Origin of the sequence: Streptomyces griseocarneus, from assembly GCF_014655595.1 — a bacterium.
Lineage (GTDB): Bacteria > Actinomycetota > Actinomycetes > Streptomycetales > Streptomycetaceae > Streptomyces > Streptomyces griseocarneus.
This window is the reverse complement of sequence record NZ_BNBL01000015.1, coordinates 56,618-142,076: the sequence shown is the minus strand read 5'-3', so window position 1 is coordinate 142,076 and position 85,459 is coordinate 56,618. Positions and strand designations below refer to the sequence as shown.

The 85,459-nt window shown below is 69.2% G+C and carries 77 protein-coding genes, 1 tRNA gene and 10 pseudogenes; 42 read left to right on the top strand and 46 right to left on the bottom strand.

Annotation, left to right across the window (positions count from 1 at the left end; all coding sequences use genetic code 11):
• Window positions 1-106 precede the first annotated feature (106 nt).
• The 4 genes from aspA to IE295_RS29320 all read right to left on the bottom strand — a co-directional run bounded on the left by aspA (window position 107) and on the right by IE295_RS29320 (window position 4,272).
• On the bottom strand, window positions 107-1,543 hold the full coding sequence (aspA, locus tag IE295_RS29335; protein WP_190066790.1) for an aspartate ammonia-lyase: 1,437 nt from the start codon (window positions 1,541-1,543) through the stop codon (window positions 107-109).
• A 77-nt stretch (window positions 1,544-1,620) separates the two neighbouring features.
• Window positions 1,621-2,679, bottom strand: a complete 1,059-nt coding sequence (locus IE295_RS29330; protein WP_190066789.1) for an asparaginase — start codon at window positions 2,677-2,679, stop codon at window positions 1,621-1,623.
• A 239-nt stretch (window positions 2,680-2,918) separates the two neighbouring features.
• A complete protein-coding gene (locus IE295_RS29325) occupies window positions 2,919-3,386 on the bottom strand; it encodes a DnaJ family domain-containing protein (protein WP_190066788.1) in 468 nt (155 codons plus the stop codon).
• Between the two features lie 160 nt (window positions 3,387-3,546).
• Entirely contained in the window at window positions 3,547-4,272 is a 726-nt protein-coding gene (locus tag IE295_RS29320) for a transglycosylase SLT domain-containing protein (RefSeq protein ID WP_190066787.1), read from the bottom strand.
• A 338-nt stretch (window positions 4,273-4,610) separates the two neighbouring features.
• Between IE295_RS29320 and IE295_RS29315 the strand changes: the two genes are divergently transcribed.
• The 4 genes and pseudogenes from IE295_RS29315 to IE295_RS29305 all read left to right on the top strand — a co-directional run bounded on the left by IE295_RS29315 (window position 4,611) and on the right by IE295_RS29305 (window position 7,866).
• Window positions 4,611-5,711 (top strand): calcium:cation antiporter, encoded by a 1,101-nt coding sequence (locus IE295_RS29315; RefSeq protein WP_190066786.1) that lies wholly within the window; start codon window positions 4,611-4,613, stop codon window positions 5,709-5,711.
• 435 nt (window positions 5,712-6,146) lie between these two features.
• Window positions 6,147-7,028: an aldo/keto reductase gene (locus IE295_RS29310; protein WP_190066785.1), complete on the top strand. Its 882-nt coding sequence runs from the start codon at window positions 6,147-6,149 to the stop codon at window positions 7,026-7,028.
• Between the two features lie 87 nt (window positions 7,029-7,115).
• Window positions 7,116-7,235, top strand: a pseudogene (locus tag IE295_RS34340) (IS5 family transposase); the annotation flags it as partial.
• A 148-nt stretch (window positions 7,236-7,383) separates the two neighbouring features.
• Window positions 7,384-7,866: a YdcF family protein gene (locus tag IE295_RS29305; RefSeq protein WP_308013156.1), complete on the top strand. Its 483-nt coding sequence runs from the start codon at window positions 7,384-7,386 to the stop codon at window positions 7,864-7,866.
• Between the two features lie 171 nt (window positions 7,867-8,037).
• Here IE295_RS29305 and IE295_RS29300 read toward each other — a convergent pair whose 3' ends face one another.
• Window positions 8,038-8,847: a Cof-type HAD-IIB family hydrolase gene (locus IE295_RS29300; protein ID WP_190066783.1), complete on the bottom strand. Its 810-nt coding sequence runs from the start codon at window positions 8,845-8,847 to the stop codon at window positions 8,038-8,040.
• Between the two features lie 187 nt (window positions 8,848-9,034).
• Between IE295_RS29300 and IE295_RS29295 the strand changes: the two genes are divergently transcribed.
• Window positions 9,035-9,595: an RNA polymerase sigma factor gene (locus IE295_RS29295; RefSeq protein ID WP_190066782.1), complete on the top strand. Its 561-nt coding sequence runs from the start codon at window positions 9,035-9,037 to the stop codon at window positions 9,593-9,595.
• A complete protein-coding gene (locus IE295_RS29290) occupies window positions 9,592-10,590 on the top strand; it encodes a CU044_5270 family protein (RefSeq protein WP_190066781.1) in 999 nt (332 codons plus the stop codon). The genes IE295_RS29295 and IE295_RS29290 overlap by 4 nt, the downstream gene beginning before the upstream one ends.
• A gap of 57 nt (window positions 10,591-10,647) precedes the next feature.
• On the opposite strand, the gene IE295_RS29285 is transcribed toward IE295_RS29290, so the two are convergent.
• The 7 genes from IE295_RS29285 to IE295_RS29255 form a co-directional block, all read right to left on the bottom strand.
• Window positions 10,648-12,234: an ABC transporter ATP-binding protein gene (locus IE295_RS29285; protein WP_190066780.1), complete on the bottom strand. Its 1,587-nt coding sequence runs from the start codon at window positions 12,232-12,234 to the stop codon at window positions 10,648-10,650.
• Between the two features lie 255 nt (window positions 12,235-12,489).
• A complete protein-coding gene (locus tag IE295_RS29280) occupies window positions 12,490-14,097 on the bottom strand; it encodes a prolyl oligopeptidase family serine peptidase (protein WP_190066779.1) in 1,608 nt (535 codons plus the stop codon).
• On the bottom strand, window positions 14,087-14,890 hold the full coding sequence (locus IE295_RS29275) for a hypothetical protein (RefSeq protein ID WP_190066778.1): 804 nt from the start codon (window positions 14,888-14,890) through the stop codon (window positions 14,087-14,089). The genes IE295_RS29280 and IE295_RS29275 overlap by 11 nt, the downstream gene beginning before the upstream one ends.
• An 11-nt stretch (window positions 14,891-14,901) precedes the next feature.
• Window positions 14,902-15,168, bottom strand: a complete 267-nt coding sequence (gene adfB / locus IE295_RS29270) for an actinodefensin-associated protein B (protein ID WP_190066777.1) — start codon at window positions 15,166-15,168, stop codon at window positions 14,902-14,904.
• A complete protein-coding gene (locus IE295_RS29265; protein WP_190066776.1) occupies window positions 15,165-16,616 on the bottom strand; it encodes a hypothetical protein in 1,452 nt (483 codons plus the stop codon). The genes adfB and IE295_RS29265 overlap by 4 nt, the downstream gene beginning before the upstream one ends.
• Before the next feature lie 76 nt (window positions 16,617-16,692).
• Window positions 16,693-16,965 carry a lasso peptide biosynthesis protein gene (locus tag IE295_RS29260; protein WP_229923017.1) on the bottom strand — a complete coding sequence of 91 codons (273 nt, stop codon included), beginning with the start codon at window positions 16,963-16,965 and terminating at the stop codon, window positions 16,693-16,695.
• Between the two features lie 298 nt (window positions 16,966-17,263).
• Complete coding sequence (locus IE295_RS29255) at window positions 17,264-17,437, bottom strand: hypothetical protein (protein ID WP_190066774.1); 174 nt, start codon at window positions 17,435-17,437, stop codon at window positions 17,264-17,266.
• A 503-nt stretch (window positions 17,438-17,940) separates the two neighbouring features.
• On the opposite strand from IE295_RS29255, the gene IE295_RS29250 reads away from it, so the two are divergent.
• The 3 genes from IE295_RS29250 (at window position 17,941) to IE295_RS29240 (ending at window position 19,380) form a co-directional block, all read left to right on the top strand.
• Window positions 17,941-18,360 (top strand): nuclear transport factor 2 family protein, encoded by a 420-nt coding sequence (locus IE295_RS29250; RefSeq protein ID WP_190066773.1) that lies wholly within the window; start codon window positions 17,941-17,943, stop codon window positions 18,358-18,360.
• A 175-nt stretch (window positions 18,361-18,535) separates the two neighbouring features.
• Window positions 18,536-18,769: a hypothetical protein gene (locus tag IE295_RS29245; protein WP_224323442.1), complete on the top strand. Its 234-nt coding sequence runs from the start codon at window positions 18,536-18,538 to the stop codon at window positions 18,767-18,769.
• 2 nt (window positions 18,770-18,771) lie between these two features.
• Window positions 18,772-19,380, top strand: a complete 609-nt coding sequence (locus IE295_RS29240) for a Clp protease N-terminal domain-containing protein (RefSeq protein WP_190066772.1) — start codon at window positions 18,772-18,774, stop codon at window positions 19,378-19,380.
• A 200-nt stretch (window positions 19,381-19,580) separates the two neighbouring features.
• On the opposite strand, the gene IE295_RS29235 is transcribed toward IE295_RS29240, so the two are convergent.
• Entirely contained in the window at window positions 19,581-20,819 is a 1,239-nt protein-coding gene (locus tag IE295_RS29235; protein ID WP_190066771.1) for an ankyrin repeat domain-containing protein, read from the bottom strand.
• Window positions 20,820-21,150: 331 nt separating this feature from the next.
• Here IE295_RS29235 and IE295_RS29230 point away from each other — a divergent pair, with 331 nt between their 5' ends.
• The 7 genes and pseudogenes from IE295_RS29230 (at window position 21,151) to IE295_RS29200 (ending at window position 29,592) form a co-directional block, all read left to right on the top strand.
• Window positions 21,151-21,474, top strand: coding sequence for a hypothetical protein (locus IE295_RS29230; RefSeq protein ID WP_190066770.1), 324 nt, complete (start codon window positions 21,151-21,153; stop codon window positions 21,472-21,474).
• Between the two features lie 32 nt (window positions 21,475-21,506).
• Complete coding sequence (locus IE295_RS29225) at window positions 21,507-22,175, top strand: hypothetical protein (RefSeq protein ID WP_190066769.1); 669 nt, start codon at window positions 21,507-21,509, stop codon at window positions 22,173-22,175.
• Window positions 22,176-22,576: 401 nt separating this feature from the next.
• Window positions 22,577-23,659, top strand: a complete 1,083-nt coding sequence (locus IE295_RS29220) for a methyltransferase domain-containing protein (RefSeq protein WP_190066768.1) — start codon at window positions 22,577-22,579, stop codon at window positions 23,657-23,659.
• A gap of 24 nt (window positions 23,660-23,683) precedes the next feature.
• Window positions 23,684-23,914 (top strand): annotated as a pseudogene (locus IE295_RS29215) (methyltransferase type 11); the annotation flags it as partial.
• A gap of 60 nt (window positions 23,915-23,974) precedes the next feature.
• Complete coding sequence (locus IE295_RS29210; protein ID WP_190066767.1) at window positions 23,975-24,637, top strand: RNA polymerase sigma factor; 663 nt, start codon at window positions 23,975-23,977, stop codon at window positions 24,635-24,637.
• Window positions 24,634-25,680, top strand: coding sequence for a CU044_5270 family protein (locus IE295_RS29205; RefSeq protein WP_190066766.1), 1,047 nt, complete (start codon window positions 24,634-24,636; stop codon window positions 25,678-25,680). The genes IE295_RS29210 and IE295_RS29205 overlap by 4 nt, the downstream gene beginning before the upstream one ends.
• A gap of 285 nt (window positions 25,681-25,965) precedes the next feature.
• On the top strand, window positions 25,966-29,592 hold the full coding sequence (locus IE295_RS29200) for an NACHT domain-containing protein (RefSeq protein ID WP_190066765.1): 3,627 nt from the start codon (window positions 25,966-25,968) through the stop codon (window positions 29,590-29,592).
• A 34-nt stretch (window positions 29,593-29,626) separates the two neighbouring features.
• Here the strand turns inward: IE295_RS29200 and IE295_RS29195 are convergent, their stop codons facing one another.
• The gene (locus IE295_RS29195; RefSeq protein ID WP_190066764.1) at window positions 29,627-30,199 is read right to left on the bottom strand and encodes a GNAT family N-acetyltransferase; all 573 of its coding nucleotides are present in this window, start codon (window positions 30,197-30,199) and stop codon (window positions 29,627-29,629) included.
• A gap of 162 nt (window positions 30,200-30,361) precedes the next feature.
• Window positions 30,362-30,763 (bottom strand): cytochrome P450, encoded by a 402-nt coding sequence (locus tag IE295_RS29190; protein WP_308013158.1) that lies wholly within the window; start codon window positions 30,761-30,763, stop codon window positions 30,362-30,364.
• Between the two features lie 118 nt (window positions 30,764-30,881).
• Here IE295_RS29190 and IE295_RS29185 point away from each other — a divergent pair, with 118 nt between their 5' ends.
• Window positions 30,882-31,061: a hypothetical protein gene (locus IE295_RS29185; protein ID WP_190066763.1), complete on the top strand. Its 180-nt coding sequence runs from the start codon at window positions 30,882-30,884 to the stop codon at window positions 31,059-31,061.
• A 259-nt stretch (window positions 31,062-31,320) separates the two neighbouring features.
• Window positions 31,321-32,691 (top strand): Fic family protein, encoded by a 1,371-nt coding sequence (locus IE295_RS29180; protein ID WP_190066762.1) that lies wholly within the window; start codon window positions 31,321-31,323, stop codon window positions 32,689-32,691.
• Between the two features lie 141 nt (window positions 32,692-32,832).
• On the opposite strand, the pseudogene IE295_RS34335 reads toward IE295_RS29180, so the two are convergent.
• Window positions 32,833-32,994 (bottom strand): annotated as a pseudogene (locus IE295_RS34335) (transposase); the annotation flags it as partial.
• A gap of 165 nt (window positions 32,995-33,159) precedes the next feature.
• On the opposite strand from IE295_RS34335, the gene IE295_RS29170 reads away from it, so the two are divergent.
• Window positions 33,160-36,228, top strand: coding sequence for a Tn3 family transposase (locus IE295_RS29170; protein WP_308437410.1), 3,069 nt, complete (start codon window positions 33,160-33,162; stop codon window positions 36,226-36,228).
• A gap of 47 nt (window positions 36,229-36,275) precedes the next feature.
• Here IE295_RS29170 and IE295_RS29165 read toward each other — a convergent pair whose 3' ends face one another.
• The 3 genes from IE295_RS29165 to IE295_RS29155 are packed head-to-tail and all read right to left on the bottom strand — an operon-like array spanning window position 36,276 to window position 41,915.
• Window positions 36,276-37,199 (bottom strand): hypothetical protein, encoded by a 924-nt coding sequence (locus IE295_RS29165; protein WP_190066760.1) that lies wholly within the window; start codon window positions 37,197-37,199, stop codon window positions 36,276-36,278.
• Window positions 37,192-38,847, bottom strand: coding sequence for a hypothetical protein (locus IE295_RS29160; protein WP_190066759.1), 1,656 nt, complete (start codon window positions 38,845-38,847; stop codon window positions 37,192-37,194). Before IE295_RS29160 ends, IE295_RS29165 begins: the two co-directional genes overlap by 8 nt.
• On the bottom strand, window positions 38,844-41,915 hold the full coding sequence (locus tag IE295_RS29155; protein WP_190066758.1) for a hypothetical protein: 3,072 nt from the start codon (window positions 41,913-41,915) through the stop codon (window positions 38,844-38,846). The genes IE295_RS29160 and IE295_RS29155 overlap by 4 nt, the downstream gene beginning before the upstream one ends.
• 553 nt (window positions 41,916-42,468) lie before the next feature.
• Between IE295_RS29155 and IE295_RS29150 the strand changes: the two are divergent.
• Window positions 42,469-43,441 (top strand): annotated as a pseudogene (locus tag IE295_RS29150) (tyrosine-type recombinase/integrase).
• A 1,410-nt stretch (window positions 43,442-44,851) separates the two neighbouring features.
• Here IE295_RS29150 and IE295_RS29145 read toward each other — a convergent pair.
• Window positions 44,852-47,903: pseudogene (locus IE295_RS29145) on the bottom strand (Tn3 family transposase).
• A gap of 198 nt (window positions 47,904-48,101) precedes the next feature.
• On the opposite strand from IE295_RS29145, the gene IE295_RS33940 reads away from it, so the two are divergent.
• Window positions 48,102-48,440 (top strand): site-specific integrase, encoded by a 339-nt coding sequence (locus tag IE295_RS33940; protein ID WP_224323444.1) that lies wholly within the window; start codon window positions 48,102-48,104, stop codon window positions 48,438-48,440.
• The gene (locus IE295_RS33935; protein ID WP_224323445.1) at window positions 48,394-48,708 is read left to right on the top strand and encodes a site-specific integrase; all 315 of its coding nucleotides are present in this window, start codon (window positions 48,394-48,396) and stop codon (window positions 48,706-48,708) included. The genes IE295_RS33940 and IE295_RS33935 overlap by 47 nt, the downstream gene beginning before the upstream one ends.
• On the opposite strand, the gene IE295_RS34585 is transcribed toward IE295_RS33935, so the two are convergent.
• From IE295_RS34585 to IE295_RS29125, 4 genes and pseudogenes are all read right to left on the bottom strand, one after another.
• Complete coding sequence (locus IE295_RS34585; protein ID WP_229923020.1) at window positions 48,702-49,028, bottom strand: transposase; 327 nt, start codon at window positions 49,026-49,028, stop codon at window positions 48,702-48,704. The two genes, IE295_RS33935 and IE295_RS34585, sit on opposite strands and share 7 nt — an antisense overlap.
• Window positions 48,998-49,315, bottom strand: coding sequence for a transposase (locus IE295_RS34580; RefSeq protein ID WP_229923016.1), 318 nt, complete (start codon window positions 49,313-49,315; stop codon window positions 48,998-49,000). The genes IE295_RS34585 and IE295_RS34580 overlap by 31 nt, the downstream gene beginning before the upstream one ends.
• Window positions 49,316-49,632: 317 nt before the next feature.
• A pseudogene (locus tag IE295_RS29130) lies at window positions 49,633-49,911 on the bottom strand (IS5/IS1182 family transposase); the annotation flags it as partial.
• 256 nt (window positions 49,912-50,167) lie between these two features.
• Window positions 50,168-50,590 (bottom strand): MarR family winged helix-turn-helix transcriptional regulator, encoded by a 423-nt coding sequence (locus tag IE295_RS29125; protein ID WP_190066756.1) that lies wholly within the window; start codon window positions 50,588-50,590, stop codon window positions 50,168-50,170.
• Between the two features lie 163 nt (window positions 50,591-50,753).
• Between IE295_RS29125 and eno the strand changes: the two genes are divergently transcribed.
• The 3 genes from eno (at window position 50,754) to IE295_RS29110 (ending at window position 54,475) form a co-directional block, all read left to right on the top strand.
• Window positions 50,754-52,061, top strand: a complete 1,308-nt coding sequence (eno, locus tag IE295_RS29120) for a phosphopyruvate hydratase (RefSeq protein ID WP_190066755.1) — start codon at window positions 50,754-50,756, stop codon at window positions 52,059-52,061.
• A gap of 520 nt (window positions 52,062-52,581) precedes the next feature.
• A complete protein-coding gene (locus tag IE295_RS29115; RefSeq protein ID WP_190066754.1) occupies window positions 52,582-54,102 on the top strand; it encodes a B12-binding domain-containing radical SAM protein in 1,521 nt (506 codons plus the stop codon).
• A gap of 16 nt (window positions 54,103-54,118) precedes the next feature.
• Entirely contained in the window at window positions 54,119-54,475 is a 357-nt protein-coding gene (locus IE295_RS29110; RefSeq protein ID WP_190066753.1) for a hypothetical protein, read from the top strand.
• A 195-nt stretch (window positions 54,476-54,670) separates the two neighbouring features.
• Here the strand turns inward: IE295_RS29110 and IE295_RS29105 are convergent, their stop codons facing one another.
• From IE295_RS29105 to IE295_RS29090, 4 genes are read right to left on the bottom strand one after another with little or no spacing between them, the layout of a single operon-like run.
• Window positions 54,671-55,264, bottom strand: a complete 594-nt coding sequence (locus IE295_RS29105) for a GTP-binding protein (protein WP_224323446.1) — start codon at window positions 55,262-55,264, stop codon at window positions 54,671-54,673.
• Window positions 55,251-55,619, bottom strand: coding sequence for a DUF742 domain-containing protein (locus IE295_RS29100; RefSeq protein ID WP_190066752.1), 369 nt, complete (start codon window positions 55,617-55,619; stop codon window positions 55,251-55,253). Before IE295_RS29100 ends, IE295_RS29105 begins: the two co-directional genes overlap by 14 nt.
• Window positions 55,619-56,023: a roadblock/LC7 domain-containing protein gene (locus IE295_RS29095; RefSeq protein WP_190066751.1), complete on the bottom strand. Its 405-nt coding sequence runs from the start codon at window positions 56,021-56,023 to the stop codon at window positions 55,619-55,621. Before IE295_RS29095 ends, IE295_RS29100 begins: the two co-directional genes overlap by 1 nt.
• Entirely contained in the window at window positions 56,020-58,308 is a 2,289-nt protein-coding gene (locus IE295_RS29090) for a sensor histidine kinase (RefSeq protein ID WP_224323447.1), read from the bottom strand. The genes IE295_RS29095 and IE295_RS29090 overlap by 4 nt, the downstream gene beginning before the upstream one ends.
• A 670-nt stretch (window positions 58,309-58,978) precedes the next feature.
• Between IE295_RS29090 and IE295_RS29085 the strand changes: the two genes are divergently transcribed.
• Window positions 58,979-59,278: a hypothetical protein gene (locus IE295_RS29085; RefSeq protein ID WP_190066749.1), complete on the top strand. Its 300-nt coding sequence runs from the start codon at window positions 58,979-58,981 to the stop codon at window positions 59,276-59,278.
• A gap of 65 nt (window positions 59,279-59,343) precedes the next feature.
• Here IE295_RS29085 and IE295_RS29080 read toward each other — a convergent pair whose 3' ends face one another.
• The 4 genes from IE295_RS29080 to IE295_RS29065 all read right to left on the bottom strand — a co-directional run bounded on the left by IE295_RS29080 (window position 59,344) and on the right by IE295_RS29065 (window position 64,957).
• The gene (locus IE295_RS29080) at window positions 59,344-59,820 is read right to left on the bottom strand and encodes a hypothetical protein (protein ID WP_224323456.1); all 477 of its coding nucleotides are present in this window, start codon (window positions 59,818-59,820) and stop codon (window positions 59,344-59,346) included.
• 393 nt (window positions 59,821-60,213) lie between these two features.
• On the bottom strand, window positions 60,214-61,830 hold the full coding sequence (locus IE295_RS29075; protein ID WP_190066747.1) for an alpha/beta fold hydrolase: 1,617 nt from the start codon (window positions 61,828-61,830) through the stop codon (window positions 60,214-60,216).
• Window positions 61,831-61,842: 12 nt separating this feature from the next.
• Window positions 61,843-63,369: an alpha/beta fold hydrolase gene (locus IE295_RS29070; protein ID WP_190066746.1), complete on the bottom strand. Its 1,527-nt coding sequence runs from the start codon at window positions 63,367-63,369 to the stop codon at window positions 61,843-61,845.
• Window positions 63,370-63,916: 547 nt separating this feature from the next.
• The gene (locus tag IE295_RS29065; RefSeq protein ID WP_190066745.1) at window positions 63,917-64,957 is read right to left on the bottom strand and encodes a helix-turn-helix domain-containing protein; all 1,041 of its coding nucleotides are present in this window, start codon (window positions 64,955-64,957) and stop codon (window positions 63,917-63,919) included.
• Window positions 64,958-65,064: 107 nt separating this feature from the next.
• Between IE295_RS29065 and IE295_RS29060 the strand changes: the two genes are divergently transcribed.
• The 3 genes from IE295_RS29060 to IE295_RS29050 all read left to right on the top strand — a co-directional run bounded on the left by IE295_RS29060 (window position 65,065) and on the right by IE295_RS29050 (window position 67,886).
• Window positions 65,065-65,961 carry an alpha/beta hydrolase gene (locus IE295_RS29060; protein WP_190066744.1) on the top strand — a complete coding sequence of 299 codons (897 nt, stop codon included), beginning with the start codon at window positions 65,065-65,067 and terminating at the stop codon, window positions 65,959-65,961.
• Window positions 65,962-66,184: 223 nt separating this feature from the next.
• The gene (locus tag IE295_RS29055; protein WP_224323457.1) at window positions 66,185-67,276 is read left to right on the top strand and encodes a serine hydrolase domain-containing protein; all 1,092 of its coding nucleotides are present in this window, start codon (window positions 66,185-66,187) and stop codon (window positions 67,274-67,276) included.
• A gap of 79 nt (window positions 67,277-67,355) precedes the next feature.
• On the top strand, window positions 67,356-67,886 hold the full coding sequence (locus IE295_RS29050; RefSeq protein ID WP_308013160.1) for a cupin domain-containing protein: 531 nt from the start codon (window positions 67,356-67,358) through the stop codon (window positions 67,884-67,886).
• Here IE295_RS29050 and IE295_RS29045 read toward each other — a convergent pair.
• Window positions 67,868-68,082, bottom strand: a pseudogene (locus IE295_RS29045) (transposase); the annotation flags it as partial. The gene IE295_RS29050 and the pseudogene IE295_RS29045 overlap by 19 nt on opposite strands.
• A gap of 155 nt (window positions 68,083-68,237) precedes the next feature.
• The gene (locus IE295_RS29040; RefSeq protein ID WP_190066742.1) at window positions 68,238-68,786 is read right to left on the bottom strand and encodes a nitrobindin family protein; all 549 of its coding nucleotides are present in this window, start codon (window positions 68,784-68,786) and stop codon (window positions 68,238-68,240) included.
• Between the two features lie 376 nt (window positions 68,787-69,162).
• Here IE295_RS29040 and IE295_RS34575 point away from each other — a divergent pair, with 376 nt between their 5' ends.
• The 7 genes and pseudogenes from IE295_RS34575 (at window position 69,163) to IE295_RS29010 (ending at window position 72,065) form a co-directional block, all read left to right on the top strand.
• On the top strand, window positions 69,163-69,564 hold the full coding sequence (locus tag IE295_RS34575; protein WP_372479459.1) for a carotenoid oxygenase family protein: 402 nt from the start codon (window positions 69,163-69,165) through the stop codon (window positions 69,562-69,564).
• Window positions 69,561-69,881 (top strand): annotated as a pseudogene (locus IE295_RS34570) (carotenoid oxygenase family protein); the annotation flags it as partial. The gene IE295_RS34575 and the pseudogene IE295_RS34570, both read left to right, overlap by 4 nt.
• 5 nt (window positions 69,882-69,886) lie before the next feature.
• A complete protein-coding gene (locus IE295_RS34565; protein WP_190066741.1) occupies window positions 69,887-70,330 on the top strand; it encodes a carotenoid oxygenase family protein in 444 nt (147 codons plus the stop codon).
• Window positions 70,331-70,846: 516 nt separating this feature from the next.
• Window positions 70,847-71,014 (top strand): Sp36 family protein, encoded by a 168-nt coding sequence (gene sp36, locus IE295_RS33910; protein ID WP_224323458.1) that lies wholly within the window; start codon window positions 70,847-70,849, stop codon window positions 71,012-71,014.
• Between the two features lie 418 nt (window positions 71,015-71,432).
• Window positions 71,433-71,618, top strand: a complete 186-nt coding sequence (locus IE295_RS29020; RefSeq protein WP_190066739.1) for a hypothetical protein — start codon at window positions 71,433-71,435, stop codon at window positions 71,616-71,618.
• Window positions 71,619-71,747: 129 nt separating this feature from the next.
• Window positions 71,748-72,038 carry a DegT/DnrJ/EryC1/StrS family aminotransferase gene (locus IE295_RS29015; RefSeq protein WP_190066795.1) on the top strand — a complete coding sequence of 97 codons (291 nt, stop codon included), beginning with the start codon at window positions 71,748-71,750 and terminating at the stop codon, window positions 72,036-72,038.
• Window positions 71,991-72,065, top strand: a tRNA-Trp gene (locus IE295_RS29010). Before IE295_RS29015 ends, IE295_RS29010 begins: the two co-directional genes overlap by 48 nt.
• A gap of 144 nt (window positions 72,066-72,209) precedes the next feature.
• Here the strand turns inward: IE295_RS29010 and IE295_RS29005 are convergent.
• Window positions 72,210-73,139, bottom strand: coding sequence for a zinc-binding dehydrogenase (locus tag IE295_RS29005; protein ID WP_190066738.1), 930 nt, complete (start codon window positions 73,137-73,139; stop codon window positions 72,210-72,212).
• A gap of 96 nt (window positions 73,140-73,235) precedes the next feature.
• Here IE295_RS29005 and IE295_RS29000 point away from each other — a divergent pair, with 96 nt between their 5' ends.
• Window positions 73,236-73,895 carry a TetR/AcrR family transcriptional regulator gene (locus tag IE295_RS29000; protein WP_190066737.1) on the top strand — a complete coding sequence of 220 codons (660 nt, stop codon included), beginning with the start codon at window positions 73,236-73,238 and terminating at the stop codon, window positions 73,893-73,895.
• A gap of 355 nt (window positions 73,896-74,250) precedes the next feature.
• Here the strand turns inward: IE295_RS29000 and IE295_RS28995 are convergent, their stop codons facing one another.
• The 3 genes from IE295_RS28995 to kilB form a co-directional block, all read right to left on the bottom strand.
• Window positions 74,251-74,472, bottom strand: coding sequence for a hypothetical protein (locus tag IE295_RS28995; protein WP_190066736.1), 222 nt, complete (start codon window positions 74,470-74,472; stop codon window positions 74,251-74,253).
• A 203-nt stretch (window positions 74,473-74,675) separates the two neighbouring features.
• Window positions 74,676-75,599 (bottom strand): hypothetical protein, encoded by a 924-nt coding sequence (locus IE295_RS28990; protein ID WP_190066735.1) that lies wholly within the window; start codon window positions 75,597-75,599, stop codon window positions 74,676-74,678.
• A 61-nt stretch (window positions 75,600-75,660) separates the two neighbouring features.
• Window positions 75,661-76,251, bottom strand: a complete 591-nt coding sequence (gene kilB, locus IE295_RS34690) for a plasmid transfer protein KilB (RefSeq protein WP_505016470.1) — start codon at window positions 76,249-76,251, stop codon at window positions 75,661-75,663.
• Between the two features lie 68 nt (window positions 76,252-76,319).
• Here kilB and IE295_RS28985 point away from each other — a divergent pair, with 68 nt between their 5' ends.
• On the top strand, window positions 76,320-76,475 hold the full coding sequence (locus IE295_RS28985; RefSeq protein WP_190066734.1) for a hypothetical protein: 156 nt from the start codon (window positions 76,320-76,322) through the stop codon (window positions 76,473-76,475).
• Between the two features lie 60 nt (window positions 76,476-76,535).
• Here IE295_RS28985 and IE295_RS28980 read toward each other — a convergent pair whose 3' ends face one another.
• Both IE295_RS28980 and IE295_RS28975 read right to left on the bottom strand, forming a co-directional pair.
• Entirely contained in the window at window positions 76,536-77,015 is a 480-nt protein-coding gene (locus IE295_RS28980; protein ID WP_190066733.1) for a macro domain-containing protein, read from the bottom strand.
• 104 nt (window positions 77,016-77,119) lie between these two features.
• Window positions 77,120-77,768, bottom strand: a pseudogene (locus IE295_RS28975) (IS5 family transposase); the annotation flags it as partial.
• Between the two features lie 63 nt (window positions 77,769-77,831).
• Here IE295_RS28975 and IE295_RS28970 point away from each other — a divergent pair.
• Together IE295_RS28970 and IE295_RS28965 are read left to right on the top strand one after the other, a co-directional pair.
• Window positions 77,832-78,191 (top strand): hypothetical protein, encoded by a 360-nt coding sequence (locus IE295_RS28970; RefSeq protein ID WP_190066732.1) that lies wholly within the window; start codon window positions 77,832-77,834, stop codon window positions 78,189-78,191.
• 1,014 nt (window positions 78,192-79,205) lie between these two features.
• A complete protein-coding gene (locus IE295_RS28965) occupies window positions 79,206-80,492 on the top strand; it encodes a phospholipase D-like domain-containing protein (RefSeq protein WP_190066731.1) in 1,287 nt (428 codons plus the stop codon).
• Between the two features lie 66 nt (window positions 80,493-80,558).
• Here IE295_RS28965 and IE295_RS33900 read toward each other — a convergent pair.
• From IE295_RS33900 to IE295_RS34205, 3 genes and pseudogenes are all read right to left on the bottom strand, one after another.
• A pseudogene (locus IE295_RS33900) lies at window positions 80,559-80,663 on the bottom strand (MerR family transcriptional regulator); the annotation flags it as partial.
• 140 nt (window positions 80,664-80,803) lie between these two features.
• Window positions 80,804-81,157: a hypothetical protein gene (locus IE295_RS28960; protein WP_190066730.1), complete on the bottom strand. Its 354-nt coding sequence runs from the start codon at window positions 81,155-81,157 to the stop codon at window positions 80,804-80,806.
• Window positions 81,158-81,283: 126 nt separating this feature from the next.
• Entirely contained in the window at window positions 81,284-81,406 is a 123-nt protein-coding gene (locus IE295_RS34205; RefSeq protein ID WP_263453953.1) for a hypothetical protein, read from the bottom strand.
• Window positions 81,407-81,775: 369 nt separating this feature from the next.
• Between IE295_RS34205 and IE295_RS28955 the strand changes: the two genes are divergently transcribed.
• A complete protein-coding gene (locus IE295_RS28955; protein WP_190066729.1) occupies window positions 81,776-82,012 on the top strand; it encodes a hypothetical protein in 237 nt (78 codons plus the stop codon).
• A gap of 176 nt (window positions 82,013-82,188) precedes the next feature.
• Here IE295_RS28955 and IE295_RS28950 read toward each other — a convergent pair whose 3' ends face one another.
• Both IE295_RS28950 and IE295_RS28945 read right to left on the bottom strand, forming a co-directional pair.
• The gene (locus tag IE295_RS28950; RefSeq protein ID WP_190066728.1) at window positions 82,189-82,377 is read right to left on the bottom strand and encodes a hypothetical protein; all 189 of its coding nucleotides are present in this window, start codon (window positions 82,375-82,377) and stop codon (window positions 82,189-82,191) included.
• Window positions 82,378-83,127: 750 nt separating this feature from the next.
• Window positions 83,128-83,388 (bottom strand): hypothetical protein, encoded by a 261-nt coding sequence (locus tag IE295_RS28945; RefSeq protein WP_190066727.1) that lies wholly within the window; start codon window positions 83,386-83,388, stop codon window positions 83,128-83,130.
• 16 nt (window positions 83,389-83,404) lie between these two features.
• On the opposite strand from IE295_RS28945, the gene IE295_RS28940 reads away from it, so the two are divergent.
• On the top strand, window positions 83,405-84,517 hold the full coding sequence (locus IE295_RS28940; protein ID WP_190066726.1) for an ABC transporter substrate-binding protein: 1,113 nt from the start codon (window positions 83,405-83,407) through the stop codon (window positions 84,515-84,517).
• A gap of 176 nt (window positions 84,518-84,693) precedes the next feature.
• Here IE295_RS28940 and IE295_RS28935 read toward each other — a convergent pair whose 3' ends face one another.
• Window positions 84,694-85,257, bottom strand: coding sequence for a TetR/AcrR family transcriptional regulator (locus tag IE295_RS28935; protein WP_224323448.1), 564 nt, complete (start codon window positions 85,255-85,257; stop codon window positions 84,694-84,696).
• Window positions 85,258-85,459 lie beyond the last annotated feature (202 nt).

Genomic DNA, 85,459 nt, shown 5'->3' with positions numbered 1-85,459 from the left:
CGGTCCCGCCCGCGGGGACCTCGAGTCGGACCGTCATCGAGTACGAGACGCTAGGCGCCGTTGCCATAAGGGTGTTTCTTCCTTCTCGGGTGGTTCGGGAACGGTCTCAGGCGCGGGCGGTCGTGGCCGTGCGCGTGTGGGGGCGGGCGAGGTTGTCCGGGTGGAGGATCTCGCGCAGCCGCTCCTGGGTGAGCAGGCCCTTGGCCAGGACGAGCTCGTGGACCGCGGCACCGGTGGTGAGCGCCTCCTGCGCGACGGCGGTGGCCTGCTCGTAGCCGATGTGCGGGTTGAGGGCGGTGGCCAGGCCGATGGACTGCTCGACGAGGCGCGCGAGGTGCTCGCGGTTGGCGGTGATGCCGCTGACGCAGCGCTCGGCGAGGGTCAGGCAGCCGGCCCGCAGGTGGCCGATGCTCTTGAGCAGGCTGTGGGCGATGACGGGTTCGAAGGCGTTGAGCTGGAGCTGGCCGGCCTCGGCGGCGAAGGTGACGGTCACGTCGTTGCCGATGACCTCGAAGGCGATCTGGTTGACGACCTCGGGGATGACGGGGTTGACCTTGCCGGGCATGATGCTCGAGCCCGCCTGTACGGGCGGCAGGTTGATCTCGGCGAGGCCGGCGCGCGGGCCGCAGGAGAGCAGGCGCAGGTCGTTGCAGGTCTTGGAGAGCTTGACGGCGATCCGCTTGAGCACGCCCGAGAGCTGGACGAAGGCGCCCATGTCCTGGGTGGCCTCGACGAGGTCGCCGGCGACGGTGAAGGGGATGCCCGTGATGGTGCCCAGGTGGCGGCAGGCGAGCTCCGCGTACCGCGGGTGGGCATTGAGGCCGGTGCCGATGGCGGTGCCGCCGAGGTTGATCTCGCTGATCAGCGCGCAGGCCTCGGCCAGGCGTGCGCGGTCCTCGGCCAGCATGACGGCGTACGTGGCGAATTCCTGGCCCAGCGTCATGGGCACCGCGTCCTGCAGCTGGGTGCGGCCCATCTTCAGGACGTCCGCGAACTCCTCCGCCTTGGCCGCGAATGCCTGGCGCAGGACGTCCATGGCCTCCAGCAGCCGGGCGGCGGCGAGCTGCAGGGCGAGCTTGACCGCGGTCGGGTAGACGTCGTTGGTGCTCTGGCCCGCGTTGACGTCCTCCAGCGGGTGCAGGTGCCCGTAGGCGCCGCGCTCGTGGCCGAGGAGCTCCAGCGCCCGGTTGGCGATGACCTCGTTGGCGTTCATGTTGGTGGAGGTGCCGGCGCCGCCCTGGATGACGTCGACGACGAAGTGGTCGTGCAGGTGCCCGGCGCGGATCTCCTCGCAGGCCTGGACGATCGCGTCCACCTTGCGCTCGTCGAGCAGGCCGAGGTCGCGGTTGGCGAGGGCCGCGGCCTGCTTGACGGAGGCGAGGGCGGAGACGAGGTCGGGGTAGGCGGAGATGGGCGTCCCGGTGATGGGGAAGTTCTCCACGGCGCGCAGGGTGTGGACGCCGTAGTAGGCGGAGGCCGGGACGTCGCGGTCGCCGAGGAGGTCGTGCTCGCTGCGGAAGGGGCCGACGGCGGGGGCGGGCATGGTGGGGGATCCGATCACGTGAGGCGGGGGAGAGGAGGGAGACGAGCGGCGGGGAGGGGGAGCCGCGGAGGAGTCGTCTACGCGGAGGCGGAGGCAGGGGCGGAGGCAGGGGCGGATGCGGGCTCGGCTCCAGGCTCGGTGGGCTCGGCTCCGGGGGTGGCGACGAGCTGCCGCAGTACGCGCGTCCGTACGTCCGCGGCGGGGGAGGCCAGCGCCGCGCTGAGCACGGCGATCCGGGACTGGCCGGCGCGCAGGGTGCCGGTCAGTACGGCTCCGGCGGCCGCGAGGTCCACGGCGCCGCCCTGGGTGTAGATCTCGGCGACCGGTCCGGAGGGGACGCGGGTGGTCAGCGCGACGAGCACGCCGCGGGCGACCGCGGCCTCGACGGCGGCGACGACCTCGGGGGTCGCGTTGCCGGCGCCCGTCGCGACCAGGACGATGCCCTGGGCGCCCGCCTGTACGGCGGCGTCGAACAGCAGCGGGTCGGCGTCGCAGTGGTGCATGACCATGTCGACGCGGGGGAGGGTCTCGCCGCCGGCCGGAAGGGGAAGCGGCGCCGGGCGCTCGGGCCGCCCGTGGACGAGGACACGGCCGTCCTTGACGTCCGCGACGGGGTGGCCGGAGGGGTCAGCGAACGCGTCCGCCGCCAGGGTCTGCACCTTGATCGTGCCACGGGCCGCGTGTATCCGGCCGTCGAAGGCGACCAGGACGCCATGGCCGCGCAGGCCGGCCGAGCTCGCCGCGAGCAGGGCATCGTGGAGGTTGCGCGGGCCGTCGCCGTCGACGGCCTCGAGCGGGAGCTGGGCGCCGGTGAAGACGACCGGCCGGGGGTCGTCGTGGTGGAGGTCGAGCAGGAAGGCCGACTCCTCCAGGGTGTCCGTGCCGTGGGTGACCACGATGCCGTCGACCGCGGGGTCGGCCAGCACCTCGTGCACGGTGCGCAGCAGGGCGAGCTGGTCGGCGGTGGTGAGGCGGGCGCTGTTCACGCTCATCAGGTCGACGACCCGGACCGTCACGCCCTCGGGTACGGCGGCCGTGGCCAGGACGTCCCCGCCCCGCGCGTCGGCTGCGAAGCCGGAACCCTGCCAGCGGCTGGCGATCGTACCGCCGGTGCTGATGACGACGACCTGTCCCACGTGTGCCCGCCCATCTCGAGATCAGTACGGCCGTCGACGGGGGCGTGACGACCGGGCAGGGGAACGATAGGACGAATCGCGCGCAATTGGATCGCCAAAAAGAGCGGGGTAGCCCAAGAGGCGTGGTGGAAAATTGCGCCGTGGAGGGCAGCAGTGGAAATATCTTGCGCCGGCTCCAGAACGACGGCTGCCTGGCCGTCTCAGGAGCCCGCCAGAGCCGGGCTCCGACAGGAGTCGCATCACCGCCCGGCGGGGCCGGGTCCGAGATCGACTCCTGGGCCGGTGTTGCCTCCGTCTCTGCCTCCGTCGCGCCGGCGGTTCTGCCGCCACGTCGCGACGACCTCCTCGACGTCGAAGAGGCCCAGGAGGAGCGGCGGGCCGGGCGGCGGCATCTTCAGGGCCGCGCCGATCTCCTTGTTGATGTCCTCGATGACGCGGCGCGCCTCGGATTCCGAGCGGGCCTCGAGAGCTTCGGCGAGGGCATCCTCGGCCGCCTTGCGCAGGGCGAGCGCCGGCGGGAGGAACGAGACGTGCTCGCGCCGCATCTTCTCCTTGATCCACCAGTCCTCGTCGTAGGGGCGGCTCACCCCGGCCAGCGGCTTGCCGAAGCCCGGTAGATCACTGAACTCGCCTCGCTGCTGTGCCTCGCGGATCTGCTTGTCGACCCAGGACTCGAAATCAACTCCGTGAGGTTTGCGCTCGGTCACCGTGTGCTCCTCCCGTTGTTCCCAGCATCCCACCGCCGCGCGCGTACCGGCACGTGTGCCGGTACGTGGGAGCTGGTACGTGGGAGTCGGCATGCGCGAGGGGCGCAGCTCCCGTGCGGGTGCTGCGCCCCTGGCGCGTTCTGTGCGGGTCGCGTCCGGATCAGTACGCGGAGTTGACGTTGTCCATCGAGCCGTACTTGTCGGCCGCGTAGTTGCAGGAAGCGGTGATGTTGGCGACCGGGTCGTAGATGTCCCAGGACGTGCCCTCGACGTGATACGCCTTGAAGGTGGGGTCGATGATCTGCAGCAGACCCTTCGACGGCACACCGTTCACGGCATTGACGTCCCAGTCGTTGATCGCACGCGGGTTACCGGTGGACTCACGCATGATGTTGCGCTTGATGCCCTCGTACGAAGCCGGGATGCCCTTGGCACGCAGGACGTCCAGCGACTCGCTGATCCAGCCGTCCAGGTTGTCCGCATAGGCCTTCTTCACCGGAGCGGCCGGCTTGGCGGCCGGCTTGGCCGGGGCGGGCTTGGCGGCGGGCTTGAGGGCCTTGCGCTCGGTGGAACGGCTGGCGCGCTCACGGTCGGCCTTGGCCTTCGCCTCGGCGTCCGCCTTCGCCTTCACCGCGGCCTTCGCGTCCACGCCCGCCTTCACGGCGGCGTCGTCGGCGGCCTTGGCCAGCTCGCCGTCCTGCGTCACACCGAACTCCTGAGCGCTCAGCGCCACCGGCTTCACACCCGCGCTGTGAGCGTCGGCGGCCGAGGCCTGCGGGACCAGCGCGAACGTCAGCGCAGCGGCACCAGCAGCGGTCACGAGACCAGCGGCGGAGAACTTGTGGGCCTTGGACAGAGCGGTATAGCCGGAGACGGTGGAACGCATGAGGAACTGAAACCCTTCCGATCGCTTACGTCGCAGTGGCCGTCGTTGGCGCAAAGAAGAAGCGCCGTTTCTCGGTCGACGGCGCCGTGCGACTCCGCAATTGTTAGCGGCCCGAAAACCGCCTGACAAAGGGTGTGACCTACGACTAAACCTCGTAAAACACCCACCCGAACGTGCCGGAATGCCCTATTCGGGACCTTCGGCACCACGGCCCTGCTTCGTATGTGACGCAGGCCCCATGAGGGGCCTCACAGCCCGGGCCGGGTTCGCTGACGCAAGGTGACGGCTTGTGCGCGCTCTTGGTGCGTCGGGGCGGGTGGCGGCGCAGACTCGTGCTCATGGAGGTCGGTGTGCGGTGGTCGGCAGCGCGGTGGTACGTACTGGTGCCGGTGGTGGCGGTCGGCGTCCTGGCCGCGACCTGGGGGCGTGAGCCGCCGGCCGGGGTGATGGCGCTGGTGGGCTGCTGCCTGGCGGGGGCGGTGCTGGCGGCTGTGCACCACGCGGAGGTGATCGCGCACCGGGTGGGCGAACCGTTCGGCTCCCTGGTCCTGGCACTCGCGGTGACCGTCATCGAGGTCGCCCTGATCGTCACCCTCATGGCCGACAGCGGCGGCAAGGGTGCCACGCTGGCGCGCGACACCGTCTTCGCCGCCCTGATGATCACATGCAACGGGATCGTGGGGCTGTCCCTGCTGGTGGGCACGCTCAAGCGGCGTGTCGCCGTGTTCAACGCCGAGGGCACCGGTGCGGCGCTGGCGACGGTGGCGACGCTGGCGGGGCTGAGCCTGGTCCTGCCCACCTTCACCACCAGCACGCCGGGGCCGCAGTTCTCCTCAGCTCAGCTGGTGTTCGCCGCGCTGGCCGCGCTGGTGCTCTACGGGCTGTTCGTGGCGACCCAGACCGTGCGGCACCGCAGCTACTTCCTGCCCCTGACCAGCACCGGCGAGGTCGTCGACGTCGAGGATCATGTCGAGCCGCCCACGGCACGCGCCGCGCGCGCCAGTCTCGCGCTGCTGGGACTGGCCCTGGTCGCGGTCGTCGGGCTCGCGAAGGTCACGTCGCCCACCATCGAGCGCGGTGTGGCCGGTGCCGGTCTGCCCCAGTCGGTGGTGGGGGTCGTGATCGCCCTGCTGGTCCTGCTGCCCGAGACCATCGCCGCCGTGCGGGCGGCTCGGCGCGACCGGATCCAGACCAGCCTCAACCTGGCCCTCGGCTCGGCCATGGCCAGCATCGGCCTGACCATTCCCGCGGTCGCCGTCGCGTCCCTGTGGCTGGAGGGGCCACTGGTCCTGGGCCTCGGGGCCACTCACACGGTCCTTCTCGCCCTCACGGTCACCGTCGGCACGCTCACCGTGGTGCCGGGCCGTGCGACCCTCCTCCAGAGCGGCGTACACCTTTCCTTGCTGGCCGCCTACATCGTCCTCGCCGTCAGCCCGTAAGTCGTAGCCCGCATTCACGCCAGAGCGATGGACCGGGACATCTACGCTCCGAGCACCTCCGAGCACCTCCGAGCACCTCCGAGCCGGACGAGAAAGCGGACGACGAGGCGGAAACAGCCCGGAAGCGCGCCGAGCTGGTGGCCGACCCCAGCCCGCTCAGCCCGCCCGTCGATCGCGCCCGCGCCCAGGTCCTCGCGCTGGCCGCCGCCCCCGGGGGGCGCTGGCTCTGCACCATGCTCATGGGCTCCCGCCCAGGTCTGACCAAATCGCCCCGCTCTACGACCCCGACAACTCCTCGTGGCAGCACGCCATCGGCTATCGCATGCCCGATGACCTGCTGCCCATCTTCCGTGCTGCCTTCAGCAGGATCGATCGCAGGACGTGGGCTCGGCACGCGAGAGGATGGGGCCGTCTTGATGAACGAGGGAGACTGCCATGAGTGAGAATCGTGCCGCGCCGGGTGGATCCGTTCTGCTCGCTCCTGGGCTCGAGGTGAGCCGGATCGGCCTCGGTACGAATCGGCTGCTCGGGCCTCACGGTTTCGGACATCCCAAGGACCGCCTGGCGTCTCTGGCTGTGCTGCGGCGCGCGGTGGAGCTTGGCATCACCCACATTGACTCCGGTGAGCGATACCGCCCCCGCGTGGCCAACGGACTGATCCGAGAAGCGATTCAACCCTGCCCGGCCGACCTCGTAGTCGCCACCACGGCAGGCGTCGAGGAGGACGGGTGGCGGTCGCCGTACGCCTACCGCGAGGCCCGGGCGCTGGCCGGGAATGTCGACAATGATCTGTCCGAGCTGGGCAGAGAGCAGCTGGACCTGGTGCTGCTGTTCGGCGGCGTCACGAGCGACAACGACGGTGTTCCGCTCCCGCAGGGGCTGGAGGTCCTCGCCGACCTGCGTGAGCGCGGGCTCATCCGGCACATCGGTCTCAATGAATGCTGGCCCGAGGGAGTGTCCCTGGCCTGTGGGATAACCCCGATCGCCGCGGTGCAGGCCGACTTCGACCTCTTCCGCCCGCAGGACGACGATCTCCGGGCCGCCTGCCGGGAGCGCGGCGTGGTGTTCGTAGCGCGTTACGAATCCGCCGATGAGATGCTCCGCACAGCCGACGAGGAACAGCTGCGGGCGCTCGACGCGGTGGCCACCCGGCACGCAGCGACCCGGGCCCAGACTGCCCTGGCCTGGCTCCTCGCCCGGTACCCCTCGGACGCGGTCCTCCTGGGCGCCCGGACCGTGGCCGAGTTGGAGGAGAACGTGGCCGCAGGCCGTCTGCGCCTGACCCCCACCGACCTCGCCCGCCTCGCACGGCCATAGGCACCCAGGCACGTTGCGAGCCACAACTGTCCAAGGCCCGGTTCTCCTCTGGGACGTGGCCCGTGCTCGCCGGCGGATGTTCCGCACTCTGTCCAGGACCCTGTCGCCGGCACTCGGCTCATCGACCGCGTGGCTGCGGACCACCCCGCAATCCGCAAGGTCTGGGTCGGCGGCTACCGCGGGTACCTCGTCGAGCACGCCGCCTCTCGGTGCCGAGGCGTCCTAGGCTTGTTGTATGCGATCAGCGTGGGGATGGGTAATGGGCGGTGGGGCCGCTGCCCTGGTCTGGGGCGAGTGTTTGAACCGGCGTTGGTCTCGAACGCTCGTCGGGAACAGTGTCGGAGCTTCCGAGGCGGTGGTTGTGCTGGGCTACCGCAATCCGCACGCGGCGATCAACACCATCAACCGGTGGCGAGTCCGTGCTGGGCTTCGATCCATTGCCTCCGGCAAAGCGCGCGACACCCGGGTGATCTTCAGTGGCGGTGCAACCGGCAGCGGTCCGGCTGAGGCCCAGCTGATGGCCGACTACGCGAAGTCTGTGCTCAAGTTCGATGGCCACGTGCTCATCGAGGACCAGAGCAGGACGACGTGGGAGAACGTGACGAACGTGATCCCATTGCTCGAAGGCGTCGACCGCATCAAGATCGCCTCCCAGCCGGCTCACGCGCTCAAGGCCCGCGCGTACTTGCGCCGGCAGCGCCCTGATCTTGCTGAGCGACTCGTGGCCGCGGATGACTATCGCCCCGGCGAGTGGGCAGTTCTCAAACCGCTGCTGGCCCTCTACGGACTGTGGACGCTTCGTGGTCTCAAAGCCGATGAACGGAAGGTCTCGCTCTAGCCAGCCGCTGTCGCGCCGGCGTCATACAGGCGGTGGCTCTTGAGCCGACGCCAGCAGATGGCCGTGGCCACCTGGACTCAGCCCCACCTCGCGTAACTGCTGCCAGGTGACCAGGCTCCCGGGCAGGCGCCGCGGTCATACGCCGGCGGGCTCGCGCTTGTGGGGCAGGGTTCAGGCGCGGTTGAAGATCTGCTCGAGGACGTCGGCCACGCCGTCCTCCTCATTGGATGCCGTGTGCCGCTTCACTGCGGAGAGTACGGCTGGGTGGGCATTGCCCATGGCGTAGGCAGTGCCCGCCCACTTCAGGACGGTCAGGTCGTTGGGCATGTCGCCGAAGGCGATGACCTCGGCGGCGGCGATGCCGCGCTCGGCGCAGAGCGCCGAGAGAGTGCCGGCCTTGGTGACGCCTGGCGCACTGATCTCCAGCAGGCCGCGACCGCCGGAGTGGGTGAACTGCGCCTCACTGCCAGCTGATTCTTCCGCAACGGCGAGCAACAGGTCCGTGTCGAGCCGCGCCGACCAGGCGAGCAGTTTCACGATGGGAACGTCCATCGTCCACAGATCCACCAGCGACGGCACGGCCGATTCTGCTTCGGAGTCCTCGGGAAGACGCAGTCCGTAGCCGGGCTCGTAAAAGACCTGATGGCCCGTCTCCACGGCAAAGCCCACCCCCGGTATGGCATCCGACAGTGCGACGGCCACCTTGCGGGCGGCGCGAACAGGCAGGGCGCGGGACTCGATGACGGTGCGCGTCTCGACGTCATAGACGAGTGCACCGTTGCTGCACACCGCTGTCCCGACGAGGCCGGCCGCGGTGGCGAGCGCGTCGACGAACCGGGGCGGTCGGGCGGTGACGAAGACAACCTCCGCGCCGGCATCGGTGGCGGTACGCAGGGCGTGCAGTGTGCGTTCGGAGAGGGTGCCGTCGTTGCGCAGGAGAGTGCCGTCGAGATCGGTGGCGATCAGCCGGGGACGAATCATCGCCCGATGCTACTGAATCGTTTCGGCCTCATGCCGATGCGAGGCGAAGGACGAGGACGACCTTGACGACTGCCGGTGATCCGGGCGCGGCCGCCCGGGCCCGCTCCAGAGGCGCGAACGCTTTTGCGGGGCGGAGACAAGAAGGGGAGGGGGCCGCGGAAGGCGTGGCCCGGGGAAGGGGAGGTCCGTGGCAACGGACGAGGAACTGCTGGCGCGCTCGGGAACCGACGCGTCGGCCTTCGAACCGCTCGTGGAGCGCCATTCGAGGGCGTTGCACGGCTACTTCGCGCGCCGGGCGCCCGGTGCGGCGGACGATCTGCTGGCCGAGGCGTGGCTGCGGGCCTACGCGGGGCGCGGCACCTATGACGCGGCCCGTGGGCCGGTCCGGGCGTGGCTCTTCGGTGTGGCCCGCAATGTGCTGGCCGCGCACTGGCGCGGACAGGAACGGCCAGGGGCCGCCGCCGCGCTCGCCGGCGAGGCGAGCAGCGACCCGTGGCACGCCGTCGACCGCAGGCTGGACGCGGCGGCGGTCGCGCCGCTGATGCGCCGGACCCTGGCCGAGCTGCCGGCCGTGGAGCGGGAGCTGCTGCTCCTGATCGCGTGGGAGCAGCTCAGCCCCACCGAGGCCGCGGCCGTCGTCGGCGTTCCCGCGGGCACGGCCAGGTCCCGTCTGCACCGGGCGCGCACCCGCCTGCGTGCGGCGCTCGGCCCCTCCGCCCCGCTTTCCCTGACAGGAGACCTCGCATGACCGGACAGGACAGGAACACGGACGACAGGGACCTCCTCGACTTCCCCGGTGCCGGGCGGTTGAGGGCCGCGGGCAAGGTCGCGCCGCCCTCGGCGGACGTCGTCGCCGCGGCGCTGGCCGCGGTGCGGTCGGCGGCGGCCGGCCAGGCGGACGGGGAAGGGCCGGCCCTCGAGCTCGAACGGGAGCCGCTGGCCGAGGTCGTCCCGGTGCGGACGTGGCGGCGGCGCCTTCCCGTGCTCGTCTCGGCGGCGGCGGTCGTGGCGGTCGCGCTGGGTGTCGCGCTCCAGCCCTGGTCGGATTCCGGGAACGGGCACGGCAGCTCCCCGGCGGCGGAGCGGACGGCGGTACAGGAGCGGACGGGGACGGCACCGTACTGGAAGGTGCGGACCTTCCAGTGGAACCGGAGCAGCGAGAAGGACCGGCGGGACGAGTCGTACGAGACCGTCTGGCTGAGCCGGAACGACAAACGCGGGCAGTTCGGTGACGGTCCGGTCCGGGAGTACTCCGAGGCGGGGATGGCGGGGACGGCCTTCTGGATCGGCCGCAATCCGATCATGTGGGACGAGCTCGAGAAGCTGCCCACCGACCCGGACGCGCTGCGCGCCCGGCTCCTCGGGAAGGCCACCGGGGAGTCGGCCGAGGAGGGGCTCTTCAGCGGCATCGAGGACCTGCTCGCCCGCTCACCCGCCGAACCGCGGCTGCGGGCCGCCCTGTTCAAGGTCCTCACCGGGATTCCCGGGGCACGGGTGACCGAGCAGGTCAAGGACAGCACCGGTCGCCCCGGCACGGCCGTCGACCTGGACGCCGACACCTGGCGCCTGCGACTGATCATCGACACCGGGACGTTCCACGCGCTGGAGATGGTGACCACGGCGCGGAACGACGGCCTGTCGTGGGGGACACAGAAGCTCCGGGCCGGCGACCCCCTCCTCCGCACCACCTACCTGTCCGTCGGGCCCGCCTGGGAGGCCCCGAACCCGTCCCCGCGGAGGTAGCAGCCCCCCTTCTGCATCAGGCAGCAGATTCACCTGCACGGCCTTCGTCGCGCCCCCTCACCCGCCTCCCTCCAGGCTCTGGAAGGCCGAGGCCTGGAGGCGGAAGAAGTGGGCGTAGGTGCCGTCGCGGCGCATCAGGGATTCGTGGGTTCCCTCTTCGCTCACCCGGCCGTCCTCCAGTACGTAGATCCGGTCCGCGTGGCGGACGCTGGAGAACCGGTGCGAGATGAGGAGGACCGTGCGGCCGGCGAAAAGGTCGCGGATGTGGGCGAACAGGTCGGCTTCGGCCTGGGGGTCCAGCGCCGCGGTGGGTTCGTCGAGGATGACGAAGGGGGAGTCGCGGTAGAAGGCGCGCGCCAGCGCCAGGCGCTGCCACTGGCCGCCGGAGAGGTCGACGCCGCCGGTGAACTCTTTGCCGAGGAGGGTGTCGTAGTCGGCGGGCAGGTGCTCGAGGAAGTCGGCGGCACCGGCGTGGTGGGCGGCGTACACGGCTCGTTGGCGGTCGGGGGATTCCTCGGGGCGGCCGAAGGTGATGTTGTCGACGGCGCGGAGTTTGTAGCGCGTGAAGTCCTGGAAGACCACCGTGGTCTGACGGCGGAGCGGATCCAGATCGTCCACCGGCGAATCTCCCTGGAGGAGGACGCCGGTGTCGGGCCGGTACAGCCCTGCGAGGATCTTGGACAGGGTGGTCTTCCCGGAACCGTTGCTGCCGACGAGCGCGACGACCTCACCCTTGTCGAGCGTGATGCTCACGTCGCGGAGGGCGGGTGTGGCGGATCCGGGATAGCTGAATCCGATGTGCTCGGCACGCAGGCCCCCGAAGGGGAGCGGGTCGCTCGTGTGCCGGGCCGTCGGGTGCACTGCGCCGAGGGCGGCGAAGAGGCGCAGGTCCCGCAGGTACAGGATGGATTCGCCGACGTTGTTGAGCATGCCGCCCACCGCCTGGACCCGGTTGGACAGCAGCCAGAGCCCCATGAGGCCGGCCACCGCGGTGGACAGGCCCATCCGGTGGGCCTGCACCAGCCACCAGACGCAGAAGATGACGATCCCGGTCCCGGCGTCTCCGGCCAGCCGGGCCGTGATCCTGCGCCGCATGTGGGTGCCGATCAGGGTCGCGGTGCCGTGGATCTCCTGCCGGTACGCCTCGTCCCACCGGGAGTGCAGCAGCGGGCCCAGGTCCAGCGCGCGGATCTCCTTGGCCTCGTCCCGTCCGGTCAGCAGGTGCTCGAGGTAGTCGCGGACGCGGCGGTTCTCGGCCAGATCGTGGTGCAGGCCGTAGCGGGCGTTGCGTTCGTTGCGGGCGGCCCGCAGGGCCGGGAGGGAACAGAGGACCGCGAAGGGCAGCAGCCACCATGCCATGAGGGCGAAGACGGCGGTGACCGCGGCGGCGGTCAGGGCCGCCTGGAGGAGTGCCGCCATGGTGCTGACCACCATGGCGGGCTGGCTGCGCGAGGCGAACACCGCTCGCTGCAGACGGTCGTGGAAGCCCGGTTCCTCGAATTGCGGCAACTCGGCCCGGGCCGCCGCTCGCAGCACCAGGGCGATGACGTGCCGGTCGACGTACGCCGCCAGGGTCCGCTGCCGTGCGGCGGTGAAGATCTGCACCGTGCCACCGATCGCGCCGACGACGATCAGGGCCGTCATCGCGGGAATCATCCTGCCGGCCCCTGCCGCAGAGTGACCGCCTCCGACAAGGGGCACACCGGAGACCACATCGCGGAGCAACAGCATGGCTCCGGCGAGCCCGGCCGTGGTGAGCAGTTGGGCCAGTACCACTTGGGTGAGCCCTCGGCGGTCGGCCTGCCACACCAGTCGTATCGCGAAGGCGGCGGATCCGATCAGGTCGCGGATGCGCACCGGGGCCGTCGATGTCCCCTCTCGAGTCCCCTCCGGCACGACTCACCACCTCTTCGCGTCGGTGGCCCAGCGGGCGAGCCATGCACGGTGTTCCGTGGCGAGATGCTGCTGGCTCTCGCGGTACTGAACGGTGTGGCCCTCGTGGGGCAGCAGGACCAGGCGGGCCCGGCCGCCGGCTGCGACGATCGCCGTGTAGAGGCCCACCGCCTGGTCGGCCGGGGTGGCGGGGTTGGCGTCCTCGACACCGTGCGCGATCAGCACGGGCCCGCACAGGCGGTCGGCGAAATGCACCGCGCTGAAGGCCCGGTAGACATCGGGTGCCTCCCAGTAGCGGCGTGCCTCCTGCTGGAAACCGTTGGGCGTGAGGGTGCGGTTGTAGCAGCCGCTGTGGACGATCGCCGCGGTGAACCCGGGGACGTGAGCCAGGGCGATGAGGGCCAGGGTGGCGCCGAAACTGTGGCCGCCGACGATCAGCTTGCCGTTGTGGTGGCCGGCGAACGGTCCGTTGAGAACGGTCATGGCGTCGCGGACGGCCACGGTGATCTGGGCATGCAGCATCTCCACGGTGGCATCACCGGGCCAGTGCAGCGGCAGGTCGAGATGCGCGACCGCACCACCTCCGACGGTCGCTGCCTCTCCGGCGGTCATCGCTCCTCCGGCGCTCACCTCCCCGGCGTCCGAAGCACGTATCCACAGCACCGCCGGGGCCGAGGCACGCCCCTGGGAGGACGTCACCGTCAGACGTGCGCCGCCCGACAGTCGTACGGAACGCGGCTCGGGCGCCGGCGCCGCCGGGCTGGTGACGGCCCGAGGGCCGCCTGCCAGGTTCGGCGGAACTGCCGGGAGGGCCGGTCCCGGCACGCCGGTCGTCACCCGGACCGTACGCCAGTGCAACCCTGCCGGTGCCTCCGGAGGAGGGGCTTCGCCGCGTGTTCCTGCCGGTACGGCGTCGTCGTCCTCGGCGTACTCGATGTCCAGCGCGTCGCCCGCGGGCGTAGCACGCAGCCCACGCACCAGCAGGGGACCGGTGAGCGGCACGGGGGTGCTCGCGGAGTGGTCCCGCGGTACGGCGAGGACGGCGACACGGGCGGCGGCCAGTGCCTTGAGCTCCGCCACTGGGGGAGCGAAGGTGACGCTTTGGGGTCCGGACGCCTCGAGGACCACCGGCCGCGGCGTGCCCGGTACAGCTGCCCCGGTGCCTCCGGAGGCGGGAACGAGCAGGGACAGGCGGCCGTCGGCACACCACGCGAGCGGGGTGCCTCCCAGACCGGTGAAGGCCGTGGCCACCCGGATCCGGTCGAGCACGGTGAGGGTCTGGGCCTCGTAGTCCGCGATCCAGGGAAAGGCACGGTGGTCCCGTACGGTCAGTCCGGCGACCAGGGGGCGATGTGGGTGCCAGGCCAGGGCTGTGGCCAGCACGTCATGGACGGGTACGGTCCACGCGTGGCCGTCGCGGCCGGCGGTGATGTCCACGCGGTGGGGGCTGGGGCGGCCGGTGACGAGTCCGCACAAGCCGGGGTCCACGGTGCAGCCGCGCCACTGGACCGTCCCGGGGTTGTGCTCGGCGAGTGAGGGGAAGGCGGGGGCGGTGACGTTCGCCCAACGACGGTGACCGGGCGCGTAGTCCCGCCAGCTGCGCTCACCGTCCATGTCCTCGGCCCGTCAGCGGGTCGGGGGTTCGCACGGTGACCGAGTCGATCAGCGACTTCACCGCGCCGATCCCGGACACCGGCGCGCACACGGGTTCGCCGGCCGCGCCCACGCCCACGGCTGCCGGTACGCCGAGCCCAACCAGGTGAGCGGGAAGAGGTTCCCCGTCCCGTAGGACGGTCGTGGTCACCGCGGAGCGGCGAGCCGGTTCCATGGCGTCCACCAGCTGCCGCAGCGCCTGGCAGGACGGACAACTCGCGGTGGTGTAGAGCCGCACGGCGTCCACACGCTCCCCGCACGGGGTCCCGGCACCCTCTCCGTCCGCGCCGCGCCGGTCGAGGACCGCCACGGCACCCAGCGTCGCCAGGGCCGCCAGGGCGGCGGTGCCCGCCCGTAGCCCGGAGTGTCCCGTGCCCGGTCCCGCGGCCAGGGCTGCCGCGGCGGCGAGTGCGCCGACGGCGTTCGCCACGAGGTGCCCGCGGCCCACCGTGGCCAGCCGGGCCGCGCCGAAGCAGGCGCAGTTCCGGCCCCGTACGGTGTATGCCACCGCGGAGAGCATCAGGTAGCAGGCCAGTGACACACCGGCCGCGGCACGGCCGGGAGTGATGACGACGGCCGCGCACGCGGCCACTTCGGCGGCACCGATCAGGCGGGGCGCCCAGGGTGCCGCGAGCACGCCGTGCCGGAAGGGCCAGTCGAGCCTTCCCGCCGGCGTGAGCGACTTGGCCGCCCCGGCCAGACCGAGCGGCCCGGCCGTCAGGGCTATGGCGACATCCGGCCATGACGCAAACATGGGTTCCTACCTCACAGGTCGGGGAGCGAGACGGTCAGCCATCCGCCGTGGATCAGTTCCTCGCACACAGCGCGCGCCGCGGGAATGTCCTGGGGATCCGGCATCCCACGGACCAGCAGCCGGTCGATGATCCGGGAGTGGTACTCGCCGCATTCGGCCACCTCCAGCGTCACCCCATTGACCAGGACGCCACCGCCGTGGGGAAGCGAGGTGTACGTGACGTGCGGCGCAAGCCGGAGAGGGCTGCCGGCAGGACGGGACACCGGGCCGCCGGTCATGACCTGCCCCGCAGCCACTGGTCCAGCCACACCGCGCGCAGCAGTGGCAGCGCGTGATCGGTGAGCCGGTGGGCATCGCGCAGAATGTCCGTCACCTTCCGCGGGTCGACCAGCCCCATGTCGGCCAGGGGAGACGAGTACGTCATGCGGGCGATGACCTTCTCACGTTCACGACGCAGATGGACGGCGGCCGCCACCCGCAGCCAGTGGCCCGGCGCGCTGCGCCGCACCCCGCTGATCCGGTGCCGTTCCAGGGCCTCGTACAGCGGAAGATGAGTACGGAACGAGCCGCGGTGGATCCGGCCCAGCCTGCCACGGCGCAGTGAGGCGACAGTCGCGATCACCGTCGGGTCGAGCGCGGGCAGCACGGCACCGCCGCCGCCCCCGCGTTCCGCCAGGCCTGCCACCACCCGGCCGAGAGCCGTCGGGAGGAAGTCCAGATGCTCCTTCCACAGCGCCATCGTGGCCAGCTGTGCCGAGGCGTACGCGGCCTCGCCGGCCTCGGTGAGGACGGGGACCAGGGCGGCACCCAGGGGTTTGGGCGGAGGGGGCATGCCCACCGGCTGTTCGTCCGGGATCTCCCGGCCTCCCAGTCCCGGAGCGAAGACGGCGCCCCGGGACATCAGTTCGCGCGCTTCCGACAGGCCGCGCAGGGTGCCGGTGATGTGGAAGGGCTCGCAGGCCAGCAGCCGCCGGCCGCGCACGCCGGCGTCGGCCTCGGGCAGGGTAATGGCCGTCAGGTCCTCCAGGAGTGCCCCGGCGGCCACGGGAAGGCCTGCCGCGCCCGACAGCCGCGCCACGAGGCGTGAGGAGACTTCGGTGTCCGGCAGCGGAGGGAAGGGCTCGTCGCCGGTGATCGAGCGGTGGTCCAGTAGCTCCGAGGGATCCACCGGGACACGGCACGTCGTGAGCCCCGGCACGTCCGGCACGTCCGGCAGGTCTGGCACGTTCGGCACGGGCGCACGCCGGAACGCTTCGCCGAAGTCCGCGTGCAGCAGTACGGGCCGGTGCCCTGCCTCCAGTGCGCTCACGGCGGTGAAGGCAGATGAGAGCCCGCCGCTGTAGGCGATGGCGTACTGGGCACCCAGTTCGCTCAGGGCGTCTCCCACGGCCTGAGCGAGACCGGGTGCCGGGGCCGGCATCTCAGGCACGCGTCGTGTCACGGTGACGCCGGAGGCGTCCACCCGTGCGACGGTTCCCACGGCCAGCCGCTGGACCTCCGGAACCGGTGTGGCGTCCGGTGCCGGCGCGGTGCCATGGACGAGCGTCAACAGGTGACCGGGATCCAGGCGCGGCCAGGCCGCCCGCGGTACCAGGGCACTGAGGTCGTCGCTCCATTCGAGCCGCCCGTACCCCACCCGGTAATAGAAGGGATGGGCGCCCGGAAACTCCCGGCGCAGGGTGAAAACTTCGCCGGGCGAGCGCTCGATCCGTACCCCCTGCGGCAACTCCGAAGGCTCTTGGCCCACACAGCGTGCGCCGCCCTCGGTCATCTCCCATACGCCCCGCACCACCGCTCACCCCTCACCCGTCCTCACCCGTCCGATGGGCCTCGACGTACGTCTCATGCACTGGCAGGGAGGTGCTCACCACGCGTCCCCCGTGCTCCACCCAGGCGTAGAAGCCCGCGGGCGGCGTGGCCGGGGTCAGCTCCCGGCCGATGTGGAAGGTGGCGGGGACGCCCATCGCGCGCAGTCCGGCCGTGAGGAAGAGGGCGTCTTCGACCGGGTCGAGGAAGCCCATCGTCAGACGTTGCGCCACCCTCAGCCGGGCGACGGCGGAGTCGATTCCCCGCACCCGCTTCCTGGATCCGCCGGAAACCCCCGGCCAGGCATTGATCCGGTACAGCCCGTTCTCGCCCCGGACGGATTCGACGAACCGACGGGCGCAGAGCGCCGCCGTTATCAACACGCGGGCACCCCCTCCCTTTCCCTGTGTGTCCTCTTCTGCGAATGGCGGGCCAGGGTCGGCCGGCGGGCCACGGTCTGCCGTGCGACGCGCACTCGAGCGCACACGTCGCACGACGGACACGTCCTGGCGCTCTTCCGCTCACGGCCGTGCGCACGCGGTCGTGAACTACTTCGGCTACTTCGAACTACTTCGGGTTGCAGGTGAACAGCCAGTCACACCAGCCGCTGCAGCACTGGGCCGAGCTGATGCAGTGGTAGCCGTTGGGCTTGCACGTTTCGGCGGCGGCGGTGGGCGCTGTGAACAGGTGCTGCTGGAGACCGTCACTGGCCAGTCGTGCGGCGATCGACACGGGTGTCACGATGCGCTTCCTTTCCGTTTCTCCGGGATCCCGGCGGGTCACACGGGGTTGCAGGTGAACAGCCAGTCGCACCACAGGCCACTACAGCACTGGGCCGAGCTGATGCAGTGGTAGCCCCTGGGCTTGCACGTCTCGGCCGCGGCGGTCGGTGCTGTGAACAGGTGCTGTTGCAAGCCGTCACTCGCCAGCCGCGCAGCGATCGACGAAACCTTCATGTCCTGACTCCTCTCGCTCTGCCGGACTTCCCGGCACAGGCCGCCGGGAGATCCGGGTATGAACCGATCCGGTACGAGAGCCCCGGAGCGCGCACGGTGACAGTCGACCGGCCGGGCGCACCCATCGTGTGAGCGGGAGCCGAACGGGACAACAGCCTCGGGGTGTCCCGGACAGCCCGTCCCTGTCCCAGCAGGTCAGGCCGCTGTCCCGTTCTGTCCGGACGATGTCCGGGCCCCTCGCGAAAGGGCCCGGCCCCTGCCGTGTGCCGGCTGGCTATGCTGCTTTCCATGTCGGGCTTGCCGCAACACCCCAACATCGAGACCGCCGTCCGCTACCACCAGGCGGTCGCCCAAGGAGCCGTCGGCGCTGAACTGGTCCGCTTCTTCCACGAGGAAGCGGTGCAGCAGGAATACCCCAACGCCCTTTTCCCCGACGGTGTCCGGCGCGATCTGTCCGCAGTGCTCCAGGCCGCGGAGCGGGGCCGCGACATCCTCAGCCGCCAGCGGTTCGAGGTGCGCAACGCGGTGGCGGCCGGCGACCAGGTCGCCTTGGAGGTCACCTGGACCGGAACGCTCGCCGTTCCGCTGGGCGCGCTCCCCGCCGGTCACGTGCTGCGTGCCGACATCGCGGTCTTCCTCGAATTCCGCGACGGCAGGATCTGGGCCCAGCGCAACTACGACTGCTACGAACGCCCGGACCGCACCTGAAGTCCGTTGCGTCGCCCCTGTCCCTGTCCCTGTCCTTGTCCCTGTCCTTGTCGCGACCCGGAGCGCTGTGCCCCGGCCCGTATCCGGACGGCAGCACGCGCGACTGAGCGCAGTGGCCCGACCACTTGTCAACGAGCGTTGACAGCAGCCCGGCGTGTCAACCATCATTGACAGCATGGCCGGAACGGATGCGGAAGCGAAAGAGGCGGCCGGCACCGCCGAGGCTGCCCTGCACGCGGATCCCCGCGTGGGACTACGGGCTGTCGCCGCGCTGCGGCGGCTGGTCGAGCACCTGGAGGCCCTGCAGGTCGGCCGGGCGCGGCAACTGGGCTGGTCCTGGGAGGAGATCGGCGGCGCCCTGGGCGTCAGCCGACAGGCCGTCCACAAGAAGCACGCCAGGAGGGGATAGGCATGTTCGAACGGTTCACCAAGGACGCCCGCGCGGCGATCGTGTCCGCGCAGGAAGAGGCACGCGCACTGGGGCACGGGCGCATCGGCCCCGGGCACCTGCTGCTCGGCGTCGCCACACAGTCCGGGGCCCCCGGCATGACGACCCTGGCCCGGCTGGGCGCCACGCCCGAGGCGCTACGCAGTGCGCTGTCGGCCGCGGGCACGCCCGCAGCACCCTTCGACGAGGAGGACGCGGAGGCGCTGCGCGCCTTCGGCATCGACCTGGAGGCCGTGCGCGGACAGGCGGAGAAGGTGTTCGGGCCGGGCGCCCTGGACACGCCCCCGCCGCCCCCGGCGGAGGAGGGCCGCGGGTTCCTGCGCGGTCGTAAGGGCGGCTCGCCGGCTGCCCGCAAGCCGCACATCCCCTTCGAACGCGAGGCCAAGAAGGCACTGGAGCAATCGCTGCGGGCCGCCCTGGAGCGCAAGGACCGTTCCATCGGGACCGAACACGTCCTGCTGGGCGTGCTGGACGCCGGGGGCGGGGCGACGGCGGACGTACTGAGCCGGCTCGGCACCGACCCGGCCACCGTACGGACAGGGCTCCTGTCGGACCTGGACCAGGCAGCCTGAGCCACCGGCCCGACGGCGCCGCCGACCGGGTGGTGGGCTGGTATGCCCCGCGCACCGTCAGCAGCGGCCGGCGTCCCGCGGGCCGAGGACGCGCCGGATTGTCTTCCGGCAATGACATCGGGCGCCGGCCCCACCAGAGATGAAGTGGCGGATGCCGGCCCTTGGCGGCCCCTCACCGGTCCCGGCTCACCCGTCCTGGCTCACCAGTCCCGGCGGTGCCGCCACACGTCGTACAGCGGCCAGTAGTACGGCGACGTCTCGTCGACGGTGTCGTCGAGGGCCTCGAGAAGTGCGTCACCGCGATGGTCGTCGCGCAGAGCCAGCTGCACCGCGGCGGTGACCCGTACGGCCTCTTCGGAGTCGGAGAGGCAGGCGGCGAGGGCGTCGCAAGGGGCAGGGTCGTCGGCCTGGGCCGGGAGGAGGGTCCGGCAGGCGACTTCCCGGACCTGGGCGTCCGGGTCCCGGGTGCAGGCCAGGACGGCGGCCAGGGCATCGACGTTCGCCTGCTGGACCTGCCACTGCAGGCCGCCGACCGCCCAGGACCGGACCTGGGCGTCGGGGTGACGGGTAAGGGCGAGCAGCGGCTTCTCGGCGCGGGGGTCCATGGCGCCAGCCAGTCCGCCGGTCAGGGGCCGCATCACGCGGGGGTCCTCCTCCTGCTCCATCCAGGGGAGGAAGAGGTCGACGAGCAGGGTGTCGAAGGGGGGTTCCTCGTCCTCGCCGCTTTCGTCGAAGAGATCGATGCAGCGCAGCACGTCCGCGCCGAAGTAGCGTGCCAGCGGATCGGGGTGGTGGCGAAGAGCGGCGGCGGCGTCCCAGACGGGCTGCAGTGCCGGGCCCTTGCGTCCGGCGGCCTCGACGACGGCCGCTCCCCACACGGGGTGGTCGACCTCGGGCTCGGCCATGACCCGGTCCAGCAGTTCGGCGAAGGGCGTGACGATTCCGCAGCACCGTTCCAGGCGGGTGAGGATCGCGGTGTGGCCGTCGCGGACGGTCTGCCCGCCGATCACCAGCTCGCGGCAGATCTCGCTGTCGCCGTCGCGCACGGTCCGCAGTTGGACCCCCGCTCCGGTGCCGGTGATGTGCCAGTGGCGGGCCAGTGCGAGGGCGTCGCGGCCCTCGCGGTCCGTGACTCGGGGGTCGGCCCCGGCGAAGAGCAGGGCGGTGGCGATGTCGTGGGCGCCGCGGTCGACGGCGCGCAGCAGGGGCGTGCGGCCGTCGGCGTCGATGCCGTCCAGGTCCAGCGCGTCGAGGTCGGCCCGCATCAGCAGGGCATCGAGAACCCGGTGGTCGAGGGCGTCCGCGGCCAGGCGCAGGGCGGCTGCGACGTGCGGGCCGCGCGCGTGGGTAGTGCCGTACGCCTCCTGGATCAGGGCGGCCACGGCCTTGGTGTCGCCGTTGCGGACAGCTGTCAGGAGCGGGTGTTCAGGGGAGGTCATGCGCACAGAGGGTGGGGGAGCCTTTCAGAGATGGGGGATGGGGGATGGGGGATGGGGTACGGCCGTTGTCGCGGCAGCACAGTGACCTGCACCCTGGAGCCATCGCGCCGGGCATGGAATCAGAGCTCATCAGCCCATCATCCCGTCTCCCTTCACCGGACCCCACTGATTAAACGACAAGCTTGGACGGGCGCCTTCGCGGAGACCGTACGAGCGGGTAGCGCGGGGGAGTACCCGGGCGTGCCACGGGCCCGGGCGGTGTGGGTTGGCGGTCCGTGGCGCGCTCCACTGTGTCGGATTCCCTGCTGGGCCGGATTCCTACGAGCCGGTGATGCGACCGTTCGGCAGTCACGCACTGCCGGATCTGCAGGCCGCTGAAGAGATGGCGGACTGGGACGCCACCGTCGAGATCGTGATCCGGCAGATCGCCGGCCTCGACACGGCGCATGTCGAGACCCTGTGGGCCGACCGTCAAGGATGGGCGGCCTTGCGACACTTGAGCAGGCCGGCGCGCGCCGAGCTCGCCGCTGACCCCCGCCGGCTTGCCGGCGCCGCGTCGCGCGGGATCGGCGCGCCCTGCATACAGCAGAGCGTCAGCAGACTGCTGACGCCACTGCGGAGCGTGCGATCTCTGGGCCCTAGGATTCCTTGGTGATCAAGGACAGAGCTACCAGGGGGAAGTCTGCGATGAAGAGTAAGTGGGGGGCTCTGGCCGCCGTCATAGCCGCCGGCGTACTCGCGGCTGGCTGCGGTTCCGGCGACGGCGACGAGAAGGGCGGCCTGCCGAAGGCGGACAAGCTCGCCGCTGACAACGGAGCGCGCTACAAGAAACTGAACGTCCCCGCGCTGGACGGCCTGACCTGTGATAAGGGAGACGGCGGCTTCCGCTTCGGCAGCGACAGGGACATGGGCGTCTACGGAGACGACGACCTCAAGGAGATCGAGATCTCCGACGAGGACAAGGTCGCGTGCTTCGGCGCGTCACGCATCACGCTCACCAAGGGCAGCAGACAGGCGACCGTTCCGCACTTCACCACCAGGACGACCCTGTACGAAAAGGTCGCAGACCCCGCCGCCTCGCTGGACAAGGTCTTCGAGCACACCATGCACCTGGAGAAGGGCTACGGCCGGACCCCGGTCGGCGAGCCCAAGTCCTTCACCACCAAGGACCTGGTGCTGAAGTGCCGGCAGAACGTCTCCGACACCTTCCCCATGACGACCTGCTTCTGGGCGAACTACGGCGCGATCGGCGTCGTCGACTTCTTCCCGCCGGACGGCAAGCACGTGCCCGTTGACGAGGCGGCCGCCCGGACACACAAGTTCGCCCTGGGCATTCTCTCGACCGGCACCCCGTAACGGCCGGCGGGATCGTGCCCCGGCGCCCGTTGCGGCGTGAACGCGAAGCGGACTCGGGCCGGCGCACCCAGGGTCTTCACGGCGGTTCCGGCCGTTCCTCCCGAAGGCATCGTCGCCGTATGGCGCACGAGGTCGGGCCGCCGCTACGGTCGGACCGCTCAACTCACCGAGTGGGCATATTCCGTCACTGTGTGGTGAAGGAGGCCGGCGTTGACGAAGGACAAGAAGGACAGCGGAGGCGATGGGGCGCACCGGAAGCCGGATCCGCCGTTGTCCGGGGGGACACCGCCCCCGGGAAACTCCGACGGGCAGGTCTCCTCGCCGGACACCGGCTCGGGCAAGCGCCGGAAGTAGGGCCAGTGCCGCGCCTGGAGGAGTGTCAGCGCCGGCTGACGGCTGCCATGGATGCTCAGGGATTGTGGCCGTCGGACAGCGACTCGTCGTGGATCCGCCCGGCCGTCCTGGGTCTGCCCCGTGACCGGTTCGCGCCGGACCGGGTCTTCGTATGGGACGGAGTCTCCGCGTACGCAGCGGTGGACCGGGCCAAGGACCTCTGGGAGTGGGCGGATGCCGTCTACCCGGCAAGCCCGTACGAGGCGACCAACACGCAGATCAGTGAGATCGACGGCCTGCCCTCCTCCAGCATCTCCTGTACTGCAGTCGTCGCCGACATGCTCGACTCCCTCATGCTCGAGGAAGGGCACCGGGTCCTGGAGCTGGGTACCGGGGCCGGATGGAACGCCGGCCTTCTCGCCCGGCGGGCCGATCTCGTGGTCAGCGTGGAGATCGACCCCGAACTGGCCGACGCCGCGGCCGTACGGCTGAAGCAGGCCGGGCTGGACGTGGAGGTGCGCACCGGGGACGCGGCCCGGGGCGCCGCGGACCGTGCCCCCTTCGACCGGGTGATCGCCACCTACGCTGTCGAGCGGGTGCCCTGGGCATGGGTGGAGCAGACACGGCCCGGGGGGCGGATCGTCACCCCCTGGGGGCGCCTGGGACACGTGGCACTGACGGTTTCCGACGACGGCCGGGCGGCCGTCGGTTGGGTACAGGGCCTTGCCACCTTCATGCCGGCGCGCGGCGTCGACCAGGGCCTCGCATTCCACGCAGTCCAAGCCGAGGCCCCGGTGTCGCGAAAGGCGACGGTGCACCGAGACCTTGCGCTCTTCGCCGAGCGGCACCTGCTGTTCGCCGTGCGGGTCAGCCACCCCCACCTGCGGGTGACCACCACGCCGGTCGACGGCGGCGTCGCGGTGAACGTGCACGATGGCGCCTCGTCCTGGGCATGTGCCGTGCCTCAATCCGACGGGACAGCCTTGGTGACAGGAGGCGGGCCGCGTGACGTCTGGGCAGAAACCTCCGAGGGCTGGGACCACTGGGAAGCCCGTGGCCGACCGGAGCTGTGGGACTTTGGGATGACCGTCACTGCCGAGGCGCAGTTCGTGTGGGCGGGTCGTCCAGAGCACGGACCGTACACCCCCTGAGCAGGGGTGAATGTCTTTCCGCCGGTCGACCCGGCCAAGGAGCAGCGCCTGCACCGGGCGCTGGTCCCCTTCTTCGAGGCCACCTGTACCGAGCCGGTCGAGTACGTCACGTCCTTGACCAGGCTGGAGGCCCTCGACCTGGTGGGGATGACGCCGAGCGCACGCCACCTGAGCCCTGCAGACCTGGACGGTGACGGCCTCCTGCCCGACCAGGCCACCGTCTCCGTGCCGGCCACCGCCTACCGGCCTCGGTGACCACGAGCGGGCGCACGCGCCCTGCTGACGGGGAGGCCGTACCGTCGTGTGACCCACATCATGGGAACCCGCACCTCCCACCGGACATATCAAGACGTGACGTCAATACACACCCGCATCAGGGACGGCGACCCGGATTCCTTCCGCCATCTCTTCCGCTCACACGCCCAGATCGTCCATCGCTACGCCATCCGCGCCACCGGCGACTGGGCCACCGCCGAGGACGTCGTTTCGCTCACGTTCCTGGAGGCCTGGCGCCTCCGCGCCAAGCTTCCCGAGGAGCCGGACGGCGCGAAGGCCTGGCTGATGGGCATCGCGGTGAACGTCCAGCGCAACACCAACCGTGCCGCCCGCCGCCATGAGAAGGCCCTGGCCCGCATGCCCGCCAAGGAAGCCGTGCCGGACATCGCGGGTGAAGTGGTGGGCAGGATGGCGGACGCCGAACAGCTCACCGCCGCGAAGAACGCCCTGGGGAAGCTGCGCCGGTCGGAGCGCGAGGTCGTCACCCTCTGCGTCTGGTCCGGCCTGAGCTATGCGGAAGCGGCCGAGGCCCTGGGCGTGGCCGTCGGCACCGTACGGTCGCGGCTGTTCCGGGCCCGCGAGCGCCTGCGCAAGCTCGCCGAACACGAGCTCCGGCAGCACGCCGACGAGACGGCGGCCCGGCGGCGGCCCGAGCACTTCCACCTGCACCTGAACCGGCCGAACGAGAAGTGGAACCGATGATGCGTATCTCCCGGCGGCCCCAAGCGCCGCTCGACCTCGGCGACTTCGACCTCCTGCTCCCCCGGCAGGTCGAGACCGTCCTGCCGGAGGCCCGGCAGGACCTGCTCGAAGAGGCCCTGTGGGCCGAGGCACACCGGACCGCCCCGTGCGCGCCGCGCTCCCGTGCGCGCCGCACGGCCTGGATCGCGCTCCCGGCCGCCGCAGCCGTGATGGCGGGCGCCGTGATCGTCGCCCCGGACGGCTCAGGTACCTCGGGTACCTCGGGTACGGACACCCGCCCGCCGAAGGCCGACGCGAAGTTGGAACCCGGCACCACCATAGGACTGTCGGCGACCGTCGACCGCATCTCACTCGCGGCGGCACGGCAGCCGGCCCTGGAGCCCCGGCAGGACCAGTACATCTACGTGGAGAGCAAGGTGAGGGGCGGGCGGGTCGACAGGGCGGGCGGCAAGGAGAAGCTCGTGGTGACTCCGCTGCGCTCGCGCCAGGTCTGGCACTCGCCCGACGGCCTCAAGAGTTTCATCTATGAGCCCGGCCATGAATTCATGGACAAGAACGGTGAGGACCTCGACCTCGACTCTGCCGACGAAGTCACCGACCGGGGCTCCTACAACAGCGTCAAGTCGCTCCCCACCGACCCCGACGCCCTGCTCAAGCGCCTCTACCGGTGGGGCAGGATGGGCGACCCGCAGGCCGACTGGACGGCGTTCGGGGAGATAGGCCAGCTGTTGGAGGAGCAGATCGCAACGCCGCGGATCAGCGCCGCACTGTTCAAAGCGGCTGCCAAGATCCCGGGCGTCACGCTCGTGGACAAGGCCGTCGACGCGACCGGCCGGACCGGCGTCGCGATCACTCACACCGGGCCCAACAGCCGCCAGGAGTGGATCTTCGACAGGAACACCTATGAGTACCTCGGCCAGCGCGACGTGCTGGTCAAGCCGTATCGGGGCCTCGAACCCGGCGCCGTCACCTCCGAGACCGTGGTCATCAAGCGGGCCGTGGTCAACGCGAAGAAGGAACTCCCCGACGGCACGACGCTCTGAGCCGATCCGGATCCGATCCCGATCCGGATCCGGATCCGATCCTGACCTCGAGCATCCGGATCGGCAGCCACCGTTCCGCCGGCTTCGAGGCGACGATCAGCACGTAGCCGACCCCGGCAGCACGGCCTGACGCCGCTTCCCGGCGGTCCGCCACCGGGCCGGCGCCTCCCCGCGGCCCACCGGGTTGCGCCGTACCGGGCGCGTGGTTCGATGGAAACCGGACCGTATGACGTCCGCGCTCCCCTTCCCTTCCCTTTGCCGAGACACCTGGAGGGAGGAGGGGCGATGACGAAGGTGGTCCGGCGTCCGCCCGGCAAGGAGCGGCCGGGCAGGGTTCCCGTGGCGGGGCTGCGGGTGCGCCGGGCGGCGGCCCGCAGTCGGTGTACGGCGCAATCGTTCCGGCACGGTCTGACGCTTCGCCGGGAGGTGCGCCGGGAGCGCACCCGGCCCGCGAAGTGGCGTCGGTGGGGTTCCTACACCAGCTTCGCGAGGGCGTTGTCCGTGGCGGCCGGCCTGCTCGTCCTCGCCTGGTGCGCCGAGGGTCTCTACGGCGTCTTCCACGGCACGACCGCGTTCGAGAAGTGGGTGACGAGGACCACGGGGCTGGAGGCCATCCTGCGCTTCGTGGGGCCCGTCCTCACCGCCGGGGCCGCCGCCACCATCTTCCTGTTCGTCTGGTACGGCTACACCAAGCACCGGTACCTCGCCAGAGCGCGCAGAAGTCCCCGCACCCTGGTCCCCACGGCCGGGCCGAACACCGGCCAGGTCGTCGGGCGCCAGGAGATCGCCCAGGTCATCGCCGAGCGGCTGCGCGACCGCGCCACGCGTCGGCCGTATCTGCTGGTCGGCGGGGTGGGCACCGGGAAGACCGCGGTGATGGTGCAGCTCACCGAGCTGCTGGCCCGGCAGGGCGCCGTGCCCGTGCCCGTCCGGCTGCGGGACGCCGCCGGACAGGCCGACCTGAACTTCGAGGAGATGGCCAAGCGACGCTTCGCCGAGGAGGCCCCGCAGGGCATCCTCGCCCGCAGCAAGAACGACAAGGTCTGGCAGCAGCTGCTCGCGGACGACAAACCGGTCGTCATCGCCGACGGGCTGGAGGAGGCCCTGCTGGACGAACAGCTCCAGGACGACCGGGACAACATCATCCGCCGTGCGATCGACCGCGCGTACGAGGAGAAGCTGCCCCTGGTCATCGCCTCGCGCCCACACAGCCCACTCGAAGGGACCCGTGCCGCGATCATCGAACTGGAGCCGTTGAGCGAGGAGGCGGCCCTGCACTTCGTGGAGGCGCAGGCCCCCGAGGCGGACGAGCGCCGTCTCGACTGGATCGTCGAGACGGCGGAGGTGACCGAGTCGCCCCTCTACCTGCAGATCGCGCGGGAACTCCACGACCACGGCGTCCTCGAACGCGACCGTCCGCAGACCGACCGGCGGCGGCTCGACACCCGCAGCTGGGACCGCTCCACGCTGCGGCTGTGGCTGCTGGAGACCTGGGAACAGGCGTTGGCGGAGGGGCGGCTGCGCCAGGAGGTGGTCCTGTCACCGCAGGACCGCCGCGACACGATCGAGGTCGTCTCCGCGCTGGCCTGCGTGGGGCTGCTCCAGGACAAGCTGGAGGTCGGATTCACGGACCTGCTGGGGGAACAGGTCCGTCCCACCCCGGTGCACCGGGCCGGCGCCGAGGCCGAACGCCTGTGGAAGCGGGTCCGCAACTTCGACCCGACCGGCAGACGGGGAAACGCCCTGTCCGAGTGGCAGCGCGAGCAGATCTGGAGCTCGCTGTGCGGGCGGGTCAGCAGTGAGGAGAGACGGTCACTGCTCGGCGGGACCGTCAGTCAGCGCCAGGCCGCGCTCGCCCGGTGCGTGGCCAACGCGGACGCGCTACGGCTGGTCGAGGGATTCGAGAAGAAGGTGCGCTTCCCGCACAGCATCCTCCAGGTGTACTTCGGCTTCCGCGCGCTCCACGAGCTCGGGGAGGACCGCGCGAACGAACTGGTCGACCAGGCCCTGCAACCACCCGGCCCGGGCCGGGAGCTGCTCATCGCCCTGGTGCTGCTCTCCCGCCGGTGCGCGGCCGAGGCGGTGGCCCCCGAGGCCGGCGTCACGGCGGCGGTGAAGAAGGACCTCCGGCAGCGGTACCGGCGCTTGATGCTGAACGGCCGGCCCCTCGCCCCGCGGCTGTGCCGTGCAGCCGGCCGACGCGCGGACCCCAAGGCCCTGGACATCTACGCGGCCGCCCTGGAGATCGAGAGCGTGGCGGAGCGGCCGGAGCACCTGGACGAGATCACGGGCACGCTCGTGGGACGCTGGCACGACATCAAGGGCGACGCACGGACGCTCGACGAGGCGAAGCTCGGCTGCGTGAAGCAGCTCGGCGCGGCCTTGCGCACGGCAGCGGGCAGGACCGACACCACGCCGCTGTACACGAAGCTCTTCAAACTCGGCATCACGGAGACCTCGTACTCCATCCGCATGGCCGTTTCCCAGGAGTTCGGGAACGGTGGGGACCCGGCGTTCGCGATGATCCGCCCGTGGATCCACGACATCAACCGGGACCCGATGGAGGAGTACATCCGCAGGATCGAAGCCGCCGACGAGGTGCAGAGGCGGCGCTTCGACGCGTGGGCGGCCGAGATGCAGAAGGCGGCGGGGACGGAGGGTTCGTCCCGGGCGGCGCACGAGGAGCATGTGGCCCGGCTCTACCGCGCGCGGCACGTCATCGTCCAGGAGCACCGGCAACAGCGGGTGGACGTGTGGCGGGAGTTCGTCATGCGGGCCTGGGCGCTACCGATGCTCCTGGGCTCCGTGAGCGACGGGCTGCGGGACGAGGCCCGCAGCCGCCTCATGCTATGGCTGCGGCATCTCGACCCGAAGTACACCGACGGCAGACCCGACCTGCCGCTGTCCCTGGAGAACGCACTGGCGCAGGGCTTCAAGTACGCGGCCAACCGCCGCAAGAGGCATCCGTTCACCTACCCGGGCGGCCGGGCGGACCTCATCCGGCAGGCGGAGACCATGCTCCGGCAGACCCGGTGCTGGTACGCGCAGCTGTGCCTGCTCCACGCCCTGTGCCTGTGGGAGCTGCCGGACACCGCGGCCCGCCACAAGGGCCTCGACGGACAGGGCCGGCAGCGCGCCGAGGGGAGCGCCGAGTGGACTGCGGGGTGGGGTGCCGAGGGGAACGGCCTGTGGAAATCCGGTGAGACGCGCCCCGCGACGGCGGTGCAGAGCGTGGAACGGTGGCTGTCCATGGCCGGTACGAACCACACCGTCACCGCCCACGCGGCGGTCGACGGCAGGGCGCCGCGCCAGCCCCTGCACCCGTTCGTCGCGGAGGCGGGCGATCTGGCGGCGCTGGCCCTGGAGAGCGGGAGACCGGAGCGGTTCATGTGGATCGACGAGAAGGGTGTCGCCGACACCATCGGCTCCCGCAGCAGCGGCCGGCAACGCTACCGGAAGCACAATCTGTGGATCCCGCCCTCGACCGGCTGGGTCGCTTTGGACGCGCGCGCCCAGCGGCTGGTCGCCGAGGTGCTCGTCCTGCTCAACCTCATCGAGCGCGACGGGCATCCGGACGAGGTCGAGGACCGCCTGGCCGCCTCCAGCAGGCCGGGTACGGGCCTGCCTCCCTGCATGACGACCGACCGCACCCCGCTGCACCCGGAACTGACCGCCGGCTCCTCGGGCCCACCGGCGCCGGGCACCACCTGCCTGCCCAGCTGCGTCTTCCAGTTCTGCCCGTACCCACCGCGCGGCACCCGGCCCCGCTCCGAGATCCGGGAGCCCTTCTGCCGCCAGCAGCAGGTCCTGCTCCGCCGGCGGGTCCGCAGAAGGACCCCCGACTGGGCCGGCATGCGTGCCCCCGAACTCCACGGCTTCTGGGAGGCCATGGCTCACCGACTGCGCGGCTAAGCGGCCACGGCTCCGGATCTCCCTCCTGTGCCGGTCAACAGACCTCTGCGGTCATGTTGTCCGCCTGATGGCGGGTCAGCCGCCAGATCTGGTCCTCGCCGGTCTCGGCCGGGGCGAGGCGCTCGGCGGGGCGACGCAGGTGTTCCGTGAAGCCGAGGCGGGCCGGGACGGCGCCGCTGGCGCGGTTGGCCCGGTCATGGACGACCTCGACGTAGTCGACGCCGTTAAGATGGAAGGCTTGCGTGACCAGAGCGCGGGCGGCCCGGGTGGCCACCCCGCGGCCGGTGGCGGCGGGGTGCAGCCAGTAGCCGATCTCGCGGCCGTTGCCGGGGTTGTCGTCGCGCCGCAGGAGCCAGCAGACGCCGACGATCGCGCCGTTCAGCACGATCACGTAGGTGAACTCCTCACCCCTCGCCCAGCCCTCAGCGTGGCGGATCAGCAAGTCGGTGGTCCTGGCCGGGCTGTGCTCAGCGACCCAGGCCATCCACGGGCGCAGGTGTTCCAACGACTCTTCAATGACCCGCAAGAGCTCCGGAAGGTCTGTGCCGCCGTCGAAGCGGCGCAGCGTCAGGTCGTCCAGCTCGATCACCTGCTGTGGAAGTTCCATGCCGGGAGGATCGTATGTGGCCGCTTCCGACGGCAACGGGATTTCGAACCCTGCGGCCCTCTCGAGAATGCCGCCCGTCTCGAGAGTCGGCCCAGGTGACGTTTGCGTCCGATGAGGCTCCTGTGTCCCCTGGGGTACTTCGCACCGGGACGAAACGCTCAGTCAAGGCGTAGCGGAAAACCACACGGGGAGTGCCTGCAACTCCCGGAACATGGTGCCGCGCCAGCGGAGATCGCCCTCGTCGCAGGCGAGGTGGATCTCGGGGAATCGGTCGAGCAGGGCGGTGAAGGCGATGCGTCCCTCCAGGCGCGCCAGTGGTGCGCCGACGCAGTAGTGGATGCCGTGGCCGAAGGCGAGGTGACCGGTGGGGGTGCGGGTGATGTCGAGGCGGGTGGCGTCGGGGAAGTGGGCGTCGTCCCTGTTGGCGGAGGTGAGGGCCACGGCGACCAGGCCGTGCCGGGGGATGGTGACTCCGCCGACGTCGATGGGCTCGGTGGTGTAGCGCAGGCTGGCGGTATTGAGCGGGCCCTCGTAGCGCAGGAACTCCTCGACGGCCGAGGGCATCAAGGACGGGTCGGCGCGCAGGGCGGCGAGTTAGCCGGGGTGGCGCAGGAGTGCGAGGGTGCCGTTGCCGATGAGGTTGACGGTCGTCTCGTGGCCGGCGACCAGGAGGAGGAAGGTCATGGCGACCAGTTCCTGGGGGCTGAGCCGGCCGTTGTCGCCCGACCTCACGCGGCTCCTCGCCGACGGCCGCTACCACGAACGCGTCCGCCGCATAGGGGCAGTGATCGAACAACAGGACGGCACTGCGGGGGTCGTCCGCGCACTCGACCACGCCGGGTCGGCCCCAGCACCTGCCTGACGAGGCTCCGCTTTCGATGTTCCTGAGTACGGACAGCACGCTGATAGGCGCCAGGGCGCAAGATCATCTCTAGTGCTTCGTGAACCCACCGCAGCCCCTTGTGCCGCGGCTCAGCCCCGGTGACGGCGGCTTCGGAAGGGGCCGCTGTCACCGGAGGGGGCACGTCAGGCTGCAACCCTCGCCTGGTGGCCAGCAGCCGTTCTGGCGTTCCTGCGGCAATTCATTTGCATGGGAGCGGGTGGACGTGGAGGGTTGCGCAATGAGTTTCGAGCTTTCCCCCAGGCGTCTGAGCTGGGACGAAGTGGATCCCGCCCGTTATCCCTTTGACGGCATGTCGGCGGAACACACGGTGTCAGCGCTCGGGCCGGCTCGACGGGTACCGCGCCGCCCCGACGTCGACATCATCGATCCGGCGATGAGCTCCTGGAGCGATGATGAGGCCAGTCTCTGGGCCGATGCCATGTCGCATGCTCTTGCCGAAACGTACGGCCCTTGGGCCGTGGGATGGCGTTGGGCACACGACGAGGGCGACGTGGGCGGCGGCCCGGTCGGGGCCTGGTGCTGCCCGCTGCACTCGATCACCACTGCGGAGGAGACGCCCGCCCGTGTTGTCGCAGCGTTGTGCGAATGGCGCGGGTGGCTGGAGAGTCTTGCCGGCTGGTTCGAGGCGTACCCGCTGGAGCTGGCCACCATCGAGGACCAGCGGATCTTGTGGGAGCGCGCGGCCCGGAACCTGATCCTGCAGGTGGCCGACCGCACCGACTGCGGCAGTGGCTGGCACGGCCACTGCCACCAAGTGCTGACCTGGTTTCTCGCCCGCTGGGGAGTCGCACCCGACGTCGCGGAGGACCTGGTCGACCAGGCAATCGGCGGGCGGTTCCGAAGCTGGACCGGCCCCGACGCGGTGCTGGTCGATGATGTCGCGGAGCAGCTCGCGCTGTCGCTGCGGCCGGACGACGATGCCTGGTCCACCGAGCCCGCCCCCGACCACCTGGAGACCTGGCTGGCGGTGCGCGAGGCCGTGCAGTGGCAGGACGCCCCGGGCGACGGCGCGGACGGACCGGTGCCCCCGTCGCGCGATGGTGCGGCGGAGGACATCCGTGCCTTCGACGGCGCCCTTGACCCCGCCCGCGCACAGGGCCTGCTCGCTGCCCTGGAAGTGCTGCGGGCCGACGCGGCACGCGGCGCTGCGCTCGACTTCGAACTGCTCAGCAGCTGGCAGCAGCACGTCCTGGACACACCGTATCCGCCGCCGTTCCGCAGTTTGCCCGCCTTCGCCAAGCAAGGCCGGGAACGCTACGGCATCGGCCCCCGCACCCGCACCCGACTCGACGCCTGTCTCGCCGACAGCGGGCCGAACGGCACGCGGTCCCTTCCCCTGACCGCCCGCGCCGCACGCGCCTATCTCGACGTCTGCTTCTTTCACCCCTTCGACGACGGCAACGCCCGCTCCGCCTTCCTCGTGCTCGTCTTCGTCCTCGCCCGCGAGGGCGTCGCCCTCAACAGCGTCGGCCTGCTCCGCCGCGTCGCCTTCAGGGCCGACGACCCCCAGGAGTCACTGAGGCTCGCCCGTTACATCGACCTCCATCTCTCGGAAACCCGACGCACCACTGCGTCCCTTGGCTCCTAGAGCGTGTCCGATGGGTCGCGTGAGCTGACCAGTACCAGGTCACGCGACCCAACTGGACAGGCAGCCCGCTGCAACCGTTAAAGGCACGGTCATTGAGCGTTTCGTCCCGGTACTCATGTCTGTCTCGGGAATCAGGTGCTTTCGCCAGTTCGGGGTTGATTCGTTGGTGAGCCGGCGGGCCATGAGGTCGATCATCGCGAGGTGAATCATCGCTTCGGAGCGGTGCGGGTGGGTCTCGTAGTCGCGGGCGAGGTGGCGGCGATGCATGAACCAGCCGAAATTCCGCTCGATCGTCCACCTTTTTGGAGGCCAGCCGGAATACGCCGGAAACAGGCAACAGCCATGATGGCTGCTCCGTCCGGGTGATGCTGTAGAGGCGCTTGGCTGGAAGACTTGCCAGGTCAGCGTGGGTCTACTGGCCGTGCGGCGTGCGGTGGTCGTGCGTTGTGCAGGCGGGTGGTCGCGATCATGCGGCGCATGGCTTCGGTGGAACGTACCGCGTACCCGCGTTTCAAGCGCACGATCTCGTCCCGTGAGTTGCACGAGGCGTTTACCCCGGGGCCGTCCGAGGTGGCGTGGGCGCGGGGGAAGGCGCGGCCGGCGGAGCATGTGCTGGCGCTGGTGGTGTTGCTGAAGAGCTTTCAGAAGCTCGGGTACTTCCCAGACTTGGCCGAGGTTCCGGAGCCGGTGGTTGAGCATGTGCGCGGCTTGCTGGGGATGGGTGAGGAGGTGGAGCCGGTGCACGATTCCGCTCGTACGTTGCGGCATCACCGTACGGTCGTGCGTGAGCGGCTGGGTGTGGTCTGTGACAAGGAGCGGGCTCGTGAGGTGGCGTCGAAGGCGCTCTACGAGGCGGTGCAGACGAAGGACAATCCGGCTGACCTGATCAACGTGGCGCTGGAGAAGCTGGTCAAGGAGCGGCTGGAGCTGCCGGGGTACACGACGCTCGATGAGATGTGCGCGTCGATCCGCACGGAGGTGAACGAGGAGTTCTTCGCCCGCATCGTGGCGCGTATCGATGAGGCCGGGCGGGAGCAGTTGCTGGGGCTGCTGCGGGTGCCGGTGGGCGGGCGGAGCCGGTTCGATGAGCTCAAGCGGCCGGCGAAGGCGCCGTCGGTGGCCCATCTGCGCGAGCACCTGGCCCATCTGGCGAAGCTGGAGCTGCTGGGGCTGACGGCGAGGTGGCTGGAGGGTGTGCCGCCGGGGAAGGTGGAGCACTTCGCGGGGCAGGCGAAGGTGCTGGACGCCGCCGAGGTGTCCAAGATCGGCGTGGTGAAGAGGCTCGCGCTGCTGGCGTGTCTGCTGCACATGGCAAAGGTGAGGGCGCGCGATGAGCTGGTGACGATGATGTGCAAGCGCATGGCGTCGGTCACGAAGAAGGCCAAGGAGGACCTGGAGAAGATCCACGCCCAGCACCGGGCGCAGTCCGAGCGGCTGATCGCCGTGCTGGGTGAGGTGCTGGAAGCGGCCAAGGAGGCGGTCGGCTTCGATGGCGATTCGGTCACTCTCCCCTTCGCCCCGCGGAAGCGGAACGGGGTGCACGCCAAGTGCGGGAAGGCCGTGCTGGAGAAGCTGGAGGCGGCAGGCGGGCTGGCGAAGCTGTCGGAGGAGCACGAGCTGGTCTCCGCCCACCACGGCGACAACTACTTCCCGCTGATGTGGCGGCACTTCAAGAGCCACCGTAAGGTGCTCCTAGACCTGACCGGGGCACTGACGGTGGTAGCCACCTCCACCGACAGCACCGTGTTGGAGGCGGTGGAGTTCTGCCAGGCGATGCGCAACCGCACCGGGGCATGGGTGCCCATGACGTACACCGTCACCAAGGACGACGGCACCAAGGTGACGAAGACGGTCTCGGCGGAGTTCGCCTCGCAGATGTGGCAGCGCATCCTGTTCGACAAGACCCGCCCCGGCAGGATCAGCCGACGGCATTTCGAATCGTGCACCCTGTTCTATCTCGTGCAGGAGCTGCGCAGTGGTGATGTCGCGGTTGTCGGTTCGGAGTCGTACGCCAACCTCTATGACGAGCTGCTGCCGTGGGAGGAGTGCGAGCCGCTCATGGCGGAGTACTGCGAGCAGGCGGGGCTGCCCGCCTCCGCGTCGGAGTTCACGGCGGCGCTGAAGCAGAAGCTGACGGCGGTGGCGGCGAAGGTGGACGCTGGCTATCCGGACAACGCGGACCTGACGATCGACCAGGCGTCGGGGAAGATGGTACTCACGCCGCGCAAGGGCAAAGACCGGCGGAGGTCCGCGCAGGACCTGGAGGCGGAGATCCTGCGCCGGCTGCCGGAGTGGAGCCTGCTGGACGTGCTGGCGCGCACGGCGTACTGGATCCAGTGGTGGCGGCACTTCGGGCCCGCCTCGGGGTCGGATCCGAAGATCCGTAACAAGCTCGCCCGGTACTGCTGGACCGTGTTCACCTATGGGACGAACGCCGGGCCCGCCCAGGTCGCGCGGCACATGCGGAACCAGATGTCGGTGCATGAGATCTCGCTGGCGGGCAACCAGCACATCACCGCGGAGAAGCTGAACGCCGCCTCGGCGGACGTGATCGACATGTTCATCCAGCTCGACCTGGCGCACGTGTGGGGCGACGTGGGCAAGGCTGGGATCGACGGCTCTCAGGTGGACACGTGGGAGAACAACCTGCTGGCGGAGTCCCACATCCGCTACGGGGGCTACGGCGGGCTCTGCCTCCGGCACGTCTCCGACACCTACATCGCCCTGTTCAGCCACTTCGTGCCGTGCGGGATGTGGGAGGCCGTCTACCTGTTCGAGGGCCTGCTGAGGAACCAGTCCGAGGTGACCGTGGATATCGTCCACGGAGACACGCAGGCGCAGAACCTGCCTGTCTTCGGGCTCGCGCACATGCTGGGCGTGGAACTGCTGCCCAGGATCCGCAACTGGAAGGACCTCACCTTCTACCGGGTCAGCCCGACGGTGAAGTACCGGCACATCGACCCGCTCTTCGGCGACCCGGAGAAGGACGTCATCAACTGGCAGCTCATCGAGAATCACTGGCCCGACCTCATGCGCGTGGTCCTCTCCATCCGGGAGGGTCGGCTGTCGTCCTCCGCGCTGCTGCGGCGCCTGGGCAACGAGTCACGTCGCAACCGCATCTATCAGGCATACCGCGAGCTCGGACGGGTGATCCGCACGATCGTGCTCCTGCGATTCCTCTCCGAGCCCGAGCTGCGGGAGTCGATCCAGTCGATGACAAACAAGGTCGAAGCCTTCCACAAGTTCAGCAACTGGCTGATGTTCGCCTCCGACGTGATCCAGGACAACGACCCCGTGCACCAGGAGAAGATCATCAAGTTCAACGAGCTGCTGGCGAACTGCCTGATCTTCCACACGGCCGTGGACATCACGAAGGTGGTCAACGACCTCATCGACGAGGGCTGGGAGGTTGATCCGGTGGACCTGGCCACCATCAGCCCCTACATCACCTGCAAGACCCGCCGCTTCGGCACATGGCACCTCGACACGGAGCCCCCGGACGGGCAGGCGGTCGGGCAGCTGCGGCTGGCCGCATAACAGAGACAGCCCGCGAGGGTCGGTACGCGGGTATCGGCTCTCGCGGATCACTGCCAGCTGCGGTCCCGCAGAACCCGCTCGAGGATCCTGCGGTGCACATCCGTGTTGATCGGTACGGTAAGCCGCATGTACGGGTCGCCGGACGCGTCCAGCGCCTCCTCCACCTTGTAGTTCCGGCCGGCCTTGATGCCCATCCGCCCGAGCCTGGCCCCTTCCCCCGGCGCGATGACCAGCTTGTCCACGGCGACGGAGTCGGGCTTGCCACGGGTGAGGAAGGTCAATATCACCCCGGGCACATGGCTCAGCTCAAGGAGCCGAATGTCGCGCATCGCCATTTGTGCGCGCAGCTTCTTGCCCTGCCCCCTGCACTTGAACTCGAAGGTCACTAGGAGTTCCTGCCCTTGGGCGTTGCGGTAGAGGTATGCGTGGTCGACGTACTGGGCTCCGCGGGGCTGTTTTTCGGGCACCTTGAGCCAGGTGTCGGTGATGATCCTCTTGCTGGTGAACTCCGAGGTCACCTTCACTGTGTCGAGGCGGCCGTTAACGAAGACCGCCCGGCGGCCGTGGACGGCGAGGTTGACCAGGTCAACGTGCTCAGCCGCCATGGCGTCCATGACAAGCCTCACCTCGGGGAGGTTGGGCGCGAGGACCTCCAGGAGTTTGCCCACCCAGGCGCTTGCCGTGACGTGCTTGTCCGTGATCTGGCGGTAGGCCCTGATGACCAGGCGGCGGTACTCCTCCACCGTCGCCGTTCCCAGTTCCCACTGCGCGGTGGCCTCGCGGGAGATCGCATCGGTGAAACTCGCCGTGAACGCCTTCGCCAGCAGTCGTGTCGGGGCGATCACTCGACCCTTGAGGGAGCCGCCTCCTTTCGGAACCGCAGATCTGACCTTGACACCACGCTTCTTGATCGCAGCCGCGGCTGCGGACTTCGCGGCCTTCGGTGGCCGTGGCGGCTTAGGTTTAGCCACCTTCGGACTCCCCTTCCTTGGCCACCGCAGCCTCCTCAGCGTCTGGTCCGAACGCCGTTCCCACATCGTCGAGGAACTCGTCCAGCTCCAGAGCAAAAGCCAGAACCTTTAGCTGTGCCAGACCCAGCCGTACTGCCGTGGTGAGCAGCCCCTCCCCGAGCGAGCGCCGCAGCACATGGCTCTCCCCGAGCAGCGCGCCGATCTTCCGGAACGCCTCGGGGTCGTCCTGTCCCAACCGGAACAGGAGATCCTGGGCGTTAGCCTCCAGCTTGCCCGCCTCCTGGAGGGTGCCGATGATGCCGTGCGCAACCAGCATGACCACGCCGAGGGTGGCGGCTGTGTGCCCGGCGGCCGTTAGCACGACGCCGAGTGCCGGCGCGACGGCGCCCTCCCCAAAGGGGAAGCTGGCCAGTAGTGCGAGCAGGGAAAGTGCGGCCACGACCCGGCCCAGCCAGTTCCAGAAGATCTGCCAGGCCGCGTCGCGCTGCTCCTGCAGCTCGATGGCTGAGCCCAGTCGCCGACGGTACTGGAGCAGCACGCATTTCTCCCAGCTGCCGGCTGGTACCTGTTCTGCGATCGCTGCCAGCAAGTACGGATTGGCAAGGACCCGGTGTTCCGCTTTCCCCCGGTTCGTCAGATGCTCGATGAGCTCCTGCTCGAGGCCGCCTTCTTTGAGTTCTATCGGGGGTACGGGGCCGTGCTCGAAGCGGGTGAGTCTCTCAGTTCCGGCGGGTGCGGACAGCGAGGCGATGAGGGTGTCAAGGTCTTTGATCACGCCGGCCAGCCGGAAGTAGATCTTCTTGGCAAGCAGGGAGAGTGCCTGCGAGTGGTTGGGATCGCTGTGGATCTTCTCCGGAAGGTCGTCCAGGATCAGTGCGGTCGGCGGGAAGTCCTGGAGGATCTTGGTGAAGAAGCCGGTCATCTTCTCCAATTGCTCCCTCTGCGGTGCGGCGTAGAGCTCGTACCACAGGTCCTGCCCGCTGCCTTTCTTCCGTTCCGCGGGCGGTACAACCCAGTTGCGCTTGGCAACCTTCTTGCCTAGGCGTACGGCTTCATCGCTCGCCAGGGCGTATTGGTGGCAGAGCGACAGCAGTCGGTCCCCCTGCTTCTTGTCCCGGAAGGACGGGAGCACCGTGTTGATCTCGACTGTGTTGAAGGCGGCTTTGAGGTATCCCTCCATCTGCCGCAAGGATTCCTTCCACTCCCTGCCGGCATAGGCTGCAGCGAGCCGCTCGATGCGCATCAGCCCCACCGCGACCATCGCGGCGGCCACGTCACGGGTCCTGCGGTAGAAATCCCTGACCGGCTCGAGTGCCCGGGGAAGCTCTGCCAGGTCGCTCTCCAGACGTTCCAGCGCGGACCAGCCGAAGGAGGCGTACGCGGAAAGCACGTCCTCCAGTGTCTCCGGCCCGATCCGGACCACAAAATCCACCCGGTCGTCGAACAGCGTGGTGTGCCCCGTGACGTAGTCGGTGCGCAGGATGTCCTTGCGTGCCAGGAAGGGGTCCAGTACGTGCGTCGCCCACCACTGGGCCAGCTCGTCGATCCGGTTGCCGCTCTCGGTCTCCCTTGGGATGTCCGCGACAGCCCAACCGTCGGTGTCGGGCGCGTCCCGGCCGAGGTCGAGCTCGACCACCACCCGGGTCATGAATTCTCCCGCTCGGCCTTCAGGTCGGGCAGCGGAGTATCGCTGCCGTGCAGGTACACCAGGGACGTGGGCACAGTGAAGGTCCATGGTTTGCTGACGGGCTTTCCGCCTCGGCGGTCGTCCTGTTGCTGGCGGATCTCCTCGTAGAGCGGAATGAACAGCTGACTTCCGATGACGGGTGAGAAGTCACCACCGGACCAGGGCTCCCTTGTGTCCAGGTAGTGCTGCACGGCACAGTCGTACTTGGGAGTCACCGAAACGAGAACACGTGCCATGCCCGCGCGCAGAAACGCGGTGAAGGTCGGATCGGCATCATCTGCGCGGTTCATCAGATCGATCCAGCGTGGCTCAGCAGCCCAGAAGTAAGGGTAGAAGATGTAGCTGATCTTCTCCCATTCGAAGGCTTGCTCCAGGAATTGGACGATGAGCCCCTTCTTCCGCGCTTTATCGAGATCAATGGCCGGATAGGCGACTTCACGGGGAGGATTCAGAGGCTTGAACTCTGCCGTGGTGCGCGGAACTTCAGGATTGTCCTCGGTGATCGTGAAGCGGGTTGAATCCGCCTTGACCTTCCGTGAACCCATCGCCGAATTCCTGGACAGCACATCGTCAGACCCTTGCTGGTCGAACTCCTTCGTGATCATGGTGAGACAGTGCTTCTTAAGCTCTTCGCTGATGACAGCCCGGTTGGCTGCCTCGGAGCCGCCTCTGAGTGCTTCTGCCACGGTAACGGCGTCCAACTGGGCCAGGCGGTTTCGATACTCCGCGAGTCGCGCGTCATACGCCAGTTTGCGCTCGGCGTTGATCGCATCCACGCGCCTCCGCTCGACTGCAAGGATCGTATCGAAGACCCTGCGCTGCCAGTCGCTCACTGCTGATTCGGTGCGCTTCAGTGTGGCACTGATACTCAAGGCGTAACTCTCAGCCCACCGGAACGAGAAAGCGATCGTCAAGCCGTCTCGGTCGAGCACAAGCGGGCCTGGATCCGGCTTTGGCGCTGATGTTCCATCTTGGTAGAAATCGGGGAAGTCGAAAGACGTCAACGGCGCATCCCCCGTATCGTACGTGTAGCATTTCATGCCGTTGATGATTAGGCGGAAGAACTGACTCTTCTTCCCTTCGGTATAGTCGATCCTCCCGTCGATCCGCAAATCATCGATTTCGTATCCGGCCACCCCTTCCGTCTCGCACTCATAGATCTTCCCATGGAAGTTGCCCGCACTCTTTACCGAGGATTCCCTGAAGTACGTGCCCTGTGATCCGGGGGACTGAAACACGACCTTCCGCTTGGAGGTGGGGTAGGTAAATCCGGAAAGATCGTATTTCTTCTGAAGTTCCTTGAAGACTGCTTCCGTGATCTGGTCCGGGGTGAGTTTCAGATTTACTTCGTCCGGCTTGGGCGGATCCGGGGGTTGGGGTACGGCCAGTTCGGACTCGTATGAACGCAGTCGAGCTGTCACCCAGAATGCCGCAGGCTCGGGCACAACGAACTCGAACATCATTCGCCTGCCGTAACTGAAGACCTGGGCGGTGTACTCCTTGTCGACCCAGCGGTAGATGCCAGATACGTGCCCTTCGCCTTTCTTGTTATCGAAGATCTGGCTGTTCTTCTCTTCGGTCTCGAAGATCTTGGTTGTGGAGCGGACGGAGGCGGCTCGTGCCTCCACGCGGCTAACCGCCTTCTCTACGACATCGCGGGCGAAGTTCTGGGCGGCCTTCTCGTGATCTTCGGAGGCGCGGCTGTAGGCGACGCCGAAGCCCGCGCTGGCGGTCACATGGACGGGGGTTGTCGTGCTGGCTGTGACATTCGCAGAGGCGTTGACGCTCAGTGAGTCACGCAGGACGTGCTCGGCCTCTGCCTTGACCTCGAAGCGTTCAGTCGACTGCGTGTCTTTTGACGTGTCCTCAGTGCGTGAGGTTGTGAAGCTGAACGTCTCCTCGGTCTTCTCCAGGCGCCGGTGGTCACGCCCCCGGCTTTCACCCTCCATGATGTTGTGGATGTGCGAGATCTCGCCAGGTCGATACGCGGTGAGCCATTGCCGTACGACTTTGAGATCGCCGATACCAATCGGTTTGATGTCGTTGAACGGTGGCCTGCAGTACCAGAAGAGCTGTGCGAACAGCCGATGGATTACCGGGACAGCGAGAAGATGCTCTTGAAGATCACCCACAGCACTGATGAGCGGGAAGTTCGGAGGCTGGCCCTTGCGTTGCCACTTGGTCAATTCGGGCCAGGAAGTCACCAGAGCCTGCAGCATTTGCTCCTGCTCGGCCGTCAGCTCGGGCGGAGGCTTCCCCTTGCCCGGAGAAGATGCCAGCGCGACCACGGCATCGGCAGCCAGGGCTTCGATCGCGTGGAGGGTGCGCAAGGCTGCCGTCACCGGTTCCAGGTTGACCATGGTCCAGCGCCGCATGACGTACAGCAGATACAGGGTGTCGAAGAGGATCCGGTGGGCGCGCCCCCAATGTTCTTGCAGGCTGTCTGTTCCGAATACGAACTTCTCCACCGTGCGCCCCAGCGCGTTGGCAAGTTCTTTCCTGAGCTGGGATGAGTCGAACCGCTTCTCATCCGTGGCACGAGAGTGGGCTTCGATGACGTGAGCGGCTTCTGTTAGCCGTGCGAAGAGCCATGCTGGTTGCAGCCGGTCCAGACGCTCAGGCAGCAGGTAGTAGTCACCGTCGTCGCCAGTGAGGTAGGCACCTGCCTCGAGTTCTCCGAGCGCTGGTGTCGGCAGGCTCGGACCCGCCTGGCTGGCGCGACCCCGCCGGCGGACTATGCCAAGGGGTTCGCCAGCTGCGAGGAGGGTGGCCCTCAGGTGTGGAAGGGCGGCGGAGTCTGCCGGCTCGCCGTCCCAGACCATGACCTTGTCAAAAATGATCTCGGTAACCTTCGAGACGGCGACGAGCCCGCGCACCGCAGGACCGTGTGTCGACATCGTGGGCGGAGCCGCCAAGCCCCGGTCGTGGACGTAGTGCCTTCGCAGTTGACGACCGGAGAGTTCGTCAGGTGATCGAATCACCATGAAGTCAAAAAGCGGTATCTGCTCTGCCGGTGCGACCTCAGCCATCACGCCCCCACCCGTGTGTACTGGTTGGCCAAGGTCTCACCCGAACGGCATGGTGGTAAGCGGTTTATCTTCAAACCCCTCGTTCCGGTGACCCTCTGACGCGGTAAATGCCGGATTTACTGCGGCAGAGCCCCTACCGTGATCACCGCGACCTGCGGCCGGGGCTTCCGGCCGCCGGGGTGAGGTGTACGCATTTACTGCGGCAGAGCCGGAGGGGCGGGGGCAGGCGTGACGATCGAACCAGTGACCGAACTCGGGGCCGGGGGTGCGTTGCGTGTGCCGCGCGCCCGGGTGGTGCCCCTGTCCGCCCCGCCGTCGTCGTACACCGCGGCGGTCGAGCGGTACCTGGGGTCTGAGGAACATCGGTGTCAGATCGTGCGCTAAGCCCTCATCGGCCCTGGCGGGTGGCCGGTAGGTCGCCAACGGCGGGGGCGGCCTGAAGTTGTCCCACAGATAACACCCCAATATCTGCGGTAGCTTGATTCGTCACCTGCGGTGACGTTCTCCGAGGGCTGCACGAAGCAGCCCTGTTATCTGTGGCAAGGGGAAAACGGTGCCCACGCTCGTCCAGCTGCCGACCGGGAAGGCGGTGACCGTCCGGATGGCGGCCGACCTGTTCCTCGACTCGCTCGGAAACCCGAACACCGCCCGGAACTACGGCATCGCCGTCGGGAAGACCGCCGAGCGCCTCGGCGAGAGCCGGCCGCTCGCCTCGGTGGAGGACGCGGAGATCGGGGAGACGCTGGAGCTGCTGTGGGGCCGCTCTGCAGTGAACACCTGGAACGCCCGCCGCGGCGCCGTGCTGTCCTGGACGGGCTGGTGCTCCGAGCGCGGGTACGAGGGCCCGACGGTCCCGGCCTGGGCGAAGCGGCTGGCGGTGCCGGACTCCGAGACCCCAGCCCGCTCGAAGATGGCCGTTGACCGGCTGATCGCCCGGCGCGAGGTCCAGCTGCGGGAGAAGACCCTGTGGCGGATGCTCTACGAGACCTCCGGGCGGGCGGAGGAGATCCTCGGCGTGAACATCGAGGACCTGGACTTCGCCGGGCGCCGTTGCCCGGTCAAGGCGAAGGGAGCCCGGACCAAGGCCCGGCGTCGCGGCCAGGCCCGCGAGGACTACGTGCTGGAGACCGTGTACTGGGACGCAGGCACCGCCCGGCTCCTGCCCCGGTTACTGAAGGGCCGTACCCGTGGTCAGGTGTTCGTCACTCACCGCAAGCCCGGCCCCGGCAAGGTCGTCAGCCCGCGCGACGTGTGCCCCGACACCGGGTTCGCCCGGCTGTCGTACGGGCAGGCCCGGGCGCTGCTGGACGAGCACACCGCCGTATGCGGGCCGGGTAGTGGCTGGGACCTGCACGAGTACCGCCACTCCTCCCTGACCCACCTCGGCGAGCAGGGAGCGTCCCTGCTGATGCTGATGGCGAAGTCCCGGCACAAGAAGCCAGAGAACGTCCGCCGGTACTTCAAGCCGTCACCGGAAGCTCGCCGAGCTCACCAGCCTGCTCGCCCCTCACACCAACCACAGGTAAGCAATGCCGCCATGCCCAGCAGGGTTCCGCTGTGCCTGCGCTCTACCCGGGATTGCTCATCTTCAGGACACTGGCTCAGGACGTGCTCATCGTAGGAGGGGCCCTGTCGCCAAGACATAGTGGCTGGAGCCGACCGCTACCGATCGGCGATCCCCATGCCGCTGATCAAGCCCACTTTGTGGCGGCACCGCTTTTGGCTGGTGCCGCCGTCGCTACCACGGGTGTATTGGGGGCGGACGGCTCACAGTTTCGCTGGCCCGGTCCGGCGATGCTATGCCTGACCCTCGCCGCAATTTCCCTGATTACCAGCATCCAACTGGCTTTTCGCGGCCGTGGCTACATCTACAGTCCGGCCGAGCTCCGTGACTGGTGGGGAGACGAACCGGCACCGGACGAAGGACTGCTACAGGAGGAACAGCGGGAAGACTTCAGGCGATGGGTCCGATGGATGCACCGTGCTGCTACCGCCTACAACGTAGGCATCATCCTCCTCGGATGCGGCATGCTCGGACTTCTTGCTCCTCCAGAAGGTGCCTCCCTGACACATGCAGGGGTCCGGTGGCTCGCCGTCGCGGCTACCGCGTTGGGCACCGGATGGGAGTCTGTCTCGCTCACGCGCCTCTTATGGAATCGCCGCCACACACGTCACCTGCGCGAGGAGGATCCTTGAGCTTCAACGTGGGCCCCGACCCCGACCATGTCGAGCTCAATGCGGGCTATGTAAACCCTGAGACTCGGTGCCCCTTGTGCGATCGCCGTCTGGTTGACAGAGGCAGTAAGCATGATCGACGGTGCCTAGCTTCCGGTCTATCCCTGGTGCTGCTCTACAACAATGCCGGGCATGTACTGGACTGCGCCCTGCACTACGCCCGTAGATTGCAGCCCGCGCGGCTACGCGCTGCCCGAGTGCGGAGAAGTCTCGCTGGCTGCCTGCAATGTGGGGCCGCTCTCCGCCTCGATTGCGTGTCGGCAGGGCGAAGGCGGCAGACCGATCTGGCGTTCGTGCTGCATGAGGAGGGCTGCGGTCTGTCGTTGGTGCCGGTGTCCGGCGTGATCGGGCTAGCCGAAGTTCATGGGCAGGTGCCGAGTGATCTCGCCGCCGCTCTGGCCCTCAGTGAGCTGTCGCATATCGATCGTCGTGCGGTGATACAGGCTGCCGAACGGACTGCGGCGTACGTTCCGGACGAGAAGAAGCGTTGTCCGCTGTGTGCCGGAAGATTGGTCACGCCTGGGGGAGATGCTGACCACCTGCGAAGTTGCGCTGCCCAATCGGTGCCGGGGGCTGCTTCGATGCTCACAGCGGGCCAAGTACTGAGCGCCACACAAGAGGTCAGATGAGCCCGCTGCCTGGCGCCGTCGAGACCTTCACGGCAAGGCCAAGCAGCCAGCTCATCGCCCCTTGGGTTGCCGTTACTGATCGGGAGCGTCCGGATCGCTCAGGGGCCGCAGGCCGCCCGGCAGGTCGGGGAGCTGGAAGGAGTACCGGCCGAGCATGTTGATGTGGTGCCGGACGAACGGGGAAAGGCGGGCGACGTCCTCGTCGCGGACGTCGAAGCCCTCGGCCCGCAGCTGGTTGACCGCGGCGTCCATGTACCTGGTGTTGAACAGCACGAGGGCGTTGAGGACCAGGCCGAGGGCGCCGATCTGGTCCTCCATGCCGTCCTGGTAGCGCTGGTAGAGCTGTCCGGCGCGGCCGTGGAAGATCTTCCGAGCGAGCGCGTGCCGGCCTTCTTGAAGGTTGGCCTGCACCTTGATCTGGCGGCGGTAGCCGGGCTCGTCGGCCAGGCGCAGGATGTGCAGGGTCTTGGAGATCCGCCCGTAGTGCGCGATCGCGTCCCCGAGCGGGGTCGGGCGCCCGTCCCGGGAGAGCATCCGGATTACGTCGTAGGCGCGGACGGCGCCGGTGTGGATGGAGCCGATGATCCGCAGGATGTCCTCCCAGTGCCGCTCGATCCGGGCCAGATCGACCCGGCCGCGGGCGGCGTCAGTGAAGGCGCCGTAGTCGGCCCCGCGGTCGATGCGCCACATCTTCTGGTCCGGCAGGTCGGCCAGCTGCGGCGCATACGCAAACCCCGCCAAGGTGAGCAGCCCGAAGACAATGTCGCTGTAGCTCGCGGTGTCGGTGACGATCATCTCCGGGCGCTTGCCGCCGTCGCGGTCGTAGAGGACGTCCAGCACGTACAGGGAGTCGCGCGGGGTGCCGGCCACGACCTTCCCGCCGAGACCTGCGGCCTGGTCGTTGATCATGTTGAGCCAGGTGGCTCCGCCCCGGCGTCCGAAGTACTTGGGGTTCGGCCGCGCGTACACCGACGGCACGGGGACGACGAACCGCATCCCGTCGACCGAGGCCACCATCCCGTCGCCCCACGCCTGCGCGAGGCCGATGGATGCCTGGTGCTCGATCAGCGTGGCGTTCGCGGCCCGGTACGTCGCGAGCCGCAGATACGTCTGGTCGACGTGGGACAGCCGCCCGTACTTCAGCGCGTCAACCCCGCCGATCACGGGGGTGTAGCCGACGTTGCAGCCGTGCGCGACCAGGAGCGCGGCAATCGTGACGTGCAGGTCCCTCAGGCGGGCCTCACCGCCGGTGACCGAGGTGAACGCCTGGTCGGCGCCGGTCCAGGAGAACACCTCCAGCAGCACCTCGGGCAGGTCCACGCGCGGCAGCATCGCGTTCACCGCCGCCCGCAGGTCCAGCAGGGAAGCCGGTTCGGGCTCCGGCTCCAGGGCCGCGAAGTGCAGGCGACCGTCGTCGTCGAAGACGATCTGTGCGTTGTCCGGCAGCCGCCCGGCGACTCCCGGTACGTTCCGTCCAGCAGCGCGGCCCGCGCCGCCAGGTGCTCGCCCGCCTCCCCCGGCAGCCCGAGCGAGGCCAGCACGGTCGGCCGGGCCTGCTCCCACGCCTCACTGGCCAGCAGCTTCGCCCGCGGGTCGCCCCACTTCGAGGAGTTCCTCGCGAACACCTGCTTGCTCCGCAACATCCGGTGCAACTGCTCCAGCACGCAGAACGTGTACGCCTTCCAGTCCACCGTGCCCGGCTCCAGGTGCGGCGCCGCCAGGACCAAGCGCCGCCACGAGCCGACAAGCAGCCCGGTGTCGATCTCGGCCGGGCCGACCTTCTTGCGGCCCATCAGCTCCGGCAGGGACTTCAACGCGGTCAGGACCGGCAGTCCTTCCGGGGTGGCGCCGAAGTCGACGACCTTGACCAGGAGCTTGAGGAACGGCCGGACCGTGCCGAACCGGCTGACGAGCATAGACCGCCACGCCTCGTCCGCATCGGAGTCCAGCGGGGGCGTCAGCTCGAACAGTGCGGCGATCGCGGCAGCCTGTTCGTGCCGGGGCACGACGGCCTCGATCCGCTCCCACATCGCCTCGAACGACTCCACCGCTGGGCCGGTGACCTCCCCGGTGTCGGTGTCGACCAGCTCGCTCGTGGTGTCGAAGACGACCTGGAACGCGGTCGCCAGCTTTGCCGAGGCCCGCTCGACCCTCGGCAGCGTCTTCATCTTCTCCTTGACGGTCTCGCGCTCGGCTTTGGCCAGCAGCTTCGTCGCGATCAGCACCTCCAGGAGGTCGAGCGCGTCGTCGACGGCCCGGGTCGTCAGGTAGACGGTGGTGGCCAGCAGCGTCGCCAGCCGGCGGGAATCGCCGTGCCGGCGCAGCAGTGACGCCTTGCCGTCGACCCCGTACCGGGAAAGCTCCGCCAGCCGCCGCGGCGGGACCGCCGAGACATCGAGGACGCCCATCCCGAGGGCGGCGATCTCCTCCGCGCGCTGGAGCGACCACTTCATCTGCGGACCCGACACCCGTACCGGACCGCGTCGCAGCCGGTCCAGCTCCGAGATCCGATCGCCGGGCGGGACCGTCAGCAGCGAGTCCAGCACCGCCCGCTGACCAACGTTCAGCAGCCCGTACAGCGTGTCCCACAACCGCTGGTTCGCCGCCTCCCGCACCGTGCCCACCAGCCGGGCCAGACGACTCGCCCCGGCAGCAGCACTCGGCCCTCGCGCAGCCAGCCCGCCGCCGCGTCGAACAACGCCTTCGGCCCGTCGCCCGTCGTCCACGCCCGCGCGTCCAGCCAGACCACCAGTTCCTCGCGGACGTCGGCGAAGTCTCGCCAGCCCCCGGACTCCTGGATCTCCCCGGCGTGCATACGGGCCGTGCCATCCCGCTCGCCGTACAGCTTCAGGCACGAGGCGTCCGCGATCTCCAACTGCTCGGCCAGGTACTCGGCGACCTCCGCCGGCACCTGCCGCGGGTCCGGCATGAACCGCCCCAGGAAACGCACGCTCGTGAGCTGGACCGCGAACCCGAGCCGGTTGTGGGCCCGGCGCTTGGCCTGCACCGCCTCCCGGTCTGCGTCGTCCAGGAAGAAGTACCGCTCCAGCTCCGCCCGCGAGGGCACCTCGCGAAACGACCCGTACCGGGTCGCCTGCTCATCCGTCAGGAACTCGACCGCCACAACAGCTCTCCGAAGATCGACAACAACGACCCACGAAGGCTCCGATGCTCAATCACCCCAGGTCAAAGGCCCAACCAGCCGGAAAAGCCTTAGCGCACGATCTGACACGGATGTTCCTCGGACCCCTACCTCACTGGCGCGGGCATCGCGAAGTCCTCCGCACGGATCTACCGGATCTCGCTGACGACGTGGGGATGGATGCTCGCCGGCGAACCTGCGCCGACTGGGCCCGCCCGCCGCGGCGCGAAGCCCCCCGTCTTTCCGATCGCCGCCGTCGACGACCCGGTGCTGCCGGAGGTGCTGGCCGAGCTCGCTGCCGCGCGGGCGGACGAGATGGACGCCGACACCGTCAACCGGGAGCTGTCCATCGCGCGCAAGGCGATCGGCTGGTGGCAGCGCCAGGGCTGGATCGAATGCGATCCGACGATCGGCATCAAGCGGCGGCCGACGCCGCCCGACCGCACCAAGGCCCGGAACTCCGACGCTCGACGTGTGTCCGGAGACCGGCCGGGCCCGGCTCTCCTACCGGCGGGCTGAGGAGATCTTCGAAGAGAACACCCGGCTGCTGGCCAATCCGCTCGCCTCGCCCGAGGACATCGAGGATCTGGACGGCTGGACGCTCCACCGGCTGAGGCACAGTGCGTTGACGCACGACGCCGAGGACGGCACGTCCACGCCGATGCTGCTGGCCCGCTCCCGCCACGCCTCCGTGCGCTCCCTCGAACGCTATGCACGGCCCAGCGTGGACGCGGTCGCCCGGCACGTCGCTGAACGCGACCCGGCCGCCCGACGCAGGAGTCACTGAGCAGACGCATCACCGGTGTTCAGGGGCCTGTTGCCTGTTTCCGGCGTATTCCGGTTGGCCCCCTTTTTGGAATCACCTTGAATCCTCGGGTGCCCGGGTGCCCGGGTGCCCGGGGGCCGCTGGACGGGGTGGACGTCGAGGCCGAGGCGGGCGCCGTGGTCGATGGCGGTGGTGCGGTAGCCGCCGTCCACCCTCGCCTTGCGGATCCGCGGGTGGGCTGTGGTGATGCGGGAGAGCAGGCGGACGCCGACGGTGGTGTCGGACATGCTTGCAGTGGTGACCACGGCGGTCAGCAGCAGGCCGAGCGTGTCCGTGCCCAGGTGGCGTTTGCGTCCGATGACCGTTTCCCGGCATCGGTGCCCTGGCCTGCGAGGTGCGCGTTGGCGGAGGTCTTGACGGTCTGGGAGTCCAGCACATACGCGGACGGCTCGGCGTTTCGGCCCTCGGCCTCGCGGACCAGACGCCGCAAGAGCCCGGTGAGCTGCTCGAAGATGCCGTCTTCCTGCCATGCCGAGAAGTAGCCGTAGGTCGTGCGCCAGTGGGGGAAATCGTGGGGCAGGTAGCGCCACGGTATGCCGGTGTGGTCCACGTAGAGCACAGCGTTCATGAGGGAACGCAGGCCATGCTCGGGCGGACGGCCGACTCGCCCGCCACCACGGACGACGTGAGCACCAACCCGAAACCGCCCAGGCCGTCGCCGCGGTCCTGACCGCACAGCAAACCGCCGACCGGACACCGACCGCCATCGGCCCCCGACGGCCACGATGAGCAGAACACCGCATCGTGGCCCACGACGCCCCAAGCGTGCGTCTCTGTATCCCTTCCTATGGGTCTTGAGGATGGATGGATCGACGAGCAGCGGAGGCTGTTTGGGCTGGTGTGCAAGGAGTGGCCGAGCGAGGTCCTGGAGTCCTCACCAGGCGTCTACGAGTGGCAGCGCCGAGCTGCTGCCAGGCGGCGCCAGCAGACAATGGGGCATCCGAGGGTGAGGAAGGCTTCGTGGATGTCGTCGCGGATCTCTCAGCGGATCCGTAGGCGGCGGAACCAGTACAGGTGGGCGAATGCGCGCTCCACAACCCAGCGTTGGGCGCCGAGTCCGGAGCCGTGCTCGGCGCCCCGGCGGGCGGTCAGAGGCTTCACGCCGAGGTCCCAGACCAGGCGGCGGTACTTGTCCTGGTCATAGCAACGGTCGGCCAGCACCACGCCGGCGGAGGCCCTGCCGTGGCAGCCGCCGACGGCCCGCAGGTACCTGCGCGGGCGCTCCCTCGGGTGCGGCATTCCGGTGCCCGAGGGCGAGCTGGTGCCCCGGCAGGCAACGTTTGCCCGTGAAGGAGCGCCCGCCGCGGAGCGGCTGTGTCACCGCGGTGCGGCGAAGGGGTATCTCCCTGCTCGAGTGAAGCCGAGAGCTCGGGGGCGCGTGCCGGGCGTCGCGGCGGGGCGAACGCTTTCTGCCAGGGCGCTAGCGTGTGGCGAGCCGCTCCAGCAAGGCGGTGCTCCGTGCCAGCAACGCCCGCTCCTCATCCGTGAGTTCGGCCTCGATGGCCTGGGCGAGCCAACCGGCCCTGCGGCCGCGTTCCGCTTCGAGTGCGGCCCGGCCCGCGTCCGACAGTTCGACCAGCGACTTGCGGCCGTCCGTGGGGTGCGGCCGGCGTGTGATCAGGTTCTGTTCCATGAGCAGCCCCACCGCCCGCGCCATCGACTGGGGGCGTACGCGCTGATCGGCGGCGAGGTCGCTGGTGGTCATGGCGCCGTTGCGGTCGAGCGCACCGAGCACGGCGGCCTGGCCCAGCGGGATGCTGTCCTCGTGTTTGACGCGTCGGGTGAGCTTGCCCATCGCGGTACGCAGTTCGGCGGCGATGGCGGCGGCTTCCGGGGTGGGCATAGGGCATTTTACTCCGTTGGTCAGCAAAGCTGCGCACCTGGCCTGCACAGCAATGCTGTACAGCAAAACTGTGCAGCATTGCTGTAGTGTTTGGCGTTGTCGGGCTCAGCGCCAGCGTTGTCGCAGTCGGGGCCACGGCACACGACAACGGGAAGGACCTCCCATGTCCGCAAAGGCAGACGGAACCGTCAACGCCGCCATCGAGACCGTCACCGCCCGCCGGATCATCGACAGCCGGGGCAACCCCACGGTCGAGGTCGACGTGGTCCTGGCGGACGGGTCCCTGGGGCGCGCGGCTGTCCCCTCCGGTGCCTCCACCGGTGCCCGGGAGGCCGTGGAACTGCGCGACGGAGACTCCGCGCGCTGGCACGGCAAGGGCGTCGACCGCGCGGTGGCCCACGTCAACGGGGAGATCGCGGCGTCCGTGCGCGGCCGGGACGCGGCGGACCAGGCGGGTCTCGACGCCGCGCTGGTCGCCCTCGACGGCACCGCAACGAAGTCCCGGCTCGGCGCCAACGCGGTCCTCGGCGTCTCCCTCGCTGCCGCCAAGGCCGCCGCGGCGGCCCACCGCCAGCCCCTTTACCGCTACCTCGGCGGCGCAGACGCCCACCTCCTGCCGCTGCCGATGATGAACATCGTCAACGGCGGCGCCCACGCCGACAATCCGCTGGACTTCCAGGAGTTCATGATCGCGCCAGTGGGCGCGGACACCTTCGCCGAAGCCGTCCGCATGGGCAGCGAGGTCTTCCACACCCTGCGCCGCGATCTGCTGGCCGCCGGGCACTCCACGGGCGTCGGCGACGAGGGTGGCTTCGCGCCCTCGCTGCGCACCGCTGAGGAGGCGCTCGACTTCGTGATGACCGCCATCGAGCGCACCGGCTACCGCCCCGGCACGGACATCGGCCTGGTCATGGACCCGGCGTCGTCGGAGTTCTTCCGTGACGGGGTGTACGACTACGCGGGCGAGGGGGTGCGCCGCACCCCTTCCGAGAACGCCGACTACCTGGCCAAGCTCATCGACGCCTACCCGGTCGTCTCCATCGAGGACCCGATGGCGGAGAACGACCTGGACGGCTGGCGCGAGCTGACCGCCCGCGTCGGTGACCGCTGCCAGCTCACCGGCGACGACGTGTTCTGCACCAACGAGACGCTGCTGCGCGAGGGCATCCGCACCGGCGTCGGCAACTCGGTCCTGGTCAAGGTCAATCAGATCGGGACCCTGACCGAGGCGCTGGCCGCGGTGGCCACGGCCCACCAGGCGGGCTGGACGGCTGTCATGTCGCACCGCTCGGGCGAGACGGAGGACACCACCATCGCGGATCTGGCGGTGGCGACCGGCTGCGGTCAGATCAAGACCGGCTCGCTCTCCCGCTCCGACCGCACGGCGAAGTACAACCAACTGATCAGGATCGAAGAGGAGCTGGGCGCCTCGGCGCGCTTCGCGGGCCGCTCCGCACTGCGTCGGGCGTGAACAGCAGGCAGAGGTAGAGACCACACGGCCCCCCGATCACGATCGGGGGGCTGCTCGCGTGCCGAGGAGAAGATCGACGGCGACCGCCTGGAACTGCGCCTGGTCATCACCGAAACCACCGACAGCAAGCGTGCCCTGCTGCCCTCGCCCGGCGCGCCGCTGGAGCCGCCGCCGGCACGACCGGTACGCCGCGAGGTCATCAGTCGGCAGCCGTCCCTGGCACCCGCGATGACCAGCGCCGCGCGCATCTCGACGGGCTTGCGCGAAACCCGGCGACAGTCCTCAGCCGCCGAATGGGGTGGAGGAGGGCTCATCCGGACCAACAAAAGATCCCTCGGCCTGCCTCACGGGATGACGATTCACTTGGCAGTCTCGACGCGGTTACCGGCGGGGTTCGCCCCGTGCCCCGGTCATGCCCGTAGAGCGCCATCAACATGAACTCGAAATCGAACTCGAACTCAACAAGACGAGGGCGCTTCCTTCCGGAAGGAAAAGGGGACATGCGGTGAAGGTCGGCTTGTTGGCCCCGCCAATGATGGACGTCGTCGACGGCACCCTTCGGACGATCTCGATGGACGCCGAGCGGGAATGCCCGCCCTACGGCATCTACCTGCTGGCCGCGGCGCTGCGCTCAGCCGGACACGAGGTCGTTCTCATCGACCTCATCGCCGAGCAGAGTGTGGACCTCGCACCGCACGAGCACGAGCTGCGGGGCTGCGAGCTCATGGGTGTGGGCGCCACCTCCTTGTCGTGGCCGAGTGCCCGCGTCGTGCTGCACCAGATCGAGAAACTGCTGCCGACCGTCCCCATCGTCCTGGGCGGCATTCACCCCACGATGTTCGACCGGTACGTGCTCGAGACCTCTCCGGCCACCTATGTCGTGCGCGGTGAGGGGGAACGCGCGCTCCTGCAGCTGTGCGAGTGCGTCGCCAAGGGCGGATCCGTCGCGGACGTGCCGGGACTGACCTGGAAGGCGCCGGACGAAAAGATCGTACGCAACCCTGTCGCCACGAGGATCGACAACGAGGAACTGGGCGCCTTTCCCGTACCGGACTACTCGTCCCTGGCCCCGAACGTGTACAAGGGGCTCGCGATCGAATCGTCGCGCGGCTGCGCGTTCGACTGCTCTTTCTGTTCCACCTCGTACCGACGCTCGTGGCGGCCGATCCCGCCGGAGGAATTCGTCAACCGGCTGACGACCGTCATGCCGCACCTCCCCCTGACCAGGTACGGGACCACACACATCATCGACGACGAATTCTCCATGAACCCGCGGCGGGCGGTGCGCATCACCGAGGTGCTGCGCGAACGCGGCCTCGAACCCTGGCTGGTGTACGACTCGCGGGCGAACGACCTCCTCTTCCCCGGCTACGTCGAGGGCATGGCAGACCTGACCTGCCAGTTCCTGGTGGGCGCCGAATGCGGCTACGACGAGGGGCTCAAGAAGATCGGCAAGGGAACGACGACGGAGAAGCTCCGGCTGGCCGCGGCCAAGCTCGCACGGCACGGCATCGGCGAACGCGCCGACTTCTCGTTCATCCTCGGCCTGCCGTGGGAATCGATGGACGAGATCCGCGCGACGATCCGGTTCGCGGCGGGGCTGCACGCCGAGTTCGGGGTCCGGATCCTCCTGCAGTGGTACCTGCAGATCCCCGGATCCCGCTTGTGGGAGGCCGACCGGGCCGCCGGACTGGTCAACGAGTCGATGTACAACGAATTCGGGTTCTTCCGGAACCTCTACCTCTTCCGTACCGGCGTACGCCTCTCACCGGACGAGTTCTACGAGGTCGCCCAGATGGTCGAGGCCCTCCAACGCGCGACACGGGTCCGCCACCCCGACCGGCGCATGGTGGAGTTCACCTTCCCCTCCGCCATCGCCACCTATTTCCCGGTCGGCGTCATGAACTCCCGTCACTCCGGACTGGTGCGGCTGCGCGAGGTGAGCCGGCCAGGAAAGGCCATCACGGTGGAGGAGCCGAAACCGGTCGACCTCGGTGTTCCCGTGGGCGTGCCGCGCCGGCATTTCGTCGGATACCAGTAGTCGAGGAGGGCCAACGGTGACCACGGACAATCGCAAGGCCGAAACGGCCGGGTACATCCGCCTCATCGAGCGGTCGATCGATGACGGAAAGTTTCGTGACCTCCTCGCGGAGGATCCCGATTCGGCACTGAAGGACATCGGTCTGTGGGTGGATGACCCGGAAGAGCGAGCGCTGATGGCCAAGCGCTTGAAGGAGACCATCAAAGCCCCGGAGAGGGTCGGGGAAGAGGGCGCTCACGTCGCTGTCCTCGTCGTGGTCGGCGTGTGCATCGGCACGAACCTCTCCGTGCCGGAGATGGCCGACCCAGTGGCCTACCGCCAGGAAATCCGGAACCGCGCTGCCAGGGCTGTCGAGGAACAAATCGAAGGCTGACCCGGCAGCTGCTCCAGGCCACCCCGGTGCTCCCAGCCGAGCGCGCTGCAGTGCGGCGGCGCCGGCCGGGGCCACGGTGTCTCCTGACCGACCAGGTCGACGCGCTGCGCCTCGACCACGTGGCCACTCTCCGCCGGACAGCTGCCGGGACAGCCGCCGGACAGCCGCCGGCCGTCCGTGGTCAGACGGCCGCGGTCAGACGGCTGCGGTGACCCGCGCCTGGGTGATGAGCCGGTCCAGCAGCGAGAGCAAGCAGCTGCGGACGTCCTCCCGGGAGCGGGCGTCGAGGAGGAGAACGGGGGTGTCCGGGTCCCTCAGGTGCAGGGCCGCCTTGATCTCCTCGGAGGTGTACGGCTGCTCGCCGTTGAAGCAGTTCGCGCCGACGACGAACGGCAGTCCGCGGTTCTCGAAGAAGTCGATGGCGGGGAAGCTGCGGTCCAGCCTCCGGGTGTCGACCAGGACGATCGCCCCGAGAGCCCCGTGCAGCAGATCGTCCCACATGAACCAGAAGCGTTCCTGGCCCGGTGTGCCGAAGAGGTACAGGACCACTCCGGCGTCGGTGAGGGTGATGCGGCCGAAGTCCATCGCGACCGTGGTCGCCGTCTTGTTCTCGATGCCGTCGAGGTCGTCGACCCCGATGCCCGCGGATGTCAGCCGCTCCTCGGTGCGCAGCGGATCGATTTCGGAGACCGCTTCGACCAGAGTCGTCTTGCCGACGCCGAAGCCCCCGGCGATGAGGATCTTGACGGGGGACGCTTCCGGTGCGGCGGCGGTGTCATAGGCGGGCAAGGTTGTCCCTGATTTTCATGAGCAGATGGACGTTGGAGGTCTCGGAGGCGTCCAGCGGCGACCGGTGGCGGATCAGGCCGCGCTCCAGCAGCTCGCCGAGCAGGACCACCATGGGAGTCAGGCGCATCCGCATCCGGGCGGCGATCTCGGCGACCGCCCGTCCGTTCGGCGACGGGCACATGGCGAGGATCTCCTGCCACTCCGTGGGCAGGCTGCCGTGACCGTGGTCGGCGCCGACAGCCGTTGTGATCACGGTGTCCATCGTCAGGCCGTGGCGGGACGCGGCCGTACGCCCATCGGTGAGGGCGTACAGCCGCGTCCGGCGGCGCCGTCCGGGCTGCTGGTCGGCCTCCATTACGACGTGGGCGTCTGTGAGCGCTCGGGGGTGCCCAGCCACTCGCCGAGCGCCTGCGCGGCGCGGACCGTCTCGCCGCCCAGCTCCCCGAGCCGTGCCTTGCGGGAGGTCACCACGATCAGTGTGCTGCCCGATCCGCACCCGACGAGGCACAGGTACCGGTCGTCCATCTCGACGAGTTGGCGGATCACCCCGCCGCCGTCGATCTCCCTCGAGATGGCCTTCATGGTGGACGCGATGCCGGAGGCCGCCGCGGCGACCCGTTCGGCCTGGTCCCGCTCCAGCATGTAGGCGCTGAGCTTGATCCCGTCGTTGGCGAGGAGCACGGCTCCCTGGATCCCCGCGATCCTGCTCAGATTGTTGTCCAGGATGCTGTAGATCGCATCGTTCTGTGCCGTCGTCATGGCTGGTCCTGTCGGAGTTCGAGTTCCACTTGTCTGGTGCTGTCTTCGTAGTCCGCCCAGGCGTCGGCCACCTCTTCGGGCGTGGCCCCGTCCTGGCCCACCGCTTCGGCCGCCTGGGGCTCGCGGAGTTGCTGGGCCAGGTGGGCCTGCGGGACGCGCTCAGGGAGAGCCGGCCGGGCGGGTACGTCCCCGGAACCGGACCGGGGCGGTGCCTCCGGCGCCGCGTTCCCGGCCTGCCGGACCTGCTCCTTCCGCTGGCGGCGCGGCAGCCCCGACGCGCTGGGAGCGGAGTCGTCCGCCGGATGGCCGGACGGCCGCTGCGGGACGAGTTTCGGCCGCCGCTCCTCGGTGGACCGCGGTTCGGGCGCGGGCTCCTTCGCCGGTTCGGGCACCGCGGCGCGCTCCTGGGTCGCCACGAGGTGCTCATCCGGGACGATCACTACGGCGGACGTTCCGCCGAATGCCGACCGGCGCAGCGTGACCGTCACCCCGAGCTGGTCGGCGAGGTGGCCGACCACGAAGAGGCCGAGCCGGTGCGCGTTCCGGGCCAGCACGGAGTACGGCGGGGCCGAGTGCAAGCGGCCGTTCATCTCCTCGTACCTCTCGGCGGTCACCCGCGGGCCACGGTCCTCGATCTCGATGCAGAGACCGCCGCCGACCAGCTCGGACCGGATGGCGACCCTCGTCGTCGGCGGGGAGAAGCGGGTGGCGTTGTCCAACAGCTCTGCCAGGAGGTGGCTGAGCTGGCTGATCACGCCGGGCTCCACGCTGGTCTCGTCCATGGCGTGCCGGTCGATGCGCCGGAAGTCCTCGACTTCGGCGGCCGCTTCCCGCAGCAGGTCGGCGATGCGCATGGGCTCCGTGTGCGGGTCGGGGACCTCGCCGCCCGCCAGGATGAGCAGGTTCTCGATCTGCCTCCGCATGCCCACCGTGAGCTGATCGGATCTCATGAGGTCGGCGAGGAGCGCCTCGTCCTGGCCGAAGGCGTCCTGGATGTGCTCGGTGAGGGCGAGCTGCCGGCTGACCAGGTTCCCGGTCCGTGCGGCGATGCCGGAGGCGAATACGCTGAAGCCCTGCCGCTCGTCGGCGAGCTCCCGGTGTCCTTCGACGGACACGGCGACGACGCGGGCGAAGGCGTCGCTGATCCGTCCGACCTCGTCCTGTTCGCCCCCCGGCCGGGGCAGTGTGCCGGTGCCGACAGCCTCTCCGCGCCGGAGGCGGGCCACGACGTCCGGGAGGGTCTCCTCGGCGACCACCACCGTGCGGTCGTGCAGGTCCCGCAAACGGCGCAGTACCGAACGCGTGGTGAAGACCACGACGGCGATGACCAGCAGGAGGGCGGCACCGCTCGCCGCCACCAGAAGGACGACCTGATTCTCCAGCTGGGCCGCCCGGTCGTCGGCGTGGTCGAGCAGCTCCTGCAGCTCGTTCTCGTTGAGGGTGTTCAACCGGACGGAAATGGTGCCGTAGGCCGCTCGCCAGTCGCTGACATCCTGCGGCAGCGCGACGCCGGACGAGATGTCCCGGTGCTCGGAGACGACGGACTTCTCGATGCGGGACTTGGTCTGCCAGGCGTTCGAGGTGAGGATCCACTGGAGGGCATCCTGGTCGTCAAGGGGCAGATCGAGAGTGACCGTGTCGTACAAGTAGTCGCTCGCGCCGACGGCTTCGACGAACTCGGTGAACCTGGCGGACGTCAGCTTCCCGGAGGGGCCCGCCAGCGCGAGGATCGAATCCTCGCGAGCCACCACCTCCGCCGCCGAGAACAGAGCCACGAGCGACGTCGACTCCTGCGTGAGCCCGCCGTCGTCGACGTGGCTGAGGTCCCCGAAGCAACGGATCGTTCCGCTGATCACGTCGGTGTAGTAGTCGACGGTGTCGTCCGGGCTGCCGTGGCGCGCGTCGGCGCGTTCGCGCTGGGCCCCCAGGTCGGTCAATCGCCGCGCGACGTCGCGGAGGCGCTCCTTCGCCCGGTCGGAATGGACCTGATCGGGGTCCGACGACTTCAGGAACACGGCCACGGCCCGGTCGGTGTCAGCCCGGCGGCCGCGCAGATCGGCCCCGGACACGGGCATGCCCGACCACCACGCGGCGGTGATCGCGCGCTCGGACTGCAGTTTGGTGATGAGCTGGTACAGGGGTACGCCGGTCTGCCGGCCGGCCGCCACGTCCTTGCGCAGATGCCGGGACTCCTGCACCGACCGATCGGAGCTGATGAGAACCTGGGCGCCCATCGCCACGGTGGGCACCACCGCGAGCCAGACGAGCAAAGTGCGCAGGCGCACGGCCCGTCGTCGGCTTCTTCGTACCGGCTCGCCCGAGCCTTCGGATCCCGTGGGAGTCATCAGTCCTCGTCAACACAGCCGACCATTTCTGGGTGGGTGCCGATCATAACCAGCCAATTTCAGAAACGGTTGTTGAGGTTGACGTACGGGAATGGCAAAGGCATGCAAGAGCAGTTCGTCGCCGGTTGCGGTGATTGTCGACTGTGCCCGGAGATTGAGCGGATTGCGCGCCGAGCCGTCAACGCACCCGGCCGACGGACCCATGACGTCGCCCCCTACGCAGCCCAGGCCCCGGGTCCCGGCGTCCGTGCGCCGGGACCGAGCCGGCCGGTCAGGCGTCTCCGATGTACGGAGTCGGCCAGCGGGATACGACCGCGAAGGCCGACCCGCCCGCCAGAAACGCACCTTCGCGGGCCACGGCGGCGTTGCGAAACACTGCAACACCTGCTGACCAGCAGAAAACGCTCGCGCACACCGGGACCACCGCCCGGGCCGAGCCCCCAAGTGGGGGCGGGAGCCCTCAGCTGGCGACCTGCCCCGTTCCCCACGCCGCGTGAAGTGCAGGTCCGCCCGCGCGCGGCGCCTTCGGGATGCCGCTCCCGCACGCCCATTCCGGCGAGGTCGATCCGGGCCCACTATCAGGGCAGGTACTGAGAAGAGAGGCAACCTCATGAAATCGAGGGCATTCCGCCTCATCCCGGCAGTGGCGGCGCTCATGGCGGGTCTGCTGCTGGCCGGAGCGTCGGGGGCGGCCGTCGCGGCTCCGCCGGAGGATTCCCCGAGCGCGACCAGCGACACCGCGAACAAGTCGAACGACGAGTTGGCACAGGCGAACTGGAAAAAGCGGGGCGAGTACTACCACGACCAGGACTGCTGTTATGCGGCAGGCAACCATGGTCAGCAACTCCACGTATGGAAGCAGTACAAATGCCAGGCTCACGGTCACTGGTGGTGGCTGTACACCAAGTGAACGACGAGCCAGCCCTTGTGTCCTCCGGGCAACTGACCGGAGGACACAAGGGCTGGGGCACGGTCTTAATCCGTCGTAGCGGTCATGTCCTTGCGCATCAGGTCGCGCACGGTCCGGAAGTTGTCCTCGAGCTCCATGCGCACGGCGTGTGCCTCAGCGTCGGCGGGCTCTCTGCCTGCGGCGTAGTGATCGCGCAGATAGCGCATGGACCGGAACGCGGCATACGCTGCGGCCTCCACAGCCGGCGGGGCAACGAGTCGCAGACGCTCAAGAGCGGCGTGAACTCCTGAGGACCGGAACGCCTCTCGCACCACGGAATCTCGTGACATGCCACCCTGATGATCGCCAAGACTGACGGCACGGATGGCCTCTCCGGCCTCATTCATGGCCGTCATGAACTCCGTGTACGCCTCCCGGCGCGTCTCAAGAGCCCGGCTCGACACCTCCCGCCGCCAGCGGTTGCGGTCCGCGACGAGCGTAGCCACGATGCCGATCGCCGCGCCGATGGAGGTCGACAACGCTGAGCCCCAGTCCATGCGCATCACCTTCACACCAACGCTCCACACATGTCATGCAGGCATTGGACACGGCTCCCTGCAGCCCGGAAAAGAGCGCCAGCCATCGCCGACCCCGCCGGACGACGCCCGCAGGACATCGGCCCTACAGTCGCGGTCACCCACCACCTGCAGCGCCCGTAGCTCACGAAGCATCTCACCGGCCCGTAGGCGGCGAACGGCAGCTGCGGCAGGTTCCCTTTGCGCACCGGCCCCTCGCCGACGAGCTCGCGGACTAACGGCGCCGGCAGGCCGTGACCGCGGAACTGGCATAGGCAGCGAACACGCCGATATGGCAGTTCTCGGCGCGGCCCGGCGGTGGAGCAGGGGAAAGGCCTGGGGGCGGTAGCGGAACCGCGCCCAGGACAGACGGCGTCATCGTCACGGCCCGATCTCGAACTGGGGCGGCTTGAGGCCGCTGAGGCATCCGGTGTTCGGGGCGGTCGGATTGTCGAAGAACGAGACGGTGATCTCTTGGGCGCACCGTGACGTGGCGAACACCACATGGGGCTCGTAGGGGACCGTCACGACGGTGGCGCGGCTCAGCGTACGGGCGACGTACGGGCCATTGTCCGCCCCGGTCTGGGAGTCGAAGCCGCCCGAGACGGCAAGGGTGGGGATGTCGCTCCGCGTGACGTCCCGGATCGAGGGCGGGGCCGCGGGGACGTTCCAGACGTCGCAGTCCGGACGGAGGAAGGTGAGCTGCGGAGCCTGGGCCAGTACCGAGCGGGGGAACGACGGGAACGCCTCCCGCCCGTCCCGGATCGCCTCGGCCTGGCTCTCGTACGGCACCCACTCACTGCAGAAGATGCCGTAGGCGAGCCCGTGGGCCTCCCTGCCGAAGGCCTGGGGGCTGAGCTTGCCGCCCGCCCACTGCTCGGCGATCCGCTGCGGATTGCCGTGGGCCAGCTCGTCGAGGGAGCGGGGTACACCCGGCGCCACGTGGGTGGCGGAGGTCATCCAGTTCACCAGGGCTACGCCGTCCAGGACGACTTTCACCGGCTCCGGGTGACCGGGGACGGTGACGGTCGTGGTGACCGGGTGGGCTTCGAGCTCACGGACGAGGCGTTCGAAGGTGGCGGACAGGTTCGGATAGCGGCGGTTGCACGCGGGATCCTCCGCGCAAGCCTTGAACAGACCGTCGAAACCCTGCCGGGCGCTGCTCCAGGTCAGCGCCGATCCCCCTCTGGACGGCGGCAGGATGCCGTCGATCCCGACCGACCGGATTCCCTGGGGGTGCTGGCGCATGTATATGAGCGCCAGGTGGGTGCCGTAGGAGATGCCGAACACGTTCCACTGGTCGATGCCCAGCGCTACGCGCAGGTCCGCGTAGTCGGCGGCGCTCTCGGTGTCGTTGTAGGCGCTGAGGTCGACGCCGCGGCCCGCCAGCTGGTCACGGCAGGTGCGCGTCGCCTCGACGTGCAGGCGCTCGGTGGACGGCGCGCCGTAGACGAGACCGACCGCGCGTGCGTTGAACTCGTCGATGTTGCGGCAGGTGAGCACCGGGTCGGCCGAGTACGTGCCCCGCTGGGACATGAGGATCACGTCCCGGTCGCGGTTCAGGCCGCCGTCGACGGCCATCTTCGCCTCCCCGACGGCGTCGTCGCCGGGCCCGCCGGCGAGCCACACGATCGGGTCGGGTTTCGGTTCGGCGGCCGCCGCCGGCACGATCGCGACACCGAGGGTGATCTTTCGACCGTCGGGCTTCGCACGGTTCTCGGGCACGGTGAGCGTTCCGCAGCGGGCTTTTTCGAGCGCGGCGATCGGCTCCGGCGTCTTCGGGCAGGGGCCCGGCTCGAAGCGGGCATCGCCCACCGCCCGGGCGACCGTGCCGATCGCTGCTCCGGCGAAGGTGCCGGTGCCGGAGCCGGTGCCGTGTTCTGCGCGTGCGGGTGTCGCGAGCAGGCCGGTGAAGAGGATTCCGGTCGCCACCGCGGCCGGCGCGGCGTGGAGCCGGTGCACGGTACGGCGACGGCGGGGTGCGTGGTCGAGTGTCATCTGCCCTCCCGGTCACTTCGGGTTGATCGTGAACGGTTTCGGGGTGAGACCGGCCACGCAAGCGGTGTCAGGCGCGGTCGGACGGGCGAGGAATGAAGCCAGCACCCTTTGCGCGCAGGGCGATTGCGGGACCACCCAGTGTCCGATTCCGGGGATCTGTACGGAGGTCGAGCGGGACAGCGTACGGGCCGCGGTTCGCGCCCAGCTCGCTCCGGTCTTCGTGTCGAACGTCCCGGAGATGATGAGCGCCGGCACCGCGCTGACGGTGGCCACCCGCTGGGCGGAGGTGCGGTCCGGTACGTCCCAGATACGGCACACCTGGTGCTGGAACGGAAGCTGCGGCGCCTGGGCCAGGACCGTGTCCGGCCACCCGGGGAAGGCGCGGCGCCCCGCCTTCAGCACGTCGGACGGCGTGGAGCCCGGCACCCACTCGCCGCAGGCCACCGACTCCGTCAGGCCGTGGGCAGTCTGGCCGACGACCTGGACCGAGTCGGCCGCGCGGGCCTGCGCGAAGCGCTCCGGACGTCCGTGGGCGAGCTCATCGATCGCCGCCGGGACGTCGGGAGGCTTGACGGCATTGGCGACCAGCAGGTTCAGCAATGCGCCCCCGTCGAGGACGACCTTCACCGGGTCTCCTCCGCCTGGCGGCCGGGCGTTCAGCGTCAACGGCTGCGCTTCCAGCCTGCGCACCTGCTCGGTGAGGGTCCGGCGGAGGTTCGGGTAGCGGCTCTTGCAGGCGGGCTCGGCCGCGCATGCCTCGAAGAGGTTCTCGATGCCCTCCCGGGCGCTGCTCCAGGTCCACGGCAGGGTTGCGATCTGCGGAGGTGTGACCGAGTCGATCGCCAACGCGCGAATCCCTTTGGGGTGCTTGCGCAGGTAGGTGAGGGCCAGGTCGCTGCCGTAGGAGTAGCCGTACACGTTCCACTGGGGGATGCCCAGTGCCGTGCGCAGGTCGGCGAAGTCGGCGGCGTTCTCGGTGGTGTTGTAGGCGCTCAGGTCGGTCCCATCGGCTGCCAGGCGGTTCCGGCACTCCTTCACCGAGTCCAGCAGGAGCCGTTTCGCCTGTGGCGAGTCGTAGCCGAGCCCCACGTACTGCGCGTAGAACCGGTCCAGCTCCGGGCAGGCGAGGTTCGGCTGATCGTAGAGATTTCCCCGCTGGGCCATGATGATCAGCGCGCGATCCCGGTTCAGGCCGGAGTCGACCAGGAAGGGAATGTCGTCGAACGTTTCGCCGCCGGGGCCGCCCGCCATGAACACCACCGGGTGCTCGGAGGGCTTCGCCGACGTAGCGGGAATGACCGCCGCGGCCAGCCGGATCGTCCGGCTGCCGGGGCGGGCGCGGTTCTCGGGGACTTCCAGGAATCCGCATCGTGCGGTGCTCAGCGCGGCGATCGGCTGGGGCGTCTTCGGGCAGGGACCGGGTATGAACCGTGGCGGGGCTATCGGCCGGGGCTTGCCGGAGGGTGGTGACCCGGCAGTGCTCGGTATCGGGCCGGCTGCGCCCAGGCAGGCCAGAGTGGTTGCGACGACCGCCGCCATGGTGAACGCGCCCCGGGAGCGTCGCCGGGCGCACCGGCGGTGCGCCCGCGTTCGCGCGGACCTGCCGCTCTTTCGGACGGACGACAGACTGCCCACATTGTTGCCCTGCTCTGCCATGCGATGATCCCGTCTTCCGCCGACCACGGCTGTGGGCGTCGTTTGATGCAAACGACGTCGACACACGCCCGCCCCGGCCGGGATGTCACCGCGTGGTTCCGCACGCCGCATTGTCCGGACGGGCACCGTGTGGCTCAGGATGCGGCTCCGGGGACACGTCCACACCTCGTGGGCCCGACTCCGGGGCAGCCCGCATCGCTTATCGGGGCCCCTTGGGCGTACCGATCGCCCAAGAACCGGTACGCCCTCGAGGGCAACATCAAGCAGGTGTGTGGCGGTGGGAACCGCTGAGCCGAACGGGTGGCGGGTCAGGCCTTCAGGGCTTTGAGGACGGGCCGGCGCCGGTACACCGTGCAGCAGATCGCCGACGACCTCGGCGCCGAGCGCACCACCGTGTGCGGGCACCTCGGGTGACGGGGGCGGATCTTCCTCAGTCGTCGAGCAGCCGCCATGCGGTGAGGGCGAGCCTGACCCGCATCAGTCCGGTGGGTTCAGTGAGTTCGATGCCCAGGGTCTTTGCGATCTGTTCGAGTCGGCGGGCGACGCTGCTGTGGTGCAGGTGGAGGAGGTCGGCGGCCCGGCGCAGGGAGCCGGTGGCGCAGTAGGTCTCCAGAGTCTCCATGTCTTCCGGGTTGCCGGAGATCCGGGCGATGGCGGCCACGTCGGCGTTGTCGCGCGAGGCGTCCTTGGGTACCTCGGCCAGGAGCGCCAGCGCGCCCAGGTCGGCGTAGCGGACGACCGGTTCGCGCGGCCCGGTGAAGCGGAGGGCGGTGCGGGCCTGCCGCCAGGAGCGGTCGGGACTTTCCGCGGCGCCGATGCCCGCACGTACGCCCGCCGGAAACCGGGCCGGGTCGATGGCGGTGGCGGTGGCCAGGATGACGCCCACGTCGGCGAGAGGTGCCGCCTTCACCGGGCCGGCCGGGCACAACAGACCGCCGAGCCGGCAGAGCGGGAGCCGAGACCGTACGGCGACCACGCGGACCGGCAGGTCGGCGGCGAAACCCAGCAGCCGTAGCGCCCGGGCTCTGGCCGCCTCGTCGCTGTCGGCGCTGATCGCCAGTTCGACGAGGGCGGGGTCGGCCATGGTGGTGCGGGCCGGGCCGTACTGCTCGGCGACGGCCGCGGCGGCGATGGCGAGCCGGTCGAGGAGCACTTCGTCGAGGGGATTCGGCGGGCCGGGGCGTTCCAGCCACACCGTGCCGATCTCCTCCTCATCGAGAGTGATCGGCACCGTCGTGGACGCGGGTGCCGGCGGGGCGGACGCCTGCCTGCCGTCGGGCGCGACGCGGGTCACCCGCCCCGTGCCGTGGAGCCGAATCCCTGCCACGCACTCGGACAGGCCCGCCGAGGCACGGGCGAGCGCGGGGAGATCCACCCGCCGGCGCATCAGCGTGTCGTAGAACGCGACGATGTGCATCGCGCCGTCGACGTACGGATCCAGTCCCGACAGCCGAACGGCCAGTGCTTCCATGGCAGAAGGATAGAAGGACCAGGGTGCGCCGATCGGTGCGTGATCGCGGTGGGATGCGCGACGGATGGCGGGTGACCCACCGGGCGACGACCGTGAGGATGGTCGTCATGGATCCCGAACTCGAAGCATTCATCCCGTTTCTCCCGCAACTCGACATGAACGACCCGGTCACCTCGCGCAAGAACTTCTCCGAGCGTGCCGCCGCGGCGCCGGCGCCGGACACCTCGAACATGGAGGTCGAGGACCGCACGGTGTCCGCCGACCCGGACGTGGCGGTGCGGGTCTACCGCCCGCACCAGGCGCAAGGCGCCATCGTCTGGCTGCACGGCGGCGGCGGAGTCTTCGGTGACCTGGACACCGAGCATCCCTGGGCCGCCCGGATCGCGGGCCTCTCCGGGGCGACGGTGATCTCGGTGGGCTACCGCCTGGCGCCCGAACACCGGTTCCCGGCCGCCCTCGACGACGCCTATGCCGTACTGACCTGGACGGCCGAGCACGCGGACGAACTCGGCATCGACCCGGCGCGGATCGCGGTCGGAGGACACAGCGCCGGGGCGAACATCGCGGCCGCGACGGCCCTGCGGGCGCGCGACGAGCAGGGACCGGCGATCCGCTTCCAACTGCTCAACCAGCCGGGACTGGACGACCGGCAGGAGACGTGGTCGGCGCGGAACTTCACCGACACGCCCTGGTTCAACCGCGACAAGCTCGCCGCAGCGTGGCGGCACTACCTGGGCTCCCAGCCCGCCACACCGTACGCCGCCCCGGCCCGGGCCGCCGATCTCTCCGGCCTGCCACCGGCCTACATCGCCACCGCCGAGTTCTGCCCGAACCGCGACGAGGGCATCGCATACGCGCTGCGCCTGATGCAGGCGGGCGTGTCGGTCGAACTCCACCAGTGGCCCGGCACTTTCCACGGCTCGCAGGCGATCCTGTCCGCCGAGGTCTCGCAGCGGCAGATCACCGAACTCGGCGCCGCCCTGCGCCGCGCTCTGGCCACGTGAGCCGTGGATGCCGAAAGGCACGGGGAGAGCCCCCGTTGCACTCATTGATCATGAAAGGACGAATGCCTTGAAGATCCGACTGGCGGTATGCGGAAGCGTGGCCGCGCTGAGCGTCTGTGCGGGCACGGTGGCGGCAGCTCCCGCGCCCGACGGGACAAGGGCCGCGCCGGTCGCCGGCACGAGCCCGGCGACCGGCCTCGATCCCGTAGCGCTGAAGTCCGCCATGGACGGTGTCCACCGCGCCGGCGTGCCTGGCGTGTACGCCGAGGTACGCGATGCCGGCCGGACATGGCGCGGCGCCTCCGGGCTCGCCGATGTCACCACCGGCCGTCCCGTCACGCCCGACATGCGCCAGCGCGTCGGCAGCATCACCAAGACCTTCACCGCGGCCGCAGTCATGCAGCAGATCGAGCAGGGCCGCATCCAGCTCGATGCACCGATCGGCGGCTACCTGCCGCAGCTGGTGCCGGGGGAGCGCGGCAAAAAGATCACGGTGCGCATGCTGCTCAACAACACCAGTGGCCTCCCCGACTACATCCGCTATGCCTTCCCTTCTCTCCAGGACATGTCGCCCAAGAGCCTGGACGACAACCGGTTCAGGCAGTTCCGCCCGGACGAGCTGATAGCGATGGGGGTCAATGCGCCTCCCGCAGGCGAGCCCGGAGCCACTCCGGGGGTGTACTCCAACACCAATTACCTGCTCCTCGGTCAACTCCTCGAGCGGGTGACCGGTACCACGGCCGAGGAGTACATCACCCGGAATGTCATCGAGCGCGCCGGGCTCCAGCACACCGAGTTCCCGTCCGGGCCGCGTATCGAGGGACCGCACTCGCGGATGTACGAGGCTCTGTGGGGCCTGAACGACCCGCCGCGCGACTACAGCGTCTACAACATGTCCTGGACGGGGACCGGGGCCTCTCTCGTATCGACCACGGAGGATCTCAACCGTTTCTACGGCAAGCTGCTCGACGGCAAGATCGTCAACCGGTCGTCGCTGGCGCAGATGCAGCGCACGGTCCCGGTCGTCGCCCTGGACGGATCGATGATCGAATACGGCCTCGGCCTCCACAAGGTCGCCATCCGGGATTGCGGCACCTTCTGGGGCCACGACGGCACGGTGTGGGGGGCCGGAACGATTTCCCTGACCCGAGCCGACGGCAAGCGCCGGATGTCCGTCGCGGTCAACCTTCAGAGGTGGAACAAGCCGGACTCCTCGGGGAAGCCGCAGCACCACCCCATCGACGACGCGCTGAAGACGCTGTACCGGCAAGCGATGTGCGGTGACGCAAACGCCCAGGCCAAGAATGCGTCATAGGTCCCGGCATTTGTCCCGTAGCCGTATTGCAGCCGGATTGCAGCCGGGTTGCCGCACGCTCGCTGACCAAGGGCGCTGGATGAACGGCGGCAAGGCCGCCGCGGTGGGGCGGCGCTACCTGGGCGATGAAGGACCACCACAGGAAGGACATCTCGACATGAAAGTCACCCCGATCGATCTCTTCGCGTCCTTTATCCGCCTTCACCAAGGCGGCCAGGTGCACGCAGAGCAGCCAGTGTTCGACCCCGAGTGGGACGGCTGGCAGCTGATGGCCTTCCACGTGGAGACCGACGCCGACGTCCACGCCGACCACTGGGAAGTCCACCCCGACGCGGAAGAACTCGTCTCCTGCCTCACCGGCGGAATACGCCTCTACCTCCGTCCGGAACAGCCGGAAGAAGAAGAGGAGGAGATCAAGCTTGCGGCCGGAACGGCGGTCATCGTGCCGCGCGGGCGGTGGCACCGCATCGAACTGGACGCGCCCGGCGACATCGTGTCCATCACCCTGCCACGTGGCAGCCGCCTGCAGAAGCGGACCGAAGCCTACGCCAGGGCCTCGGCCCCGGACCCCGTAGGCGCCCTTGACGGGCTGTCGGCGCCCGAACACTGATCGATGGGGGCAGCGAGGATTTCCTCCCGGGTGCCGTCGACGGCCCACCGGATCAGCTGCTTGTGAGCGGTGCGGAACGAGCCGAGCTCATCAGGCAAGTCCCGCCAGGGCGAGCAGGTGCGGTACTTCCACACGATCGCCTCCAACGCGCGGCGATGGTCGGCCCACCGCCTGCCGCGGACGGATCGGCCGGCATCAGCGGCTAATCCGGCCGGCCGACGCGGTACATCCCAGCGTGCGGTACCGCATCGACCGCACCGCGCGCGGCGATTCTCCGTACCGACCGGCGCTGCCCTCATGACGCACCGGCAGCGCAGCAGCGGCGCCGCCTGTTCGCGGGCGGTCCCGGGGCTACTCGGCGCGCTCGCGGCGGAGTCGGGCCGTGAGGTGGTGCTGGAGCGGTTTGCCGACCGCCGCGAGGTCGTGGAAGAAGTCGAGGGTGTCCTCGTCGACCAGGGTATAGCGACGGCGGGTGGCAGTGACCTCCTTGGCGGTGGGGGCGAGGGCCACCTGATCGGTGGCGAGGTCGATCACGCCTTCGGCCGCGCTGCCGACCGAGATTTCCGCGATGCCGGTGGGCTGGGTGATCAGGGCCTCGACACGCCCCTCGGGCTGGATGCGCCACCAGCCGCTCTCCCGGGCCGATGGCCGCAGCGGGGCGCCGTCCGCGTCGATCAGCCAGGCGCGCGCCTCGTAGTGGAGGAAGGGCCGTCCGTCATGGCTGAAGATGACCTCCTGCGCGTACACGAACTCCTCGCCGATCGTCGGATACCCGCCTCGGCCTCGGCCGGCCCAGGTCCCCAGCAGCCCGCTCACCGGGGCGAGCAGTGCGTGTGGTGCGGGCGCTTCGTCCAGTCCCATGGCATCGGGAAACGGGTACTTCCGGGCGGGGTCGAACATGCTGTGCCCTCCTGGGTGGGTCGAGGCCGGTACCGGCCGGCACCGGCCGAGGGTGTGTCTTTCGGATCATGGCAGGCCCGCGACGCCTGGCACCGTGCCTTGTCGTACTCCGCTCGCTTCGTCTCGGCTCCTCTTCGAGAGCCTTGGAGGCCGATCCTCTCGTCAGTCGTCGGTGCTCCGCATGGATTCCATCCTCGGCCTTGCGATGCACGGCACCAGACGCCGAGGGCTCATCCATCCGGATCCGAAAGATACGCGCTCGTCGCCACTTCCGGTCTCCCTGAGCGTGGGGTCGACAAGACCAGGGCCAAGGGCCAGCGGCTGGGCTCCTTCGTCGGCACAGGGCTGAACTCTGCGGACGTGGAGGCTCGCCCCCGTGACACAGGAGCTCACGGCGCACGACCTCCCGGTCACCGGGACGATCCCGCCCGAGCTCGGCGGCTGGAATCTGCGCAACGGCCCCAACCCGCAGGACGCCGCCTCCAGCCACCGGTTCTTCGGGGACGGCATGATCCACGGCGTCCGTCTCGAAGACGGCCGGGCCACCTCCTACCGCAACCGCTGGGCCCGGGCGCGAGCTGGAGACCGCCGGCCCGTACGACTCCGCGGCTGGCTCGTCACGCCGATGACCGCCTACCCCAAGACCTGCCCGGAAACAGGAGAGCTGCACTTCTTCGGCTACGGAGGACTCTCCGCGCCCTACCTGGCCTACCACCGGGCCGGTGCGAACGGCGAGCTGACGGTCAGCAGGCCCGTTGAGATGCCGCGCGCACGATGATGCACGACTTCCACCTCACCCGCTCCCACGTCGTCTTCATGGACCTGCCCGTCGTCTTCGATCCCGACCGCGCCAGGCAGCCCGGCGGCGGCATGCCCTACGCGTGGGATCCCCGCTACGGTGCCCGGCTGGGCGTGCTGCACCGCGACGACCCCTACGGCGAGGTGCGATGGTTCGCCATCGACCCCTGCTACGTCTTCCACTCCCTCAACGCCCACGACGAGCAGCACCCCGGCGGCGAGCGCATCGTGCTCTTCGTGGCCCGCTATCCGCACTACGGCAGCGAGGGCGGCCGCAGCCGCGCCCACGCCACCTTGTGGCGATGGACCAGGGACTTGGCGGCGGGAACGGTGACCGAGGAACAACTGGACGACCAGCCCAGCCCTGCGAGTTACCCAGGGCGGACGATCGGCTCGCCGGGCTCCCGGCCCGGTACGGGCACGTCACCACCACCTCGCTTCCCGGTACGCCCGTCGACCGTGGCGCCCTGCTCCGCTACGACCTGAGAACGGGATCCGCCGCCCGCCACGACTTCGGGCCCGGCCGGATCCCGGGCGAGGCGGCGTTCGCCCCCGCCGACGACCGGCCAGGCGGTCCCGGATGGCTGTTGACCTATGTCCATGACGCCGCCACCGAGCGCAGAGACCTCGTGATACTCGACACCGATGATCTTGCCGCCGAGCCGGTCGCCGTCGTCCATCTGCTGCAGAGGGTGCCCTACGGCTTCCACGGCAACTGGCTCGCTGAAACCGCTGACCGCCCCTGAGGACGGAACACCCACAGCCGTGCCCCCGCAGCCGCGGCCGCCCGGCCCCGGAGCAGACCACCAGGACGTCCACGGCGCGATCCCGCGCCCCGCGTCCTGCGCCTCGCACTCCGCCGCGGGCCGCTCTGCTGTCACCGGTCTACGCGCAAGAAGCGATGACTCAGCGGGCTCAAGTGGAGACTTCCCTCAAGGCTGCGTATCGTCGGTTAGGCGTTTTTGGCCAGATATGGCCGGGTGCGCAGGTAGGTGGCATCAAAAGTCAGGCCGATACGCCTCCAATGGCCACCCCCCTGCATTTCACTTCAGTATTCACGCCCCGATTCCCCAGCGCTGTCGAACAGGTGCCGCTCGATCAGCGGCAGACTCCCGTGCTGTCTTCGGAAGGGGAGAACGATGCGCTCGATGCGATCCCTCACGCTGCTGGCAAGCCCCGTCGTTGCCGCCGCGGCCCTGGCGTTCTCGCCGGTTGTGACACCGCAGGCCGTGGCCGCTCCTGCCCAGGCCGCGGTGGCGGCCGTGCCACAGGTCGCGTGGGAATACGCGACCGTGCCGCTCCTGCCGGGGTCAGCCAAGCAGATTCTGGATTCCTGGGGCGCGGACGGCTGGGAGCTCGTTCAGGTCGTCGTAAACCCGGCCAACCCGGAGCAGCTTGTGGCCTATTTCAAGCGGGCGCTGCCGGCGTGAAGGGTGCGCAGCATCCCGGGCGTCGCCGCATGCGACGGATATCGCAGATTTCCGCGAGGCCTGGGTCAGCTCCTGCGGGAAGGGCCGGCACCGGGTGCGCGGCGTGAACAAATCTCGGAGATGAATGGCCGGCCCGGAGACCAGTGGCTCCTGGCTGCACTGACAGTGCTGGTCACCTCCGGCCCGGCGCCTGCCGGCAGCAGGGCCTGCTGTCGTCGGAGGGAAGCGGCGGCGACATGCCGCGCGACTCGCTCCGGCGCCCCCCCTGTACACCAGCGGGACAAATGCAGGCGAAACGCATCAACGCCACTCTCCGCATCCGGAAATAAGCGTTCCGTACCTCTTTGGGGGGTGCTGCACGTTTCGTGCGCCTGTGTGAGCCTGGAGGTGTCTCCGGAGGCGAGAGGTGGGATCGGTCATGACCTGGCTGCACAGGAAAAAGCAGAAGGATGTTCCTGCTGCCGAGGGCAGGCGTAAGCAGCAGGACAAGGCGGCAGATGCCAGGAAGGCGTCGGAGGAGACGACGGAAGGTCCTTACAAGCACCCGGCCGAGAGGGACGTCCTCGGCTGGGGTCATCGCCGCGATTCCGACTCCTCCTTCTGACCCGGCTCCGCCGCCCCGAAACGTTCCACGCCGGCCCCCCGAGGGTTCAGCCCTGCGCGTGCGAGCGTCGCGGGCGGCGGCGCGTTCCGGGTCCTTGCCCAGGCCACCCTTCCGGCGGACGCCGGCCATGTGCTGCCCGACGGGCACGCGCTCGCCTCCTGCATCGGGGTCCGGCGCACCGTGGCCACCTGCACGGGGACGGCCGCGTTGCGCGCGTTGTACGCGGCCGCCGGCATCGGCCCCGGCGACGAGGTGATCGTGGTGGCTCTGACCTTCCACGTCACCGCCGTCCCGCCGCTGATCCATTGCCGGTGCCCTGCCCGAAATCCGGTGGCAGGAGGAACTGCTCCTGTGTCAGACTCCAGCCACCGAAGGGGCGTAGCTCAGCCCGGCCAGAGCAGCGGACTCCAAACCCGCTAGTCGCAGGTTCGAATCCTGTCGCCCCTGCGCGAACGGCACAGCGGCCAGGTCCTCGTGGGACCTGGCCGCTTGCTCATGGGCCTACGGGCTGGGCTTCCTCTTCCTCACTTGGTTGCTCAGTCGACGAGGAACCGGATTCAACCGCCGTAGGAGCCTGATTCCGATGCGGGATCAGGTGATGTCCAGGACCGCCTTGCCGTGGAGTCGGCGCTGGAGAAGGGCGTCAATGGCGTCGGCGGCCCCCTCCCAGTTGCTGCGCCATGAGATCTGCGGGTCGAGTTCGCCGGCGGCGACGCGGTGGGCGAGCCAGGTGAGGTCGGGCGCGAGGCCAGTGCAAGCGGGCAGGGAGAACGCGACGATCGAGCGGTTGTGCCGGCCCTGGTCGCCGAAGAGAGCGCCGAAGGGGAAGTTTTCTCCCTGGTGCGCGGAGTGCCCGACCGCGACCAGGGTTCCTCCCTGGGTGAGCATGCTGTAAGCGTCGACAAGTTGCCGGCCGCCCACCAGGTCCACGACGCCGTCCACCGGTTCGCTGACCTCGAGTGGCCCGGCCACGACCTCGTGCGCCCCGTTTGCCAGCAGGCTGTCGCCATGCCTGTCCGGGTCTCCGGTGGACGCGATGACGTGCGCTCCACCGAGGCGGGCGAGCCGCACGGCGTACCGGCCGGTGCCGCCCGTGGCACCGGTGACCAGGATTCGCCTGCCCAGGATCGGGCCAGTGCGGTGGAGGGCGCGCAGGGCACTGGTTCCGGCGACCGGGACCGTGCTGACGGCTCCTGGATCGGCTCCGGGCGGGACTGTGCCGATCCAGTCGGTGTCCACGGCGCGGAGTTCGGCCCATGCGCCGTCGATGCCGAGCGTGACGACGGCCGTGCCTGCTGCCGGGCCGGACCCGTCGGCGGCGGGTTGTTCCACCACTCCGGCCGCGTCCCAGCCGAGGACGGCACCGTCGGGCGCTTCTTGCAGGCTGAACCGCACTTCGCCGTAGTTGAGGGAGGTCGCCGTCACCCGGATCAGAGCCTGGTGTGGGGCCGGTTCGGGATCGGGGACCTGGCCAAGGCGCAGTCCGGTGGGAGCGGAGCGGTCGACGAGCAGAGCACGCATGGGGGTGCACCCTTCGATAAGGATCAAGAACCACAGATATGCCACTCAGTGGCATTAGTATGCAAGGGGCGCTTGCCTCTCGAGTACGATCGCGTCATGACTGCTGAGCTTCCGTCAACCGACAACGGCCGGCTCCCGCTGCGCGAGCGCAAGAAGCTGCGTACGCGACAGGCGCTGATCGACACTGCCCTGGAGCTGTTCACCACGCGAGGCTTCAGCGGGGTGACTCTCGACGAGCTCTGCGATGCGGTAGACGTCTCCAAGCGCACGTTCTTCCGCAACTTCGCCAGCAAGGAAGACGTGGCCATGGCGCCGGCCCACGACTTGTGGCGGACCTTCCTCGACGAACTGGAAACCCGCGAGCCTGACGGCCGCCCGGTAGCGGAGATGCTTCAGCAGACCCTGTTCGCCGCGCTCGAGCGGATGACCGAAGAAGGCTGGGCCCGCCGTGTCCTCCTCAGCCGACGGCTCGCCGAGAAGACCCCGTCCATGGACGCGCACGGCCTGCACTTCTGCCACCAGACCAACCGCACGGCGCTTGACACCCTGCACCGTCGGCTTCACTTCGCCGCCCCCGACGACCTGCGACCGCAACTCGCCCTGGACCTGCTGGTTGCAGCCTTCCACTGCGCGCTCGACAGATGGGCATCCCGACCGGACACCCCCACCCGCGCTGACCTGGCAACCGACCTGCGCAACGCATTCGCCGCGCTTCCCGGCAGCCTCACGCTGACCGTCAACCTGCGGACTCAATAGCATGTCAGGGGATGCACTCGGCCCCAAGGCGCCTCACGCGGGCTCTCACCGGCGCCCGAGGGCCACCCCGGAGTCGGGGCATGCAGGCACACCGCGGCGGGGAACAGGGGCGAGCAGGTGCGGGGAGGCCCTGAGCAGGGGGCGGGGCTTCCCCCAAGAGCGCCATCAGCCGTGGCAGCACCCGTCAGGAAGAGCTCAAGCCAGCGCCCAACACCCCTTGCGGGACACCATTTAGTGATCTCGACGGTGATCAATAGGGGAGGCATACGGCGGCGAGATGCCCAGGCCAGGCGGATGGCGGAGGCCGGGGCCGGGCCGGGGGCGCAGTCCCGTACGGGCGTGCTTCGCCGCTGCGTCAGTCGTCCCGGTCGTTCTCGAGCGCCTCGGCCACCACGGAGTGAAGGTGGCGCAGTGACGAGGGCAGCCGGGTCAGCAGCCAGTGCTCCAGGGACCGGTCCGGGTCGGTCCGGGACGTGGTCCCCTCGGTCACCCGGCCGGCGAAGACGTGGATCACGCGGTCGGCGTCCGTGACCGTGAAGCCGCGGTAGCCCAGTCCCGGAGAGGGGGGCCGGGCCACCGGGCCCGCGGGTGGGAGACCGGCCGTCAGTGTACGGAATTCCTCGGCGGCCCTTGGACCGAGGCGCCAGCGAGGATTGGGGCGCCCGCTGAACAGGTCCACTTCCACCAGCATTGGTCTCTCTTCATGATCTCTTCACACTGCTCGGCTTCGGCTGATGACGTCCGGCCTGCTCACCTGATGACATTTCACCTGATGGCGATTCACCTGATGCTGACCGAGCGTCCGGCATAGAAGTACCCGCAGAAATCACGGTAGCCGCCGCGGTTGCAGGTTTCCGGGTTTGTGATCCGGTTGCCACTGTTGTCGTAGTCCCGGGCCTGCGTCCTGCCGGGCTTGTGGCCCCAGAAATTGCCGCTGTGGAACCTGTACCAGTGGTAGTCCTGACCCGGCCAGATGACGAGTGCCGTGAGCCAGCGGGGCTTCTCGCTGTCGGGCAGGCACTGGAAGCGCCGGACGAAACCGTCGGCGAGGGCGGCCTGGGTGACGTTCGGGCAGGCCATGGTCCCGGTCTGGGCGCCATGTGCCCGGCCGGGCTGGGCGAAGGTGTCGGTGCGGATGTTGCGCGCGTAGTTGTAGCAGTTGTTGTTGGGCTGGACTGCCGGGGTGTTCCAGAAGCCGGGGTTGAACGCGCCGAATTCGATGTAACAGGTCGCGCTCGGTGCGATCTCCTGGGCGGTTGTGCGCAGGGGGTGCGCGGGAAGCGCCGGGGACCGGGTCCAGGCCGGCGGCTCGGCCGCGAAGGCATCGATCTCACCGAGCACCAGCTCGCGCAGCTCATCGCCGAGCGGGGTCTGGTCGTGTTCGGCCAACCGCGTGTCCGCGTGGCGGGTCATTCCTTCCACGACCTGGCGGGCCAGCTCGGCCGAGCGGACCGGGTTACGGGCGCCCAGGGTGCCGAGGGCGAAACTGCGGGGTACGGACTCGGGCCAGGGCTCGTCGTCGCTGACGGCGGAGACCACGACCTCGCGGTACCCCAGGCCGTCGTACCCCGCCCCGGGTATCCCCACCGCTTCTTCCGCCGCATCGGCCACGTCCGATAACAGACTTCTCACCGTGCTCTCGTCGGTGATGATCCAGGACGGGTCGGGACGGCCGGAGAAAATACTGACCTCAATGCGCAGCATGCCGATGCTCCTCATCTGTTTGGGCCCCTTGTTGGTAGCAGTGCCCGGCGAGCAGGGTCAATCACTTCCACAGAAGTGATATCGGCCCCCTCCGATTGACGGTCCGTCCTGCCGCCGGAAGATCGAAATAATCCGGCTCGCTTGAATTCTGAATAACCGCACCGGTGCCTGTCGGCGCCTTTGCGGCGGGGCCTGACGGTTGAGTATCCGAAGCCTCTGAAAAATGCTCTGACGGAATAAGCTGATCTGTCTGAAGCTGATGAGACAGCAGGCGAGGCGGAGGATCCCTTCCGGTTGATCCGCCGTAGTCACGGCGAACCGCCAGTTCGGGCCCGTCACCCCCTCGCCTGCGCCAGTTGACGCCGAGGTGAGTGGGTGTGTCCGGGTCTCGTGGGCCAATGGTCTGGACAGCGGCGGCGGCGATAAAAGCGTCGAGGGCGTCCCGTAACTCTTCTTCGCGTGCAGTCAGATCAGCTCGCGTTGACGCACTACGGATTGGACCGATGGCATCGAAGGCCGCTGAGGCAAGAGCGGCGAGCATGACGTCTGCGGCGAGGAGCCGGACGCGGAACTGGGCATTCTCTGCGGCGGCACCAAGCCGGTCACACTCTGTGACGGCGTTTCGCGTCTCAGGGCTGTCGGCACCCCCCACTGCAGGCGGAACCAGATGACGACGGTTCCTTGCCTGAGTGCCGTATCAGCCCCCGCCCTTGCGCGGAGATGGGTGCTGCTCTCGAGGCGTCCGGCGGTATCGCCTCTCCGCGGCTGCTGGGCAAGATCCGAGGGTTCCAGCGGGCCGCGGCCCGGGTCGACGGCATCGCGGCCCGTGAGTGCGGCGAGCGCATCCGCGAGACTGTCCGGGGAGGTAGCACGTGACGCAGCAAGGGGCCATTGCGGTGGAGCGCAGATGGTACGGTGGCTGCGTGCGCCGCGTCTCTACAGGTCGTAGACCGTGACGGCCAGGCCCTTGCTGGTGAGCCGGGTCTGGATCAGTGGTTCGATCTGTTCCCAGCGGCCGCCGGCCAGGCCTGCACCGATGCGGGGCATGTGGACGGAGGCGCCGAGCCGCAGTGCGGCGTCGGCGAGGTGCTGCAGTGCCTGGTCGATCGCCTCGTAGCGGATGGGAACGTGGTCTGATCCGCGGGTGCGGATGCCGTGCTGGCCGATCATGTTCGCCACCCACAGGCCGGGCTCGGCCTGGACGAGCTGTATCGCGCCCAGGGCGAAGTCGTTGCCGGACCGCTCCTTGTACCAGCGCCGGTACGCGGCTTCCGGCTGCGGCCACCGGCGGGAGAGGGCGACGACGAATCCCCGGCCCCAGCCACCGGTGTCGTTGCAGACGTGAGCGATGACCTTGGGGCCCTCGCCCTGCGGGCGGGTGGCGTCGCCATGCACGTACACGATCTCGTTGCTCATGGCCGTCACCCTAGGTGCGGGCACTGACAACGGGTCGGCCTCTTACTGATCGTTTCAGAATGATCTGCGGTACCGGTTGCGGAGGCCTTTGAACTGGCGGAGGGGCCTGAGCCGTGCGGGGCGCCACGTCGGGCGATCTTCGGAGTGATTCCCCGGCCGCGCAGGAGTCGACGGTGCTTGTGGAAGTCGTATCCGCGGTCGGCGAACAGCCGCCGAGGGCGGTGGAGGGGACGGCCACGCAGGCCCCGGATGCGGGGAACAGCATCAAGCAGCGGTATCAGCTGGGTGACGTCATGCCGGTTCCCGCCGGTCAGTGACACCGCAAGTGGGGTGCCATGCCGGTCGACGATCAGATGATGCTTGCTGCCTGGGCGGCCCCGGTCGACCGGCGACGGCCCAGTGTGAAGCCCCCTTTGAGGGCGCGGACATGCGAGCCGTCGACGGCGTAGTCGTCCTTCTCCAGCAGGGCTGCTGCCGGCAGCTCGGTGAGCAGGGTGGCGTGCAGCCGGGGCCTGAGGCCCGCTTCGGTCCCGTCCTGCAGACGGCGCCAGGCCGTGACGCCGGGGGAGCCCACCAGCTGGCGTGGCACATCAGGCCAGGCCACGCCAGTGGCAGGCCATGGAGGATGCCCGCCAGCGCGATGCGGTCGGGTATCCGGCGCCGCTCCGTGTGGCGGTGTCGCCGCTCAGGGTATGGCGGCAGCGGAGGAGCCACGCGCGCCCACAGGTCATCGGGCACATGATCGTTGTTCACGCCCGGAAGCGCGCCAGAACAACGCGGTTGAGATGGACGAGTTCTACCCGGCACACTCGCCCGATGAGCGAGAGCACACAGCCGGGCAGCTGGGACGGCCCCTGGTACCGCGTCCACACGGATCAGTTCGAGGCCGCGTTCCTGCCGGATGCCGACGAGGACCTGGAGACCGTGGACAACATTGACGTCGAGGTGCGGCTGCGAGATGGCTCGCGGTGGAGCGCGACCATCTTCACCGTTGCCCGGGTCGAGGTCTTGATGAAGCGTTGGGCCGCAAGCGGCGAGGCCCTGGGAGGCCGCTACTTCTGGTGCCCGGACGGGCTGATCGTCCGCGACGCCGGCATCAGCAACATGACCCAGGTACTCACCGGCCTGATCGAGAACGGCGAGTTCACGCAGGTCCTTCACCGCCTCGACGACTGATAGCCGCTCGCCGAGCCTCCGCAGATCATTCTGAAACGATCAGTTATACGGCCTTGAGCCTGGTGAGGGGTGGCAGCACGAAAACCCCGAGTGTGGAATCCTTGAGAGGGTTGTCGTGCCACTCGTCACCGTCCTGTCGGCGGAGTACTGGCCTTTCTCACGGCACGCGCTGAGGCACGAGCACAGTTGCGTCGCCAGCAGCGCCTCGACTACCTGCTGAGCACATACCGCACGCTTACGGACTGCGCCCATCGAGAGTTGTCTCCTGAATGCTCCTATGCCTTTGAACAGGCCATAGCTGATGTCCTCTTGCTGGGGACCCCTGCCAGTGCTTCTGGTCTTTAAGGTGTTTCTCTTCTCCGAATGGCTGCGACTGGTTCAGAGACCGGGGAGCCTTGATCACCGAGCTGACCGCATCCAGCTGACACGTGCGCTCGTATGCTCCCAGGCTCAGCTGGGGTGGGTTCACGCTGGGACCTTTGCTGCCCACGCGTTGTGTGGGTACGGGCGGGCCGCCGACACAATGCGCGACCGGGCAAGGTCCCTCGCACGGGCCATGAGCCGCCCCCCCCGACAGGGTGGCTAGGGCTGGGCCTTGCCGGCCGGGTCCGAGCTGGCGCCGTTCTCGCCGCGCGCTGCCGCCCGGCGTCGGCGCCGGCTGCAGGGCAGCGTTCGTGAAAGGCTCGCCTCTTGCTCGTCAGGCCACCGCCCTACGAATACATCGCGGAATGGGCAATCAACAACACCGTTTGAAGCGTAGTAAGCGGACCCTCCGCTTCTGTGAAGCGTCCGGGACTGTCCCGGACAGTGCTCTGACCAGCTGGGACACCGAAGCAGGGGCCGGGACATGTCCAGGCCGTTGACTGCCCTTTCTTGGGCATGGCAGGTTCGACCACCTCCGAGCGACAACAAATTCAGCAAAGCTTTCCGAACAAGGTCGGATTCGCCTGTCCCTGGAATCGTTCTTGCTCCATGGCGGTGATGCCGACCTGGGAACCCTGCCGAGGAAGGTCGATGAAACGTCGTAGATCAAAGAAGGTCAGCAGACTCGCCATATCAGCCCTCGCGATGGCGGCGGTGTCTCTGTCTGCTACTCCGGCCACAGGTGCCACATCCATCGGGACGAGCGCCGAGGCTGCCCCGGTGATCCCCGTATCGCCCCGGGAAGTACGCAACTACACCTGGTTCAACAAGAAATTCGACCCCGACCCGCACGCCGACGTCGTGGCTCATGTAGGCCGGCTCATCAACGCGGCTCCACGAGGAGCGACGCTCTCCCTCACCCTCTACTTCTTCGACAGGAAGGCGATCATCGCCGCTCTCCGCAGTGCCGCGGACCGTGGAGTGCACGTCCGCGTTGTCGTCGACGGCTACATGGTCGGGAATGACTTCCACAAGGCTCTCAAGGCGATCCCGAAAGCCAAGGTCGTGGAGTGCGACCCGACGCCCTCCGGCGGGAAGGCGGACCGCGGCTGCATGAGCAACCGTATGGGTTCCAGACCACTCGGCAAGCCGCCGGTCATGCACAACAAGTTCATGACGATATCCAGCGTGAAACTGGCTGGAGGAGGGACCGAGAAGAACGTTCTCTACGTCGCCTCGGCAAACCTCGACACCAAGTTCCGCGCATACGAGAGTGCCCTCACTATCAGTCATGCGGGCCTGTACGAGAATTACCTCACGTACTTCAAGGCCCTCATGTACTACGGCAGCCGCCAAGAGATCAACGACAACTACGGCAAAATCTCCAAGGTGGGCGCGCATCGCGTCTATACGTTCCCCCGCAAGGAGGCCGGCAGCCAGCCGGACAGTGCGAGCAACGATCCGATCGCCGACATCCTGAGGCATACCACTTGCGCGCGCTCGGGGAAGACGCAGATCAGCGTCGCCAACTTCAGGATTCAGCGCATGGCCGTGGTGAACGAGCTCATAGCCGCCAGTAAGCGTCACTGTCAGGTCAAGGTCGTCACCGGTGACGGCTCGATGTCGGGGGCGAAGACCCTTGCCCGTGCCATGCCCGTCCACCTCTGCGCCGAAACGGAGGCCGGCGGAAGGCCGGTGCACGAGAAATTCATGATCGTGCGCCAGGGTGCCCAGTCAACGCTCTACGCGGGCAGCCACAACCTCACGTACAGGGCGCTGCGCCAGAACGACGAGAACATCCTCGCACTGCGGAACCACCCGGTCGCCGGCCCGTATCAGGAACGGTTCGGCTACCTCTACGGTGAATGCAAGCCCATGAAGCCCACGTCGAACGTCGCGCCCCCGGCGAACGCGGACGACGAAGAGGACACCGACTGAACACCGCGGTGCACTTGACCATGATGCTCGGTCCCGGACGGCCTCGTCCGGGACCGATGCCCAGTGTCAGGACGTGGTCACCGGCGCCTGCAGTTCGGTCACCCAGTCGTCATGGTTGCCCGGGCACTTCAGGGTGATCTCCCGGGGGTATCCGGTCGACTGATAGCCATTCGGGCGTGAGTAGTTGAGACACCCGGCGCTGTCAAAACGTCAATCTGCGGCAGCCAGCTCAGTGGGGAAGGCGATCTTCTCGTCGAACAGGGCCCCGTTCTTAAGGCAGTGAGATTTTGTCAACCTGTCGTTGAAGATGGTCAGTTGGGCTGACAGAGAGGTGAAGCCTCTGGCAGATGGGTTTCGACCAGGAAAAAGTCCAGGCCCTCGTGCTCCACCTTCACTGGCAGCGCGGTCATCGGGTAGGGCACGTCGAGCGCGTGGTGGGAGCCGCGCATCACGATGGGGACGGGTTGCTCGGCATGCCACAGCTCGGCGCCCTCCAATACGGCCGGAATCTTGGCCAGTGTGTCGGTGGCGCCTTTGCCTTGCGAGGTGACGAGGCTGTGCGAGCGCGGGCGGATCGCTGTCCATACGGGAATGCCGAGATAGTCCAGGCCGGTGAGCCAGGCGACGCGCGTGATGCCCCACCGCTCCAGTTCGGGCTCCAGCACCTGCCATGTCTCTTCGGGCATCCTGGCCCGTACGTTCCATCGAGAATAATCACAGCAGCCGGCGGGCTTCGCTGTCCTTGATCGCCTCGGGGAAGAGGCCTCGGTACGACCGGGACGTGTCCTCGTTCACGGCGATGTACTGGGCGACGGCGCAGCCCGGTCGGCGGCCGTCTCGGGCGCCAGCAGCCGGGCGACCGTGTCCTGGTCGGTCAGGTTGGTCTCCGGGCGGATGACCGCGCAGGCGAGCACGTACGGCAGGTCGCCGGTCCCGATCGAGGTGACATAGTTCCATCACAGCTGCTTGAAGTACGGGTCGAATACCTGCTGGTAGAGGACCAGGTGACGTGTTGCCGGCTCACCTGTGCCTCGAAGCGCGCGGGCAAGGCTGAGGGCAGAGGACGCCTGATGTGTCGGCAGAGCAACAGCGCGCGGGGCCATGTCAGGGAGCGTGTGGGTGAGGGTGTGGCATGCCACGCATCAGTGCGCTGGCTGCCGGGCGTTCGTCTGATCACGATATGGATAGACACCTTCCGGATCTCTGGTGTGCGCCCTGGCCGTCCGGGATCCCGTCACCGGGCGCCCGCCGTGGTGGCGCTCTTCCACTGGGGAGGCTCAGCCATGAACCGATTCCACCGTGCCTTAGGCACGCTCGCAGCGGCCATCCTGCTGAGTGGGGCAGGCGCCGTGCTCGCCTCGCCTGCCTATGCCGACAGCACCGACGACAGTGCACAGGTGCTGGTCAGCGCACAGCAGTGCGTCGACAGCGGTGGCCGCATCCGGCAGATCTTCTGGTTCCCCCCGATGTACATGTGCGTCGGCGGCCCGCACAACGGAGAGGCCATCACCAGCTGGTGATTAGCCGGCCCGCCGCCAGTCGACACTCCGCATCGGGCTCAGCGCCGTGCTGGCGAAGAGTCTCCGGTGGGCTGTTGCCGAACTGGTCTGGCACCGCCCGAGGAGGCCGCTGGGACAACGCCGGCCTTGGGTGAGGACCGGGTCCAGGAACCGACGCGGTCGGCACCTCGCGGCCCTCACGGGGTGCCGCAGGTGCTGTGTGCCTTGCCGATGCCGATGCCGATGCCGATGCCGGTCGCGGTCCTGGTCGACGCCGTGCCGCTCCTGGCTGGGGGGCTGCCGTAGTGCCCGCCGGCGCCGCGGTGATGCCCGCGCCCGGCGGGGACGTGCGGCCTTCCGATGCCCGTCCCGGTCGGGCTCGGCATGCGTGGCATTGTCCGGTCCCGCGTTCCTGGGTGTCTGGCGGGGGCGCCGGAGGCGATGGTCTCCGGCGCCCCCGAGGGTGTTGTGCCCGGCCCACGGCCGGTTGTCCTCGCCGGCGCCGATCCGGTGCCGGGTTGGCCGCACCTGGCCGTGGGCCTGTTCTGGTGGAGCCGTGCCCGTGGCCGGTGGGGGAGTGGCTGCTGTTGTGACGTCGGATGTCCTGCCCCTGCTCGCGGCCGCGGGCCCTGGCGGTGATGCTGCCCGGGCACGACCGGCCCGTCATCACCACTCCGCTCGCGCCGCCGGTGCAGAGCTGGGTGGCGGACGGGCTGATGATGCTGGCGGAGGACGACCGGCCCCGGGCCGGCGTGGGGGAAGGGCTGTACTACGAGTCAGGGCCGCCGAGCCTGGGGGTGGAGGTCGGGCACGGTACGACCGAGCGGCACGCCACCACGAGCGTCGTACGAGTACACGGGGGAGTAGCGCCCGGGGTGATGGGGATCTCTGAAATCGGCCAGGGGTACTCGTCGCCTCACTCGGTCCCGTTGTTCAACCGAGTGGGAAGTTCAACGAGCACTGCACGCATCACCGTCCGGGGACCCGGCCCGCTCAATGCCTGTTCCGGATACTCCGTGCATGCCAAACGCGTCCGTGACCGCGGTCTTCCCCTCGTCCGGCGCCACCGTGCCCTGCGGGACGCTCTGGGGCTCTACTGCCCGCTCGGCTTCCACGGCACCTGGGCCTACCTCAGCTCAGCAGGGGACCTGCGCAACGACGAAGAGGCACTGCTGCGCGCCCTGGAGACGCTGGAGGCCAGCCGGGCCCTCGTTGGTGCTGATGACGATGAAGCTTGGCAGGTCGGCGAACGAATAATTGGTTGCCTGTTGGCGATGGTGGTGGATCCAATGACCGGCAATGGTCACCGGGCGCGCCTGCCTCGGCGAGACGTGATGAACGCGAATCACCTGCCCCGGCCGCGCGCGTTCCGGGCGGACCGCGACCGCATCGTCCAAGGGGAGACGCCACCCGATGAACACGCCACCATCGCCGTCCGGAGCGGAGCACACAGACAGCTCGTCCGTCCGCCTGGGCGCTCTCGTCCCGCTGTCGCGGCCCGGCTGGGTCGAGGCGGGCCGGCACCTGCTCGCCGGACTCGACCTGGCCGTTCGCGAGGTCAACGATGCCGGCGGGATCGACGGCAGACCGCTGGAGCTGGTGGTCCGGGACACCGCGGCCGATCCGGAGCGGGCTGCGGCAGCGGTGGACGAACTGGCCGGCCTGGGCGTGGCCGCCGTGGCGGGCGAGTACCACAGCGTCGTCGCCCGCGCCGCCGCCGCCCGGGCCGACGCCCTCGGCGTGCCGTTCGTCTGCTCGTCCGCGGTGCTCGACGCGCTCACCGAGGAGCCGACGGAGTGGGTCGCGCGCCTGGCCCCGGTGCAGTCCCGCGGCTGGCGGATCTACGCGGACTTCCTCCTCGGCGCGGGCCGGCGTCGGATCGCCGTGGCGACCCAGCCGAGCGTCTACTGGGCGTCCGGGACCCGCCTCCTGCGGGACCACCTCGCTCCCCGCGGCGGCACCGTCGTCGAACTCGACACGAACGCGCTCACTCCCGGGGCCCTGTGCGACGCGCTCGTCGACCACGGCGCGACGGCGCTCCTCCTGCTGGCCGGCCATCCCGAGCCGGCGGTGCCGCTCGTCAGGGCCGTCCGGGGCGACCGGCGGCTCGCGGAGATCCTGATCGGCGCCCCGGCCGGACAACCGGAGTTCGCCGAATGGACGGCGGCGCTGGGTGAGGACGGCGCCGGGATCCCGTTCCTGCGCTACCTGCCCGAGCGCCTCGGTCCGCTCGGCGAACGCGTCGGGAAGGAGCTCCGCGAGCGGCTGGGCGAAGCGCCCTCCTTCGTCGCCTTCGAGGGCTGGGACACCGTCGCCGTCCTCGCCGAGGTGCTGCGTTCCCACGGCACGGACCGGGCGGCCATCGCCGAGGCATGGCCGCGCGTGTCGGTCGACGGCACCCGCGGGCCGATCCGGTTCTCCCGCACGCCGGGCATCAGCGTCTGGCAATGGACTTGGACACCAATCCAAGTCGTTGACCGCGACCCGGCGGAACCCGATCGCTTTCGGGTTCTCCACGTCGGCTGAGAGTGCAGGGAAGCCCGACTGCCCAGATCTGTCTGAACTTGAGGCTGTTTACCTGTCTACCTGTCTACGTGTCCATACGAGCTCTCAGCTTCGCGGCGGGGGCCACGGCCATACTCTTGGATTGTCGCGCGGCGTCGGCGCCTGGCCGGCCGTTCGCAACCTCCCGGAGGGAACACCTAGCTCGCTGGCAGGTCCGTGGGGTCGGCCTTGCCGGGCGAGCGGTTGAAGATGAACTCGCTGGCGTGGGCGCGAACCTGGGCGCGGGTGCGGCCGGGGTGATCGGCGGCGAGGAAGTGGCTGCCGATGGCCATGCAGAAGGCGAGCAGGCTGCGGGCCTCGGCCTCGTCGGGGTCTGTGCAGAGAGTGCTGAATGCGTCGCGTAGCAGCTGCATGCGCCGGTTGTCCACGCGGCGCAGGCGGTCGGCGACCGCCTGGTCGCGGCGGGCCCAGTCGCGGATGGCCAGGTCTATGGGCAGCAGGCGGTCGCTGGAGAAGGTGAGTTGCCCGGCCAGCCGGATCTTGTCCAGAACGCCGCCGCTCTCGTGCTCGATCCGGTCGAGGACGTCGTCGATGCTCTCTCGCTCCCAGGCGTCGAGCATCTCCGTCAGCAGCGCGTCACGGTTGGCGAAGTAGCCGTAAAACCCGCCCCTGGTGACGCCCAGTGCCTTGGCCAGGGCCTCGACGCGCACCGCATCCACGCCGCCCGTGGCCAGCGCCCGAAGTCCCTCTTCGACCCACACCCGCGCGGTGTGCGCAGCCTGCCCATCGTGTGATCCACCTTGCATTTCCGTTGGTTGTACATAGCTGTATAACCAGAGAGGGCCATGGCTGCGGTTCCGCCGCCTCCCACTGCCCCGCTCCCGAACGCATCGAGGAATTCGGCGGAACGGCTTGTTCGGATGGCTGTACACGGCGGGGATCCTCCCGTTCCGGTACCTGTTC

What these genes read in the sequence shown, in the direction of transcription:
- IE295_RS29245 (WP_224323442.1), top strand. Translation starts at nt 18,536, where the DNA reads ATGGCCGGAACGGATGCGGAAGCGAAAGAGGCGGCCGGCACCGCCGAG.
- IE295_RS29200 (WP_190066765.1), top strand. Translation starts at nt 25,966, where the DNA reads ATGACGAAGGTGGTCCGGCGTCCGCCCGGCAAGGAGCGGCCGGGCAGG.
- IE295_RS29220 (WP_190066768.1), top strand. Translation starts at nt 22,577, where the DNA reads ATGGATGCTCAGGGATTGTGGCCGTCGGACAGCGACTCGTCGTGGATC.
- IE295_RS34565 (WP_190066741.1), top strand. Translation starts at nt 69,887, where the DNA reads ATGGACCAGGGACTTGGCGGCGGGAACGGTGACCGAGGAACAACTGGA.
- IE295_RS29290 (WP_190066781.1), top strand. Translation starts at nt 9,592, where the DNA reads ATGACCGGACAGGACAGGAACACGGACGACAGGGACCTCCTCGACTTC.
- IE295_RS29205 (WP_190066766.1), top strand. Translation starts at nt 24,634, where the DNA reads ATGATGCGTATCTCCCGGCGGCCCCAAGCGCCGCTCGACCTCGGCGAC.
- IE295_RS29065 (WP_190066745.1), bottom strand. Translation starts at nt 64,957, where the DNA reads ATGGAAGCACTGGCCGTTCGGCTGTCGGGACTGGATCCGTACGTCGAC.
- IE295_RS29155 (WP_190066758.1), bottom strand. Translation starts at nt 41,915, where the DNA reads ATGGCTGAGGTCGCACCGGCAGAGCAGATACCGCTTTTTGACTTCATG.
- IE295_RS29230 (WP_190066770.1), top strand. Translation starts at nt 21,151, where the DNA reads ATGCGACCGTTCGGCAGTCACGCACTGCCGGATCTGCAGGCCGCTGAA.
- IE295_RS33940 (WP_224323444.1), top strand. Translation starts at nt 48,102, where the DNA reads ATGCTCGCCGGCGAACCTGCGCCGACTGGGCCCGCCCGCCGCGGCGCG.
- IE295_RS29100 (WP_190066752.1), bottom strand. Translation starts at nt 55,619, where the DNA reads ATGGAGGCCGACCAGCAGCCCGGACGGCGCCGCCGGACGCGGCTGTAC.
- IE295_RS28965 (WP_190066731.1), top strand. Translation starts at nt 79,206, where the DNA reads ATGAAACGTCGTAGATCAAAGAAGGTCAGCAGACTCGCCATATCAGCC.
- adfB (WP_190066777.1), bottom strand. Translation starts at nt 15,168, where the DNA reads ATGACCGGCGGCCCGGTGTCCCGTCCTGCCGGCAGCCCTCTCCGGCTT.
- IE295_RS29235 (WP_190066771.1), bottom strand. Translation starts at nt 20,819, where the DNA reads ATGACCTCCCCTGAACACCCGCTCCTGACAGCTGTCCGCAACGGCGAC.
- IE295_RS29170 (WP_308437410.1), top strand. Translation starts at nt 33,160, where the DNA reads ATGCGGCGCATGGCTTCGGTGGAACGTACCGCGTACCCGCGTTTCAAG.
- IE295_RS28955 (WP_190066729.1), top strand. Translation starts at nt 81,776, where the DNA reads ATGAACCGATTCCACCGTGCCTTAGGCACGCTCGCAGCGGCCATCCTG.
- IE295_RS29160 (WP_190066759.1), bottom strand. Translation starts at nt 38,847, where the DNA reads ATGACCCGGGTGGTGGTCGAGCTCGACCTCGGCCGGGACGCGCCCGAC.
- IE295_RS29275 (WP_190066778.1), bottom strand. Translation starts at nt 14,890, where the DNA reads ATGTTTGCGTCATGGCCGGATGTCGCCATAGCCCTGACGGCCGGGCCG.
- IE295_RS29005 (WP_190066738.1), bottom strand. Translation starts at nt 73,139, where the DNA reads ATGCGTGCTCTGCTCGTCGACCGCTCCGCTCCCACCGGACTGCGCCTT.
- IE295_RS28940 (WP_190066726.1), top strand. Translation starts at nt 83,405, where the DNA reads ATGAACACGCCACCATCGCCGTCCGGAGCGGAGCACACAGACAGCTCG.
- IE295_RS29225 (WP_190066769.1), top strand. Translation starts at nt 21,507, where the DNA reads ATGAAGAGTAAGTGGGGGGCTCTGGCCGCCGTCATAGCCGCCGGCGTA.
- IE295_RS29075 (WP_190066747.1), bottom strand. Translation starts at nt 61,830, where the DNA reads ATGACACTCGACCACGCACCCCGCCGTCGCCGTACCGTGCACCGGCTC.
- IE295_RS29185 (WP_190066763.1), top strand. Translation starts at nt 30,882, where the DNA reads ATGGCGACCAGTTCCTGGGGGCTGAGCCGGCCGTTGTCGCCCGACCTC.
- IE295_RS29195 (WP_190066764.1), bottom strand. Translation starts at nt 30,199, where the DNA reads ATGGAACTTCCACAGCAGGTGATCGAGCTGGACGACCTGACGCTGCGC.
- IE295_RS29055 (WP_224323457.1), top strand. Translation starts at nt 66,185, where the DNA reads ATGGACGGTGTCCACCGCGCCGGCGTGCCTGGCGTGTACGCCGAGGTA.
- IE295_RS29280 (WP_190066779.1), bottom strand. Translation starts at nt 14,097, where the DNA reads ATGGACGGTGAGCGCAGCTGGCGGGACTACGCGCCCGGTCACCGTCGT.
- IE295_RS29210 (WP_190066767.1), top strand. Translation starts at nt 23,975, where the DNA reads ATGGGAACCCGCACCTCCCACCGGACATATCAAGACGTGACGTCAATA.
- IE295_RS29050 (WP_308013160.1), top strand. Translation starts at nt 67,356, where the DNA reads ATGAACGGCGGCAAGGCCGCCGCGGTGGGGCGGCGCTACCTGGGCGAT.
- IE295_RS29320 (WP_190066787.1), bottom strand. Translation starts at nt 4,272, where the DNA reads ATGCGTTCCACCGTCTCCGGCTATACCGCTCTGTCCAAGGCCCACAAG.
- IE295_RS29070 (WP_190066746.1), bottom strand. Translation starts at nt 63,369, where the DNA reads ATGGCGGCGGTCGTCGCAACCACTCTGGCCTGCCTGGGCGCAGCCGGC.
- IE295_RS29250 (WP_190066773.1), top strand. Translation starts at nt 17,941, where the DNA reads ATGTCGGGCTTGCCGCAACACCCCAACATCGAGACCGCCGTCCGCTAC.
- IE295_RS29285 (WP_190066780.1), bottom strand. Translation starts at nt 12,234, where the DNA reads ATGACGGCCCTGATCGTCGTCGGCGCGATCGGTGGCACGGTGCAGATC.
- IE295_RS28980 (WP_190066733.1), bottom strand. Translation starts at nt 77,015, where the DNA reads ATGAGCAACGAGATCGTGTACGTGCATGGCGACGCCACCCGCCCGCAG.
- IE295_RS29060 (WP_190066744.1), top strand. Translation starts at nt 65,065, where the DNA reads ATGGATCCCGAACTCGAAGCATTCATCCCGTTTCTCCCGCAACTCGAC.
- aspA (WP_190066790.1), bottom strand. Translation starts at nt 1,543, where the DNA reads ATGCCCGCCCCCGCCGTCGGCCCCTTCCGCAGCGAGCACGACCTCCTC.
- IE295_RS29125 (WP_190066756.1), bottom strand. Translation starts at nt 50,590, where the DNA reads ATGCCCACCCCGGAAGCCGCCGCCATCGCCGCCGAACTGCGTACCGCG.
- IE295_RS29085 (WP_190066749.1), top strand. Translation starts at nt 58,979, where the DNA reads ATGAAATCGAGGGCATTCCGCCTCATCCCGGCAGTGGCGGCGCTCATG.
- IE295_RS28970 (WP_190066732.1), top strand. Translation starts at nt 77,832, where the DNA reads ATGAGCGAGAGCACACAGCCGGGCAGCTGGGACGGCCCCTGGTACCGC.
- IE295_RS29180 (WP_190066762.1), top strand. Translation starts at nt 31,321, where the DNA reads ATGAGTTTCGAGCTTTCCCCCAGGCGTCTGAGCTGGGACGAAGTGGAT.
- IE295_RS28985 (WP_190066734.1), top strand. Translation starts at nt 76,320, where the DNA reads ATGGGTGCTGCTCTCGAGGCGTCCGGCGGTATCGCCTCTCCGCGGCTG.
- IE295_RS29080 (WP_224323456.1), bottom strand. Translation starts at nt 59,820, where the DNA reads ATGCGCATGGACTGGGGCTCAGCGTTGTCGACCTCCATCGGCGCGGCG.
- IE295_RS29240 (WP_190066772.1), top strand. Translation starts at nt 18,772, where the DNA reads ATGTTCGAACGGTTCACCAAGGACGCCCGCGCGGCGATCGTGTCCGCG.
- IE295_RS29040 (WP_190066742.1), bottom strand. Translation starts at nt 68,786, where the DNA reads ATGTTCGACCCCGCCCGGAAGTACCCGTTTCCCGATGCCATGGGACTG.
- IE295_RS34580 (WP_229923016.1), bottom strand. Translation starts at nt 49,315, where the DNA reads ATGAACGCTGTGCTCTACGTGGACCACACCGGCATACCGTGGCGCTAC.
- IE295_RS29300 (WP_190066783.1), bottom strand. Translation starts at nt 8,847, where the DNA reads ATGATTCGTCCCCGGCTGATCGCCACCGATCTCGACGGCACTCTCCTG.
- IE295_RS29095 (WP_190066751.1), bottom strand. Translation starts at nt 56,023, where the DNA reads ATGACGACGGCACAGAACGATGCGATCTACAGCATCCTGGACAACAAT.
- IE295_RS28990 (WP_190066735.1), bottom strand. Translation starts at nt 75,599, where the DNA reads ATGCTGCGCATTGAGGTCAGTATTTTCTCCGGCCGTCCCGACCCGTCC.
- IE295_RS29020 (WP_190066739.1), top strand. Translation starts at nt 71,433, where the DNA reads ATGACCTGGCTGCACAGGAAAAAGCAGAAGGATGTTCCTGCTGCCGAG.
- IE295_RS29190 (WP_308013158.1), bottom strand. Translation starts at nt 30,763, where the DNA reads ATGCCCTCGGCCGTCGAGGAGTTCCTGCGCTACGAGGGCCCGCTCAAT.
- IE295_RS28950 (WP_190066728.1), bottom strand. Translation starts at nt 82,377, where the DNA reads ATGCCGAGCCCGACCGGGACGGGCATCGGAAGGCCGCACGTCCCCGCC.
- IE295_RS29315 (WP_190066786.1), top strand. Translation starts at nt 4,611, where the DNA reads ATGGAGGTCGGTGTGCGGTGGTCGGCAGCGCGGTGGTACGTACTGGTG.
- IE295_RS29310 (WP_190066785.1), top strand. Translation starts at nt 6,147, where the DNA reads ATGAGTGAGAATCGTGCCGCGCCGGGTGGATCCGTTCTGCTCGCTCCT.
- eno (WP_190066755.1), top strand. Translation starts at nt 50,754, where the DNA reads ATGTCCGCAAAGGCAGACGGAACCGTCAACGCCGCCATCGAGACCGTC.
- IE295_RS29000 (WP_190066737.1), top strand. Translation starts at nt 73,236, where the DNA reads ATGACTGCTGAGCTTCCGTCAACCGACAACGGCCGGCTCCCGCTGCGC.